This window comes from Clostridium sp. YIM B02500, from assembly GCF_022324665.1.
Lineage (GTDB): Bacteria > Bacillota > Clostridia > Clostridiales > Clostridiaceae > Clostridium > Clostridium beijerinckii.
Map to the genome: position 1 here is coordinate 1 of NZ_JAKGTE010000025.1, position 86,629 is coordinate 86,629.

At 29.7% G+C, this 86,629-nt stretch carries 69 protein-coding genes, 1 riboswitch and 1 other annotated feature; of the genes, 5 read left to right on the plus strand and 64 right to left on the minus strand.

The genetic code is table 11. The features are described from left to right. Nucleotides 1–364: 364 nt before the first annotated feature. From dhaM to L1S46_RS18355, 7 genes are all read right to left on the minus strand, one after another. Entirely contained in the window at nucleotides 365–754 is a 390-nt protein-coding gene (gene dhaM, locus L1S46_RS18325; RefSeq protein ID WP_238900662.1) for a dihydroxyacetone kinase phosphoryl donor subunit DhaM, read from the minus strand. Nucleotides 755–803: 49 nt separating this feature from the next. Beyond that, complete coding sequence (gene dhaL, locus L1S46_RS18330) at nucleotides 804–1,433, minus strand: dihydroxyacetone kinase subunit DhaL (protein WP_012058375.1); 630 nt, start codon at nucleotides 1,431–1,433, stop codon at nucleotides 804–806. 152 nt (nucleotides 1,434–1,585) lie between these two features. After that, nucleotides 1,586–2,584 carry a dihydroxyacetone kinase subunit DhaK gene (dhaK, locus tag L1S46_RS18335; RefSeq protein ID WP_039771984.1) on the minus strand — a complete coding sequence of 333 codons (999 nt, stop codon included), beginning with the start codon at nucleotides 2,582–2,584 and terminating at the stop codon, nucleotides 1,586–1,588. A 478-nt stretch (nucleotides 2,585–3,062) separates the two neighbouring features. Further along, nucleotides 3,063–5,132, minus strand: a complete 2,070-nt coding sequence (locus L1S46_RS18340) for a sigma 54-interacting transcriptional regulator (RefSeq protein WP_238900663.1) — start codon at nucleotides 5,130–5,132, stop codon at nucleotides 3,063–3,065. Between the two features lie 532 nt (nucleotides 5,133–5,664). Further along, nucleotides 5,665–6,585, minus strand: coding sequence for a polysaccharide deacetylase family protein (locus L1S46_RS18345; protein WP_039771980.1), 921 nt, complete (start codon nucleotides 6,583–6,585; stop codon nucleotides 5,665–5,667). 143 nt (nucleotides 6,586–6,728) lie between these two features. Beyond that, on the minus strand, nucleotides 6,729–8,468 hold the full coding sequence (locus tag L1S46_RS18350; RefSeq protein ID WP_039771978.1) for an ABC transporter ATP-binding protein: 1,740 nt from the start codon (nucleotides 8,466–8,468) through the stop codon (nucleotides 6,729–6,731). Next, nucleotides 8,469–10,202: an ABC transporter ATP-binding protein gene (locus L1S46_RS18355; RefSeq protein ID WP_154861687.1), complete on the minus strand. Its 1,734-nt coding sequence runs from the start codon at nucleotides 10,200–10,202 to the stop codon at nucleotides 8,469–8,471. A 140-nt stretch (nucleotides 10,203–10,342) separates the two neighbouring features. On the opposite strand from L1S46_RS18355, the gene L1S46_RS18360 reads away from it, so the two are divergent. Then, nucleotides 10,343–11,209: a LysR family transcriptional regulator gene (locus tag L1S46_RS18360; protein WP_023975879.1), complete on the plus strand. Its 867-nt coding sequence runs from the start codon at nucleotides 10,343–10,345 to the stop codon at nucleotides 11,207–11,209. Nucleotides 11,210–11,532: 323 nt separating this feature from the next. On the opposite strand, the gene L1S46_RS18365 is transcribed toward L1S46_RS18360, so the two are convergent. The 6 genes from L1S46_RS18365 to L1S46_RS18390 all read right to left on the minus strand — a co-directional run bounded on the left by L1S46_RS18365 (nucleotide 11,533) and on the right by L1S46_RS18390 (nucleotide 18,471). Next, nucleotides 11,533–12,753, minus strand: coding sequence for an MFS transporter (locus L1S46_RS18365; protein ID WP_238900664.1), 1,221 nt, complete (start codon nucleotides 12,751–12,753; stop codon nucleotides 11,533–11,535). 1 nt (nucleotide 12,754) lies between these two features. After that, entirely contained in the window at nucleotides 12,755–13,543 is a 789-nt protein-coding gene (locus L1S46_RS18370; protein ID WP_238900665.1) for an ABC transporter ATP-binding protein, read from the minus strand. Continuing rightward, on the minus strand, nucleotides 13,544–14,551 hold the full coding sequence (locus L1S46_RS18375; protein ID WP_039771971.1) for an iron ABC transporter permease: 1,008 nt from the start codon (nucleotides 14,549–14,551) through the stop codon (nucleotides 13,544–13,546). It lies immediately after the preceding gene. Between the two features lies 1 nt (nucleotide 14,552). Beyond that, on the minus strand, nucleotides 14,553–15,545 hold the full coding sequence (locus L1S46_RS18380) for an iron ABC transporter permease (protein ID WP_039771969.1): 993 nt from the start codon (nucleotides 15,543–15,545) through the stop codon (nucleotides 14,553–14,555). Further along, nucleotides 15,532–16,482, minus strand: a complete 951-nt coding sequence (locus tag L1S46_RS18385) for an ABC transporter substrate-binding protein (RefSeq protein ID WP_238900666.1) — start codon at nucleotides 16,480–16,482, stop codon at nucleotides 15,532–15,534. Before L1S46_RS18385 ends, L1S46_RS18380 begins: the two co-directional genes overlap by 14 nt. 369 nt (nucleotides 16,483–16,851) lie before the next feature. Then, on the minus strand, nucleotides 16,852–18,471 hold the full coding sequence (locus L1S46_RS18390) for an N-acetylmuramoyl-L-alanine amidase family protein (RefSeq protein WP_238900667.1): 1,620 nt from the start codon (nucleotides 18,469–18,471) through the stop codon (nucleotides 16,852–16,854). Between the two features lie 214 nt (nucleotides 18,472–18,685). Here L1S46_RS18390 and L1S46_RS18395 point away from each other — a divergent pair, with 214 nt between their 5' ends. From L1S46_RS18395 to ahpF, 3 genes are all read left to right on the plus strand, one after another. Next, a complete protein-coding gene (locus tag L1S46_RS18395; protein WP_012058362.1) occupies nucleotides 18,686–19,687 on the plus strand; it encodes an AraC family transcriptional regulator in 1,002 nt (333 codons plus the stop codon). 159 nt (nucleotides 19,688–19,846) lie between these two features. Beyond that, nucleotides 19,847–20,410, plus strand: a complete 564-nt coding sequence (ahpC, locus tag L1S46_RS18400) for an alkyl hydroperoxide reductase subunit C (RefSeq protein ID WP_017212628.1) — start codon at nucleotides 19,847–19,849, stop codon at nucleotides 20,408–20,410. Nucleotides 20,411–20,421: 11 nt separating this feature from the next. After that, complete coding sequence (gene ahpF, locus L1S46_RS18405) at nucleotides 20,422–21,951, plus strand: alkyl hydroperoxide reductase subunit F (RefSeq protein ID WP_238900668.1); 1,530 nt, start codon at nucleotides 20,422–20,424, stop codon at nucleotides 21,949–21,951. Nucleotides 21,952–22,057: 106 nt separating this feature from the next. Here the strand turns inward: ahpF and L1S46_RS18410 are convergent, their stop codons facing one another. The 11 genes from L1S46_RS18410 to L1S46_RS18465 form a co-directional block, all read right to left on the minus strand. Then, on the minus strand, nucleotides 22,058–22,213 hold the full coding sequence (locus tag L1S46_RS18410) for a hypothetical protein (protein WP_023975888.1): 156 nt from the start codon (nucleotides 22,211–22,213) through the stop codon (nucleotides 22,058–22,060). A 146-nt stretch (nucleotides 22,214–22,359) separates the two neighbouring features. Beyond that, on the minus strand, nucleotides 22,360–22,995 hold the full coding sequence (locus L1S46_RS18415; RefSeq protein WP_039771959.1) for an ankyrin repeat domain-containing protein: 636 nt from the start codon (nucleotides 22,993–22,995) through the stop codon (nucleotides 22,360–22,362). Nucleotides 22,996–24,584: 1,589 nt separating this feature from the next. After that, the gene (locus tag L1S46_RS18425; protein ID WP_238900669.1) at nucleotides 24,585–25,250 is read right to left on the minus strand and encodes a cell wall-binding protein; all 666 of its coding nucleotides are present in this window, start codon (nucleotides 25,248–25,250) and stop codon (nucleotides 24,585–24,587) included. Between the two features lie 624 nt (nucleotides 25,251–25,874). Further along, nucleotides 25,875–27,746 (minus strand): hypothetical protein, encoded by a 1,872-nt coding sequence (locus L1S46_RS18430; protein ID WP_238900670.1) that lies wholly within the window; start codon nucleotides 27,744–27,746, stop codon nucleotides 25,875–25,877. Nucleotides 27,747–27,939: 193 nt separating this feature from the next. Continuing rightward, nucleotides 27,940–29,379 (minus strand): Asp-tRNA(Asn)/Glu-tRNA(Gln) amidotransferase subunit GatB, encoded by a 1,440-nt coding sequence (gatB, locus tag L1S46_RS18435; RefSeq protein WP_017212623.1) that lies wholly within the window; start codon nucleotides 29,377–29,379, stop codon nucleotides 27,940–27,942. Nucleotides 29,380–29,392: 13 nt separating this feature from the next. After that, nucleotides 29,393–30,832, minus strand: coding sequence for an Asp-tRNA(Asn)/Glu-tRNA(Gln) amidotransferase subunit GatA (gatA, locus tag L1S46_RS18440; protein WP_238900671.1), 1,440 nt, complete (start codon nucleotides 30,830–30,832; stop codon nucleotides 29,393–29,395). 15 nt (nucleotides 30,833–30,847) lie between these two features. Next, complete coding sequence (gene gatC / locus L1S46_RS18445; RefSeq protein WP_012058353.1) at nucleotides 30,848–31,132, minus strand: Asp-tRNA(Asn)/Glu-tRNA(Gln) amidotransferase subunit GatC; 285 nt, start codon at nucleotides 31,130–31,132, stop codon at nucleotides 30,848–30,850. Between the two features lie 272 nt (nucleotides 31,133–31,404). Continuing rightward, nucleotides 31,405–32,694 carry an aspartate--tRNA(Asn) ligase gene (aspS, locus tag L1S46_RS18450; protein ID WP_041897607.1) on the minus strand — a complete coding sequence of 430 codons (1,290 nt, stop codon included), beginning with the start codon at nucleotides 32,692–32,694 and terminating at the stop codon, nucleotides 31,405–31,407. 344 nt (nucleotides 32,695–33,038) lie between these two features. Next, nucleotides 33,039–33,294: a binding site (T-box leader), on the minus strand. Nucleotides 33,295–33,496: 202 nt separating this feature from the next. Then, nucleotides 33,497–34,051, minus strand: a complete 555-nt coding sequence (locus L1S46_RS18455) for a GNAT family N-acetyltransferase (RefSeq protein WP_238900672.1) — start codon at nucleotides 34,049–34,051, stop codon at nucleotides 33,497–33,499. 283 nt (nucleotides 34,052–34,334) lie between these two features. Beyond that, a complete protein-coding gene (locus L1S46_RS18460; protein WP_238900673.1) occupies nucleotides 34,335–35,447 on the minus strand; it encodes an amidase domain-containing protein in 1,113 nt (370 codons plus the stop codon). A 33-nt stretch (nucleotides 35,448–35,480) separates the two neighbouring features. Further along, nucleotides 35,481–36,383 carry a M15 family metallopeptidase gene (locus L1S46_RS18465; protein WP_238900694.1) on the minus strand — a complete coding sequence of 301 codons (903 nt, stop codon included), beginning with the start codon at nucleotides 36,381–36,383 and terminating at the stop codon, nucleotides 35,481–35,483. A gap of 371 nt (nucleotides 36,384–36,754) precedes the next feature. Between L1S46_RS18465 and L1S46_RS18470 the strand changes: the two genes are divergently transcribed. Next, a complete protein-coding gene (locus L1S46_RS18470; protein ID WP_061114829.1) occupies nucleotides 36,755–38,164 on the plus strand; it encodes a peptide MFS transporter in 1,410 nt (469 codons plus the stop codon). A 63-nt stretch (nucleotides 38,165–38,227) separates the two neighbouring features. Here the strand turns inward: L1S46_RS18470 and L1S46_RS18475 are convergent, their stop codons facing one another. The 40 genes from L1S46_RS18475 to L1S46_RS18670 form a co-directional block, all read right to left on the minus strand. Then, nucleotides 38,228–39,283 (minus strand): alpha/beta hydrolase, encoded by a 1,056-nt coding sequence (locus L1S46_RS18475; protein WP_343217277.1) that lies wholly within the window; start codon nucleotides 39,281–39,283, stop codon nucleotides 38,228–38,230. 118 nt (nucleotides 39,284–39,401) lie between these two features. Then, the gene (locus L1S46_RS18480; protein ID WP_039771948.1) at nucleotides 39,402–39,743 is read right to left on the minus strand and encodes a hypothetical protein; all 342 of its coding nucleotides are present in this window, start codon (nucleotides 39,741–39,743) and stop codon (nucleotides 39,402–39,404) included. A gap of 856 nt (nucleotides 39,744–40,599) precedes the next feature. After that, entirely contained in the window at nucleotides 40,600–40,782 is a 183-nt protein-coding gene (locus L1S46_RS18485) for a hypothetical protein (protein WP_023977037.1), read from the minus strand. A gap of 124 nt (nucleotides 40,783–40,906) precedes the next feature. Beyond that, nucleotides 40,907–43,063 carry a sensor histidine kinase gene (locus L1S46_RS18490; protein ID WP_238900675.1) on the minus strand — a complete coding sequence of 719 codons (2,157 nt, stop codon included), beginning with the start codon at nucleotides 43,061–43,063 and terminating at the stop codon, nucleotides 40,907–40,909. Next, entirely contained in the window at nucleotides 43,038–43,742 is a 705-nt protein-coding gene (locus tag L1S46_RS18495) for a response regulator transcription factor (protein ID WP_017212614.1), read from the minus strand. Before L1S46_RS18495 ends, L1S46_RS18490 begins: the two co-directional genes overlap by 26 nt. Nucleotides 43,743–44,688: 946 nt before the next feature. Next, nucleotides 44,689–45,942, minus strand: coding sequence for an HD domain-containing phosphohydrolase (locus tag L1S46_RS18500; RefSeq protein ID WP_023976190.1), 1,254 nt, complete (start codon nucleotides 45,940–45,942; stop codon nucleotides 44,689–44,691). A gap of 743 nt (nucleotides 45,943–46,685) precedes the next feature. After that, nucleotides 46,686–48,572 carry an endonuclease MutS2 gene (locus tag L1S46_RS18505; protein WP_023976191.1) on the minus strand — a complete coding sequence of 629 codons (1,887 nt, stop codon included), beginning with the start codon at nucleotides 48,570–48,572 and terminating at the stop codon, nucleotides 46,686–46,688. A gap of 624 nt (nucleotides 48,573–49,196) precedes the next feature. Continuing rightward, the gene (locus L1S46_RS18510) at nucleotides 49,197–50,705 is read right to left on the minus strand and encodes an IMP dehydrogenase (protein WP_023976192.1); all 1,509 of its coding nucleotides are present in this window, start codon (nucleotides 50,703–50,705) and stop codon (nucleotides 49,197–49,199) included. Nucleotides 50,706–51,196: 491 nt separating this feature from the next. Next, entirely contained in the window at nucleotides 51,197–51,457 is a 261-nt protein-coding gene (locus tag L1S46_RS18515) for a DUF1883 domain-containing protein (protein ID WP_012058339.1), read from the minus strand. A gap of 210 nt (nucleotides 51,458–51,667) precedes the next feature. Further along, a complete protein-coding gene (gene arsB / locus L1S46_RS18520; RefSeq protein ID WP_275299026.1) occupies nucleotides 51,668–52,717 on the minus strand; it encodes an ACR3 family arsenite efflux transporter in 1,050 nt (349 codons plus the stop codon). A 28-nt stretch (nucleotides 52,718–52,745) separates the two neighbouring features. Further along, complete coding sequence (locus L1S46_RS18525) at nucleotides 52,746–53,159, minus strand: arsenate reductase ArsC (RefSeq protein ID WP_023976194.1); 414 nt, start codon at nucleotides 53,157–53,159, stop codon at nucleotides 52,746–52,748. A 26-nt stretch (nucleotides 53,160–53,185) separates the two neighbouring features. Next, nucleotides 53,186–54,934: an arsenical pump-driving ATPase gene (arsA, locus tag L1S46_RS18530; protein WP_023976195.1), complete on the minus strand. Its 1,749-nt coding sequence runs from the start codon at nucleotides 54,932–54,934 to the stop codon at nucleotides 53,186–53,188. Nucleotides 54,935–54,989: 55 nt separating this feature from the next. Continuing rightward, nucleotides 54,990–55,376 carry an arsenite efflux transporter metallochaperone ArsD gene (gene arsD, locus L1S46_RS18535; protein WP_023976196.1) on the minus strand — a complete coding sequence of 129 codons (387 nt, stop codon included), beginning with the start codon at nucleotides 55,374–55,376 and terminating at the stop codon, nucleotides 54,990–54,992. 73 nt (nucleotides 55,377–55,449) lie between these two features. Next, nucleotides 55,450–55,767 carry a metalloregulator ArsR/SmtB family transcription factor gene (locus L1S46_RS18540; protein WP_023976197.1) on the minus strand — a complete coding sequence of 106 codons (318 nt, stop codon included), beginning with the start codon at nucleotides 55,765–55,767 and terminating at the stop codon, nucleotides 55,450–55,452. Nucleotides 55,768–56,179: 412 nt separating this feature from the next. Further along, complete coding sequence (locus L1S46_RS18545; protein WP_039771945.1) at nucleotides 56,180–56,785, minus strand: YdcF family protein; 606 nt, start codon at nucleotides 56,783–56,785, stop codon at nucleotides 56,180–56,182. A 41-nt stretch (nucleotides 56,786–56,826) separates the two neighbouring features. Next, nucleotides 56,827–57,627, minus strand: a complete 801-nt coding sequence (gene hisJ / locus L1S46_RS18550) for a histidinol-phosphatase HisJ (protein ID WP_023976199.1) — start codon at nucleotides 57,625–57,627, stop codon at nucleotides 56,827–56,829. Between the two features lie 570 nt (nucleotides 57,628–58,197). Then, nucleotides 58,198–58,674 carry a GNAT family N-acetyltransferase gene (locus tag L1S46_RS18555; protein ID WP_238859023.1) on the minus strand — a complete coding sequence of 159 codons (477 nt, stop codon included), beginning with the start codon at nucleotides 58,672–58,674 and terminating at the stop codon, nucleotides 58,198–58,200. Between the two features lie 468 nt (nucleotides 58,675–59,142). Beyond that, nucleotides 59,143–59,946 carry an N-acyl homoserine lactonase family protein gene (locus L1S46_RS18560; protein WP_012058330.1) on the minus strand — a complete coding sequence of 268 codons (804 nt, stop codon included), beginning with the start codon at nucleotides 59,944–59,946 and terminating at the stop codon, nucleotides 59,143–59,145. 35 nt (nucleotides 59,947–59,981) lie between these two features. Then, nucleotides 59,982–61,283: an acetyl-CoA hydrolase/transferase C-terminal domain-containing protein gene (locus L1S46_RS18565; RefSeq protein WP_238900696.1), complete on the minus strand. Its 1,302-nt coding sequence runs from the start codon at nucleotides 61,281–61,283 to the stop codon at nucleotides 59,982–59,984. Nucleotides 61,284–61,310: 27 nt separating this feature from the next. Beyond that, a complete protein-coding gene (locus tag L1S46_RS18570) occupies nucleotides 61,311–61,574 on the minus strand; it encodes a hypothetical protein (protein WP_238900676.1) in 264 nt (87 codons plus the stop codon). A gap of 15 nt (nucleotides 61,575–61,589) precedes the next feature. Further along, nucleotides 61,590–61,859 carry a NifU family protein gene (locus tag L1S46_RS18575; RefSeq protein ID WP_238900677.1) on the minus strand — a complete coding sequence of 90 codons (270 nt, stop codon included), beginning with the start codon at nucleotides 61,857–61,859 and terminating at the stop codon, nucleotides 61,590–61,592. A gap of 13 nt (nucleotides 61,860–61,872) precedes the next feature. Next, a complete protein-coding gene (locus L1S46_RS18580) occupies nucleotides 61,873–63,327 on the minus strand; it encodes a 4-hydroxyphenylacetate 3-hydroxylase family protein (protein WP_238900678.1) in 1,455 nt (484 codons plus the stop codon). 458 nt (nucleotides 63,328–63,785) lie between these two features. Further along, nucleotides 63,786–65,558, minus strand: coding sequence for a sigma 54-interacting transcriptional regulator (locus L1S46_RS18585; RefSeq protein ID WP_238900679.1), 1,773 nt, complete (start codon nucleotides 65,556–65,558; stop codon nucleotides 63,786–63,788). A gap of 111 nt (nucleotides 65,559–65,669) precedes the next feature. Continuing rightward, nucleotides 65,670–66,965, minus strand: a complete 1,296-nt coding sequence (locus tag L1S46_RS18590) for an acyl-CoA reductase (RefSeq protein ID WP_238900680.1) — start codon at nucleotides 66,963–66,965, stop codon at nucleotides 65,670–65,672. Beyond that, nucleotides 66,962–68,059, minus strand: a complete 1,098-nt coding sequence (locus L1S46_RS18595; protein WP_238900681.1) for an acyl-protein synthetase — start codon at nucleotides 68,057–68,059, stop codon at nucleotides 66,962–66,964. Before L1S46_RS18595 ends, L1S46_RS18590 begins: the two co-directional genes overlap by 4 nt. Further along, nucleotides 68,056–69,537, minus strand: a complete 1,482-nt coding sequence (locus L1S46_RS18600) for an AMP-binding protein (protein ID WP_238900682.1) — start codon at nucleotides 69,535–69,537, stop codon at nucleotides 68,056–68,058. The genes L1S46_RS18595 and L1S46_RS18600 overlap by 4 nt, the downstream gene beginning before the upstream one ends. Beyond that, nucleotides 69,534–69,776, minus strand: coding sequence for an acyl carrier protein (locus L1S46_RS18605; protein ID WP_238900683.1), 243 nt, complete (start codon nucleotides 69,774–69,776; stop codon nucleotides 69,534–69,536). The genes L1S46_RS18600 and L1S46_RS18605 overlap by 4 nt, the downstream gene beginning before the upstream one ends. A 618-nt stretch (nucleotides 69,777–70,394) precedes the next feature. Continuing rightward, on the minus strand, nucleotides 70,395–72,323 hold the full coding sequence (locus tag L1S46_RS18610) for an ABC transporter ATP-binding protein (protein WP_012058320.1): 1,929 nt from the start codon (nucleotides 72,321–72,323) through the stop codon (nucleotides 70,395–70,397). After that, nucleotides 72,320–74,095 carry an ABC transporter ATP-binding protein gene (locus tag L1S46_RS18615; RefSeq protein WP_238900684.1) on the minus strand — a complete coding sequence of 592 codons (1,776 nt, stop codon included), beginning with the start codon at nucleotides 74,093–74,095 and terminating at the stop codon, nucleotides 72,320–72,322. The genes L1S46_RS18610 and L1S46_RS18615 overlap by 4 nt, the downstream gene beginning before the upstream one ends. 13 nt (nucleotides 74,096–74,108) lie before the next feature. Continuing rightward, nucleotides 74,109–74,552 (minus strand): MarR family transcriptional regulator, encoded by a 444-nt coding sequence (locus tag L1S46_RS18620; RefSeq protein ID WP_238900685.1) that lies wholly within the window; start codon nucleotides 74,550–74,552, stop codon nucleotides 74,109–74,111. Nucleotides 74,553–75,101: 549 nt separating this feature from the next. Further along, a complete protein-coding gene (locus L1S46_RS18625; RefSeq protein ID WP_238900686.1) occupies nucleotides 75,102–76,106 on the minus strand; it encodes an ABC transporter substrate-binding protein in 1,005 nt (334 codons plus the stop codon). Further along, nucleotides 76,087–76,869: an ABC transporter permease gene (locus tag L1S46_RS18630; RefSeq protein ID WP_012058316.1), complete on the minus strand. Its 783-nt coding sequence runs from the start codon at nucleotides 76,867–76,869 to the stop codon at nucleotides 76,087–76,089. Before L1S46_RS18630 ends, L1S46_RS18625 begins: the two co-directional genes overlap by 20 nt. A gap of 1 nt (nucleotide 76,870) precedes the next feature. Further along, nucleotides 76,871–77,632 carry an ABC transporter ATP-binding protein gene (locus L1S46_RS18635; protein ID WP_238900687.1) on the minus strand — a complete coding sequence of 254 codons (762 nt, stop codon included), beginning with the start codon at nucleotides 77,630–77,632 and terminating at the stop codon, nucleotides 76,871–76,873. Next, nucleotides 77,633–78,301, minus strand: coding sequence for a thiaminase II (gene tenA, locus L1S46_RS18640; protein WP_238900688.1), 669 nt, complete (start codon nucleotides 78,299–78,301; stop codon nucleotides 77,633–77,635). A 91-nt stretch (nucleotides 78,302–78,392) separates the two neighbouring features. Beyond that, a riboswitch (TPP riboswitch) is annotated at nucleotides 78,393–78,490 on the minus strand. 51 nt (nucleotides 78,491–78,541) lie between these two features. After that, nucleotides 78,542–80,476 (minus strand): Cache 3/Cache 2 fusion domain-containing protein, encoded by a 1,935-nt coding sequence (locus L1S46_RS18645; RefSeq protein ID WP_238900689.1) that lies wholly within the window; start codon nucleotides 80,474–80,476, stop codon nucleotides 78,542–78,544. A 208-nt stretch (nucleotides 80,477–80,684) separates the two neighbouring features. Further along, nucleotides 80,685–81,881, minus strand: coding sequence for an enoyl-ACP reductase FabV (fabV, locus tag L1S46_RS18650; protein WP_238900690.1), 1,197 nt, complete (start codon nucleotides 81,879–81,881; stop codon nucleotides 80,685–80,687). A gap of 32 nt (nucleotides 81,882–81,913) precedes the next feature. Beyond that, on the minus strand, nucleotides 81,914–82,138 hold the full coding sequence (locus L1S46_RS18655; RefSeq protein ID WP_026889638.1) for a hypothetical protein: 225 nt from the start codon (nucleotides 82,136–82,138) through the stop codon (nucleotides 81,914–81,916). 364 nt (nucleotides 82,139–82,502) lie between these two features. Beyond that, entirely contained in the window at nucleotides 82,503–83,459 is a 957-nt protein-coding gene (locus L1S46_RS18660; protein ID WP_238900691.1) for a tRNA-dihydrouridine synthase family protein, read from the minus strand. Between the two features lie 757 nt (nucleotides 83,460–84,216). Further along, the gene (locus L1S46_RS18665) at nucleotides 84,217–84,834 is read right to left on the minus strand and encodes a LysE family transporter (protein WP_238900692.1); all 618 of its coding nucleotides are present in this window, start codon (nucleotides 84,832–84,834) and stop codon (nucleotides 84,217–84,219) included. A gap of 108 nt (nucleotides 84,835–84,942) precedes the next feature. Continuing rightward, on the minus strand, nucleotides 84,943–86,418 hold the full coding sequence (locus tag L1S46_RS18670) for a PLP-dependent aminotransferase family protein (protein WP_238900693.1): 1,476 nt from the start codon (nucleotides 86,416–86,418) through the stop codon (nucleotides 84,943–84,945). Nucleotides 86,419–86,629 lie beyond the last annotated feature (211 nt).

Here is an 86,629-nt window from a genome sequence, read left to right on the forward strand (position 1 = left end):
TAGTACTAGTTTGTGTAAAAATAGCTATGCTATGCATAAGTGTATTTCTAAGTTTGGATATCTATATATAGATTTCCCAAGCAAGAATAATAACTTTTAGCTTTCATTTATAATATGCTTTATTGTAGTTATTAATGATGATGTCACTAATGTCTTATCACGAAAAATGATATATATTACAAAAATAATCCTTCATCATAACTCTAAAAAAATTTCAAGAATTTTATCCGCAATTGTGAATTGAAATATATATACTTTGTAAAAAATTAAGAAGATAAATTTCTATTTATATTATAGAAATTTATCTTCTTGATCTATATAAATACTATTAAAATATTATTCTTCAGATAACTATTTTATTATTTCAAGGCATTTTCCCTAAATTCATAGGTTTTAATGCTTCTTCAATTTCTTCAATATTTTTACCTATACTACTTTCAACTGCTGCTGTCACAGCTCCCTCAACTATTGGGCAATCTACTATCTTTATTTTTTCCTTCATATTTTCATCTAGAAATTCTATTGCCATTTCTGCATTCATAAAGGCACTGCCTAAATCGAAAATAATAATTACTCCATCTTCTGAATAAACATCTTCTATTGCAGCTGATATTTTCTCCATACCAGTGCCAACTCTTCCATCTGCTGTTCCTCCAGCCACACCTATAGCTACATGAGGTGCCATTTGACTTGCTAATTCCTTTACACCATCTGCTATATTTTTACTATGCGATATTATCACTATTCCTACCATATATATTCTCCTTCAACGACTATTTTGATGTAACTCAAAATAAAAACTACTAATTTAAAGCTTCATATATTGTTTCTAATATTATTGCAGAAGATGTAGCCCCAGCATCTTGGTGCCCTAAACTTCTTTCTCCAAGATAACTTGCTCTTCCCTTTTTAGCTATAATTTCTTTTGTATGCTCTACACCTTTATAAGCAGCTTCTTTTGCTGCTTTTAAAATTTCCTTAGCTTCAAGCCCGCTATCTATACCTTCTTTTATTGATTTTAATGCTGGCTCTATAGCATCTATCATAGTTTTATCATCAGCTTGACCTTTACCTCTCATTTTTATACCTTTAAGAGCCTCATCTAGCATCTTTGCGAAATCATTAATATCAATTTCCGATTTTCCATTAACACTTACAGCTGCCTTCATAAAAGCTGTTCCATATAGTGGTCCTGAAGCTCCACCAACATTAGATACTAATGCCATTCCTGACTTCTTTAATATACCTCCAATATCATTTCCATCATCGTCTTTTATCTTTTCTACTACAGCCTTAAATCCCTTACTCATATTAAGTCCATGGTCTCCATCTCCAATTGCAGCGTCTAGCTCCGATAAATATGCTTTATTTTCATCTATCTTTTCACTTATTTTTTCTAATATTTCAATTACTTTTTTTCCTTGAATACTCATTTCTATTCCTCCTATATAGCCTAATTTAGATGATGCTTATATATTAAAGCTTCATCTAAATTATAATTCTTTGGTAGCAGAATCCGTCACACTCTTAGATATGCTCTACTAAATTCATCTAATCTCAAAAACTCTACCTAAAAATCTTTGCTTTATATTACTTTAAATGCTGGTGTGTTTGCTGGTGCATCTAATAATTCTTTTAATTCACTATCAAGTTTTAATACTGTTATTGAAAATCCAGCCATTTCAAGAGATGTCATAAATTCACCTACAAATGTTTTATGAATTTTAACCCCTTTTTCCTCCAATATTTCATTTACCTTTTTATTTACTATATATAACTCCATAAGTGGTGTTGATGATAAGCCATTTACCATGACTGCTACTTCTTCTCCACTACTCAATTTGATATCTTCCAGAATTTTGCTCATTAAATGTTCTGTAATTTCATCTGCTGTTTTTATTTCCTCTCTATGAGTTCCTGGTTCTCCATGAATTCCCATACCAATTTCCATCTCATTTTCTCCTAATGTGAAATTTGGTTTACCAGCAGCTGGTACAATACAAGATGAAATAGCCATTCCCATACTTCTAACATTTGATATTACTTTCTCTGCAACTCTTGTAACTTCTTCAAGACTAGCTCCTGTTTCAGCTTTAGCGCCTGCTATTTTGTGTATAAATATTGTTCCTGCAATCCCTCTTCGTCCTGCTGTATAAGTACTATTTTCAACTGCAACATCATCGTTTACTACAACAGCTTTTACATTAATCCCTTCCATTTCAGCCATATCTTTTGCCATTTCAAAGTTCATAACATCCCCAGTATAATTTTTAATTACAAGTAAAACTCCTTTACCTGAGTCTACAGCTTTTATTGCTTCATATACTTGATCTGGTGTAGGTGATGTAAACACTGCTCCTGCTACTGCTGCATCAAGCATTCCTTTTCCTACATATCCTCCATGAGCTGGCTCATGTCCACTTCCTCCACCACTTACTAAAGCAACCTTTCCATCTATTGGTGAATCTACTCTTACTAAAACATCTGCATTTTCTAATTTTTTTATATATTCCGGATGTGCAGCTACCATTCCTTTCAACATATCCTCAAGCACTAGATTTGCATCATTAATTATTTTTTTCATAAAATTCTTCCTCCCATATTTAAATATTCTTTATGATTAAAATTATTTATATCTAATTTGTATACATATGTTGCAATTCACAATTACAGTTAAAATTCTTTTAATATTCTTAGAATTATGATGAAGAATTATTTTTGCAATATATATAAGTCCTAAATAATATAATTCATTCATTATAAAATTATTAACCTTTATTACCTAAGTAATATAATATAACTTTCATGAATTAAATTTTTTAGAATATATGTAAATAATTTTGATTTGTTTTTATTTATATTTGTACTTTTATATAGAGCAATACTCATGCCACAATTTCAATTACTAATTAAATATACTTAAAAGTGTGTATTTTCGAGCCTTCTAGCCTAAAGTGCAAGTAAACATTTACAAAAAATTGTAATATAAATAGTATATCTCTTGGTAAAAAGTATCAAGCTGTTCTTTTTTATCATGATACTTTTTACCAACTTGCTATTTTTTATTCCCAAGTTACCTTTTTCTCTATTCCATATTGTCTTGCCTTCGCGGCTACTGTTTTATGAGTAAGTCCTAATGCTTTTCCCGCAGCATTATAACTTCCATATTTCTTAAGTGCTTTTTCTATTATAATTTTTTCATATTCCTTTAGCGGTAATATTTCATCTGTTTCAATAAGCATGTCTATTTCATTATTATTTTTACTTTTGATTGCATTTTTAACTGTATTTATATCTTTTCTCATATAAGCTGGAAGATCACTTAATTCTATTACTTCTGTTTCATTTAAAGCCATTATTCTCTCTACCAGATTCTCTAACTCCCTTATATTTCCTGGCCATTTGTATTCTAATAGAGATTCCATTGCATCATTTGTTACTACAGTTATTCTTTTATTTATCCTTTTACCTATTTTATCTATAAAGTGTTCTAATAAAGGCGCTATATCTTGCTTTCTTTCTCTTAAAGGCGGCAAAAATATTGGAATTACATTTAACCTATAATATAAATCTTCTCTAAATTCCATTGACTTTACCATTTCTTCTAAATTTCTGTGAGTCGCAGCAATTATTCTAACATTTATTTTTATAGTTTCTTCTCCACCAATTCTTTGAAATTCTTTTTCTTGAATTACTCTTAAAACTTTAGCCTGCATACTCTTATCCATTTCTCCTATTTCATCTAGAAGTATAGTACCATTTTGAGCTAATTCAAATTTACCTAATTTTCTTTTTATAGCTCCTGTAAAAGCTCCTTTTTCATATCCAAAAAGTTCGCTTTCTAATAAGTTTTGAGGTATTGCTGCACAATTTACTCTAATAAAAGGTCCTTTGGAATTCTTACTTGAAAAATGTATTCCTTCTGCAATTAATTCTTTTCCTGTCCCACTTTCTCCTCTTATTAATACTGTCGTATCTGTTTTTGCTGCTTTTAATGTTGTAGCTAGTGCATCTAATATCTTACCACTATGACCTATGTACTTCGAAAAGGCAGAATCAGGTTTCTTAGTTCTCATAAGCTCTTCTTCTAAATAATCAGCTTTTGCGGAGACCTGAGTTAATTTTTCTGAGAGCTTTTGAACTTCTGTTACATTTTTAACTATAGACACAACGCCTGTTATTTCTCCGTCAATTACTATAGGGTTTACATTTGAAACTATTATTACACCATTTTCCTTATAACTTATAGCCCCTATGATACTTTCTCCTGTTTTAAGTACTCTAATTCTTGCCCCCTCTGGAGATACATCTCTAATATTTTTATTTAATATATCCTCTTCTTTTTCGTTCAAAATTCTAAGATACGCCTTATTTACGTATGTTATATATCCATCTGAATTTATAACACATATACCATCTTGTACTGTTTCTAATATAAGTTGTAGCCGCTCTTTTAAATCTTTCACCGTTTTTAGTTCATCTTTAACTTTTTCTAATTTTGAAATATCATTAAATACTGCTAATGCACCTTTAGGTTTCTTGTCTATTATTATTGGAGTTCTATTTATAAGTAATATTCTATTATTTATTATTTCTTTTACCATTAGCTCTGATTTGCCAGTTCTATTTATTTCATGAAGATTTGTGAATTCTATTATTTCATATACTTTTTTACCAATAGCATCACCAGAAGATATCCCTAATAATCTTTCTGCTTCCTCATTGAATATTGAAATTATATCTTTCTCATCTGTAGCAATAATTCCATTAGGTATATTACTAAATACATGCTCCAACGTTATAGTATTATTATTTATTATGTTATCAACTTGATTAATAGTACTTTTATCTTCTAAATCAAAATCACTTTGTAGAAAATCGCATAATTCATCTAGCGGTTCTTTTGGATCTTCTCCATGAACTTCTACTATAATTTTCTCATTCTGCTTTACCTTCAATAAAACCAGTGGCATAAGACTTGTAGCTAAAATTTTCTTTTTATCTTTATAAATTATAAAAAACTTTAAATCATGTCTCTTTTCAAGTTCGCTTACCTTATGAACAACCATAGCCAAGACTCTTGCATGCAATCCTTTACTGTGCCTTATAACCACTTCTTTGCTAAGTATCAAAATTCTTCACTCCTAATCTTAGTTCTTTAACATATATATGTTGCAATTCACAATGCACATTTCACAATTCACAATTACGGCTAAAATTCTTGCAATATTTTTAGAATTATGATGAAGAATTAGTTTTGCAAAATAATATATATATTATTTTAAAATACAATTTTACATTTTCAATAACCTTTAACTCAATTGTATAAATTTCATTTTATCAATTTACATATTATACTAACGCAGGTATAAATGAAAGCTAAATTTTGCCACCCAATCTCTTAATTCATTGGCTATTTATACAATACACTTTAAATAATGCACTTTAAATAATACTATAACTTAAAATTAAAAATATAAGTGATAAAAATCATTCATATTTTTAATTTTCGATTGGCTTAATGAACCTTAACTTTCTGAATCAGTGTTTCCATAACTTATACTCTCAAGTGGTACAATGTCCACATGTTTAATCTGAACATAAAGTCCTAGAGAACAAAAAGTCTCCCCCTTATTTTATAAATAAGAGGGAGATAATAATTAATTATTCTATTATTTTAAATTCATAGCCTTGCTGTTTTAAATATTCTATTATTCTTGGTAAAGCCTTCGCTGTTTCTTCTTTTCCATAAGTATCATGCATTAAAATCAGTGCCTTTTCTCTATTACCAATACTTTTTATAGCTTCCTGAGTTAGTTCATCTGCATTCTTTTTATGAGTACCTTCTGCATCTCCTGATAATGCATTCCAATCAATTTGATGCCAATCCTTCTCATGTAGGGCTTTGTCCACTTTTTCTGCTCCTTGAGGATCCTTTTTACTCCATGTTTCTTGTCCACCTGGAAACCTAATTGATCGTGTTGAAAAATCTTCGCCTAAAACGTTTTTTAAAGCTTTATCTGTTTTATCAAAATCAGACATACAATTCTCCAAGTTTATTTTACCCTTTGGAAATAAGTAACCATAGTCATGTGAATATGAATGTATGCCTATTGCATTACCTTCTGCTACTTCCCTCTTTACTAGGTTCTTGCTTGCATCATCTTTATCAACATACTTTCCTATAAGGAAAAATGTTGCATGTACATCTTCAGATTTAAGGATATCTAAAATTTGAGGGGTAACTGTTGTCGATGGGCCATCATCGAAAGTTAAGTAAGCAACTTTTTTACCATCAGCTCCATCAGGCTTTTGGTTCTTCTCTTGCTGCTCAATATACTTTTCTAAATATGCAACATCTTCTACGTTGCCATTGCTTTCCTTATTAACTGAATCGCTATTTTCTTTATCATCATTAATACTTTCTCCCGTGTTGCTAGCAGCTTGTACCGTCTTACTGCCTGCTGAAAATTTCTGTACTGCTACTATGCTTCCTATAATTACAAGTAATGCAACTGCAACAATTAATATAGTAATTCTCGCTCTCTTAATATTTTTAGTGCTATTACTATTATTACGTTTCATTTTTCTACCTCTTATACATTTAAAAATTTATGATCCTCTATAGCCTTAAGAGACTCATGATAAAAAAGCTATATTATTAAATATGATATTACCTATACAATTTATACTAACATATAAATTTTTTTAAATATATAAACATCTTTTTACAGCTGATGCTTAAACTGACTGTTATAAAGTTCTGTATAAATTCCACCTTTATTTACAAGTTCCTCATGATTCCCTCTTTCAGCAATTTTACCATTCTTCATAACAAGGATTATATCTGCATCACGGATAGTAGAAAGTCTATGAGCTATAACAAAGCTTGTACGTCCTTTCATCATTGAAAGAAATGCATTTTGTATTTTTAGCTCAGTTCTTGTATCTACATTACTTGTTGCTTCATCTAATATGAGCATTGGCGGATCAATTAGCATTACTCTGGCTATAGTCAAAAGCTGCTTTTGACCTTCAGAAAGATTTCCTCCAGATTCAGTTATAATCGTATTGTAACCATCAGGAAGTCTTTTTATAAAACTATGAATAAAGGCAGCTTTAGCTGCATTTTCAACTTCTTCTAAAGTAGCATTTGGTTTACCATAAGCAATATTTTGCCTTATGGTTCCTTCAAATAGCCATGTATCTTGAAGCACCATACCAAATTGCCTTCTAAGATTATTTCTTGTAAGGTCATTTATACTCTTACCATCTATAGTAATCCTACCTTTCTCTAAATCATAGAACCTCATAAGTAAGTTAACTATAGTGGTTTTGCCAGCACCAGTTGGTCCTACAATAGCTATTGTGCTTCCTTTTTTTATATTAACGCTGAAATTTTCTATAAGTGGAACTTTCTTATTATAAGAAAATGATACATTATCAAACTCAACATTTCCATCACAGCTCTCTATATTTTCAGCTTCTTTAGAATCTGCTTTTTCTGGCTCCTCATCTATAATAGAAAATATTCTTTCACAAGATGCAAGAGCTGCTTGAAGCTGAGTAGCTACACTAGTAATATTGTTTATTGGTTGCGAAAACTGTGTTGAATAGGTTAAGAAACTCGAAATAACACCAACACTTAACCCGCTTAAAACCGAAAGTATTCCTCCAACAAGGCCAACTAAAATATATGTAATATTATTTACAAATCTTGTGGCTGGATTAGTAAGCGATGAATAAAACTGTGCAAGCTGTCCGCACTTGTAAAGCCTTGAATTAATTCCCGAAAAGTTCTCTTGTGCTCTTTCTTCATATCCAAAAAGTCTTACTACTTTTTGGCTTCCCACGATTTCTTCTATATAACCATTTAATTCACCTAAAGTCTTTTGCTGCTCTTTAAACATTTTATTTGATCTCTTTGTAATGAAAGAAGCAATAAGAAAACAAAAAGGTGTCATTAAAACTATAACCAACGTTAATTTAAAACTTAAACTTACCATCAAAACAATTGAACTTATTATAGTTATGATTCCTGGATAAAATTGTGTTATTCCTTGAAATAACCCATCTGAAACATTATCCATATCATTTGTAAGTCTGCTTATAATATCTCCATGAGGATTTTTATCAAAGTATTTTAAAGGCAGAGAGCTTATCTTATTTAAGGCTTCATTTCTAAGATCTTTTACTGTGTTATATGCTACAATATTAGCCACTATAGTAAATAGCCACGTAAATAGTGCACTTATTACATATATTACTCCTAGTATTATAATTGTCTTAATTAATCCATCAAAATCAACTTCACCTTTAGCAACTATATGATCAATAGACCTTCCCACTATTAACGGCATAAATGCTATAAGTATATTACTTATTAGCGCAAATATCAGAGATGCAAACATATATCCTTTATATTTTGAAACATAACTAATTAATCTAGAAAATGTACTTTTTTTCATTTACATAGCCTCCTTTGTAATTTGAGAGCTACATATTTCTCTATAAACCTCGGACTCTTTAAGCAATTGTTCATGGTTTCCAACTCCCGCAAGTTTTCCGTCATCTAATACAATTATTAAATCAGCATCCTTTACAGTGCTTATTCTTTGAGTTACCATAATTACAGTTGTATCACTGGAATTTTCTTTAAGAGCTTTTCTAAGTGCAGCATCTGTAGCATAATCAAGAGCACTTAAGCTGTCATCCATTATTAATATTTCAGGTTTCTTTACTAAGGCTCTTGCTATAGTAAGTCTTTGCTTTTGACCACCAGAGAAATTAACTCCGCCTTGGGATATATATGTGTCATATTTTTCAGGCATTTTTTCTATAAAATCTGCTGCCATTCCAATTTCAGCTGCCTTCTTAACTTCACCCATGCTTGCATTTTGAGAGCCCCATCTTATATTTTCTGATACAGTTCCGGTAAATAAAACGGCTTTTTGAGGAACTAGTCCTATATTGTTATCAATTTCTTTTTTATAATAATCTTTAACATTAATTCCATTTAGCAAAACATTTCCTTTGCTTGCATCATATAGTCTAGGTATTAAATTAACTAACGTAGTTTTTCCTGAACCTGTACCACCTATTATCCCAACCATTTGTCCTCTTTTTATTTCAAAAGAAATATTACTTATTGCATCTTCCTTAGATCCTTTATAAGAAAAAGATACATTATCAAATTTAATTATTGGAATATCTTTATTAATATTTTTACTAAACTCAGAATTTCCACTGTACTTAATACTTGGTTCTGTTCTAAGTACCTCATTTACACGAGCTGAACTAGCTGCTGCTTTAGTAAAAGTAACTATAAGGCTAGCAAGTACTATGAGCGCCGATAATACCATGTTTATATAATTTATATAAGCTATAACCTGTCCTGTTGTCATTCCACCTACATTTACTCTTATTCCGCCAAACCAAATTACTGCCATAAGTGCAAAATTCATTATTACACTTGTAACTGGATTCATAAGAGCAGATATTTTTCCTACCTTAATTGCAGTGCTTGCAAGTTCCTCATTCGATTCTCTAAATCTTACTTTTTCACCTTCTACTCTTGAAAATGCTCTTATAACTCTTACTCCAGATAAATTTTCTCTTAAAATAAGCGACAACTTATCAAGTTTTCTTTGAACCACCTTATATAGAGGAAGAGATTTATTCATAATAAGATATATTGCAAAAGCAAAGAATGGAATTGATAAATACATTATAAGCGACAATTTCACGTCAAGATACATAGCCATTATAATTCCACCAATGCAAAGAAACGGTACCCTTATAGCAAGTCTTATAAGCATTGCAAGGCCAAGTTGAAGCTGATTCACATCATTTGTAACACGATTAATAAGAGATGGCGTCCCAAAATCATCAATCTCATTATATGAAAAAGTTCCTATCTTTTTGAACATCTCATTTCTAAGAGCCGTCCCAAACCCTTGTGAAGCAATAGATGCAAAATACTGACATGTAAAAGATGATAACACACCTAAAATTGCCATAGAAAGCATTATTAACCCTATTTCAAATATATAGTTTATGTTTTTTGTTCCTATTCCCTTATCTGTTATAAATATCATTATTGTTGGTATTGATATTTCAAAGACAGCCTCAAGCAACTTAAATATAGGACCTAATGTGACTTGCCTTTTATACGGTTTTACGAATTTTAATAAATATTTCAAGATTTATCCCCCTATCTGTAATGTCTTATTGAACATTCTCAAAATTTCCTTTATCATTATAACAAAAACATATCTATATAAAAAATACATAATATGTATCGATGCCATATATTTTTTGTATATCAGAAGGTGGATAAAAAATGGATATTAAACAATTAAAATATTTTTATGCAATTGCAGAAGAAGGCCAAATAACAAATGCTGCCAAAAGACTTCATATGGCTCAACCCCCTTTAAGCTATCAGTTGAAAAATTTAGAAGATGAACTCGGCGTTAAACTGGTTGAACGAGGAAGTCGAAATATAAAACTTACCGATGCTGGAGTTATACTTTATAAGCGCGCTAAGCAGATATTATCTTTAACAAAATCTACTGAAAATGAATTAAAAGATTTTAAACAAGGAAATCACGGGACCTTATCCATAGGCACTGTATCTTCATCTGGAGCGTCACTTTTAGATAGCAGGTTAAATATATTCCACGAAAAATACCCTTTCATAAATTTTGAAATTCATGAAGGGAATACCTATGAATTATTAGAGTTATTGGATAAAGGTATAATTGAAATTGCTATTGTAAGAACTCCATTTAACAATTCGGGAATAAACTCAATTTTTTTACCAAAAGAGCCTATGGTTGCAGCTATGAGAAAAGACTTAAACTGGACTGATAGTGAAATCATAAACATTACTGAATTAAATAATAAACCCTTGATATTCTATAGACGATTTGAAAGTCTCATATTTAAAGTATGCCAAGATTTTAATTTTCAGCCAACTGTATTTTGCAAAAATGATGATGCACGAACTTCCCTGCTTTGGGCGAATTCTGGACTTGGAATCGCCATAGTACCAAAATCTGCAATAAAATTAATAGGTTCTTCAAGTATAATTTACAAAGAAATTGATAGTGACATATTAACAACTCAGATAGCTATAATATGGTCAAAAACAGGGTACCTTTCATCATCTGGAAAGAATTTTTTAGACCTGTTCGAAAATACGTAAATTTTTAATATCGGACTTGATTACTTTTTAAAAAAGTTTAAAACAACAGCAAACTCGCTGATTATTCAAAAACAGCTTTATAAAGTTCATCAGTTATCCCAATAATTCAGTGGTAACTTTACTAATCACACAATATAATTTTTTAGTCTACTTGATTATCTCATTAGAATATGAAATAAATAAAGCTGAGGCTTTCTTATATAAGAGCGCCCCAGCTTTTAATTAATATTTATAACGTCTCAATCATTGTTAAATATTCTCTAACTATACTCTATAATTTAATTTACTTACATCAATATACGTTAAAGATTAGTTATTTATTTTTAAGCTTTTCTTACATTCCATTTTATAAAATACACTACTCCAACGCTAGAAATAGTAGTCAGAATAACGATGCTAAAAAGGCTAAAATTAAAATCTATTAATTGTCCAAAAATCAGTTGTCCAGGGGGCACGCTTACTGTAGCTACTGCTGTAGAAAAAGCACTGACCTTTCCAAGCATATCTCCCCTTACTTCCTGTTGAATATAGTTTAAAGATATAATATTAGATAAAGCCAAAGATAACATTATTCCAAAACCTCCAAATGAATAAAGCCCTAAAATAAAGAATTTATTTTCAGCATTTAAGTATACAGCTATTCCCATAATTATTAGAGCAATTACCATAGGATACATGGTCTTATGTAATTTTTTCACACTAAATAATTTAGGCCTAAAGGTTATTGCCATGCCTCCTATTATCATGCCTGCAACAAATATAGCTTCTATAAAACCATACATACTGGAAGGCAGACTCATTTGTATATTAATAAAATATGGAGTCACAACACTTAAAATCGGCACCACAAAAATATTAGTCAGAGCATAAGAAACTATGATTCCTAAGACGATTGTCTTTCTTTCCTTTAAATATATAAAACTCTTTTTCATTTCCTTTATTGATTTTAAGATAGGATTTTTAAATTTCTCCCTTATTTCCAAATCAGGAATATTTAAAAATAACTCTAAGATTGCGCATATTAAAAAGCTTATAGCATTTATTATTACAACCAGCTTTATTCCAATAAAACTATATAAAATCCCTCCAAGTACTGGTCCAAGCAAATTAACTACATATCCAACCTGCTGAATTATTCCATTAGCTGAAGATAATTTTTCCTTTTCTATAATTTGAGGAATAGAGGCTGTAACGGCTGGACTGTATAAAGTATAAATAACACTTAACATAAACATTACAATACCTACTATTATGGTATTATCTCTTCCACTCATAAGTATTATTCCATAGGCGCCCATTAATACACTACTTACAAAATCAAGATAAACCATTATTTTTTTCCTGTTTACTGTATCCGCAAGGAAGCCTGCAATTGGTGCAAATAAAACATATGGAATAGTTGATATTGCTAATATGGTTGAAAAAACTCCAGCACTTCCTGTTAAATTTAAAATGTATAAAGACATACAAAATCTCTGAATTGCATTTCCAAATAGAGATATTATCTGACCAATAACAATTATAATAAAGTTCTTATTTCTCATGTTATCCTCTCATAAGTTCATATTCTACGCAGATTGGATACTCACCATTTTCACTTAATTGTAATTTAACATCTATTCCGTAGATTTTTCTTAAGTTTTCTTGTGTTATTACTTCCCTAGGAATACCCTTGCATATGATTTTCCCCTGCTTTAGTCCAATGATATTACTTGCAAATCTGCAGGCATTATTTAATTCATGAAGAACTATTACAACAGTGATATTATTCTTTTTATTTAATCTCTCTAATACCTCTAATACTTCAAGCTGGTAAGACATATCTAAATAAGTTGTAGGCTCATCTAACATGATTATATCTGTTTCCTGAGCCAAGGTCATTGCAATCCATGCTCTCTGCCTCTGGCCTCCAGATAGATTATCTATTTCCCTGTCTGCAAACTCTTTAAGACCTGTCTCTTCTATTGCCCAGTCTATAATTTCTTTATCGTGACTATTTAGGCCTCCAATCATCTTTTGATGTGGAAATCTTCCATAGGCAACTAATTCTTTAACAGTAATTCCGCTTGGACATGTTGGCCCCTGAGGCAGGAAGGCAACTTGAGTAGCAATTTCTTTTTCCTTTTGTTTTTTTATACTCTTTTCATTTACAAAAATTTCACCGTTCTTTGGTTTTATTATTCTACCTATAGTTTTAAGCAGAGTTGATTTTCCACATCCATTGGCTCCTATGATTATACTTATTTCTCCTTTAGGAATCGAAAGATTCATATTATCTATTATTAAATTATCTTCATAGGCTACGGATAAATTTTTTACACTAATCGCTTCCATCTAATTCTCCTTCATCATTAAGTAAATAAAATATGGTACTCCAAAAATTGATATTGTAATTCCAACGGGTATTTCAATTGGAGAAAATAAATTTCTTGAAACTGCATCTGCAAGTAAAATTATTACTGCACTTATAATCGCAGATATTACAAGAAAGTTTTTATGATAAGGTCCAACTAACCTTCTCGCTATATGAGGACATATTAAGCCTATAAATCCAATATTACCTGCAAAAGCTGTAGCTGCTCCAGCAAGAATAACCGCAAGTGTTAAGAATTTTTTTCTCTCCTTATTTAAATTTAATCCAAGGCAAACTCCATGTTCATCTGATAAATTAAGAACATCTAATTTCTTATAATTCATGATTACTAGAGTAAACATTATAATAACTAATGGAATTATTATTTTTGCATAATCCCAACCTGAACCCCAGAGACTTCCAGATGTCCAGATTAGCACTCTGTTATAATCACCAGCCCCTCCTCTAAAAGTGAAAAAAGTTATAAAAGCACTTAAACCTGCATTTATTCCAAGTCCTATAAGAAGCAGTCTCTTTGGCCTTACTCTATCTTTGCTTGATAAAAGGTAAAGTATAATTGCTGAAATTCCTGCACCTAAAATCGCCATAAGAGGCAGCACATAAATAGATAAAGCACCAAGTTCACTATAGTAATCCTCAGTTTTTAAAGAAATAAAAATAACAGCTGCCACTGCTGCTCCAGCATTAATACCTATTATCCCTGAATCAGCTAATTCATTTTTTGTTATTGTCTGAAGGAGTGCTCCAGCTGTAGATAGGGCTATTCCTACTGAAATTCCAACTAAAAGTCTTGGAATCCTGGTGTTTAAAAGTGCTGCTTTCTGTAGTTTTGTTCCCCCTCCAAGGAGCGTATTTATAATATCTAAAGGTCCTATTTTATAAGTTCCCCAGCTCAAATATAATATTAAAGATATAAACAGCAAGGCTACTAATATTAAAACTGTCATTTTAAAATTTTTCTTTTTCATATCAGCCTTTCTCCTTTCTCGCTACAGCTATAAAGAATGGAACTCCTATTAAGGCTGTGAATATTCCAATTGGTGTTTCATAAGGATTTAAAAACATTCTTGCAGCAATATCAGCATAAGTTAAAAGAACTGCTCCAAATAAAAAAGAACAAGGTATGTTTATTCTATAATCTTCTCCTAAAATTTTTCTTACAATCTGAGGTACAATAAGTCCAACAAAACCAATATTTTTACCAACAGCAACTGCACCTGCACACATTGGTATCATAACAAGTAAAGTTATTAATCTTATTTTCTCAGGATTTTGCCCAAGGCTTATTGCAACATCATCTCCAAGACTTAATATATTTATCTTTTTTGAAAGTAAAAGTGCAATTATTAAACCTATGGTTGCAATCACTGAAACTAATTTAAAGTCTAACCAGGTTGCATTTCTAAAACCTCCAGCTACCCAAAAAGCAAGAAGCTGGGATTGGTTTGATAATAACCCTACAATAGTTGTAAGAGAAATAAAAAAGGTACTCATAGCAGTTCCTGCTAAAAGTATTTTTGTAATTGAACTATTATTTGCTTTTCTTGATATAAAACCTATTACTATAATTCCACTAAATATTGAACCAATTAAGGCTGCTATCATAACATTTGTAGTATTTATTGAAATTCCCATAGCATAAAATATTGCAATAACCAAAGTAGCTCCCTGGCTTACACCAAGAAGCGATGGTTCTGCTATTGGATTTCTTGTTACTCCCTGAATCATGGCTCCTGTTACACCCAAAATTCCTCCTGTAAATAATACACATAGAACTCTAGGAATACGTACATCTCTAATAAGTACAAGTTCAAGCTGTTCACTATAGTTAAAAATACTATGCCATATTTCAGAAATTCCAATCTGGGTAGCTCCTAGGCTTACGCCTAGGATTAGACCCACTATCAGAATAAAAATACTACAAACTGTAAAAGTTATTGCATTTTTATTATTTCTTTTCATTTAACTTCTCCACTATTTCATCTAAAAGTTTTTCTCTTCCTATTGGACTATAGCCTTGATTAAAATAAGGTGAGGATGGTAATTTAACAACCTTGCCATTCTTTACTGCTGGAAGTCCATTCCATATTGCATTTCCTTCAAGAGTTTTTGAGTCTTCATCAGTTGCAAGAACGAATATATTATCTGCTTTTATTGCTGCAAGTCCTTCATATGTTACAACTGGTAAGCTTATATCAGTCTGCTCTGGCATACCTTCTGGTTTATTTAAACCCATATCTTCATATAATACATTTCCAAATCCAGCTCCATCAAATACATAGAATTGACCACCGCTAGCTAAGAAGGATAAATAAGTTGCATCTTTCCCCTGAGTTTCCTTAATCTTATCTCCTGCTTCTTTTGCTTTTTTATCATAATTTTCTATCCAATCATTTGCTATATCTTCTTTATCAAAAACTTTTGCTAAATTCTTAACATCTTCCTTCCAATTTAATGCTTCTGATTTAATCATAACTGTTGGTGCAATTTCTTTTAACTGATTATACATTTTTTCCTGTACTGTTGAAATTATTATTAAGTCAGGATTTAAATTCATTATTGCTTCAATGTCCATAGTGTCCTGCATGCTATAACCTACTATTGTTGCATCCTTTAATGTATCTTCTAAATATGTAGGTAATTTTTTATAATTATAAGCATCACTATTAGCTGTTCCTATTACTTTATATCCCAAAATTGATAAAACATCACTCTTACCACTTAAATCAACTATTCTTTGAGGATTTGCTGGAATTTCAATTTCTCCTTTAACATCAGTTACTTTAACAGTTTTATTCTCCTCTTTTACTGTAGAATTGCTTGTATTTGTACACCCAACTAATATCATTGACGTTAAGCAAACTGCTAAAAGTTTCTTAGCCACTGAAATTTTCTTCATTTTGTATCTTCCTTTCATAATTTATATTTTTTTCCACTATCTAGCTACTGTGAAAATTCAATCTAGAGCAATGGGCAAAGTGAATTACACTCTACTTTTCTATTAATGTAGAGACTAAGTAATACATTTCTATACAGAGTAACCATTCATTATAAAAATCCAACTCAAATTTATACATAGATCATATTCTATCTGAATTAAGTTCCACTTTATTATTTCCGACAAAAACAATTGTATATGATATTCATTCTCATTTCAATATTTGCACCAGATTTAATTATTTTTGCACCTTAATTGATTATTTTTGGCTTATATATGAATTAAATAACTTTATACTATCAATTACTTAAGCCTGAAACATATTAAAAATTATTGAATCAAATCCCCATTAATCCCCAGTTTATATCCATCAACCGTAGTATCATAAAGCATTTCTCCTGATGTATTTAAATAATACCATTTTCCACTCTCATTTAGCCATCCAGTTTTCATCGCTCCGTTTTCGCTTAAATGGTACCATTTGCTATTTTCATTAATCCATCCTGTCTGCATTATTCCAAAAGAATTTAAATAATACCATTTATTCTCGTCGTAAAGCCATCCAGTAGCTTTAATATACTCTGGCTTATTATAACTCCAGCTTCCATCTGTATTCATTATCCATCCTAATTTTTTTGCTAAAATCTCTTCTGGCCCATATCCTTCTACCTTTATCTCTTCTGTATCCTCTGATTTTATTGAGTAAACATCAACATCTTCACTCCAAATTATCATATGATTTTCATCATAAACCGATAAATTATCCATAGATCCATCTACCTTATAAATCTTATCCCATTCACTGTAATTATCAAATTTATATACAATTCCATTTTCAACCTTCCATAGGTTTCCATTCGTATCGATATCTATATTTTTTATTTCTTCTGCCGCAATATTATAAGCATATACATAATTTTGATTTCCTCGCTCTTCATATAATGAAATAGTTTGAATTGTTATTGTTCCTGAATCTTTTATATACTCAACTATATATCCTCCTGCCACACTTATTTGGGCCCCATCAAGTAGACTTACAGATGTTCCATCTGTACCAGAAAGTATATATGTAACTGTATTTTTAGCATAGTTAGCACCATCTATCTTATCTTCAGCCTGCTCTTTTGAAATCTTTTGTATAGCTAGAAAACTTACTGTTTTACCATCATTTTCACTTGTATCAAATGCATTTCCAGCATTTACATCAATCCCATCTATTTTACTTATTATTTCATCACTTTCAATAGTAACCTTTGCAGTTCTATATATATAATCTGCATCTTGTCCGAGTACATTTGACTCTGAAACGTATGCTCTGGTTCCTTCTTTTTTATCAATTGTATTTGTTAATGTAATAATATTGCTCGATGTCGTTGCAATCTTAATTTTACCTAAATTGTAATCCGCATCTATATAATTTCCTTCTGAATCTGTGTAAATATTATAACCATCATAATTAGTAAAATACCAGCTTTTTCCGAATTTGGTATTAGGGATTTCAACTAAATCGTTTTTCAAACTAGTATCTGAATATCTTCCTTTAGTGTTTTTTCTTATCTTTCTTGATAACGCCAAGTATGCATTATCTACATCATCCTCTATTAAGCTGTTTTCCGACAACTCACCATTTGACATGTCCAAATAGTAATCTCCATAGTTCATCTCAATATATTTATCTAAGTATGTTCTATAAACTTCTCTTTCAATATCTATATCATTAATTTCAGTATACTTATCTCCATTTAAATAATATGCCCCTTCATTTTCAGCCTCTTTTGTCTCTCCCTTAATATAAAACTTACCGTCTTTATAAGCCGCTGCTTCATAAATAGTTCCTTCTTCTGATGGTATTCTAGGATAAGTCTCTGCCTTAACTTGCATTGAACCCGTCACTGACACAATTGCTGCTAAAGCTAAAACTGATTTAATTTTATTTGTTCTTCTTTTCATAATTCCCTCCGACTTCTAACTTTTCTAAAATATACTTTACAACATTTTATAATTAGTTTAGAATTTATTCTTAACCAAAGCAATTGTAGATGATATTCATTCTCAATGCAATATTCACATCTAATTTAATTAGTTTTACATCTTAACTAATCATTTTCTTGTTTTGAGTATCTATATCATATGTCTAATAATATAAAAATTAAAGGAGTATTTTATGATTGTAAAATCTAGTGATGAGTTTAAAGCCGCAGTCTTAAAAAAATTGAATTTTAGTAAAATTGAAAATGAAAATTATACTTTATATACAAATAAGGATAGACCCGAATTTGGTCATTGCATTATTTATTCAAGGGATGGATATTATAGTTTAGGTATTGCGGATTATACTATTCCTAAAGACTTTTCCTTATCTTTTTCTAACCCTGAGCTACTAATGCGTTTTGGATTAGTTTATAAGGGAGTTACAGAATTTCAGCTTGAAAATAATCCTGTATCCTCTTTTACGCCTTCTTCATTCTTTGTTGTAGAAAAAGATTTAAAAGGAAAACAAAAATGGGCAAAAGGTCAGCATTATCATGGAACTGAAATAACTATACATGAAAAATATTTCACCGAAATTATAAAGCCTAATTTTTCTAATGCGATCGATTTTGATTCTTTTATTAGAAATTATACATATATCTATCTTCCTCTAGAAATTACAGAAATTATCCGTCAACTACAAAGCTTAGCTAATAAAAACTTATTAAATAGTATTTACTTGGAAAGTAAAATATTAGAATGTATTGCTATTTTAATAAACGAGGTCAATAAATCTCCTGAGAATGCTTTTACTAATCAGATTGACTATGGAAACATTAATATTGGTAATAATAGAATAGTAAGATTAACCTCTTTTGATATTCGTGCTATTCAAAAAGCTCATGATATTTTATCTAAAAATTATCATAATCCTCCAAATATAAATAGCTTAAGTAAGATGGTCTTTTTAAATGAGCAAAAATTAAAGGCAGGATTTTCAAAATATTATCATATGTCGATTGGTGAATATACAAATCATATTAGAATGATTATTGCTGCAAATCTTTTATCAACAACAGATTTAAGTATCGAGGAGATAGCATATAAGGTTGGATACAATTACTCTGCTAATTTTGCTAAAATGTTTAAGAAAACATATGGAAAAACACCTTTAAATTTTAGAAAACTCAAGTAAAAATATTACTAAAAGAATTTTTACATAATGGTATTGACAAATTATAATTTAGATTTATAATTATCTTAAGTGATAATCATTATCATTATTAAATAATAATATTTAATAAAATATAAATATAGTTTAAATATAAAAATGAATTTTAGGAGGTAATATATTATGTCATTAATAGGAACAGAAGTAAAACAATTTAAAGCATCAGCTTACAAAAACGGTGAATTTATAGATATCACTGAAGAAAATTTCAAAGGTAAATGGAGTGTAGTTTGTTTTTATCCAGCAGATTTCACATTCGTATGCCCTACTGAATTAGAAGATTTACAAGATAATTATGAAACTTTAAAGGGGCTTGGTGCTGAAGTATATTCAGTTTCAACAGATACACACTACACACATAAAGCATGGCACGATAGTTCAGAAGCCATCAAAAAAATAACTTATACTATGATTGGTGATCCTTCACATACATTATCTCGCAACTTTGATGTATTGATTGAATCTGATGGTCTTGCAGATCGTGGTACTTTTATCATAGATCCAGATGGTGTTATTCAAGCAATTGAAATTAATGCTGGCAATATCGGTCGTGATGCAGCTGTAATAGTAAATAAAATTAAAGCTGCTCAATATGTTAGAAATAATCCTGGCGAAGTTTGCCCAGCAAAATGGAAAGAAGGCGCATCAACACTTAAACCAAGCCTTGATCTTGTAGGAAAGATCTAAGAGGTACGCCTATGATACTAGATAAAGATATAAAACAACAATTAGCTCAATATCTTGAGCTTATGGAAGGTACTGTACTTATAAAAGTCAGTGCTGCTTCCGATGATATATCCAACACTATGGTTTCTCTCGTAGATGAACTAGTTTCTATGTCTCCAAAAATAAAAGCTGAAAAATCAAAGTTATTAAGAACTCCTAGCTTTAGCATAAATCGTACTGATGAAGAAACTGGTGTAGCTTTTGCAGGAATCCCTTTAGGACATGAATTTAATTCATTAGTACTAGCTCTTCTACAAGTTAGCGGAAGAGCCCCAAAAATTGACCAGAAAACAATTGATTCAATTAAGAACATTAAAGGAGAATACCATTTTGAAACTTATATTAGTTTAAGCTGTCATAACTGCCCAGAAGTTGTTCAATCTCTAAATTTAATTAGCATCCTTAATCCAAAGGTCACTCATACAATGATTGATGGTGCCGTTTTTAAAGAAGAGATAGAAAGTAAAAATATACTTGCAGTACCATCAGTTTATTTAAATGGAGAATTCTTTGCAAGTGGCCGCATGACTATCGAAGAAATTCTTGCAAAAATCGGAGAAGCCCCAGTTTCAGAAAATTTTGCAGATAAAGATCCATACGATGTGCTTGTTGTTGGCGGCGGTCCTGCAGGTGCAAGTGCTGCTATTTATGCAGCTCGTAAAGGCATTCGTACTGGAATTATCGTTGAACGTTTTGGTGGTCAAGTATTAGATACTATAGGTATTGAAAACTTTATAAGTATTAAATATACAGAAGGCCCTAAACTTGCAGCAAGCCTTGAAGAGCATGTCAAAGACTATAACGTTGATATAGTAAACTTACAACGTGCTAAGAGTATAGAAAAAAAAGACCTTATTGAGATTGAACTAGAAAATGGTGCACGTTTAAAGAGTAAAACGGTAATAATTTCGACAGGTGCCCGCTGGAGGAATGTCGGTGTTCCTGGAGAAGAAGAGTTTAAGAATAAAGGTGTGACATATTGTCCTCACTGTGATGGCCCTTTATTTAAAGGGAAACATGTTGCAGTCATCGGTGGAGGTAATTCAGGCATCGAAGCTGCCATTGACCTTGCTGGAGTTGCTAGTCACGTAACTGTTTTTGAATTTATGCCAGAACTTAAAGCAGATTCAGTTTTGCAAGATCGTCTTTACAGTTTGAATAATATAACCGTCTTAAAAAATGTTCAGACTAAAGAAATTACTGGAACTGATAAGGTAAATGGAATTACCTATATTGAACGTGACACAGGAGAAATTAAGCATGTTGAATTAGATGGTGTATTTGTCCAAATTGGACTTGTACCAAACACTGATTGGCTAGGAGAAAATATCCAGCGCAATAAATCAGGTGAAATTATAATTGATAACCATGGTGCTACTAATGTATCAGGAGTATTTGCAGCTGGAGACTGTACTAATACCCCATACAAGCAAATAATTATTTCCATGGGATCAGGAGCAACAGCTGCCTTAGGTGCATTTGACTATCTAATAAGAAACTAATAAAAGAATCCCTTTGCTATAAAAACTATTACTGCAAAGGGATTCCTTATTTTTTCTTATATTCTAAATTATTATTTCAATCTAAGAATTAAAACTATTTTAAATTTCAATTCTTTCCAACTATTCCATCTGTTTTCCCTCTACCTTTATCTTTGTTATTAGGAAAACCAATTTCTGCACCAACATCTGACTTTACCGTATTTGAGTCAGTTCTTTTTTTAGATAGTGAATTTTTATGCACTCCGCTATTATTTAATGACATTTGAATCTACCTCCTTAATCATAATTTTATTTTGCAGTAATATGTTAACCACAATTATAAATTATACTCGGTAGTAATATTATCATAAAAAAGATTCTAAAATTATATAAATAAGTTTAACTACTCTATAGTATCTAAGCACTTAATTATACACTTCTCTTTGCTCCATGCTCCATCAATATATTTTCAATAGATTTATTTTTACAAAGATATAGCGGTGTGTGACCTAAATTATTCTTTGAGTTTATATCTAGTCCAAGAGAAACTATTTCGTTTAAGTATTCTTCAAACTTATCAGTATCACGACAAGTTAAATAGTCATCATGCAAAAGAGTATTGCTATACTTATCTCTATGTTTAATATCTGCACCATATTTTATAAGAAGATTTAAAAGCTCTACCGAATAATTAAAGTTACAATAAAATATAGGAGTTTTTCCTGATATATTTTCAGCATTTACTTTAGATCCCTTCTCTAACAGTAATTTAATGACGTCCATCTTAGGACTTACTCTCGCACAGATTCTATGTAATGGTAGTTCTTTCAAATAACTTTGATTACTATTTATATCAGCACCATTATTTACTAGAAATTGTATTATGTCAAAGTAATTTTTCTCACAATTATCTATAGCAAAATGAAGCAGGCTAGTATCATTATATTTTTCATTAATATCTCCGCCATTTGTTATAAAGTTTTTAAGTTCCTCCAAATCCCCTTCTTTTATTATTTTCAAAATAGATTTTGGTCTTGACCCAAACAAAATTTCATGAATGTTCATGATAATTACCTCCAATAAATTACTATATATCTTTTAGTGATTTTTAATTCGAATTATTTCCTCACAAGTGAATACTTTCTTTTTTAATTCATCTATACATTTTAACATCTGTTTCATCAGTTTTTCAATGCTAATATTCTTTAAATTATATCTATATATCTATCAAGGTCATAAAAATATCCTTCATAAGTTTTAAATAATAATCTTTATAGTTTTATAACTAGTTCTAGTTACATTCGAACTTATATTTAGTTTGAGATACAAAGTAAATGAACTAAGTTTTTTGGTTCCTAACTATTTTAAATAATATGCATATTAATATACAATTTTATATTTTCCAGTAATTTAATATCTCTTTATATATCATCTAACTAAATTAAACTACTCATTTTATCTGAATAAAACAGCATGTATATTTATACAATATTTTGACATTATTTGTAGTATGATTTTTTTTGAAAATTTATTTTATGTAGATTATAATTTATTTTATGTGTATAAATTAGTAAAAAGAGGTACTATCATGAATAGATTTGAATTATTTAAGTTAAGATATAATATACGTTTAAGAAAATGTCTCCTAAATAATATGCTTTGTATTCTTTCTCCTAGAAATAAAATAGTTATCCGTATTTCTCAAAATCTGGACAAGCACATTGTTAAATATCAAAAAAAGGCCTAAGAATGAGGATCTTAGCCCTTTTTTGATGATTACTCATCCCTCTCATAATCATTAATTTTATACCCATCCTTATTTTACTATCTTTCAACAATATCTTCACTTATTTTTATATTACTTTTTTATGTGTATTTTTATCTTTTTCTACAATATCCCGGTATAAATTTATTTTTTCATGTCGTTTTAGAATTCAACATAGGATATATAGTATTTTCATGTCATTGATTGTAATACGATTTATTTTGATAAAAAACTCCTTATATTTTATACTTTAATTGTACGAATTTACTTCAATACTCTCTAATTTTAGAGCGGCTTATTTCCTTGATAAGTCGTTCTTTTTTATAATCATTTTTTGAATAAATTCAGAAAACTAACGCAACAAAAATCTATAAATCCAACTTTATTCCTATATAAATATTTTTAATAACTATTAAACTTTATTTTTTAGTTCTTCTTTTCTTTATAGTAAGCGGTCTACTTTTTTGTATAGATAAACAATTTAATAATTAGACTTATTAGATGAACATATTCACCAAGTTGCTAAAACTTTGAATCCATATCTTCACTAGAAATCATAAATATATTTTCATAGCTTTTTGGAACAAAATATTTATGATTTCGGAAGTTACCACATAAATTTAATTTTAGAGTTGGGTGTCTGCATATCAGTGCTAAAAATTTAAATATTTATTTTGTTTATATTAAGTTAATAAATTTGACACAATCATGTAACATTAATAATATACAATTAAACTTGTAAAGTAGTTAAAGCATTATTATTTATCCCCTTAAATAATAATAAAAGAATGACTTATTTCCCTAACTAAGTCATTCTTTTTTTTGTACTGAACAATATTATTTAAGCACTTAGAAATACTCAATATCACCAATACATAAAATGTTATTATCATCTTGTAACTGTACTTTGTAAAGCTCCATAATCATCAAATTGATAACTCTTGCCTGCATCCAAAATAGAAGTATTAACCATTTTCCCTCTTAGATTTTCGACATCAGTCTCTGATTCTCCATCAAAATTAGAAAAGTAGAACCAATTTTCATTAATGCTTTTCCATCCTAAACAGCGTTTTCCGTTCTCCATGTAATACCAGTTAAAACCTTTGGTACTACCCAATTGCTTCCATCCAGTAAAATTCTGTCCATTTTCTGTATAGTACAAATAGTTATTTTTATTTATCATTTTACCAATAACTTTATCATTCTCTATATAATAGTAATTATTAGATATATTCTTGTTTTCTCCATTTTCAATTTTCCATTTATAAGAATTTGAATCTTCATATTTTCCGCTAGGATTGCTTGCTGCAACTCCATTTGAATATATTCTATAACCATTTATTTGCGTATCTTTAGCCATATATCCATTTTGATAGAAATAATACCAATTTCCATCAACTTTTCTCCAACCAGTAGCCCATAGATTTCCTTCACTATACCACCATCCAATATTATCTTGCTTCCATGATGCGTTTGCCCCTACTGGGTTCAATAGCATTATTGATGTGGCGATCATTGATAAAGCTACGGCTTTTTTCCAACAGTTTTTTATCACGTTATCATCCCCTTAAACCTTTATATCATAATTATATATGATTTACATATTTTGTCAAACTAATAATATGCATTGTTGTATTCATTTACCAAATTCATATTATTTTAAATTATGCAATATGCCAAAAATATAGTCTACATAAATTAATTATAATTTTAAGTGTAAATAAAAAAATCGCAGGCGACTGTGGTTAAGTTCCGTATTGTGCTTCGCACTCTTTTCATATGTGTAGATTTTTTTCACGCATCTGCCTTTTCGAACGCATGTGAGAAAAATTTGGCAGGCGAATATGATTTATTTTTTATTCTTTTATAATAATTAACCCTAGTAAAACATACTATTATAAAGTTATACACAGATTTAATTGAATTATAATTTCCTAAAGAATAAAAAAACTTCAGTTTTAGATGATTTCATAATACTGAAGTTTTTATATATAATATATAACCTAATCGCTAAATAAAATTAAAATTTATCAAACCAATTTAATATATATTCTGCAATGCACAATGCACATTTCACAATTCACAATTACAGATAAAATTCTTGTATTATTTTTAGACTTATAATGAAGAATTATTTTTGCAATATATATTACCTAGCATTTATCTGCATTTCTATCTTTCATTGAAGTCGAACTTCATATCTAACTATATTATCACTAATTTTTTTGAACATCTCTCTAAACGCACTATAAAAATCATCCATAGTTATATTTGTTTCAATTTCCAAGGCCTTGTATAAATTATTTGTATTAAATTTTTTTCTTGATATATTTGCTAGAAATGCACTTTCAAAATAATTTATAGCGTTTTCTTCAAGCCTTCCTTTAATAGATTTTATTAATTTTTCTTTATCTTCTTTAGAGATTTCGCCATTAACACTTACTAAAATTTTATTCTCATTAGGATGAAATCCAACTGTTTGATAACCATAATCAACCATCATTTTTAATATTCTTTTGCTATCAGTATAATCGCCACTCCTCATACTAAAATCAATTGGTTTATTATCTTTTTTTGTAGTTAAACATTTTGTAACTTTATATTCTTTATAATTATCTTTGCGATTTCTTATTATCGTATGAATCTCACTGTAAGTATAATTTTTGCACTTCCTATCGATTTTTTCATTTTCATCACCAATGATTCTCTTCCACTGATCGACTAGATATCCATTATATCTTTCGTAAAGCATTCCCATAAGAGCTTGCACTATCATTCTCTCTTGATTCAAAGAAATACTAATTAGTCCGTCCTTATTTGATGATTTTATCTTTATAGGATTGCCTAATCTTTCACTTTCTTTTCTAATTAGTCTTAATAATTGCACAAAGTCATTGTGTGTGTCCAATTTATCTAATGTTCTTTTGTTTATATCTTTAAATTGTTCTGTTACAATAACTTTATCTTCTTTGATCCCTAATTTTTTAGCTGTAGCATATTTCAATGTATCTATTAAATCTTCTCTGGAATTGGAATCTAATAAGTCGTTTTCAAATAAATGATTTTTATATGATTCAAACTCGTTTAAGACATAAAATATTCTCTTCTTTAATGTAGTATCATTTATATTTTCTTTCAATTCCAAAAGATGTTCTAAATTATTACTACATTTAGATATAACCATAAATAATTCTTTATAATCCTCGCCAACACGATTTTCTATTGTTTTTGCTATATTTTCACCTTTAGGGCAATCAATAAATATTATTCCTAAGTATCTCGCTTTGCTAGCAGGAAGCTTAATATATGCTCTTTCAACCATAAGATCACAAGAAGTATTTATTCCGTAAATGACATTACACAAATTTCGGAAATCTCTATTTAAAAACTTATTAATATAATCTTGAGCTTCATTTGCATATTCATGCCCCTCTTCATTACATTCATAGTATTTTGAAATCATTTTCAACCATTTGCTGTAATGTTTATGAAACTCATCTTTGAAATCTCCAAAATAACTCTTCCATATATGCTCATCTTTCTCTTCAAAATTATCAAAGTCATCAGAAGAATTTATTTTCCTTAATTCAATAAGCAATTCATTAAAATTAATATCTTTAAATACATTTTGTATACTATTAACTTCATAAAATTTAATTAAGGAAACATTATTAATTTGATTGTTTAAAGAATTATAAAAAGCTTTCTTAAAACCTTCTTCTCTAAAATTATCGTTTTCTACACAATTATCTTTATCAAGAATTAGATACGCCTCATATAGTGATTTTATAATCTCATCTTTAAGTTTTTCAACCATGCTAAGTTCATTTTTCAAGCATAAATAAACATTAATAAAATTGCTTTTTGTAGATGAGCACAGCATTTCTGTTGGAAAACTAATATAGTTGTCACTTTTTAAAAAATCTGTTTCTTCAAAAATTCCATCTTTAATAACTACTTTTTGCAATTGAGATTTCCCTAAATTCTCAAGATCTATCACGTTTACCCTTGTCTTAGTTTCATTTTCAAATTTGTTTATGATATTCCCCATAATTTCCTCCCTTTATTAAAATATAATGGAGCTTGAGTATTTAACATATAAGTTAATATATAATATTATTTTTTGTAAATATTTATTCCAATAAAACAAGGCAAAATGCACAATTATTTAATTCATGAATTAGGTAAAATAAAAAGGAGAGCTTTTGCATATATAATGCATGCTCTCCATTTCAATTTAATTTTTAAATCTCACTAAGTTTTTTGTCAACAAGTTCTTTAGCGACTTTTGGGTTCGCTTTACCTTTTGACAATTTCATTACTTGACCCATTAAGAATCCAGCACTTTGTGTCTTTCCTGCTTTAAAGTCTTCTACTGATTGAGGGTTATTTGCAATTACTTCATCAACTATTTTTTCAAGTTCATCAGACGAACTGATTTGCATAAGCCCCTTTTCTTCAATCATCTTCATTGGATCTTTGTTTTCATCAAAGATTTCATCAAGAACTTCTCTTCCTACATTATTGCTAATTTTACCTTCTTCAACTACCTTAAGAAGCTTTGCAAAGTTTTCAGCTTCAAGAGGCATATCTTCAGATTCCATTTTTCTATCATTTAATATTCTTAAAATATCACCTAATATCCAGTTAGAAGCAATTTTAGGCTTAGCACCTAATTCTACAACTTTTTCAAAGAAAGTAGCAAGTCCTTTATCACCTATTAAAATATCAACTTCTTTTTCTGTAAGTTCATATGAAGTTAAAAATCTTTCTTTCTTTTCATCTGGCATTTCAGGTAAAGATTTAGTTATTGTTTCAATTTGTTCATCATAGATTATGATTGGTGGTAAATCTGGTTCTACAACATATCTATAGTCATCTGCTTCTTCTTTAGATCTCATAGAGATTGTTTTACCTTTTGCAGCATCCCATCTTCTAGTTTCTTGAACTACCTTATGACCTTCTCCATAAGTATAAAGTTCTCTTTGTCTTCTTTCTTCTTTTTCTAAAGCTTTTTGAAGTTCTCTAAATGAGTTAATATTTTTAAGCTCTACCTTAGTTCCATATTCTTTTTGCCCTACTGGTCTTAATGAAATATTAGCATCGCATCTTAATGACCCTTGTTCCATACGACAATCAGAAATTTCACCATATTCTAAAATTGATTTAAGCTTTTTCATAAACGCTACAGCTTCACTAACACTTCTCATATCTGGTTCTGTAACTATTTCTGCTAGAGGAACACCAACTCTGTTATAGTCTACTAAAGAAATTGGTTCTCCTTCTACGTGAACTAGCTTTCCAGCATCTTCTTCTATGTGAATTCTATTTAATCTAACTTTTACTTGCTTTCCTTCATGTTCAAATTCTACAAGCCCACCTGAACAGATTGGTAAATCAAATTGTGAAGTTTGATAATTTTTAGGAAGATCGGGATAAAAATAATTTTTTCTATCCATTTTGTTATATTTATTTATTGTACATCCTAGTGCAGTTCCTGCTTTTATTGCTAAATTTACAACTTCTTCATTAAGCACTGGAAGCGTTCCAGGAACCCCTGTGCATATTGGACATGTATTAGCATTAGGTTCTGCTCCAAATTTAGTTGAACAAGAGCAGAAAATTTTTGTCTTCGATTTTAATTCTGCATGTATTTCAAGTCCTATTACTGTTTCAAAATTCATCGTAATTCCCCTCCTATAATTCAATAGCTAAAGCTTGCTCTAAGCTATATGCAGCTTTGAATATTTTTTCTTCGCATAACATATCACCCATCAATTGAATTCCAATTGGTAAGCCTTCTTTGCTCTTTCCTGCTGGAATTGATATTGCTGGATTTCCAGCTAAATTAACATTAATAGTGTAAATGTCAGCTAAGTACATTGATAATGGATCAGCCTTTTTTTCACCAATTTTAAAAGGTAATACAGGTGAAACTGGTCCTACTATTAAGTCATATTTTTCAAAAGTCTTTTTAAGATCATATCTTAATTTTCTTCTAAAAGCATCTGCTTTCTTATAATAAGCATCATAATATCCAGAAGCAAGTGCATATGTTCCAAGCATTATTCTTCTCTTAACTTCTGCTCCAAAACCTTCAGTTCTACTGTTTTCAACTAATTCATCTAGATTTGTGTAATTTGGAGTCTTATAACCATATCTTATTCCATCATATCTATCTAAATTAGTACTTGCTTCAGCAGATGACATTATATAATAAGCTGCTAATCCATCCTTAATTATAGGAAGAGAAAATGTTTCAACTTCTGCTCCTAATTCTTTTAATTTATCTAAACTATTTTTTACTGATTCCTTAATTTCTTCATCTAATCCTTCACCAAAGAATTCTTCAGGGACACCGATTTTCATACCCTTAATTCCATCTTGAAGACCAGCAGTATAATCTATTTCTTTTAAATCTCTTATGCTTGTAGAATCATATTCATCAGTTCCAGAAATTATATTTAAAATATAAGCACTGTCTTCTACTGAATTAGAAAATGGTCCAATTTGATCTAGGGATGAACCAAAAGCAATAAGTCCAAATCTAGAAACTAATCCATAAGTAGGTTTTAATCCTACAACACCGCAAAATGCTGCTGGCTGTCTTATAGATCCACCTGTATCAGATCCTAACGACACTGGTGCGAATTTTGCTGCAACTGCTGCTGCTGATCCACCTGATGATCCTCCTGGAACTCTAGTTATATCCCTTGGATTTAAAGTCTTTTTAAATGCTGAGTTCTCATTTGAAGATCCCATTGCAAATTCATCCATGTTTGTTTTACCAATAATTATTGCATCTTCAGCTAATAATTTTTTTATTACAGTTGCATCATATGGAGGAATAAAATCTTCAAGCATTTTTGATGCACAAGTAGTGTTTACTCCTTCTGTACAAATGTTATCCTTTATAGCTATTGGAATACCTGCAAGTCTTCCTAGAGATTCACCAGCTTTTACTTTAGCATCTATTTCTTTAGCTTTAGCCAATGCTTCTTCACAAGTAAGAGTTAAAAATGCATTTATAGTCCCTTCGTTTTTTGTAATTTCTTCAATATATGATTGAACTAGTGCTTCACTAGTTAATTCTCCACTTTTAATTTTTTCTACCATTTCTTTAATATTCATTTGCATTATCTAGTCACCACCCTATTCAATAATCTTTGGTACTTTAATATAAGTCTCTTGCATGTCTTTAACATTTCTAAATAAATCCTTACATTCGAATTGCTTAACTTCATCTTTTCTTACTACTGGCTTTAATTCTGCCTTATTATCTATATCTTCTTTAATATCTAAATCTAATTCATTTAAATATTGAAAATGCTCTAAAATATTTTCAAATTCTTTTGCAAATTTAGCAGCTTCTTCATCAGAAAATCTTAATTTAGAAAGCTTTGCTATATATTTTACTTCATCAATACTAACTTTCATTAATTTCACCTCATCAAATTTTTTGTCATTATAATGCTGTTTAAAACACTATGTTAAAATTCATTAACTTTACATAAACTAATTAGCTTTATTCAATAGAAGCTTTTTAGGTTTCTATTGAATAACTTTTTTAAATGAAACTCGACTCACTACGTTCGCTGAGTAGGTTCGACTTAACAAATATAAAATTTGAAGTCTTACTTAAGGAAACTCGACTCGCATTCGCTCACTGAGTAAGTTCGAATATCCAAATGTAAAATTTGGATTCTCACTTACGGTGTTAATCTCTTCATGTCTCTTGGGAATAATGATGCTTCTCTTATATTTCCAAGGTTTAATATTTGCATTGTAATTCTTTCTAGACCAATTGCAAACCCTCCGTGAGGTGGCATTCCATATTTAAATGTATCTAAATAGAAAGCAAAGTCTTCAAGCTTTAATCCTAGTCTTTCCATTTTAGCTTTTAACATTTCATAATCATGTATCCTTTGACCACCAGTTGTAATTTCAACGCCCTTGAAGATTAAGTCGAAACTCTTTGTCATTTCTCTATTTTCTTCACATTCCATTGCATACATTGGTCTCTTAGCTGTTGGATATTCTGTTAGGAATACATAGTCACTATTATATTTTTCTTTAACATATTTATGGAATAGTGCTTCACCCTCATTATCAATATTTCCAACTGGAGATTTTTTATTAAATTCTGTTAATAAAATTTCTTGAGCTTTAGCAAGTGGGATTCTTGGAATATTAATTTCTTCTGGAAGAACCACATCAAATAATTTCAATTCTTCAGCACATTTTTCATTTAAGTGTTTATATAAATATCTTATAAAGCTTTCTTCCATTTCCATAAGATCAGTTTCATCTTTTATAAAGCCCATTTCAACGTCTAAACTAACATACTCATTTAAATGTCTCCAAGTATTGTGAAGTTCTGCTCTATATGCATAACCAACTTCAAATACTCTTTCAAAACCTGCTCCAACCATCATTTGCTTCCAGAATTGAGGACTTTGTGCAAGGAAAGCTCTTCTGTTAAAGTAATTAACAGTAAACATTTCAGATCCACCTTCTGTTCCAGAATGAGTTATCTTTGGAGTATGGATTTCTTCAAAATCATTACCCTTGAAGAACATTCTAAATGCTTCTTCAATTTCATTTTGGACCTTGAAAATTGCTTTTTTCTTAGGAATTCTAAGACTTATTGTTCTATAATCCAATTGAGTTTCAAGAGCAGCCTTTTCTTTAAAGCTTTGAATTTCAAATGGTAATTTGTCATAATATACAGTTCCTGCTATTTTAATATCTGATACTTCAATTTCCATTCCCTTTGGAGCCTTTTCATTTTCGCGAACTATTCCAGTTACTTCTACTGCATTTTCAAGTCTTAAACCTTTAATTTGTTCCTTAGTACATACTAATTGAATTATCCCAGATTTATCTCTAAGTAAGATAAATGAAACATGTGAAAGATCACGAATTTTATGAACCCAACCTTTAAGTAATACTGTTTCTTCCCCGTTAACTGCTAAATCTTTAATAAATATTCTTTTCATGATTATTGCTCCTTTTCCCATATATTGATTATTTTTACATAAGATTTTTATAGCTATTTTGTAAAAATAAATATTTTTATTTTAATTAAAATTTATAACAAAAAAATCGTAGGCGACTGTGGTTAAGTTCCGTATTGTGCTTCGCACTCTTTTCATATGTGTAGATTTTTTTCACGCATCTGCCTTTTCGAACGCATGTGAGAAAAATTTGGCAGGCGAATAAGATTTTTTTTATTCTTTTCTAAATACAAATACTATTCAATCAACCTTTTTTAAGTTATCTACAGATTTTACTGAAATATAAATTCCTAAAGAATAAAAAAATCTCGTCCCTATGCATTATGCATAGGGACGAGATTAACTCGCGGTACCACCCTAGTTAGTTTATAAAAAACTCACCTCAATGAAGTACAAAACATTATTGTTTTATACTCTCCACTTTTAACGGTATGGACCCGATTAAGCCTACTCTTTTAATCTAAAATTTCGGTTAATAGCTCCGAAGTGTTCTTCAATTCAAGACTCATACAGATATTCCACCATCATCTGCTCTCTAAAAATCATCTATTTGAATTTACTTTTCTTCATCATTGCATATATAAATTTTAATTTCTCAAAAATTAATTTCTTTATTAATTATAAGCACATTTGCTTTATGGAATTCATTATATTGCAAAATAATTTATAAATCAATACTTTTTTTAAAAATTTGTTAATGAATTTTCAAATTATACTTTTTTATGAATAATTTTCTTAAAATACATTTTAAAATAAACTAAGCTTTTCCAGTGCTTAGAGTTTATTATTTTAATTCTTTCATTAAAACAAATCTTCTTAATCCACCATATTTTAATTTATCTTCCATAACATTATACCCAAGTTTTTTAAATGTATTCAAACTATATTTATTATCAGGAAAAACTGTTGCACAAATACAATTCATTCCTGCTGTTTTGCTTATTTCTTCAAGAGATTCGCATATTATCTTTTGAAGTTTATTTCCTCTATAATCATCCAAAACCATAGTTGATTCAATCTGTCCCACCTTAAGAAGTTCTTCCCCTTGAATTTTTATATCATGTCCATAATTATGTTCGTCATATCCATATTCAATATATGCTCCTATAGCAATTAGCTCATCTTCTTCTAATGAAACGCAACCCAAAATTATACCTTTTTCATTTATAGCGGTTTCAAATTCTTTTTTATCTGAACATACAAAGAAATCTTTGTTTTCTAATCTTGTATATACATCCTCTTGCAATTTCATAATTTTATCGATATAGCTTACATCCAATAGTTTCAATCGGGCTTGTACAACACTTTTATCTTTTTTATTTAATACTATTTGTTTCATTCTACTTTAGTAAGAATACAACTATATTTCTTACTAGTCCCCCCCTTAATGATTAATATCTGATTTGTATTATACTATAATAATTTGATTATATAAAACTATATTACAATTCACAATGCACAGTTCACAATTCACAGTTCCAATTAGGGTTATTCTTGCAATATTTTTTAGACTTATATCTATGAAGAAAACATTTTGAAATTAGTTGTTACACAAATTTTATTCTTTTAATTTCAAATAAAGCCTTAAAGTGCATTTAATTACCCCTTAAGGCAAATTTTATTTAGTAATGAACTCTAATAAGCCAAAACTTAATTTTTTTATCACTCCATCCTAAATCCCATGGAACATTATTTCTATCCGTATTATGACATGTTACTAAAGAATATCCTTTAGAATCGACTCCTGTAACTGTCGATACATGGGTTATATCACCTTTCTTTTCGTATGCTATGAAATCTCCTGGAAGTAATTTATAAGAAGCCTTATATACCTTTTCATAACTTCCTCTAGCAATTACCGATGCTCTTCCGCTATTAATCATATAATGAGTGAACTTACCGGCATTTACCCAAGGACCTGTCGCACTCCCTTTGTCATAGTTCCATGTAGAATTTTCCTTGAATTTTCCTCCTTCGCGTAGTATTTGTGACGCAAAATTTGCACAATCTCCACCCTCTGGATTAAAATCTCTATATTTATTGTTATACTTAAAGCCATATTCCTCAATAGTTGCCGCTCCACAGTACCTTTCTGCATATTCCTTTGCTCCTTTTCTTTTTTCATTAATATTGGAAATATCCCTAAGAGGCTGTGATGATATATATTGTTTAATCTCATCTGCTTTAATATTTTCTAAACTTAAGGAATCAGCAAATGGATCTGTATACCACTCCTTTGTTATTATCCAATTATTATCTCTCTTGCTTAATTGAAAAGAATGATAGGTCCCCATCCTTGAGCTATTTATAGCTTCCGGCTGATCCGGATATATGTACTTATACTCTGTATTACAAATTAAACTAAAAGAGCATTTATTATCTCCAATTTTACATTTTTTGATTACCACTTTAGGAATTATATCCACAAATTGTATTCCCTGCTTTTCTGCCCAGTTATTAATATATTTGACCTTTTTCTCCTCATATTCATATGCCCATTGACCATATCTAGTATCGGTAGCATATAAAGCTTTAATTGAATCCAAATCTTTGCTAAGTATAGCTTTATTTTTTATTGCAAATATATTTTCTACAATACTTTTCACTTCATTATCAGTACTAGTATCAGCAAATACAATGCTACTTTTATCACTAGTAATCAATGATAAAAACACAATGAATACTAAGATGATTATAAATTTTGACCTGTTTTTTTTGATTTTAGAGAGTCGCATCTATAATACCCCTTTCTAAATTAAGTCATTCTGTTACAATTTATTGTTAATTATTTCAATATACTTATTAGTTTCTTCGTTTAGAGGAACACCTTGGAACCATTCCTCATTGTTATTCCAATTAGCAAAATATCTAGCTTTTAATATTATTTCTGGTCTATATTCAAAATGCAATATATCAAAATGTCCCCATTTTCCTCCCCACACGAAATTATTCTTTTCAAATGCTTCCACTAGTTCTTTAGGGTAATCAGAGAGTCTTTCCTTTCCAGCCTTTTCTGAACTCCACTTCCAATAATCTCTCTTATCACTTTTAAGATCAATTGCGATTCCATATGAATGTGGGCTTAGCCTTCCAGTTCCAGATATGACTCTATAATTAAATGTTCCGCTGGCAGGGTAAAGTATACTACCTATATCTGATCTTGATTTTGCTAAAGGCATTAATTCTTTTAAAGCTGCTTCTAAAGACGCATTAGCATTATTTTGCTTATTGAATTGATAATTAGTATATCCATACTTTAAGCTAGCTAAGTTTTTTTCAATTGCTCCCTTAGAATTTCCATATACTTCGCTTAATAACTCGTAATGTCTAGCTCTACCAGGATCAAAATTTTTATCCATGATCTCTGTATTTTTTTCTAATGGGTAGTCTTGCTCTAACATATCTTGTAAATCAGGATTTGTTAATTTTACTTCATGATTTTTTTCCTTTTTATCATCATAAATAATTTTCTTACCTGATTTCATAATTATGTAAACTTCATCATCACTTTTCTTTTCTACATCTACTATATGTTGAGGATATGATAACATAAGAATCAAAATATCCTGCTTCATCTCTGTTTGGTAATCCCTATCTTCTGATGCCTTTGAATCTATAGGAATGCTAAAAATAATAAAAAAACATATTATAAAATTACTAATTTTTCTTATCAATTATATTTCACCACCTTTTTAATCGTATAAATATATACTGTCCCAAGAATAAACATACTATGTACAATAATTTCTTATAAAAACTTAGTAAACAAATTTTAAAAATACATAAAAAAATCATATTTTTTAATTAATATCAAAAAATATGATTTTTTTATGAAAAGCTATCATTTTTTAATATATTGCTAATTCAACAACTGTTTTTAGGGATTCTATTATTAAATTTTTTATATAGAATATTTAATTTTTCATATAAATACCACTATTACAGGTTATAATTTAACATTTTTATAACCAAAAATTTGCAAGTTGTCGAATTTGTTGCTAAAATTGTTATGTTAATAAAATATCAAAGAAAGAGGTTTATTATGGAACTTAAAAAAGACAGCGATATAATGATGAAAGAAGTTTCATCAAACGGATCAAGCAAAATGAAACACCCACCAGGTCTGTATATGTTATTTTTTACAGAAATGTGGGAAAGATTTAGTTACTATGGTATGAGAGCATTGCTTGTAATGTATTTAACTACAGAATTTATAAGAGGTGGACTTGGTGTAGATAAGGTATCTGCAATGACTATATATGCAAATTTCACATCTCTTGTATATCTTACACCACTAGCAGGCGGATATATCTCAGATAGATACTTAGGACAAAGAAAAGCTATCACCATTGGAGGAATAATAATAGCTCTTGGACAGTTAACATTATTCTCAAACCAAAGTATGACTACATTGTACATAGGTTTATTTTTACTTATAATCGGGAATGGTTTCTTTAAACCAAATATTTCAACAATGGTTGGTCATTTATATGCTGATGGCGATAAAAGAAAAGATTCAGCTTTCACTATTTTCTACATGGGAATAAACGCCGGATCATTTTTAGCACCTCTTATATGTGGTACATTAGCAGAAAAAACAATGGCTACTACACAAGCAGGTGAAATTATACACTACGGATTTAGATATGGTTTCTTAGTTGCAGGACTTGGAATGATTTTAGGACAAGTAATCTTTAATGGATTAGCGAACAAATTCCTTGGAGATATTGGTAAAGCACCTGTAGGTGTAGCTAAATCTAATTCCAATGATAATAAAGCAAAAGCTAAACCATTAACTACAAAAGAAAAACATAGAACTGCAGTTATTTTAATATTAACAGCTTTTGCTATAATATTCTGGACAGGCTTTGAACAAGCTGGAAGTTCACTTACTATATACACACAAGATTTTATAGATAGGTCAGTTGGTGGATGGGAAGTGCCAGTATCTTGGTTCCAATCACTAAATCCATTGTTTATATTAATACTTGGAATACCTATATCAAAGCTATGGTACAAATTAGCTTGCAGCAAGAGTGGTGATTTAAGTATTCCTCAAAAGATGGCAACAGGTTCAATACTATTAGGACTTGGTTTCTTACTTATGGTTGGTGCTGTTATGCAAAGAGGCGGAAATATAGAAGACACTGCTATTAAAGCTAACATGATATGGCTTGTAGGAACTTATTTCTTCCATACTGTTGGTGAACTTTGCTTATCACCAGTTGGGCTTTCAATGGTAAGTCAATTGGCGCCAGCTAAACTTGCATCTTTCCTAATGGGTGTATGGCTTCTAAGCAGCTTTGTTGCTAATCAAATAGCAGGAAGACTTGCTGGTTATACAGAAACTTTAGGACACTTACAAATATTCGCTGGAATAGCTGCTGTTTCAATTATAATGGGAATATTATTCTTATTATTTAATAAAAAATTAGCAGCAATGATGGAATAGTATATTATGAATAGAAGCTTGTCTTTATATGCAAAGACAAGCTTCTATATTTTGTTTAAAAAATTATACTTTATCATAAAAATCTAATAATTCATTTAAATACGGTTTTTGAGTTTCATCTTTTTCTAGATATATTTCATGTCTAGAGTTTTCTATCTTTTCTATTTCGCAATTCTTTGCGCTACTTGCGAATTTATTTTGTCCTTCTGCTTTTACATAAGTATCATTATCAGCTTGAAATAATAATATTGGAATTTCTACTTTCGATGCATTTTCTGTTTTTATAATTTCCTTTGTTGTATCAAAGGCTTCTTTTGTCCAATTATAGCTAGCACCACCTCTTTGAAGTTCTTTGTTATTAGCTACTATCTCATGACTATATTTATAACGATTCAAAGAACTTGTCCCAATCTCATTTTCCTTATACTCTGGTGTATATGCTTTCTTACCTAAAACGTAATTTCCACCATTACCAATAGCAACTTCAAATTCTACTATAAAATCAGCTAGAAATCTTGGTATATTTCCGGTGTTAACTTCAAGCATGGGAGCACTTAATACCGCAGCATCAAAATAATCTGGGTAATCCTCTATGAATTTTGTTCCAATAGTTCCCCCCATTGAATGAGCAAACAATAATACCTTTTTACCTTGATTATTGGGCATAACAACTTCATCCATAAATTTTTTAAAATCAGTTACATATTGATCGAATTTTTCTACATTCACTTGGGTTTTATCAGCTATTCCAAGTGTGCCGGATCTGCCATGACCTCTATGTTCAATTCCGAAAACATTATATCCTTCTTTTAAAAAATAATATATTAATTCATGATACTTCTCTAAACTCTCAGTATATCCATGAGATATTACTATATTAGCCTTTGCATTTTCTATATTGTATTTTTCATAGTACAATTTAACGTCCTTATCTCCATCTATATATCCAGATTCCAGTTTACTTTTTATATAAGGTTCGACTTTACTTTTCATATCTTCATTGTAATTAGATTCAGATATATATATTTCATCTAATTTACTATTTATTTCAGCAGCATTAACTTTAATATTAAAATTATTTATATTTACAAATAGCTGTACTATAAGTGAAATTAGCATTAAACCAATTTTAAATCTTTGAGTATTTCTATGCTTCCCCAATTGTTTTACATCCCTTCTTATACATTAATTCATTTTATAAAAGAAAAAGCTGTATCAACAGCTAATTATCCTATAATTATTCTAATATAGAAATTACCCACTTATTACATGCTGTACACTTATGTACTGTTATAACAAATAAATCAAATCTCTTATTTAGATCCATAACTCCTAAAGCGTCTCTCTCCTCTTTAGTAATAAACTCATCATTTTCATCAATATATCCAATTATCTCAACTAGATAATTTTTCTTTGTCTTATCACAACACCCATTAGAACCTGCAATTTCTATAATCTCATAACTTAAATTTTCACTTAATTCATCAATAATACCAATTATGTCTTCATAATCTTTTATATCATCAACAAAATCCTCTTCATAAAACTCTAAATCTTTAATTTGAAATAATTTATTCATACATATCGCTCCTATTTTTATTTATATATGTTGCAATTCACAATGCACATTTCACAACTCACAATTACGGCTAAAATTCTTGCAATAGTTTTAAAATCATGATGAAGAATTATTTTTGCAATATATATATTTTTTTTAATATAAAACAGTAATTTCATACTAAAACATTATAATATGTTAACTTTCTTTTAGCAAACCAATTCGATTCAAATAACTTATAACCGATATACAAATTTAAAATTATATTACGTGTGTTAACTTGCCGAAATCATAAATATTTTGATTCCGAAAATCTATGAAAATATCGCTGAAGGTTCTAAGCAGCAGGTTGTATCCACTTTAGCATGCTCCCACTTTCAGTGTGACAAGCAAAAATGGAACAACCTACAGCTAAGAACCTTTAACAGCTCATTTTCAAATATTTTCTCCACAAATATATTTATGATTTCTAGTTAAAGACATGAACTTAAACTTTGGGCAAATTTATAAATATATTCATGAAATAAGTGAAGTATAATTGCATAAAAATATAGTAGACTCATCATTTTTTCAATAAGATGAATCTACTATATTTAATGTTGCTCTTCTTTATAGATATCCAATTTGAGAATTATACTTATAGTTTGAAAAATCTGCTATATCAGAAAGGACAGGTACTCTTTTGTGCAGTGTTACATTAGAGAATATGTTGCAGGCATTTCTTCATCATAAGTTGTTCCATTTTGCTTGTCACAAGCTTGTCTCGGGAGCATGCTGAAATGGTGCAACTTATGATGTTAGAAAGCCTCAACTTATTCTCAGTAACCGAAACAACAGAGTACCTGTCCTTTCGGCAGATTATCGCATAAGTCTAAATTTAATTTTGTTCTTCTTTAAGTTTTTTTAATTTATTTTGAACTAACCATAACTTCTTTTGCTTTCTATTAAATGCAACCATTCTGTTTTTATTATTTTTGTTTTCATCAATTAACTTTATATATTCTGCATCTGCAATTTTTAATGCATCTTCAATTACTAAAAGTTCCTCCTTGGTAAACATAATGCCTCCTTTATTAACTAACAACCTATTATTTTTTTGATTTTGCCGTCTAACATAAGTATATTAAAAATCACTTAACTAGTAAAGCTGCATTAGTTTATTGTCAACAGATTAAATCTACTCATTACTTATTAAATTTAATTACAACCTTAAATAAATCTCCATCTATCTCTATATTAAAAGTTCCACCTTGGACTTCCACAAAACTCTTTGCAATTGCAAGACCAAGACCAGATCCTTCTGTATTCCTTGATTTATCTCCTCTTTGGAATCTATCTACAATATCAAATGGATCAAAATTCAACTCTTCTGCAGACATATTTTTTATTGTAATCTCTACATTTTTCTCATGATCTATTATGTCTACATATACTCTTGATCCCTTCATAGCATATTTGACTACATTTATTATTAGATTTTCAAAAATTCTAAAGGTTTTTTGGCTATCAAGATTTAATATCACCTTACTTGCAGGGTAACTATTTTTTAATATTAACTTTGAATCCTTTATTTTATCATCTAATTCAATTTGCGTCTGTCTCATTAATTCTACAATATCTACATTCACTAAGTTTAGCTTAATATCTCCACTAGTAGCCTTACTTACTTCAAACAAGTCTTCAATCAGAAATTTTAATCTTTGTGATTTTTTATCAATTGTATCAATATACGATTTTCTTTCTTCTTCAGTTAAATTATCTTTTTTTAATAAATCAGTATAAGTTATTATTGAAGTAAGAGGTGTTTTTAAATCATGCGAAACATTTGAAATAAGTTCAGTTTTCATTCTCTGACTTTTAACTTCTTCACTTACCGCTTTTTTCAAACCATCTTTTATTTTTTCAATTCTATCTTTTAGTGGATTGAATAATCCTAAATCATCCTCTATTTCTACTTCTAAATTACCGCCAGCAATTCTATCTGCTTCATTTAAAAGTATACTAAACTTATTCCTTATATCTCCATACTGTTTTCTAATTGAATGAAATAATATCATATTATAAATTAATGCTATTACTATTCCAAAAAACCAGAAAATACAGCAGATTAACATTATTATCAAATTTACGCCAATAACTTTTATAATGAACTTATTGGATTTATCATTTAAATCTATATGCTCTATATAATTAAATACATTACTGAATAGCTTTTTAATCTGCCTAGAAATCTTAATTATTAATAAGTTTTCTTTTAAGTATTTAATTACTCCAAAATTTATTATGCTTTTTAATAACATGACACCTGCAAATATAATATAAATAGCTGCCATCCACATAATTATATTTACTGAAATTACTGTATAACTTTCAAGGTTTTTATCCATTCTTGAGCCAATTAAATTTATAGCGAATCTATTTCTTAAAGTTTCTGTTACCGTAAGTCCTAATACAGTTCCAATGACAATTCCACCTGCTCCAAAAATAAAGCAATTAATCTCAAAAGGAATTTTCGAGAAATATTTAACTCCAAATACTTCCTTACCATTTTTATAAGGAATTAGTAAACTAAGTATTAATATAATACTTACTATTCCTAAGAGGATAGCTACCACAGATGCAATATTCATTTTATTTTGTGATTCATCTATCCTTCTGCTTAAGACATCTGTATATTTAAGGTCTTTAGGAATTCCATAAATGAAAGTTACATTCTTAATAGAATTAAATTTAACATTATCTTCAGTAATAAGAGGATAGCCCCAAATTTCTCTTATATTTAGGCCTGAAAATGCATTTTTTACGATATTTGCATCAGCACCGTAAATATTACTTATTGACATTAACCCAGTGTTATCATATTTTACGGTCATGTACCACGAATATTTATCATTTAAATTATTAACTTCACTATCGGATATTAATTCCTTTAAATCATTATTTGTATTTGTAATATTTATATCATCACTATACACTAAATAATCAAGATTTTTATAGTTATTATTCAAATTATTCTTCCACTCACTCAGTTCATAGTTAAAATTTCGAATAATATTATCCTCAGTATCATTATGTGTATCATAGGATGATATATAAATTTTATCACCTGATAATTCTTCATGGTTTGTCTGTCCTACAAGATCTTTATATAAAGCATAATCATTTTTATAAATAGTTCTTAAGAAATCATCTTCTTCAAATGGAGATTTAGGCTCTGCTTTTGCCCATCCCCTCATGTTAGGATAAATATTAAATATTCCTACTGACATTATTAAAAATATAATAAATGTTACTAAATTTGTAACATATGATTTTTTACTGTTTTTCAATTTTGTATCCAACTCCCCATACCACCTTTAAATATTTTGGATTCTTTGTATCAATCTCTATTTTTTCTCTTATATTCCTAACGTGAACCATTACTGTATCAGTATTTATGGCTTCCTCATTCCACACTTTTTCATATATTTCTTCTGCTGAAAAAACTCTTCCTGGATTTTTCATTAACAATTGTAATATTTTAAATTCTATTGGTGTAACTTTTATTAATTCTCCATCAAGAATCACTTCTTTTGTATCATTGTTTAACTCTAGACCACCAATTGAAAATACATTACTTTTTTGTTCAGCTCCACTTACAACACTTAAATATTTTGAATATCTTCTAAGCTGCGAATTGACTCTAGCTATGAGCTCCATTGGATTAAACGGCTTAGTTACATAGTCATCCGCTCCAATATTAAGGCCTAGAATTTTATCCATCTCCTCTGATTTTGCAGTAAGCATTATTACAGGAAAATCATAATTCTCACGGAGTTTCATCACCATTGTTATTCCATCCATCTTTGGCATCATTATGTCAACTATTGCTAAATGCAAAGTTTGATTTTCTATTATCTCCAATCCTTCTATTCCATTGCTTGCTCTATAAACATTGTAGCCTTGGTTTTTCAAGTATATCTCTATTCCATCACATATTTCTTTTTCATCTTCAACTATTAAAACATTATAAAAATTCATTATTGTTTAACACCCTCACTTACTATAATTTACAAATAATATTTGATTCATATATATATTGTAATGCACAATTCACATTTCACAATTCATAATTACAGCTAAAATTCTTGCAATATTTTTAGAATTGTCATGAAGAATTATTTTTGCAATATATATTTAATTAATCTCATAACCTAAATTAAAATTCCTATTCTTATTTAATTTGGAATAAAATTCACATAAAATTTATTATATATCATATGTGAAGCATTTCCAAACTTACAAATATACTTTCCTACTAAATTTATTTTATTAAATTTGATTGTAAATTATAGAATTAAAGATTCTACCATAAGCACCTCCTATTCTTAGATTATATATGCTGCAATAATGTACTTGCATTTAACTCCTAGTAATCCAAACGTTAAATTAAAACAAAATGTATAGATAACCAAATTAAGAGTTCAACTTATTAGATGAATGTATTTACAAAGTTACTAAAACTTTAAGTTCATATATTCACTAGAAATCATAAATATATTTGTGCAGAAAACATTTGAAAATGAGCTGTTAAAGGTTCTTAGCTGTAGGTTGTTCCATTTTAGCTTGTCAAGCTGAAAGTTGGAGCATGCTAAAGTGGATACAACCTGCTGCTTAGAACCTTCAGCAATATTTTCATAGCTTTTCGGAATCAAAATATTTATGATTTCGGTAAGTTACTACATAAATTTAGTTTTAGAGTTGGATATCTATAATCTCAATTACAACATATTTATTTTTTATATACTGATTAGCTACAACTAAAATATACAATTGAAAAATAAAGATAATTTACAATTAAATCGAAAGAATTTCTAAAGAAATTTGGAAATCCTATGAAAAATAACTTTTCAACTAAAAATCCCAAGCAATTAATTATATAGCACATATAATTAATTGCTTGGGATTATATGATATTCACTTATTTTTACGAGAATTTTTTTAATAATTGTTTATATTCAGTCGTTATATTTAGATATTTTGCCATTAAATCACTAGCCTGCTTTTTTGCCTCATCAATTATAAAATCATAATTATCTATAAGCAAATTAGTGATATGTAAATCAATTTTATTATCCTTAGCCATATTATTTAGAATTTTTATTATCCTATCTTTACTAAATTCCTCTTTATAACTCCTTACTCCTAACAAGGCACTAGTAATATCCCCTATTGCTACTATTCTCATTTCTTTAGTTAATTGGTCTCCTTTTAGTCCAAACGGATAACCCGCACCATCTAACTTCTCATGGTGAAATGTTCCTATATCTCTTATATCATCTATATTTAAATCACTTAAAATCTCATATCCTATAATAGCATGGCTTTTCATAATTTCAAACTCTTCGTCTGTAAGTTTACCAGGCTTTTCTAAAATTTCTACTGGAATAGCAATCTTTCCTATATCATGAAGTGCAGCTGCTATTTTAATTTTTGATAAAGTTTTCTCATCTAACCCACACAACTTTGCAATTTGAAAACTTACAGCTTCTACTAATATAGTGTGTTTAACTGTTGCTTCACTTCTAAAATCAATTGAATAAGCTAACATTTTACTATACGATACAACTTCATCTCTTGTAAGTATTCTAGTACCAAAAAAATCATACAACTCATCAACATAAGTTTTATCTATTAACTTTTCGATAAAATTAAATTTTCTATCTGCTTCCATCAATAATTCTATATATCCATTTGAATATTCTTCTGCATGATTCCTAATAAAATCTTTCGTTAATTCTTTTTTTGATAAATATACCCTATCAATATAATCGGCAAAACTTAATATCATTCCTTCTTTAGATAGAATATCCATGTGCTTGTCCTTAAAATACTTACACGTAAAATGATGGCTTAGAACTATATTATATAAATTAGGTAACGGAGAAAAATATTTTATAAATAATGAACCATAGATAGCATGATCAAACGGAGTTTTTACATCAATATCAACAAGCTTATCTCTTTCCGCAACCTTATATGCACCAATATCGTGAAAAATTGATATGACACAAATTTTAAGCATATCTTCATTACTATAATTTCCTTTTGCTTTTAATAAATTTAACATTATATATGCAACTTTTTCTCCATGATTCAAAAGTCTTTTGTCCACAGAATTAATAGCTCTATGAATGATATGAATCATTTGCTTTAATGTAACTTCCAAGTTTTCCTTCATATGTTTCCTCCAATTCATTCAGTAACAGTAAAATTATCACCTATGACATGTGTAATAATCTGTTCATATTATAGCATTATTATTTACCAATAAAAAGGCTTACTTAATACATGTTTCCTGAATTAGAAAGAATTAATATATTATTGTGCTTTTTATAAAAAGAGATTATCTTATTGGTTTATACACCTTTATAAGATAACCTCTTTTTAATATATATATTGCAATTCGCAATTACGGCTAAAACTTTTGTAATCCTTTGAGAATTATAACGAAGAATTATTTTTACACTATATATAATTGTTCAAAGCGTTGAAAACACTACAAATTGTTAACTTTTTATATTTTTTCTTTAAAAATATTTTCACTTTCAAATTTTTAAGTTCTTTCCTTCTTAAGAATTTAAGTTCTTAGATTCTTAAATTCCTTTATTCCTAAATTCTTATATTCTTTACTTTTTAACTTTATAGATAGACAATTTAAGAGCTCAACTTACAGTTAGAATATACTGCTATACTAGAAATTAAATACATTTTTATGAAATAGGCATTTGAAAATCTCGCTGCCAAAAGCACTTAATTGAAGCTTGTTCCTCATCAGCTTGTCACGTTATAAACGGGAGCAAGCTAATGTGGATACAAGCTCCTATTTAGTGCTTTCAGCGAAATTTTTCATAGCTCTGTGGAATAAAAATGTATTTGATTTCGTTGAGTCATCGAATAAATCTAAGTTTTAACGTTAGATATCTATATACCTTCCTGTTTTCTAAATTTTTTTAGTCCTTTTTTAGATCCTCTTTCAATGTCTCTATTAAGTTTTCTTTCTTTATAGCTTGAAAATAGCTGACTCATATCATAATCTTTAGGATATAATTCTTCAGCACTAATTTCAAGTTTAAGCCTTCTGTAATTTACTTCTATAAATTCATTATTAAATAAAACAGTTATATTATTTAATCTATCAATTTCTTTATAGACAATTCCACTTGCATCTTTATCAAGCAGTAATACTTTATCTCCAACTCTATAAATATACTCATGAGTTTCGGATTTTTCTATTTCTCTTTTAGGAATTTTACTTTCTTTTACTAAATTATAATTATAATCTTTTGTTTGAATATATTTTCTACTTCTTTCAATTATATTATCACTAATACCCATTTTTCTTGATATATATAGGGCATTACTGTCTCCGCTTTTTCCTATATGAAGTTTATATAATGGCTCCAAAGTATCTCTTTTAAATTCCATAGCTGCATTTTCGAAGTCTGGATGATTTTGCGAAAAGTTTTTAATTTCCCCATAATGAGTACTTGCTACTGTAATGCACCCCTTATGATAAAATTCTTCTAAAATTGCAATAGCAAGTGCGGCTCCTTCATTTGGTTCTGTGCCACTTCCAATTTCATCAAAAAGTAATAATGAATTTCTACTGCTTTCTTTTAAAATCTCTGCTAAATTTTTTACATGAGATGAAAATGTACTTAAAGCATTTTCTATACTCTGATTATCACCAATATCAACAAAAATATCATCAAATACTGCAATTTCAGTATTTTCATGTGCACTTATATGAAATCCACTTAATGCTGCTAAAGTAAGTAATCCAACACTTTTTAATACAACTGTCTTTCCGCCTGCATTTGGACCAGTTATTATTAAGCTTCTATATTTATTTCCTATTTCAAAATCCAGTGGAACGCATTCTTTAATTAATGGATATTTTCCCTTTATTATTTTTATATAACCGTAGTCATTAAGCTTGGGCTCGATTCCGTTTATTTCCTTGCTATATTTTGCTTTTGCAAGTATCATGTCATATTCTGAAATAACTTCTATATTTATTTTTATTTCTTGATGCTTTTGAAAAATCATTTCACTTAAGGTAGATAATATTTTGTATTCTTCAATGCTCTCTTCAGCCTTTAAAGTTATTAATTCAGTTGTATATTTTGACACTGAAGCTGGCTCCATAAACACTGTAGTACCTTTTGAAGAAGCTTCAACTATAGTCCCTTGTACATGATTTTTATAAGCAGCTTTTATAGGAACTGTATATCTTCCATTCCTTATACTAACAAAAAATTCTTGCATATACTCTTTATTGCTTGGATTCTTAATAAATCTTTCTATCTTTTCTTTTATTTTTTCCTCACAAAGCTCAATGCTCCTACGAATTTTTTTAAGCTCCTTTGTAGCATTAGAATCAACAATGGTTCCTCTAATAGCTATATTTATTTCATCTTCAATATATTTTAAGTCTGTAATATTTTCTCCATATGCACTTAATGTTTCTGCATATCCTTCTTTATCTTTAATGAATGCTTTTACTTTTCTGCATCCTCTAAGAAAATCTCCTACCGTAATCACTTCTGAAGGTTCCAAAACCCCACCTTTTTCTATTTTTTCAATTAATGGAGATATATCAAATACTCCTTCAAGGGGCATATGATAAGATGCATCGATTAGTCTTCTCCCTTCAGAAGTTTCTTTAATCATTCTTCTTACTTGTTTTATATTATTACTTGGAACTAATTTATCAATCAACTTTTTTCCCAAGTTACTTACACAAAATGATTTTACAATGTCTTTTAATTCTTTATAATTTAATTTTTCTAATGTGGCATTATTCATTTTTTCATTTCCTTTTCTTATATATTCAAGCCACGAATAAGGTTATAGATTTCAAAATAGAGTTACTTAACAAACCAATATTTAATGCAATGTATACATTCATCAAATATTTATCTATGTTGCAATAATAAAATTACACTTAGTATGTTTTCAGGATAAGTAAATTCTTGCATACAAAATGTGTAAAAACAATTGCAATACATATATAGTTTAAGTTTTTAAATAAACAAAAAAGCTGTGGATACCTCCACAGCTAAAAAATTCAACATCAAATAAAGATAGAAATATACCTATCTTTTGAAAGCAAATTCGTGGCTCGTATCTTTTAATAGTTATAATTAATTCAACAACAAATAAAAGTATAAAATACTTCTTTTTTGAATTAATATTAAATTACTATAATTAAGATACTAAACACTCACAAAAATACTTCCTTCCAATGAAATCTATATACTATATGATATGACATGGATTAAATAATGTCAATTTTAATTTTTTATTATTAAAACATTTAATATTAACTATGAGTAATTTCATATTTTAATTTGCAAACTCTCTATAATTCCTTGCGAAACAGTTGAACTGCATCTTGTAAGTTTGAAATTACTTCATAGTATATTCTCTTTACTGTTGAGCATTATAGTGATTATCTTTTAACATTACATCATGAGAACTTCCTTCTACGATACTTGTTGCAGACACTAATGTTATTTTTGCATTCTTTTGAAGTTCTGGAATAGTAAGAGCGCCACAGTTACACATTGTAGAACGAACTTTGTTAAGTGTTATACTTACATTATCTTTTAAACTTCCAGCGTATGGAACATATGAATCAACACCTTCCTCAAAAGATAATTTCTTATCTCCACCAAGGTCGTATCTTTGCCAATTTCTTGCCCTATTAGAGCCTTCGCCCCAATACTCTTTCATGTAGTTTCCGTTTATATTTACTTTATTAGTTGGACTTTCATCAAATCTGGAGAAATATCTTCCTAACATAATAAAATCTGCACCCATAGCCAATGCTAATGTAATATGGTAATCATGGACAATACCGCCATCAGAGCATACAGGAATATAAACTCCTGTCTTTTCAAAATATTCGTCTCTAGCCTTAACTACATCGATAAGAGAAGTTGCCTGCCCTCTGCCTATACCCTTTTGCTCACGAGTTATGCAGATAGATCCACCGCCTATTCCAACTTTAACAAAGTCTGCTCCTGCTTCCGCTAAAAACATGAACCCGTCTCTATCAACAACATTTCCAGCTCCGACTTTTATGTTTTCTCCAAAATTCTTATGTATATAATCAATTGTTATTCTTTGCCATTCTGAAAATCCCTCAGATGAATCTATACATAATACATCTGCTCCAGCCTCTATTAATGCTGGTACTCTTTCAGCATAATCTCTAGTATTAATACCTGCTCCTACTATGTATCTTTTTTGTGAATCAATAAGTTCATTTGAATTTTCCTTATTGGCTGAGTAGTCTTTACGGAACACCATGTATTTTAACTTTTGATCTTTATCAACTAATGGCAGCATATTTAATTTATTATCCCAAATAATGTTGTTTGCTTCTTTCAAGCTTATATTAGCATCAGCATATATAAGTTCACTAAAAGGTGTCATAAATTCTGAAACCTTAGTACTTAAATCCATTCTAGTTATTCTATAGTCTCTACTTGTTACAATCCCAAGAAGTTTTCCATTTGGAGTCCCATCTTCAGTAACTGCCATAGTGGAATGTCCTGTTCTCTCTTTTATTTCTACCACTTCTTCCAAAGTAGTATCAGGTTTGATATTAGAATCGCTAGTAACAAATCCTGATTTATAGTTCTTAACTCTTGCAACCATAGCAGCTTCATTTTCAATTGACTGAGATCCATATACGAATGAAACTCCGCCTTCTTTTGCTAAAGCTACTGCCATTTTATCATCTGATACGGACTGCATTATCGCCGAAACTAAAGGTATATTAATGCTTAATGATGATTCTTCGCCTTTTTTAAACTTAACAAGAGGTGTTTTCAAACTTACATTTTGTGGTATGCAGTCTACAGAAGAGTAACCTGGTACTAATAAATATTCTCCAAAAGTATGGGATGGTTCATTAAAATAATATGCCATTTTATCTTACTCCTTTTACATTTTAGATATTTTGTATATAATAATATATTTATCCTGTTATTGTCAATGTAAAACAAGATCTATTTACTTATTTTAAAATACTACCAAAATTTACTTTAAATTTATATATAAATGTACGCTAAATAATGCCTATTAATATATAGATATCCGACTTTAAAACTATATTTATGCGGTAACTTGCCGAAATCATAAATATTTTGTTCCGAAAAGCTATGAAAATATCGCTGAAAATTCTAAGCTGCAGATTTCACCACTTTAGCATGCTCCCGCTTTCAGTGTGACAAGCTAAAGTGGAACAATCTACAACTAAGAATCTTAACAGCTCATTTTCAAATGTTTTCTCCACAAATATATTTATGATTTCTAGATAAGATAACCCTTTATATATAGTAAATATGTTCACATAATAAGTATAATTAATAATTTGGACATCTATAGTTAAATAACATATTAACTAATACATATGTATTTTATCTAAATACTTTTATAGAGTAGTTTAGAATTCCTGATCCTCCGCCTAAATCTATCACAATATACCAGTGACCAGAACTTGGAACTGTAATATTATATGGTGAGCTATCAACTGGACCACCATAGTATTTAAAACTATTATTATTTCTATACCTAATAAAATTATTACCATCTAATAAATAAATATTTACCTTTCTGTCAATAGTAATCCCTAGTATATCTCCTTTTCTAAAATTACCTTCCTCATAAGAATATTTCATAATATTTTTAAAACTCCTTTCTTAAATTACATAAAACACTTTCGAATATACAATAGATTCCACATATAAATATAAAGCTATAATAGCACAATTTATACTATTATAGCCTTACAACTATTGATTTATATGCAAATTTTATAAATTAATGACTCTATATATTTCACAACAAGCTCTATATATTTTTATTAACTGTAACTATCAATATCATTTCTATTTAGAATATGAGAAATATTTTCTTCCCCAGTGAAGTGCTACATTTACTAGTCCTATCATTACTGGAACTTCTATTAATGGTCCTATTACTGCTGCAAAAGCAACTCTTGATTGAATTCCAAATACTGCTACTGCAACTGCTACTGCAAGTTCAAAGTTATTGCTTGCAGCTGTAAAAGATAAAGTAGTAGTCTTATGATAATCTATGCCTGACTTATAACTAATGTAAAATGATACAGAAAACATTACTATGAAATATATTACAAGTGGTATAGCTACTTTAATAACATCTAAAGGTAATTCTACAATATATTTTCCTTTAAACATGAACATAACTACAATTGTAAATAATAAGGCTATTAGAGCTAATGGACTAATTTTAGGAACAAATTTTTTTACATACCATTCTGTTCCCTTCATAGGTTCTAGTATAAGTCTAGTAACCATTCCTAATAAAAAAGGAATACCAAGATAAATTGCAACAGACGTTGCCACTTGTCCCATGGAAATATGAATCTCATATCCTGTAAGTCCAAAAATAGGTGGCAATACAGTTATGAAAAAGTATGCAAATACAGAATAAAATACTACTTGGAATATTGAATTAAATGCAACTAATGCAGCAGCATATTCACTATCTCCATCTGCTAAGCTGTTCCAAAGAATTACCATAGCTATACATCTTGCAAGTCCTATAAGAATAAGTCCTGTCATTAATTCCGAATCAGATTTTAAAAATACAAAAGCAAGTATGAACATCAAAATTGGCCCAATAAACCAATTTTGTACTAATGATAATCCAAGAACTTTTGGATTTTTAAATACCTTTCCTAATTCCTTATAATTTACTTTAGCAAGTGGTGGATACATCATAACAATAAGGCCTATAGCTATTGGTATTGATGTTGTTCCAATAGATAAACTCGCTAATCCTTCCGATAGGGCTGGTACTCCCCATCCTAACAATATTCCTAGCGCCATGGCTGCAAATATCCAAAGAGTCAAATATCTATCTAAGAATGATAACCTTGATGATTTATTACTCAATTTTAAAATTCCCCCTATTTTTAATTTACTATTCTAATTTAATTTCATTATTCTCAATTCTTCTGGCTAATTCTTTTACCTTTTCTTCTATTGTTTTAGCTGTTTTTATAAATTCATCATCACTTTTTCCACTTGGATCTTCTAAGCCCCAATCTTCTCTATGCTTAGATGGTAAAAAGGGACATTGAACATTACAGCCCATTGTTACCACTATATCCACCTCAGGAATATCTGATAAAAGCTTTGATTTTTGAGTTTCATTCATATCAATGTTGTATAAATCCTTTATGATCCTTACTGCATCTTGGTTTATTTGAGGTTTTGTTTCTGTTCCTGCTGAATAACTTTCAAAAACATCATTTCCATAAAGTTTTCCTAGTGCCTCTGCCATTTGTGATCTGCATGAATTGTGGACACAGATAAATGCAACTTTTGTTTTCATCTTTTTTATCTCCCCTTAAAATAATTTTATTGAATTAAGTTAATTAAGTTATTTCCTCTTACGTCTTCTGCCTTCCATTCTATTACCGCAAAGTTTCCATTAGAAATTTCATCAACTTTGTTAATCCACTGAATTTCATTACTTGCCTTTACCTTTAAGATTTCATTGGTTGTATCAGTTGCATAAAGACTTGAATTGATTATCCACCATTTGCTATGAATCTGAGCCCTATCTAAATCCTTTTGAAGTCTCATGGCTTCATAAACAGGAGTTGTTTCAGCCAAAGTTACTATAACTACTTCAGTTTCACTTTCATTTCTTAATCTAGGCAATAATTTTATTACTGACTCTGGTATATCTCCTTCTGATCTAGAAATTTCTTTATTATAACTTTCTGTTGAATCTAAAAGAAGTAAAGTATGGCCTGTTGGCGCTGTGTCTATTACTACAACTTCATTTTCTGATCTTTCAACAATTTCAGCAAAAGCTCTAAATACTGCTATTTCTTGAGTACAAGGCGATCTTAAATCTTCTTCAATATATTCGATATCTTCATAAGTCATATTGTTTTCTCTTGCCTTACCTATAACTTCTTGTCTGTACTTTTCGAGTTCTTCTTTTTCGTCAATGTTACTCAAAGATATTCCATAGCTTTCATCTAATACAAATTTCAAGTGAGCCGCCGGATCTGTAGTTGTTAAGTGAACCTTCTTACCCTTTTTTGCAAGTCCTAGTGCTATAGCTGCTGCTATAGTTGTCTTACCTACTCCGCCTTTGCCCATTGTAAAAATAACTTTTTTGCTACTATTATATAGATCCTCAATGACATCTTTTAATTTTGGCATAGCCACTGAATTTAAAGATTCCTCACTAATTTTAATATAATCTTTTTTAAGGAAAGCTCTTACGTTTTCAAGCCCAGTTATATTATAAGGTCTTAGAGGAATTTCAAAAGTTTCGATATCCTTAAATTTAGGTGGCATATTACTTAAAGCTTTTTGCTGCTTTTCATAAATAGCACTTGAGAGTTCATCATCATGATTTTGAAGTACACCATTTATAACTAATATTTGATTGTTTACTCCTATTTCTTGAAGTTCACTAGAAGCTCTTTCTGCCTCTTTTAGTGGAGAAGTTTCAGGACGAGATACAAGTACAAGCGTTGTTTTCTCTCCATCAGCTAAAGTATCTACTGCACTTTTGTACATCTCTTTCTTTTCTTCAAGTCCTGCAAGCTGGCCTAAGCATGATGCTCCATGAGTGCTTTCATTAATAAAATCACTCCATGCAGAAGGTAATTGTAACATTCTTAAGGTATGCCCTGTTGGTGCAGTATCAAAAATGATATGATCATATTCATTGAATACTTTTTCATCAGTTATCATAGCTGAGAACTCATTAAATGCTGAAATTTCAACAGTACATGAACCTGATAATTGTTCTTCCATATTATCTATTACTGCTTGTGGTAACTTTCCTCTATATGGAGCTATTACACTTTCCCTATATTCAGCCGCTGCAGCTTCTGGTTCAAAATTTGCAACAGTTAAGTTTGGGACTTCCTTTATTTGAACTCCTTTATTATTTAACTCTGTATTAAATACATCTTGAAGATTTGATGCTGGATCAGTACTTACAAGCATAATCTTCTTTCCTTGATCCGCTAAATTCACGGCTACAGCACAAGCTGTTGAAGTCTTACCAACTCCACCTTTTCCAGTAAAAAATAGATACTTAGTTAAGTTCAGCTTTTCAATATCAAACAGTTTCAACATAATTTACTCTTCCCTTCTACTTAAGTGTATCGATTTATCCTAATGAACCTAATTATTAGCAGCATCCACCTTTACATCCACAGCCTTTAGCAGGCTTTTTTATACTGGCTTTCTTTATATTAAGCTTCAAAGTATCTGCTGGTATACCTAATAAAACACAAAATTCTTCGTTAGTTGGATAACTGCCTTCCTTAACTACTACTCCATCTACCATAGTTACAGGTAAAGCTTCAATGCCTTTGGTGTTTAAAATTTCATTTATCACTTTATTATCTACAAATATTTGAGGATTACTTGTTAAATTGTGTCTTTCCACTACTATACCTTTGTTTTTTAAAGTATTAAGTGCAGTTGAAACTCTCAATAATTCTTTATCTACAGATGGCCCGCAAACACCTGTTGAACAACACATAGCTGGATCAAAAATAATCATTTTTTTCATTTTTATTAACTCCTTTACAATCATAATTTTTATATTTAAATTTGATTTACAGATACATTTAGTTTTTATCTTCTTATTTACAAGTACATTTACTCTTATTATTACAAATACAATCTTTTGTTTCTGTCACAAGGTTCATCATAAATAAAGTAAGTTTATTGCAATTATTTAAATTTAAGCTATAGTAATTCCAAAGTCCTTCCTTCCTAACTTCTATAAGACCACAATCACTTAATACCTTCATATGATGAGAAAGTGTTGGTTGAGTAAAATCAAAATATTCTAGAATATCGCATGCACATCTTTCACCACATGATAATATATCAATTATTTTCAACCTGCTTGAATCAGATAACGCTTTGAAAATTTTTGAATTTTCATCGTAATTCATTCTATTTCACGCCTCCTATATAGACATCTATCTATATATAATATAAAACTTCATCTATATATTGTCAATCCAAACAATATATTTTAACTTTCTATTAACACTAAATAAACAACAATCTATATAGTCACTTTATTCAGTAATTAAATTATTGTTACAAAATACTCTATATTTTTTCACTGAGCCATGAAATTTTAAAACTTTTAAAAATAGATAATCCCATAAGCAACTATCAAGCTTCTTATGGGATTCATAACATGAATTATATAATATTATTATCAATTCTTTATAAAATTATCTATACTGTGTGATATTTCAAGGTAGGAGTTGATAAATCAAAATTTTTAAAGTACATATGTTACAATGCACAATTCAGGATAGAATTCTTGTAATATTTTTAGAATTAATAAAATATTTAGGACCAAGTAGGAATTGCTTTCTTAAGCTGTCCTCCACAACGTGATAATTCTCCCATAACCTTATCAATTCCATTCTCAGTTTTGAACCAATTTTCCTTAGTTATTCCGTCCACATCTATTGGACATACAAAGAATTTTGTCTTTGGATATGCATAACTATAAAACATGAGACATCTCTTGGCATGAAATGATTTGCAACATATTATGGCCTTTTTTATATCTAAATTATAGTTATCAGTAACTTCCTTTGACTTAAAGGCATTTTCCTTTGTCCAAGTTGCACCATCTTCTTTTAATATTGCGCTACTATTAACTCCATTTGATATGGCTATTTCTCTCATAAACTCCCATTCAGTGTTATATGATCCACTATATATTTCAGCCTTAGTTATTGGTCCTGCAAAGTATCCTTTTGACATGCTATATTTTCCTGATGGAAGTATGTATGGTGCATATCCATCTATCCAAAGTTTTGAAGCTTTTTCTGCTGGCTCCGACCATGAGCTGCCAGGTACAAAAATAATATCACATTTTTCTGGTTTATCCTCAACAAAAATAAAAGATGTAATTTCTTTAATAAAATTAATACCTTCTAATGACATACCTCACTCCTCAATATAGTTTTACGGCTGCTATCTGAAATTTATTCTTTATCAAAATCTCTTCCAACATCACTTGCTGTGTGAGAATCTGATCCGTATACTTTTTTAATCCCGTACTCATCTATCAACTGTTTAAAAATATCTGATACATAGATTTCACCGCAATATGGCTTTCTAAGGCCAGCTGTATTTACATCTACTTCATAATTCCTTGATTTAATTTCTCCTACTATTTCTTCTAAAAGTTCTTTGTTTTTATATTCTAATGGGTATAATTTATTGAAAATTCTAATTAAATTGGGATGCCCTACACGATGAGGCTTATACTTTCCTAAGTCTGATTTTATTGCTTTAAGCAAAGTCTCATAATACTTATCATAAACTTTTTCAGTGGTACCATAAAACTCTAAAGCTCTTTCAAAGCCTTCTTTTCCATCAATAGCCACATATTCATTATCCATTTTTATAAAATGTACAGAAATTAGCCCATCTTCTAATTTTGGACCATAGGAATTAAGTAGTCTTTTAGTTCCTTCTTCATATCCATCAACAAAATCAACTTCTAGTCCTATATTTATTTTGATTTTGTCTTTATATTTTAATTTTATTTCTTCAACATCCTTAAAATACTTCTCTATTACTTCTTCATTTGGAGCACATTCATCTTGAAATTCTTTGTCATCTATAAAATAACATGGAAAAGGCATGTGTTCAGTAAATGTTATTTCCTCTAATCCCTCTATTAATGCTTTATCAACATACATTTCAAAACTATCTTTAGTTCCATGAGGACAATATGGCGAGTGCATATGTCCATCTCTTACTATCCTTTTATTATTCATAATATTATTAAAAGAGAGGATTTAATACGCTCTCCTTTAATTCTCACTTCCCTTCTATTGTAAAATATGATTTATATATGTTGCAATTAAGTTTCTACATTTTGCCTTAATAGGGCACTTAGCATACTAGAAGTTTAAATGTAAGTTTATTATTGCAACATATATAGATATCCATCTCTAAAACTAAATTTAGGTGGTAACTTACCGAAATCATAAATATTTTGATTCCGAAAAGCTATGAAAATATCGCTGAAGGTTCTAAGCAGCATGTTGTATCCACTTTAGCATGCTCCAACTTTCAGTTTGACAAGCTAAATTGGAACAACCTACAGCTAAGAACCTTTAACAGCTCATTTTCAAATGTTTTCTTCACAAATATATTTATGATTTCTAGTGAAAATATGAACTTAAAGTTTTGCAACTTTGTTAATATGTTCATCTATATATGAACAAAACTTATAGAAGCTGTCTTTAATGAAAATTGCAGTTTTCCGCTAACTTAACTATTATTTACAGCTATTAAGCAGCAATCTAGTCATATATGATTACTTATCTTAATAATGTAAATAATTACTTTTCATATTCATACATATTATAATTACACTCGCTCATCCCAAGTGATTCATACGTTGCTTTAGCATTTATATTTTCTTTTTCTACATACAATCTTATGCCAGCTATTCCATCATTATTATCACATATATTTTTAACATTATGATACAACTTCTTATAAATGCCTTTTTTTCTATACTCAGAATCTACATATACACTTTGTACCCAAAGAAACATACCATTTCTCCAATCACTCCATTCATATGTAAACATAATTTGTCCAACTACTCTGCCATTTATTTCATAAACATAGTATTGTCCTTTTGATGAATCTTCAATCATCGCTCTAACACCATTGCTTAAAATTTCTAAATTAAGTTCTTTATCCTCTGTTTCTTTTGCTAAATTGTAATTAAATTTTACTATGGTTTCCAAATCTTCAATTCTTGCTTTTCTTATGTTTCCTAAATTAGTATCATTATTAATATTACTCATTTCTTTCCTCCATATATCCAGACACATTCAAAAAAATATCAAATCTATATCTGATAGTGTATTTTATTTTTATATTTTATTCTTTACTTATATTTTAGCATTTAAATATTATGTTACATAGTATTTTTATTGTTTTGTCTAAACAATAGAGTAAATCACATACAAAATTCCATTAAACATTTACTATACTTAAATGCATATAAAAACAAAGAAATTCCATATATGCTTGTAACTTCAATGTCATAATATGGAGCAGTCATTAGAAAATAAGCTGATGAAAATAATTAATGTAGGGTTGTTCCAAGTTTACTTGTCCTAATAAAATTAGGAGCATGCACATATGGATACAACCCTACATTAACTGCCTTTCAGCAAAATTTTTATAGTTCTATGGAACAAACATATATAGAATTTCGGTTAGTCACCACATTACTATAACTTTCACTGTGGTTATCTATTTACTACTTTTTATTCATAAAACTCAGGAGCAAGTTTTATTGTTTTAAAGAACTCCTCATCATGAGCAAAAAATACTTTTGCGTCATATTTTTTCTCTAACGCTCTTACTTTTTCAATTGATTTAAAGAAAGAAAGACTATCATAAAGTAATCCTGATGCCTTAGCTGGTGGACCATAAATTTCTGAACTATAAACACAATCTTGTGGGAATATTAATGTACCTTCATTTTCTAAATGAACTACTATTCCAAGTAATCCTGGTGTATGACCTGGTAAATTTACTATTTCTATGCCCTTTGCAAATTCAAAATCCTCTTCAACTAAATGATATTGCTTTACTGAAACATCCATATCAGCTTTAATATATCCTCCGTGTGTTAACGGATTTTCATTTAACCTTACTTGAGTTTGAGCTTGCATAAAGTCTGCCTTTGGTACATATACATCTGCATGTTTAAACATATCTAAATTTCCTGCATGATCTAAATGCATATGAGAAATTATTACTTTCTTTATTTCTTCTGGCTTTGTACCACATAAAGCCAATTGATTTTCTAGTCTTTGTTCTTTTGTTTGATATAATGGATAAACTTCTTGAAGGTTTTTTGGCCAATAACCATTCATAGCTTCTGGATTGCTTCCTACATCATATAATATTTTTCCATCTGGATGATCAATTAAAATAGACATTACAGGTAGCTTAATCCATTTATTTTGTACATGCGGTTGGCTATATGTTCCCATAGTAGCCCCACCAACTACATTGTTCTTATCAGTTTCTAAATATCCCGTATCTAAAACATACACTTTCATAAATTATTTCCTCCCATATTTTCATTTATTTTAATTTAAAATTTCACTTTAAATCTCTTTTCCCACTCTTTAATAAGGTCATCTCTAAAATCCGGATGTGCAACATTTATTAATGCTTTAGCTCTTTCTTTTAAAGTTTTTCCTTTGAGCTCTGCTATTCCAAACTCAGTTACAACATAATTAATATCGTTTCTAGATGTTGTAACAGTTGCACCCTCATCTAAAATTGGAACTATTCTTGAAAGTTTTCCTTTACTTGCAGTTGATGGCATTGCAATTATTGATTTACCACCTTTAGCCATTGCTGCTCCTCTTACAAAATCAACTTGTCCACCCACGCCACTGAACTGCTTAAGTCCAATTGTATCAGCTGCAACTTGCCCCATAAGATCTACCTGAATACATGAATTTATAGAAACCATTTTATAATTTTCTGCTATAACACATGGATTATTTACATAATCTACAGGATACATGGCAACACTTGGATTTCCATTAACATAATCATAAAGCCTCTTAGTACCCATTAAAAAGGTAACTACAGATTTTCCAGGATGTAAAGTTTTTGCTTTATTAGTTATTACACCTGCTTCTATTAATTCAACTACTCCATCAGATATCATTTCCGAATGAATCCCAAGATCCTTTTTTCCCTTTAAGAATAATAGTACTGCATCTGGAATTGCACCAATTCCTAATTGAAGTGTAGAACCATCTTCTATTAGCTTTGCACAGTTTTCACCAATAGCCTTTTCAACTTCTCCTATTTTAGGTGGCTTAAGCTCAATAATATCATTTGAAGTTTCAACTATATAATCGATATCAGAAACATGTATAAATGAATCTCCTAAAGTTCTTGGCATCTTCTCATTTAATTCAGCAATAACAATTTTAGCGGCCTCTGCAGCAGGTTTTGTGTAGTCATTTGAAACTCCAAAACTACAATAACCATGTTCATCAGGAACACTTAATTGAACAAGTGCTACATCTACTGGTAAAGTACCTGCCTTAAACATTTTTGGTACTTCCGAGAAAAAGCATGGTGTAAAATCTGCTCTTCCGTCAAGAATAGCTTCCCTTGTTGTTCCACCTGCGAATATAGAATTGTGGTGAAAATTAACAGCCATTTCAGGCTTGCAATATTCACTTTTCCCCATGGATACCATATGAACAATTTCTACGTTTTCATATAAATCTTTATTTCTAACCATGGCATCTATAATTTCTTTTGGCTCTCCGCAAGCATGTCCAGTTACTACTCTATCATTCGATTTAATTTTTCTTACAGCTTCGTCAGCTGTAACTACCTTACTCTTGTATAAATCCTTCCAGCTAATTTTAGACACCTCCTAAATATAACTCAATTATAATTTTTTCAAGTCATATACTAATTTGTCATAATCCTTTATATTTTTAATAAAAATCTTATTATATTTTAATGTATATTTTTCATGGCTTACACAGCAATTTGAACATCCACAGACTAAAATTAAATAGTCATATTCCTTATTTTCCTTTGCAATCTCGAAATTATGAGTTTTATCAAGATCGTTAATTAAATTTGTAATAAACGTTTTTCTATCATAACTAGCATTACAGCCACCACAGTATCTAATACCTATTTCCAAAATTTCACCCGGCCTTTATTTTCTAAGCAGCTGTCTAGCAAAATCAAGCATTTCTCTGCTAATTGGATCAACAAGTTGAACATCTTTTATTCCCGATATCTCTTTTAATACGCATGAAATTAAATCTTCCATAGTAAACCTTGCAGAAGGACAGCCACTGCATGCGCCTAAAAGTTTTACGTAAGCTACACCATTGTTAACTTCTACAAGCTCAATATCTCCATTATGCTCGGCAAGTAACGGTTTTATTTTAGTATTGATAACATTATTAATTTCATCTATCATGATTTTGCTCATATTATTCTTCAATTCTAGCTATTTTCTTAGCTATTTTCTTTTTAGCTGCTAAATTTCCTTGTCTAGCTATCATAATTCTTTGAGCTTGTGGTGATCCAGCTCCATGCATTGATTCTGTTCTATACCCGACAGCTGCAGTCCCTAAACAAATATTTTCTATTAATCTTAATATCCTCATTCTATTTTCTGTTGAAACCGAGTTTACACCTCTCAAATATTTATCTATATAAGGACCTATCTTTTCATCTTTAAAATCTGCTTCTGATGGCATAGTAACCATGATTCCTCCAGCGATATCTTCTGCAAGTCTACATATTTCATAAGGGAATCTTGTAACATTTTGCTTACATACATTTGCTAGAAGATTATCAATATAATAATTTCCAGCTTCTGTTTTAGAACCCATTGCTGAACATGCAATACCACAAGAGAATAAAGTTTCATTTAAGTGAGTCATTTCTATTAATTTATCTTTAACATGAGATGCTTTGTGAGCTCCGTTATAATCAGCAGCTACTGCAGCCGCTCCAATTAGAACATCTCCAACTCCAACTTTGCATCCACCATAACTTTGTCTATGATATCCTGCAAATCTTTCAACGATCATTCCAGCAAAATCAGTTTCTCCATTTAAGAAAATTCTTTCATTTGGTACAAATACATTATCAAAGATAGTTAATGTTTCTTGTCCGCCAAATTCAGCATTTCCAAGATCTATGTCAGCACCTGGCTCCAATTTTCTTGTATCACAAGATTGCCTTCCATATATATGAATTATTCCTTCAGCATCTGTAGGCACTGCAAAAGATATTGCCCAATCCTTATCATTTGGAGTTAATGCTATTGTAGGCATTACTACTACCTCATGAGAATTTAACATTCCAGTTTGGTGACATTTTGCTCCTCTAACAACTACCCCATCTTCTCTTCTTTCAACAACCCTTAAGTATAAATCTCCATCAGCTTGTTTACTTGGCGATAATCCTCTGTCCCCCTTAGGATCAGTCATTGCACCATCAACGGTTAAGTCGTTTTCTTGAACATATTTTAAAAACTTATTAAAGTTTTTATGATAATTTGTTCCACACGCTTTATCTATTTCGTATGTTGAACTGTATAGTGCATTAAAAGCATCCATACCAACGCATCTTTGAAAACATGATGCGGTTTTTTGACCAAGTAATCTTTGCATTTTTACTTTTTTAATAAGATCATCTGTGCTTTGATGTAAATGAGCAAATCTATTTACTTTTTCTCCTGTTAAATTTGAAGTAGCTGTCATTAAATCTTCATACTCTGGCATTTGTGCTAATTCATACGTCATAGCAACTGAATTAAGAGATGGTCTTATAATTGGATGATCAACAACATTGTCTATCGCTTTTCCAAACATGTACACTTTTAGGTTTAGCTTTCTAAGACTTTCAATATATTGTTCCTTTGTTTTTAATGGCATATTATCGCTTCCTTCACTAATTTTTATTTTCTAATAATTATATAAGCAATAAGCGTGCCAAAATAAAAAATTACTATACTGCCTTGAATTTTCCATAATAATCTTATAATTTTTTCAATATCACCTCTAATTTCTGGAACAATATAAATATTTGTTGCAAAAACGCAACTAAAATTTCAATTAAATTTCATAATAATCCTAGAATAAGTTTACAGTAGTTATAATTTGAAAATATTTTATTACGTTGCACTTCTGCATCTTGTTGCATTTTTGCACCACTGCTATCCAATATTTAGCATGTTTATAGTATGATACATGAATTTAAATAGATTATAATATTTATTCGCCATACTCAACAAAGAAATTGGATACATATTTGCACAGCAGGCATTTTAAAATAAGCTGCCGTAGCTAATGAATAAATATGTATCCAATTTCTATTTAAATACGTCATATTATTAAATTTCTTCTTTTATATATTTCTGCCTCTTCCTTACAAATGTTGATGCATCTATTCCTAGTGATTTTGCTGCAGCTCTGACATTACCATACTTGTCATATGCCTTTTTAATTAATTTCTTTTCTATGGCATCTAAGGTTTCTTTTAAATTTATACCTTCTTCAAAAGTATTTAAAGTTACAATCATGCCATTTGAGCCAATAATATTTTTAGGAAGATCTGACCTCTTTATCTTATCATCCTCACTCATTATTACAGCTCTCTCAACAATATTTTTTAGCTCCCTAACATTCCCAGGCCAATTATATTCATACATACAATTTAAGGCATCTGAAGCAAATACCTTATTGAAATTGTACTTTTTATTAAGCTGTGTAAGAAAAAAATTAATTAATGGCAAAATATCATGCTTTCTTTCTCTAAGGGGTGGAATATATAGCGGTATGACATTGAGCCTATAATACAAATCCTCTCTAAATTGTTTTTTCTTTATCATATCTTCCAAATCTCTATTTGTTGCAGCTAGTACCCTAACATCAATTTTTATAGGCTTTGTTCCTCCAATTCGTACTACTTCCATTTCTTGAAGTACTCTTAAAAGCTTAACCTGCATATCCATTGGAAGTTCTCCAACTTCATCGAGGAAAATAGTCCCTCCAGAAGCCATTTCAAATAAACCTATTTTACCTTCTTTATTTGCTCCAGTAAAAGCACCTTTTTCATATCCGAAAAATTCAGATTCTATTAAACTTGCAGGCACCGCACCACAATTAACTTTAATAAATTGTTTTTTACTTCGTTTGCTTACTTTGTGTATATGCTTTGCTATTTGATCCTTTCCTGCTCCAGTTTCTCCGAGCATAAGAATTGTAGTGTCCACTTTTGCAATTCTATTGGCAAGCTGGATAATTTCAATAGTTTTATGATCTTCTGCAACAATTTCTGAAGTATTTAATAATTGAGTTCTCATTTCTTCGATTTCAGAAACATATTTAAGAGTAATTTCTTTATTCTTTTGAAGTTGCTCTTTTAACTCATAAAGTTGTGTTACATCTCGTACGTTTGTAACCACCATGATTATTTTTCCATTCTTATCAAAGATGGGATTACTGCTCACAAGAACCTTTACTCCTGTTTTGAATTCCTGTTGAATTGTAGTGGTTTTTCTATTCTTTAGCACTAAAAGAGTAGCCGACTGAGATATAACACCTTCTTTCTCCAGGTCTTTCATATTTCTTCCTAAAACCTCTGATCTTTTAAGTCCTGTAATACTCTCATAGGCATTATTTATCTTTATAGTATTAGCTTCCCCATCTGTTATATAAATCCCATCATAAGAGCACTCAATAATAGAGTCTAACTCAGTTAACCCTAACTTTGTATTTTTCATATCTCTACATTTTTTTGAAATTTTTTCAACCAAATCATTAATAAAATCTGTATGAGTAATTATCCCTATAATCTTATTGTTTTTATCTATAACTGGAAGACGACCAACATTATATTTCAATACATCTTCTATATTCATTTCACTATTAATTGTTATTACTTTTTTAAGATCTAAAGTTTCTAGCTTCGTATTCATTTCTAATTTATTAAAAATAGCTTTCATTAAATCTGTTTTTGTTACAATGCTAATTAACTTTCCATCTCTATCTACAACGGGTGCTCCATCTATGCCATTTTCAATAAAAAGCTTTGCTGCCTCTTCAAATGTATTATTAGGTTTTAACACCAATACCTTTTTTGTCATCAATTCTTTTACTTTCACAATCTCCACACCCTATATCTTATTTATACAAAATTTATAATTCACCAGTAACATAAATACCGTTTATAAAACAAATCTAAAGATTTATCCATTATTAAGTATTTCTCTTTTTTAATTTAGATTTAAAATTGTCCATTTAACTATTTCACTCATAAAAAGTATTCCATCCCAAGGTGAATCATATAAATTCATGAGACCCACTTTAACTAACCTATCAACACCATGCAGGCTGACTTTATTTGCAAAATTCATAATCCTGCTATTATCTTCAGAAGCTATTCCAATAGTTTGTATTCTTGGAGTTATTAACTTGCAAATCTCCAATATATCTTCAACCTCTTTTAAAAATATAGTTGTATGCTGAACAGGTTCTTCTAACATTATTTCTTTATCTATTAAAATTGTATATTTAAGGTCTTTACTGCATATTATATCTTTTTCTAAAGATAAAAGATATTCCCCTCTTTTATTAATTATATTTGCAGCTGATCCTTGATTAATTTCAAGCTTAGGATATCGTTTTAAAACCTTTTCTAATGATTGTGAAAGCATTTGTGCTGCTTCATTAATACCTACAGTAGATTTTTCAATAAATAACACTTGAGGAGAAGAGCATGCTCTTTGATCAAAGCTTATTATATCCTTTGCAAAATTATCGAAGGTTTTAGTTATATTAAGACTTTCCATAGCAGATTTTTCAAATACAGCAAAGGAATATTTAGGCCCAAATATAACATCCTTACATGTGGTCTTCTTAGGAAGAACTGACAATGTTTTCACGGCTTCTTCACCGCCGCATATTACTCTTACATCCGCTACCTGTGACATTTCAGTATTTAATTTTAAATCGTTACTCGAAAAATTTATAATTGAAATACTCTTTAATAAGGTACTTCCATAATATTTTTCTCCTCTAAAATCAATTACAATATCTTTTAAAGGTTTTAGAAGTTCAATTACAATATTTATACTACCAATAGGTATCCTGCATAAATTAACATTTCTACAAATAATGGCTTGAACTAAATAATATATTGGAAGAGTAGGAACATTGCCAGCCATGAAATGACACACTATCCCTCTAGGTTGAGCCTTCATAAATTTATTATCTGCTATTTCTATAAAATCATCTAGGAATTCTTGTTTTCTTAGATCTTGGTGTAAGAGCTTCTTAATATTGTCTTTCTTTAGCCATAATATCAAAAAAGGCACACCTTCATAACTTAAAAACTTTCTATCACTACATAATATTTTACTATATTCATTAATTATTTCAATCATAGCTTCGCATGGATATGAATAAATTGTTTCTCTATTTTTATTAAGCTCTTCTATAATTTTATCTAAACTTTGAAGATTCTTAGGTTCCTCATAAAATTTATCTCCTAACATAAAGCAGCTTATCATTTCTTGTCCCTCTTTTCTGCAAAAGTATCTCCACATCCTCTTGTTTCAGATTTTTCTACTCTATCTTTAAACTTAAAGTATTTTCCCTTTCTTCGACATTTACAATCATCTACACCTACAAATTCACCTATATCTTCAGTTAATATAGCCTGGCCCGGATAACTTGAAGTAAGGGTGCTCATGACTTCAATAAATCCACATTGGCCTATTTCTACCTCTTTAAGCGTTAAGAAATCTCGTATAATAATTTCTCCAAAGTCAGGAACATGTTTATATCCGAATTCACAGTCAAGAAAAACTACGCCTAACTGTTCGACCATTCCATAAAAGTCAATTATGTTTTCAGGGTCAGTGCCAAATACTTCAGCTACAGATCTATTAAACTCTTTCTTTTCAACTTTTTGGGCATTTAATTTTTTCCAGCCTCCGCTATGAAGTATTTTAATTTTCGGCATGTTTAATTTTATATTTTTTTCTTTTAGTACGTTAACAAACCTAGTCCAGATAATATAAGTAAATCCATATACTAATATATCTGTATCTTTGTACTTTTCTTCAAATTCTTTAAGTCGTTCTATATTAAGTATAATGTTATCATCTACCAAATCCATAGCATAAGTTAAACTCTTTCCAAAACCGCTTACTCCTCTTATTGCCGCACCTCTTGCAGTTAAATAGTCGCTTTTTTTGTTAACTTCCTTACTATCAATTATTAGCATTGGTCTTCTATATGATCCTAAAAAACTTGTTAGAGTTGATATTAAACCTTGAGATTGTCTTATAGATGTTTCCTTATCAATAAATATCTTGCTAGGAATGTTTCCAGTTGTAGAGCTTGAGTTTAATATTCTAACTACACTTTTTTCACTACAAGTCCTAAGCTCAAAATGCTTAAACATATTTACAGGAATAAAGGGAATCTCTTCAAGAGAATTTATATCATTTATATTTACTCCTAGTTTTTTATACATAATGTTTAAATTTTCATTTATTCTACTTTTCTCTATCTGGGGCTTGATAATGCTCAAAAGCTTTTTTTCTTTATCCTTTTGCAGACACTTAAATTGCTCATTATTTATAATTTCATCTATCATTTCAGATCCCCCATCATTACTTTACCAGAAGAATTTTTTGGAAGTCCATCTAAAAACACCACATATTTAGGTACTTTGTAGGACGGCAATTTATCTTTGCAATATTCAATTATATACTTTTCATCAACTTTAAAAACTTCATCATTTAGTACTACAAATGCTTTTACTGCTTCCCCTAATATATCGTCTTGAACTCCAATTACTGCTGCTTCTATAACGCTTGGAATTTGAATTATGATATTTTCAATTTCTTTAGGACTTATTCTATTTCCACCACTTTTTATGATTTGTTTTTCCCTTGCCACAATATAAATATAACCATCTTCATCTACTGTGGCCAAGTCACCGGTATATAAATAACCATTTCTAATGACCTTTCTCGTTTCTTCTTCATCGTTAAAGTAACCCTTCATTATATTTTCACCCAAAGCCACTACTTCACCTATTTCATCCACTTTTACTTCATTTCCTTCTTTATCAATTACTTTAAGCAAAGTTCCAGGAATGCCTTTACCTATTGAACCCATTTTTTCATCAAGCATATTAGGTGGAAGATACGAAAGTCTTGCAGTTGCTTCAGTTTGTCCATACATTATAAATACATCTACTCCTACAAGAGCTTGCTTTAATTCTTTAATGAAACTGTCAGGAAGTCTTCCTCCTGCCTGAGCCACGTATCTTAGACTTTTCAAATTTCTATTTTTAATACTAGATTTTCTAAGTAAAATTTGATAATTACTTGGAACCCCTGCAAAACCTGTACATTCATATTTTTCAATATCATCTAGAACTGTTTCTGGAAACATAAATTTATTGTTTATTACTAAGCTGCCGCCAACTCTTAAATGTGTATGGAGCAACGATGTTCCAAAGCAATAGTAAAATGGTAAGACAACTTCTATCCTATCCTCGCTATTTAAGCTTAAATATTCTATTATGGAATTAGTATTATGACAGAGATTATGATGCGTAAGCATTACTCCTTTTGGTCTTGCTGTTGAACCAGATGTAAATAATATTACAGCCACACTATTTTTAAAATCACTCTCTTTTTCTTCTCTATTATTACTAGCACATTCTTTATCTAATAGAAGATTATTTAATTTTTCTTCAGTAACTATCTTAATATCTTTATTAATCAAACTTCGCATATTATCTAAGAAACGTTTTTCAATAAAAATCGCTTTAGGATTGCAACTATTAATTATATACTCAATATCATTCTTACTTAGAGTAGGATTTAGGGGTACACAAGTGCACCCACTTCTTATTATTCCGAAGTAACTTTCTATAAAAAAAGGTGAATTCTCACTTATTAATAGAATCTTATCTTCCTTTACTATATTAATTTTCTTTATATTATGGGATATCATAAGTATCTTACAGTGCAACTCACTATAGCTGATATTTTTCTTATCAATTATTGCAGTTTTGTTAAGCCCTGAGGAGAATTCAAAAACATAGTCAGTAAAGGTCATATTTCAACCCCATATCTTTTCAATGTATTTTTTATATCTCCTATAGTGTATAACCTTGAAATATCTTGAACTGCCATAGATATTTCAAATTCTTCCTCAAGGGCTACTACTAGTTCAATATGGCTAAGTGAATCCCATGCCTCAATTTCGTCTGGACCAAAACTGTCTTCTATCTCATCTAAATTTTCAATACTCCAAACAGATTTTATTATTTTGTTGAAAGTTCCTAAATTACTCATTTCTAATTCCTCCAATATTTTTTATTCTTCAAGTATATTTAAAGCAAGAATTATGCCAATAATTCTTGGCAACTACTTTTTGTTTTAGTATGAGTAATTGAATTTATTTTTTAATGTATATATAGGTATCAAATCAACTTATTATATAAATGTATTTACAAAGTTGCTAAAATTTTAAGTTTATATCTTCACTAGAAATAATAAATATATTTGTGAAGAAAACATTTGAAAATGAGCTGTTAAAAGTTCTTAGCTGTAGGTTGTTCCATTTTAGCTTGTGAAGTGAGAGTCCAAAATTTTATTTTGGGTTCTCGAACTTCCTCAGCGAATGTAATGAGTCGAGCTTCCCTTGGAAAGTTGGAGCATGCTAAAGTGGATACAACCTGCTGCTTAGAACTTTCAGCGATATTTTCATAGCTTTTCGGAATCAAAATATTTATTATTTCGGTAAGTTATCACATAAATGTAGTTTTAAAGTTGTATATCTATATGTTGCAATTCACAATTACGTCTAAAATTCTTGCAATATTTTTAGAATTATAAAAATCCATTTTCTTGTATAAAATAAAGGATAGTATACAATATTACTATCGTCTACTATCCTTAAAATATTATAATTTACATTACTTCACTATCTAAATTTGCTCCAGAGAATTGGCTGTTGTAAAGATCTGCATAGAAACCTTTCTTTGCAAGAAGTTCATTATGGTTACCCATTTCTATGATACTTCCCTTATTCATAACTAGAATTAATTCTGCATCCCTAATTGTAGAAAGCCTATGTGCAATAACAAAACTTGTTCTGCCTTTCATAAGTTCTGTCATAGCTTTTTGTATATAAACTTCTGTTCTTGAGTCAACACTACTTGTAGCCTCATCAAGAATCATTATAGTAGGATTTGCTAGAATTGCTCTAGCTATTGTAAGAAGCTGCTTCTGGCCTTGAGATATATTAGAAGCTTCTTCGTTTAATATTGTATTATATCCATCTGGAAGAGTCTTAATAAAGTGATGAGCATGTGCTGCTTTTGCTGCCTGAATAACTTCTTCCTCAGTAGCACCTTCTCTGCCATAAGCTATGTTATCCATTATAGTTCCGTTAAATAACCATGTATCTTGAAGAACCATACCAAACATGTTATGAAGTGCTCCTCTTTTTATATCTCTGATATCTACACCATCGATCATTATCTTACCAGAATTTATTTCGTAGAAACGCATAAGTAAGTTAACGAGTGTAGTTTTACCTGCTCCAGTCGGTCCTACAATTGCAATTGTATGACCTTTTTTAACATCAAGGTTCATATCTTCAATAAGTGGTTCTTCTGGTTTATAGCTAAAATCAACATTATCAAATTTAACTTCACCTTTAGGGAATTCTATAATCTTAGCATCAGTAGCATCTGGAATCTCCTCAACTTCATCTAAAAGTTCAAAAACTCTTTCTGCAGATGCAACTGTTGATTGAATTATATTAGCAATATTAGCAGTTTGAACTATTGGTTGAGTAAACTGATTTGAATATTGAATGAAAGCTTGAATATCACCAATACTAATTTTTCCGAGTGTTGCTAAATATCCACCTACAACACAAACTATTACATAACCTATATTACTAACAAATCTCATCATTGGCATTATTATACCTGATATAAATTGTGCTTTCCATCCAGCTTTGTAAAGTCTATCATTAATATTTTCAAACTCTTTTATTGAATCTTTTTCATGTCCAAAAACCTTAACTATTTTATGTCCTGTATACATTTCCTCTACGTGACCATTAAGTTCTCCTACTTCTTTTTGTTGAGCAGCAAAAAACTTTTGAGAATGCTTAGCGACAAGTGTTGTTATTACAATATAAAGTGGTAATGTTAATATTACTACTAATGTCATTATTGGACTTATAGTTAACATCATGATAATAACTCCAACAATAGTTACTATAGATGTAATAAGCTGAGTCAAACTTTGTTGAAGTGTTGTTGAAATATTATCAACATCATTTGTTACACGGCTTAAAATTTCACCATGAGTTCTTGAATCAAAGAATTTAAGCGGTAAACGTGAAATTTTATCTTCAACTTCTTTTCTTAGGTTGTATACTGTTTTTTGAGCAACCCCTGCCATAATATATTGTTGAAGAAAGCCAAAAAGTGTACTGATTACATATAAGCCAAGTAGTAATAAAAGAATATCTCCTATATATTGAAAATCAATCCCAGGCACTGGTATATTACCTGGTTTTCCTGCTTTAAGTAATGCAGCATTTTGAGACATTACAGTAAATTTTCCTACTAATCCTTCAACTAATCTAGTTATAGCTTTACCTGAAATTTTAGGTCCTACTATATTAAATATAGTACTCGCTATAGCAAATATAAAAACTAAAATGAAATTCATTCTTTGTGGTTTCAAATAATTTAAAAGTCTTTTTAATGTCCCTTTAAAATCCTTAGCTTTTACTTTTGGGCCAGCAAAAGATCCCATTGGACCACCGCCAAAACCGCCGCCTGATCTTTTATTTACTCTATTACGATTTTCACTCATGATAATTCCTCCTCTGAAAGTTGTGATGATACAATCTCAGAATATACCTTACAACTGTTTAATAGCTCTTTATGAGTTCCAATACCCGCAATTTGTCCTTCATCTAAAACTATAATTCTATCTGCATCCATAACAGTTGCAACTCTTTGCGCTACAAGAATTACAGTTGATTTTAAGGTTTCCTTTTTTAATGCTGCACGAAGTCTTGCATCTGTTTTAAAATCAAGAGCTGAAAAACTATCATCAAAGATGTATATCTCCGGCTTTCTAACAAGAGCACGTGCTATTGATAAACGTTGCTTTTGTCCTCCTGATACGTTAGTTCCTCCTTGGGCAATTAAATGCTCATATCCATCATCCATTCCATTTATGAAATCTGTTGCTTGAGCTACCTCTGCAGCATGTTTAATTTCTTCCATACTAGCATCGTCTTTACCATATTTTATATTTTCAGCAATAGTTCCAGAAAAAAGCACAGTTTTTTGAGGTACAAAACCTATTTTAGCTCTTATACTTTCCTGACTCATTTCCCTTACATCAATACCATCGACAAGAACTGAACCCTTAGTCACATCGTAAAAACGTGGTATCATATTAATTAATGTTGATTTTCCTGAACCAGTACCACCAATTATAGCTGTTACTTCTCCAGGTTTCGCACTAAATGATATATTACTAATAGCTTCTTGCTCTGCACCTGGATAGCTAAAGCTTACATCATTAAATTCAACATAACCGCCTTCATTTTCATTTAATAATGGCTTTTTAGGATCCACAATTTCAGATTCCATATCTAGTACTTCATTTATTCTAACTGCTGAAGCTTGAGCTCTTGGAATCATTATAAATACCATACCAAGCATTAAGAAACCAAATAAAATCTGCATTCCATATTGCATAAAGGCTATTAAAGATCCAACTTCCATATTCCCTGAATCTATTCTTATACTTCCAAACCAAATTACTGCTACAGTTGTAGCATTCATGATAAACATCATTATTGGCATTAAAATTGCCATAATTTTATTTACTTTTATAGCATTATTCATTAAATCTTTATTTGCATCGTCAAATCTAACCTTTTCAGTATTTATACGGTTGAAAGCACGAACTACTCTTATTCCTGTAAGGCTTTCACGTAGTACTAAGTTTAATTTATCTATTTTAACTTGCATCAATTTAAATAAAGGCATTGCAAATTTTAAAGTAAGCCCTATTATAACTGCAAGTAGTGGAATTACTACTGCAAAGATCCATGTTAGAGTTACATTCTCTCTTAAAGCCATAACAACGCCGCCTAAAGCTGTCAATGGTGCGAAAAGTGCAATTGAAAACATCATTATTGTAACTGATTGAACCTGTGTAACATCATTTGTAGTTCTTGTTATTAAAGTAGCTGTTCCAAATTTATCAAATTCATTTAAAGAAAAACTTTCAACTTTTGTGAATAATTTATTACGAATTATTTTAGCAAAGCCTATTGCAGTTCTTGAAGATAAAAATGATGATATAATTGAACAAATTGCACCTCCAAGAGATACAAGCAGCATTAATCCTCCTATTCTTAGAATATAATCAACTCCACTATACTCACCGTTATAACCAAGAAACGATATAGTTTGAACCACATCTTTTTGAACAATTCCTTTATCAACTATATCAGCCATTAATGTAGGCAGATATAAGTTTGCAATTACTTGTGTAAAAACTAATAAAACAATTATTATTATATTAACTGTGTACTGTTTTAAAAATCTAAACAATTTAATCATTAGCGCACTCTCCTTAATTAGCGTTATTTTCACTTAAAAGTCTTTTGAATATTATTAATCCCTCAGAAATCTTATTAAGCTCTTCTTGTGTTCCTTGATTTAGTATACTCTCAATATTATGTTCAATTTGTTTATTAAAATTCTTATGAATTTCAATAAACTTTGGAGATATACTTACATAGACAACTCTCTTATCATCTTCACTTCTTTCTCTTATAACAGCATCTTGTTCTTCAAGTTTATCAATAATACCTGATACTGTACTATTAGGTAAATGTAGGTACTTACTTAATTCAGTCACTTTCATTTTCTTGTTTTTATATAAGAGTCCAATAACCATGCCCTGTGGAGCTGTCATTCCAGTCCGTTCAATTATTTTTTTCATATTTACTCTAAATAAACTCATTACTTCTTGAAATAATCTTGATACCTCTATACTTTCATTAATAATCTCCATATAATTCCCACCCCTTTTATATTTCGCTTCCAAACATTTCGTGTACGAATATTTCGCTTTCGAAATAAATTATATATCTCTAAATATATTTTGTCAATTAATTAAAATAAAAAACTCCAAAAACCAGAAATTTCTCACTCCTAATCTCTAAATTCAATTAGTTTATAAAGTATAATTTTAAATAAAATAAAAAAAGATACCGAATTACAATAAATTCAGTATCTTTTTTAAAATAATTTCTCAGTTTTTATCTAAATATGGATAAATAACTTAAGAATTAAACTTATTAGATGAACAGATTAACAAAGTTGCTAAAACTTTAGGTTCATATTTTCACTAGAAATCATAAATATATTTGTGGAGAAAACATTTGAAAATGAGCTGTTAAAGGTTCTTAGCTGTAGGTTGTTCCATTTTAGCTTGTCAAACTGAAAGTTGGAGCATGCTAAAGTGGATACAACCTGCTGCTTAGAACCTTCAGCGATATTTTCATAGCTTTTCGGAATCAAAATATTTATGATTTCGGTGAGCTATACGCATAAGTATAAATTATTGAAACACATCTTTACTATCTACATCAGCTTGAAGTAAATTCTTATCTTTTAGCCATTTAATGTTGTTATTCCAATTCTCTTTATCTTGACTTAAGAATTTACCACTTTCATTTTCCATAAGAGGTAAAAGTATCTCTAAGCTCTTCTTTTCTGTCTCTTCATCTAATGGGAAACTTTCATTTTGAGCCTTCAATATTAAATCTAAAGCCTTATCAGGATTCTTTTGAGTATATTCAAATCCTTTTTTAGCAGCTCCTAAGAACGCTTGTATTGTATCATTATTATTCTTAATTGCGTCATCGCTTGCAACAAATGCTAATTCGTAGTTATTTGGCACGCCAAAATCTGATGGCGCAAAAGTTTCTAATCCAATACCTTTTTTCTCTAATAATATTTTTTCATGGTTTATATATCCACCTATAATTGCATCAACTTGTTTTGTTTCGATTCCAGGCATTAAGTCATATCCAACATCTACAAATTCAACCTTTGATGGATCTCCGCCAGCTTGTGCTACCATTGCTTTAACAGTCTCTTTATCAATATCAAAAGATGCATATCCAACTTTCTTTCCTTCTAAATCCTTTAATGTTTTAACTCCTGAATCTTTACGAACCATTAGTTGGTTTAACGAACTTCTAACTATTGCTCCAACAGATTTAATAGGAATATTTTCGCCTCTTGCTAAGATAATTTGTTTAGGATAGCTTATTGCTAAATCAGCTTTTCCTGCTGCTACTAATTTAATTCCATCATCTGTACCTGCAGGTGTAATTAAGTTAACCTTCAATCCTGCTTCTTTAAAGTATCCTTGCTCTTCTGCTGCATATAAAAATGAATGAACTGCATTTGGGTACCAGTCTAAAAGAACATTAACTTCTTTAAGTTCTTTGGTAGCACTCTTGTCTTCCTTATTATTGGAAGCACTAGAGCACCCGCTAAATACTAAACTAACTAACATAATAAATAGTAAAAATATACTAAGCTTTTTTAATTTCATGATTGTCCTCCTTCAATCCTCTTCTGTATTTTAATAAAATCTTTTCTAGCAAGAATCCTACGGAAAATAGAATTAATCCTAGAAATGATAAAACTAACACTCCTGCGAAAACAGAATCTGCCTGAAGCATTCCTGCTGCTCTCTTAATATATATACCTAATCCCTTTTCAGCACCTAGCCATTCTCCAATGGTAGCCCCTGAAATACTGTAGGTTGCAGCTATTTTAAAACTGCTTAAAAAATTAGGTAATACGGAATTCATATGGAGTTTAAAAAATATTTGAAATCTATTTCCTCCAAGAGCTTTTAAAACATCTTCTAAATCTCTATCTACACTATTTAATCCATCTAATGTACTTATAACTATAGGGAAAAAACAAAATAATATTACTACTGCTACCTTTGACCATATGGTATATCCAAACCACATAACCATAATTGGAGATAAAGCTATAGTCGGAATTGTTTGAGAAAAAATTATAATTGGATATAAAGTTTTCGAAACATTTCTCCAAAGATATATGGAAAGTGCACAAGATATACCTATAATTACGGACGCAATAAGCCCTAATAGTGCTTCACCTAGTGTGATAAGAGAATGTTTATATATTAAATCTTTTTGATCTACTAAAGCCTTTATGATTTCAGAAAATCTAGGCAAAATAAAATTCGGCACCTTAAAATATGGTATTATAAATTCCCATGCCAAAATTATAATTATCAAAAATATTAAAGGAAATATATAGTCTTTAATTTTTTTCATTCTATATCCCCCCTTTATTTTCTTCTAAGGAGTCAAGAACATTTAAAATATCTCTTTTTAGCTCAATAAACTCACTAGAAAGTGTGGTCTCATAATTCCTTGGTCTTTCAATATTTACATCTATAGATTTTAGGTTTCTATATGGAAGCTCCGTACAAATAAGAATTCTATCTGATAAAAGCAAAGCTTCCTCTATATCATGAGTTATCATAAACACAGTATTACTTTGTCTTTGACAAAGATCTAAAAGCCATGACTGCATCTTTCTTCTTGTTAACGCATCTAGAGAAGAAAATGGCTCATCCAATAAAATTATGGAAGGATTATTTACTATTGCTCTTAAAAATGAAGCTCTCTGCCTCATACCACCTGATAATTCATGTGGATAATATTTTTCAGTTCCTTTAAGTCCAAAACCCTCAAAGTATGTAGCTGCAACTTTTCTAGCTTCTTTCTTACTATAACCATTTAATTCAAGTCCAACTGCTGTATTGTCGAGAATATTTCTCCATGGCATTAAAGAATCTTTTTGAGGCATATATCCTATAATATTTTTATTACCATCTTTTAATATATTTATATTACCATTTTGTGGCTTTAATAGTCCTAAAATTAATCGAAAAAGGGTACTTTTGCCTGTGCCACTAGGTGCAATAATAGTGACAAATTCATTTTTATTTATATCAAAAGATAAATCATCTACTATTAATTTTCCAGAATCCTTATATCCAAAGGATAAATTATTAATTTCCAATGCTTTCATCTAAATAACCCAACTTTCCTTTTTGTAGCACCCATCCCAAAACATATATTCATATTTTGAAGATATAATGAAAATTTCTTCTAATTTTTGAAGTTGTCTTTCTGGAAGCCCTTCTGCTAGTTTATCCATAAGTTTTATGCACCAATCATTTTCCTTGTTATATTCTTCTGTTGCATATGTAAGTATCCATTCACTGTAAAGTGGATGCTCTAATGCCTTACTATTCTTTGCCAAGGTTTTCCCAATAAATGCATAGCTCCACATGCATGGAAGTAGCGCTGCTACTAGTTCAGCTAAAGATCCTTCTGATGATACCTGCAGCATAAACTTTGTGTACGACAAATTACTTGCATTTGGCTTTGTGGCCTCTAGTTCTTCTCTAGTTATTCCAAACTTCTTAGCATATTCAGTATGTGCATCCATTTCAATATTTACTATAGCATTTGCACATTTTGCAAAGGCTTGTATATCTTCTAATGAATCTGCTTTAACCATACCTAATGCGAAAAGCTTTATATAATCTATTAGATAAACATAATCCTGCTTAACATAAAAGCAAAACTTATCTTCCATTAAAGTTCCCTCACTAAGTTCCTTAAGAAAAGGATGCTCCAAGCACGCTTCCCAAATAGGTTTACCTTTCAATAATAATCTTTGTGAAAATTGCATAAAAAAACTCCTTTCAAACAGTACTACAATACCATTGAAAAGAGTTAATAATCTAATTAAATTGTAAATCTACTACTTTTAGATTTAGCTTTATATTATCTTATAACTTCCCTTCGCTGGCATTACCCAGTGCAGGTTCAAAGGGTCTGAAAACTCATCTCAGCCATTCTGGCTCCCCTAGTACTCGTCTAAATTTTATACTCAAAGCTTAAAAATGTCAATGAAAATTTACCATCTTCTTTAGCTATATATGTCCGAAAACTCAATATTAATATTTTCAACCTTAGATTGGTTTGCATAACCATTCTTGCTTTTCTTACCTTTATCTTCTGGAACAATCTTAACTGGAAGACATATAATGAATTCTGTACCTTGTCCATAAATACTTTTTACTTCTATTGTTCCTTCATGCATCTCAACTAATGCTTTAACTATGGATAACCCAATTCCACTTCCTTCATGACTTCTATTTAATAATCGCTCTACCTGCTTAAATCGTTGGAAAAGCTGCGATACTTTTTCCTCTGGAATTCCTCTTCCTGTATCTTTTACAGAGATAACTATATGATCATCCATATCATATAAATTAACACTTATTTTATCTCCTGGTTCAGTGAATTTAGTAGCATTGGAAATCAGATTGAGCAAAATTCTTTCTAGCTTTTCCTCGTCAAAAGCCATAATTTTTTCTTCATTATCTGTATCAAATATTATTGTTCTAGACATATACTCTACATATTCAGCGGTTGATTGTGTTATATCCTCTACAACTTGTACTATATTGCCATTTTTCAATTCTAGTTTCATATAACCTGAATCAATCTTTGTTATATCTATAAGATTATTCACCAATCTTACCAACCTATAACAGTTTTGCTTTATACTATTTGTATAATTCTTCATTTTCTCAGTATTTAAATTCTCATCTCTATTTATAAGTACATTAAACAACTGCGCTGTTGAAAATATAATATTTAATGGTGTCCTTAATTCATGTGACATATTAGCGATAAATTCTGTTTTTAACTTTTCATACTGCACAGTTTCTTCTAATAATCTTTTATTTTCTGCAAGCATATTATTAAAACTATTTGCTAAAACTCCTATCTCATCTTTACTATCTATATTACATCGTATTGTCAAATCGCCTTTACTCGCTATCTCCATACAGGATTTTAACTTATTAATAGGCTTAACTAATGTATTAGCTAAAAATAATGCTATAATTCCGCTTAAAATAATAATTATTCCCCCGGTAGCTATTGTGGTAGTCAAAATTGATTTTGCTGAAGAGTTTAATTCCTCATAATCTGCTGTAGTAACTACATACCAATGCCAAGCTTCAAAATACTGATAATATCCTACCTTTTTAACTCCGTTATAAGTGTACTCAATCATTCCACTTTTTTCATTATGCATTTTTTGAACAAAATCATAATCACTTACATTTTTCCCACTATCAGATGGATGAAGAATTACATTTCCTTCAGAGTCTAGTATGTACGCATATCCAGTCTTTCCTAATTTCATATTGCTTAATGTCTTGTCCAAATAATCATTACTAATTTTATTTCCTAACCCTATTGCCCCTATTACTTTTTTATCTTTATCCAATATTGGCTTCATTCTTGTTAAATATCCAATTCCTTCTATTCTAATATCGCCAATATATTCTTCATTATTTAGTGTCTTTTTATAAGCTTCAGTATCGCTTGAAATATATGTACCTAATATTCTATTACCATTATTAAATACGGTAGTAGAAACCCTTATTAGTTTATCATCTTGTAATAAAAACATTGTTGCTATAGTACCTGTTGATTGTTTTAGTTTATCAACTATAGTATTATCTAAGGATATTCTTTGATTTCCTGAATATAAAACTGGTAAGTTAAAATCTCCAACTTTTACGATTTCATTGTAATCAACTCTCATATCAGCTAAATTGTTTAATACGTTATTTGCAAAATTTAAATCTCCATAAGATTTCTCAGTAAGCAAATCATTTCTTACACTCAAAGTTGTAATAATTGATTCTGTTAAACGTTGACTTTTTTCGTTAACCTCTTTAAAAACTGCTTTGTTAGATTTATTCCCAATTAACAACCCCAATACACTTACAGCAAATACAATTAAGATCAAATAGCTAATGATAAGCTTATATTTTATTCTCATTTCAAAACACTTCTCCCTAGTTAATTATATTTATTAACACTAAAATCAAATACGACCATAATATACATAGCTATTTGATTTATTGCATACCCGGATAATTATACCACAGGCGCAATGTTTTTTGAAATATTATTATCTCTCTAAAATATATTTATAAAAAAAATAAGAAGTACCCTTTTGATACTTCTTAACATAAACATTAATTAATCTATTGTTCTAGCCTTTTTAATGCTTCTATATCAATGTCTTCACTATAATTGACTCCATCAATTTCAAAACCATTTAACTGCATAAATTCCTTTTTATATCCGTCATAATCCGATAATATTTTAAAATTATCTGGAGTTATTTTTTCCCACAATTCATTAACTTCACTTTGTACATCTTCCCTAAGTTCCCAATCATCCATTCTTAATCTTCCACTATCATCAAATTCAAGTGGATTTTCTGCATATATTTTATCAGCAAACATTCTTTGCATCTGCATAATGCAGTTTTCATGTAAATTCTTTTCTTTCATTACTTTATATAATACCGCTGCATACAATGAGAAAGAAGGTATATATGCACTTGCCTTAGTTACAATTGCTTTATTTACAGAAACAAAAGCCTTTCCATTAATCTTCTTTTTCCACTCTTTATCTATTTGAATTGCAGTATTTTCAAGATGGCGTTTAGCCTCTCCTATTGTACCTTCCCTATAAATTTTATATGTTCTTGATGCTCCTATATATGAATACGAAATTGTTATAGCATTATCAGAGAGACAATCATTTTCAAGAAGTAGTTTACACCACTCACTCCAATCTTCACCTCCCATTACTTTTTTCGTTGCTTCTATCTCTTTATCAGTTGCTGAATTAACTTTAGTCGTAACAAGTTCATCTTTCTCCATATCAATTGTCGGCCCCTGAAATTCTCCAGATGTAGTTTTTAAAGTTGAATCGTATATATTACCTGTCTTAGAATCTTTTCTTCTTGGCGATGCTAAACTATAAATAAGTAAATCAATCTTTCCAAACTCATCCTTTATATATTTTATAACATTTTCTTTAACTTCATCTGAAAATGCATCTCCAATAAAGTTTTTTGCAATAAGTCCTTCCTTTTCTGCAAACTCTTTAAAAAATATATTATTATACCAACCTGCAGTCCCTGTTCTCCTATCTGTAATTCCTGTTTCAAACGAAACTCCAATTGTATCAGCTTTCGCTCCACCAAAGGCTAAAGAAATTCTTGTAGCAAGGCCAAAACCCGATGATGCTCCAATAATAAGCACTTTTTTAGGGCCATGAAATTGCTTTGCATTCTTACAATATTCGATTTGGTTTAGTACTTCTTTTCTACATCCATATGGATGGCTTGTTTTCGCTATTCCTTTAATTAATTCAGGTTTAAATATCATTCTATATCCTCCATTTATAAAATCTTCTTTGGCTAGTCTTTGTAAATCTTCGATAATATACTCTCCAGCGAATCACTTAAATATTTTTGATATTTCTTATTAGTTATATGAATCTCTATTTCATTCTTCTTTAGTATATCCACTAAGATTTTGTTTTTGGCATTTAAATCTGCCACTGCGAGAACAAGGTTTGCGATAATGTTTTGCATATCTGCATTTTTACCCCTGTATTTCTCAATTATTTCTTTAACGCCCATATAATCACCCCCTGATACAATAAATTATAAAAATATCAGTGATTATATTCCAAATTTTATAAATATATATTCTGCAATTGACAATGCAAAATTTTTAATTCACAATGCATATTTCACAATTCATTATAATTCTAAAATTATTGCAATATTTTTAGAATTATAATGAAGAATTATTTTTCCAATATATATTATTCCTATTAATGTATCTTTATAGCAATATTCTAATTATAACTATTTTACGCTTATTTTCTATAATAAACAGTAGTTAAGTATAAATTTCATTTATACAAAAATTTATCTAATTAAAAATCATCTTAATCTATAATATAATTTAAGAATTAAAACTTATATGATAATTGAACCATTAAAATCCATGTATATCTGTTTTCTTTATATCAAGTTCCTGAAACATGCTTGATATGATTCCTTTATATTCCTGTAAACTACTAGTCTTTCTTATCTTTTTAGCATATTTATCACTATTAGTAAAGATATGTATCATATAAAACCATAATTCTTTCATTTTAAATAAGACATTTTTATCACCTGAAAGAACTTCTTCATATCCTATGCAGACTTTATCATGAAATGCCTTCATTGATTCTTTATCAATAAGACGATTGGTCTTAATTTCTTCAATCAATCCCGGATTTGCAATAAGTCCTCTACCAAGCATTACTGTTTCGAGCTTCGAATAAGTTTCGGATAATTTCTTATAATCTTCTACATTAAAAATATCACCATTATAACAAATAGGATTTTTACTTAATGCTAATGCATCCTTAAACACTTCCATGTTAGGCTTATTTTTATAAAAGTCTGTCTGAATTCTTGGATGAATTATAAGCTCCTCTAAAGGATACTTATTAAATATTTCAATTAACTCATAAAATTCATCTGGCGAATCCTTTCCAATTCTTGTCTTTATAGAAATTTTAGTTGATGAATTTGAAAATATATCTTCTAAAAATTCATCAAGCTGCTTTCTTTGTGCAAGAAATCCTGATCCCTTATACTTTGCAACAACAGTGCCAGATGGACATCCTAAATTTAAATTAACTTCATCATATCCAAATTTACTCAACTGATTTACAGTATCAATGAAATACTCAGAATTATTAGTAAGTATCTGAGGAATAGCATTGATTCCTTCATTATGCTCAGGCAGCACATCGTTTAGCTCTCTAGAAGTAAAGCTTTTATTTTTAGTTGGCGATATAAATGGCATAAAGTACTTATCAATTTGTCCAAAAAAAGTTTCATATGCATTCCTATATACATATCCAGTAACACCTTCTAATGGTGCAAAATAATATTTCATATCATGAATCTCCTCATTAAGTAAGTAATTTCACCTTTATTGTATCCAACAAATACATTTTTGTATATAGATATATCAGCTATAAGCTATACTTATGCGTATACCTCGCCGAAATCATAAATATTTTGATTCCGAAAAGCTATGAAAATATCGCTGAAGGTTCTAAGCAGCAGGTTGTATCCACTTTAGCATGCTCCAACTTTCAGTTTGACAAGCTAAAATGGAACAACCTACAGCAAAGAACCTTTAACAGCTCATTTTCAAATGTTTTCTTCACAAATATATTTATGATTTCTAGTGAAGATATGACTTTAACTCTTAGCAACTTTGTAAAAATATTCATCTAATAAGTCTATTTTATTGAATATATATCTGTTCTATATGACTATGAAAATTTCACAAATATTTATCAAATTTCTCTACCAGAGATATTTCAATTTTTCAATGAAGAACCTTATAGATAACCCAACTATAAGTTAGATCTACACCATGAAATATATCCAAACTAGAAATAAGAATTATGCTTTTGCGAAATGTTTCATTAGGAATTTGATGGTTTTGATTCTTAGATTAAAAGTTGTTCCAAGTATGCTAGTTCAAAGCTCGCCTTTGAGGCTAGCATCTTGGGCGCAACTTGTAATCTTAGAATCATCCATCATAATTTCCTTAGAAACTGGAGCAACAGCATAATCCTTATTTCGGCGAGTTGTATGCATAAGTTTAAGTCTCACTTAGGTTATCTATAGCCACAAAAAAGCTATGAATATATTGCTTCAATAAATGAGTATCCTAATTTTAAGCCATAGAATATAAGTACTAGTCCACAAACTATGTTAATCCATTTAATTATTTTATTAAATTTACTGCTAAACTTTCCTACAAAGCCTGCAAGACTACTAAACCATATGGCTGATGCCATGCAGACCCCCACTATAAAGTACTTTGACATTTCTGCTGGAAGTGAGGCATTAAATCCACCTAATAATAAAGATCCATCAATTATTGCCTGGGGATTAAGCCACGTAACAGCAAAACAAGAAATAGTAATCTTAATAAATGAATTATCACCCAGCTTTTTATCTTCTAATATTTGTGAAGATGTTCTTATTAATCCAACTCCTATGTAAATTATAACGACAAATCCAAATAGAAGTATTGCCAATTTTAATAGATAGTATTTTTGAATAAGCGCCCCTATTCCAAAAAAGCACGAAATCGCTAATGAAATATCAAATAAGATAGTTATAAGTGCAACTTTATATGTTTCAGCCTTACTTTTTTGCATAGCAGTGTTTATTACATATAAGTTTTGTGTTCCTATTGGTGCTACATAAGCAAGTCCAAATAGAAGCCCTTGTAATAAGTATTTAATCATAATTTGCCCCCTTTATTAGCTCTTTTCTTATTTTAACTAATAAAATATAAAAAGTCCCCAACCAAGATATTAGTTTATTACCCAACCAAAAGCAGCTATTGAAAAAAATCAATAGCTGCTTTTGGTTATATCATTAAAATAGCTCTTTTTTATCAATTCTGATAATATCTTTAAACTCTTTTCTAATTCTCCCAGTGAAGCATATGAATATGAAATTCTTAAATTTTGACTATTAGAAAAATCATAAATATTTCCCGGATTAATCAATATTCCTTTCTCATAAGATAATTCAAATAGTTTATTTAATGATAATGATTTTTTTAATTTTAGCCAAATATAAAATCCACCCTGTGGTTTGCTCCATGTTGCTATACCATCAAAATACCTCTTTAAAATATCTAGTGTCACATCTCTTCGAATTTTTAGCTGATTTCTTAGCTGTAATAAATATTCATCATATAAGCCACTATCAATCAATTCAGCTAAGACTTCCTGAGATAAAGAACTTGTTCCATAATCCATCTGCATCTTAAGATCACTTAAATGTTCAATTACATTTTCTGGTCCAACTAGCCAACCAACTCTAAGGCCTGCCGCTATAGATTTTGAAGCCGTGCCTAAATACATCACATTTCCATTTTTGTCTTTTGATTTTAACGGTAGCGGCGGCTCTTTATCTAACCATAGTTCTCTATATGCATCATCTTCAATAATAGGAATTCTTTCTTTTGAGCATATTTCTAAAATTTCATTTCTTCTCTCTTCGGTCATTACAATTCCTGTAGGATTTTGAAAAGTGGGTATAGTATATAATAAAGTTGAATTATCATTTTTCTTACTTTTTATAATTTCATTTGCCTTGATGCCAAAGTTATCCATCGAAACACTATTTAAATTCATTCCATATGATTGAAATAAATTAAGAGAACTCAAATATGAAGGCTTTTCAACAAGTATTGTAGATCCACTCTTTAAAATCCCCATAGAAATTAACTGCAGTGCTTGCAATGATCCGGATACAATTAATATTTTTGATGGTGAAACATTTATATTATGCTTTTTCAGATACTTGCTTATTATTTCTCTTAAATGCAGTGACCCTTTCGGTTCTTCATACCCTAAATCTTTTACATTTTCCGAAACTTTGTTTAAAATCACTTTCATCATATCATGAGGATATAAATCACGCGAAAGCTCTCCAGTTCCTAACCGTATCATTCCATCTTTAAATTCTAATTGATTTATTTTTTGAATTGTAGGCAAATTGGGCTTTTGTATGCCACTTAAAATATAATTTTGCCATTTTAATGGTGAAATAGATGTAATTAGAGACCAGGTATTATTAACTATAACAGTTCCTACACCACTTTTACCTTCAATTAGTCCTTCTGCTTTTAATTCATCTAAAGCCTCCACAACAGTACTTCTATTTACTTCAAATATTTTTGACAGCTCTCTTTGTGTTGGCAGTTTACTACCTACATCCCATTCCCCCGTTGATATCATCGTCTTAATATAATTAACTATTTGCTGATACAATGGAATAGATGACATTTTATTTGGTTTCCAATTAACATTTAACATATAACTCCTACAATATATAGATATCCAACTAAGACCTGAACTTATGCATACAACTCGCCGAAATGAATAACATACTTTTGTTCCAGTTTCTAGTTTGGATATATTTCATAGTATAAATCTAACTTATAATTGGCTTATCTATAGATATCCAATTCAAGAATTAAACTTATGAATAGTAATTTCTAGCATAAACTAATGATTTAACCATGTT

Coding starts and splice junctions, on each gene's coding strand:
- dhaM (WP_238900662.1), bottom strand. CDS start 754: ATGGTAGGAATAGTGATAATATCGCATAGTAAAAATATAGCAGATGGT.
- dhaL (WP_012058375.1), bottom strand. CDS start 1,433: ATGAGTATTCAAGGAAAAAAAGTAATTGAAATATTAGAAAAAATAAGT.
- dhaK (WP_039771984.1), bottom strand. CDS start 2,584: ATGAAAAAAATAATTAATGATGCAAATCTAGTGCTTGAGGATATGTTG.
- L1S46_RS18345 (WP_039771980.1), bottom strand. CDS start 6,585: ATGAAACGTAATAATAGTAATAGCACTAAAAATATTAAGAGAGCGAGA.
- L1S46_RS18350 (WP_039771978.1), bottom strand. CDS start 8,468: ATGAAAAAAAGTACATTTTCTAGATTAATTAGTTATGTTTCAAAATAT.
- L1S46_RS18360 (WP_023975879.1), top strand. CDS start 10,343: ATGGATATTAAACAATTAAAATATTTTTATGCAATTGCAGAAGAAGGC.
- L1S46_RS18365 (WP_238900664.1), bottom strand. CDS start 12,753: ATGAGAAATAAGAACTTTATTATAATTGTTATTGGTCAGATAATATCT.
- L1S46_RS18370 (WP_238900665.1), bottom strand. CDS start 13,543: ATGGAAGCGATTAGTGTAAAAAATTTATCCGTAGCCTATGAAGATAAT.
- L1S46_RS18375 (WP_039771971.1), bottom strand. CDS start 14,551: ATGAAAAAGAAAAATTTTAAAATGACAGTTTTAATATTAGTAGCCTTG.
- L1S46_RS18380 (WP_039771969.1), bottom strand. CDS start 15,545: ATGAAAAGAAATAATAAAAATGCAATAACTTTTACAGTTTGTAGTATT.
- L1S46_RS18385 (WP_238900666.1), bottom strand. CDS start 16,482: ATGAAGAAAATTTCAGTGGCTAAGAAACTTTTAGCAGTTTGCTTAACG.
- L1S46_RS18390 (WP_238900667.1), bottom strand. CDS start 18,471: ATGAAAAGAAGAACAAATAAAATTAAATCAGTTTTAGCTTTAGCAGCA.
- L1S46_RS18395 (WP_012058362.1), top strand. CDS start 18,686: ATGATTGTAAAATCTAGTGATGAGTTTAAAGCCGCAGTCTTAAAAAAA.
- ahpC (WP_017212628.1), top strand. CDS start 19,847: ATGTCATTAATAGGAACAGAAGTAAAACAATTTAAAGCATCAGCTTAC.
- ahpF (WP_238900668.1), top strand. CDS start 20,422: ATGATACTAGATAAAGATATAAAACAACAATTAGCTCAATATCTTGAG.
- L1S46_RS18410 (WP_023975888.1), bottom strand. CDS start 22,213: ATGTCATTAAATAATAGCGGAGTGCATAAAAATTCACTATCTAAAAAA.
- L1S46_RS18415 (WP_039771959.1), bottom strand. CDS start 22,995: ATGAACATTCATGAAATTTTGTTTGGGTCAAGACCAAAATCTATTTTG.
- L1S46_RS18430 (WP_238900670.1), bottom strand. CDS start 27,746: ATGGGGAATATCATAAACAAATTTGAAAATGAAACTAAGACAAGGGTA.
- gatB (WP_017212623.1), bottom strand. CDS start 29,379: ATGAATTTTGAAACAGTAATAGGACTTGAAATACATGCAGAATTAAAA.
- gatA (WP_238900671.1), bottom strand. CDS start 30,832: ATGCAAATGAATATTAAAGAAATGGTAGAAAAAATTAAAAGTGGAGAA.
- gatC (WP_012058353.1), bottom strand. CDS start 31,132: ATGAAAGTTAGTATTGATGAAGTAAAATATATAGCAAAGCTTTCTAAA.
- aspS (WP_041897607.1), bottom strand. CDS start 32,694: ATGAAAAGAATATTTATTAAAGATTTAGCAGTTAACGGGGAAGAAACA.
- L1S46_RS18455 (WP_238900672.1), bottom strand. CDS start 34,051: ATGAAACAAATAGTATTAAATAAAAAAGATAAAAGTGTTGTACAAGCC.
- L1S46_RS18460 (WP_238900673.1), bottom strand. CDS start 35,447: ATGCGACTCTCTAAAATCAAAAAAAACAGGTCAAAATTTATAATCATC.
- L1S46_RS18470 (WP_061114829.1), top strand. CDS start 36,755: ATGGAACTTAAAAAAGACAGCGATATAATGATGAAAGAAGTTTCATCA.
- L1S46_RS18475 (WP_343217277.1), bottom strand. CDS start 39,283: ATGCTAATTTCACTTATAGTACAGCTATTTGTAAATATAAATAATTTT.
- L1S46_RS18480 (WP_039771948.1), bottom strand. CDS start 39,743: ATGAATAAATTATTTCAAATTAAAGATTTAGAGTTTTATGAAGAGGAT.
- L1S46_RS18485 (WP_023977037.1), bottom strand. CDS start 40,782: ATGTTTACCAAGGAGGAACTTTTAGTAATTGAAGATGCATTAAAAATT.
- L1S46_RS18495 (WP_017212614.1), bottom strand. CDS start 43,742: ATGAATTTTTATAATGTTTTAATAGTTGAAGATGAAAAAGAAATATGT.
- L1S46_RS18500 (WP_023976190.1), bottom strand. CDS start 45,942: ATGAAGGAAAACTTGGAAGTTACATTAAAGCAAATGATTCATATCATT.
- L1S46_RS18505 (WP_023976191.1), bottom strand. CDS start 48,572: ATGAATAATGCCACATTAGAAAAATTAAATTATAAAGAATTAAAAGAC.
- L1S46_RS18510 (WP_023976192.1), bottom strand. CDS start 50,705: ATGGCATATTATTTTAATGAACCATCCCATACTTTTGGAGAATATTTA.
- L1S46_RS18515 (WP_012058339.1), bottom strand. CDS start 51,457: ATGAAATATTCTTATGAGGAAGGTAATTTTAGAAAAGGAGATATACTA.
- L1S46_RS18525 (WP_023976194.1), bottom strand. CDS start 53,159: ATGAAAACAAAAGTTGCATTTATCTGTGTCCACAATTCATGCAGATCA.
- arsA (WP_023976195.1), bottom strand. CDS start 54,934: ATGTTGAAACTGTTTGATATTGAAAAGCTGAACTTAACTAAGTATCTA.
- arsD (WP_023976196.1), bottom strand. CDS start 55,376: ATGAAAAAAATGATTATTTTTGATCCAGCTATGTGTTGTTCAACAGGT.
- L1S46_RS18540 (WP_023976197.1), bottom strand. CDS start 55,767: ATGAATTACGATGAAAATTCAAAAATTTTCAAAGCGTTATCTGATTCA.
- L1S46_RS18545 (WP_039771945.1), bottom strand. CDS start 56,785: ATGTCATTAGAAGGTATTAATTTTATTAAAGAAATTACATCTTTTATT.
- hisJ (WP_023976199.1), bottom strand. CDS start 57,627: ATGAATAATAAAAGGATAGTAAGAGATGGACATATGCACTCGCCATAT.
- L1S46_RS18555 (WP_238859023.1), bottom strand. CDS start 58,674: ATGAGTAATATTAATAATGATACTAATTTAGGAAACATAAGAAAAGCA.
- L1S46_RS18560 (WP_012058330.1), bottom strand. CDS start 59,946: ATGAAAGTGTATGTTTTAGATACGGGATATTTAGAAACTGATAAGAAC.
- L1S46_RS18575 (WP_238900677.1), bottom strand. CDS start 61,859: ATGATAGATGAAATTAATAATGTTATCAATACTAAAATAAAACCGTTA.
- L1S46_RS18580 (WP_238900678.1), bottom strand. CDS start 63,327: ATGCCATTAAAAACAAAGGAACAATATATTGAAAGTCTTAGAAAGCTA.
- L1S46_RS18590 (WP_238900680.1), bottom strand. CDS start 66,965: ATGATAAGCTGCTTTATGTTAGGAGATAAATTTTATGAGGAACCTAAG.
- L1S46_RS18595 (WP_238900681.1), bottom strand. CDS start 68,059: ATGATAGATGAAATTATAAATAATGAGCAATTTAAGTGTCTGCAAAAG.
- L1S46_RS18600 (WP_238900682.1), bottom strand. CDS start 69,537: ATGACCTTTACTGACTATGTTTTTGAATTCTCCTCAGGGCTTAACAAA.
- L1S46_RS18605 (WP_238900683.1), bottom strand. CDS start 69,776: ATGAGTAATTTAGGAACTTTCAACAAAATAATAAAATCTGTTTGGAGT.
- L1S46_RS18610 (WP_012058320.1), bottom strand. CDS start 72,323: ATGAGTGAAAATCGTAATAGAGTAAATAAAAGATCAGGCGGCGGTTTT.
- L1S46_RS18615 (WP_238900684.1), bottom strand. CDS start 74,095: ATGATTAAATTGTTTAGATTTTTAAAACAGTACACAGTTAATATAATA.
- L1S46_RS18620 (WP_238900685.1), bottom strand. CDS start 74,552: ATGGAGATTATTAATGAAAGTATAGAGGTATCAAGATTATTTCAAGAA.
- L1S46_RS18625 (WP_238900686.1), bottom strand. CDS start 76,106: ATGAAATTAAAAAAGCTTAGTATATTTTTACTATTTATTATGTTAGTT.
- L1S46_RS18630 (WP_012058316.1), bottom strand. CDS start 76,869: ATGAAAAAAATTAAAGACTATATATTTCCTTTAATATTTTTGATAATT.
- L1S46_RS18635 (WP_238900687.1), bottom strand. CDS start 77,632: ATGAAAGCATTGGAAATTAATAATTTATCCTTTGGATATAAGGATTCT.
- tenA (WP_238900688.1), bottom strand. CDS start 78,301: ATGCAATTTTCACAAAGATTATTATTGAAAGGTAAACCTATTTGGGAA.
- L1S46_RS18645 (WP_238900689.1), bottom strand. CDS start 80,476: ATGAGAATAAAATATAAGCTTATCATTAGCTATTTGATCTTAATTGTA.
- fabV (WP_238900690.1), bottom strand. CDS start 81,881: ATGATATTTAAACCTGAATTAATTAAAGGAATAGCGAAAACAAGCCAT.
- L1S46_RS18655 (WP_026889638.1), bottom strand. CDS start 82,138: ATGGGCGTTAAAGAAATAATTGAGAAATACAGGGGTAAAAATGCAGAT.
- L1S46_RS18660 (WP_238900691.1), bottom strand. CDS start 83,459: ATGAAATATTATTTTGCACCATTAGAAGGTGTTACTGGATATGTATAT.
- L1S46_RS18665 (WP_238900692.1), bottom strand. CDS start 84,834: ATGATTAAATACTTATTACAAGGGCTTCTATTTGGACTTGCTTATGTA.
- L1S46_RS18670 (WP_238900693.1), bottom strand. CDS start 86,418: ATGTTAAATGTTAATTGGAAACCAAATAAAATGTCATCTATTCCATTG.